General features: G+C 52.5%; 100 protein-coding genes, 1 tRNA gene and 1 pseudogene (2 of these 102 cut by a window edge). 62 read left to right on the plus strand and 40 right to left on the minus strand.

Features of this window, described 5'->3' with window-relative positions; all coding sequences use genetic code 11:
- The 5 genes from HND56_04130 to HND56_04150 form a co-directional block, all read left to right on the plus strand.
- Positions 1 to 620, plus strand: the 3' portion of a protein-coding gene (locus HND56_04130) for a M48 family metallopeptidase (GenBank protein ID QKK04929.1). Its footprint begins 169 nt before the window's first position; only the last 620 of its 789 coding nucleotides appear in the window; its start codon lies off the left edge, out of view; the stop codon is at positions 618 to 620.
- Positions 617 to 1,174: a hypothetical protein gene (locus HND56_04135; GenBank protein QKK04930.1), complete on the plus strand. Its 558-nt coding sequence runs from the start codon at positions 617 to 619 to the stop codon at positions 1,172 to 1,174. The genes HND56_04130 and HND56_04135 overlap by 4 nt, the downstream gene beginning before the upstream one ends.
- A gap of 10 nt (positions 1,175 to 1,184) precedes the next feature.
- On the plus strand, positions 1,185 to 1,598 hold the full coding sequence (locus HND56_04140) for a hypothetical protein (protein ID QKK04931.1): 414 nt from the start codon (positions 1,185 to 1,187) through the stop codon (positions 1,596 to 1,598).
- 82 nt (positions 1,599 to 1,680) lie between these two features.
- A complete protein-coding gene (locus HND56_04145; protein ID QKK04932.1) occupies positions 1,681 to 2,310 on the plus strand; it encodes a hypothetical protein in 630 nt (209 codons plus the stop codon).
- Between the two features lie 96 nt (positions 2,311 to 2,406).
- Positions 2,407 to 3,021, plus strand: coding sequence for a hypothetical protein (locus tag HND56_04150; protein QKK04933.1), 615 nt, complete (start codon positions 2,407 to 2,409; stop codon positions 3,019 to 3,021).
- 11 nt (positions 3,022 to 3,032) lie between these two features.
- On the opposite strand, the gene HND56_04155 is transcribed toward HND56_04150, so the two are convergent.
- Positions 3,033 to 4,167 (minus strand): peptide chain release factor 2 gene (locus HND56_04155; GenBank protein QKK04934.1). Its coding sequence is split into 2 segments (ribosomal slippage): positions 3,033 to 4,097 and positions 4,099 to 4,167, totalling 1,134 coding nucleotides; the frame shifts between segments, so codons are not numbered across the junction.
- 120 nt (positions 4,168 to 4,287) lie between these two features.
- Between HND56_04155 and kdsA the strand changes: the two genes are divergently transcribed.
- The 6 genes from kdsA to HND56_04185 all read left to right on the plus strand — a co-directional run bounded on the left by kdsA (position 4,288) and on the right by HND56_04185 (position 9,664).
- Complete coding sequence (kdsA, locus tag HND56_04160; GenBank protein QKK06547.1) at positions 4,288 to 5,133, plus strand: 3-deoxy-8-phosphooctulonate synthase; 846 nt, start codon at positions 4,288 to 4,290, stop codon at positions 5,131 to 5,133.
- 24 nt (positions 5,134 to 5,157) lie between these two features.
- Positions 5,158 to 6,588 (plus strand): cysteine--tRNA ligase, encoded by a 1,431-nt coding sequence (locus tag HND56_04165; protein ID QKK04935.1) that lies wholly within the window; start codon positions 5,158 to 5,160, stop codon positions 6,586 to 6,588.
- Between the two features lie 22 nt (positions 6,589 to 6,610).
- Positions 6,611 to 6,817 carry a zinc-finger domain-containing protein gene (locus HND56_04170; protein ID QKK04936.1) on the plus strand — a complete coding sequence of 69 codons (207 nt, stop codon included), beginning with the start codon at positions 6,611 to 6,613 and terminating at the stop codon, positions 6,815 to 6,817.
- Between the two features lie 4 nt (positions 6,818 to 6,821).
- The gene (locus HND56_04175; protein ID QKK04937.1) at positions 6,822 to 7,259 is read left to right on the plus strand and encodes an iron-sulfur cluster assembly scaffold protein; all 438 of its coding nucleotides are present in this window, start codon (positions 6,822 to 6,824) and stop codon (positions 7,257 to 7,259) included.
- Positions 7,260 to 7,432: 173 nt separating this feature from the next.
- Complete coding sequence (locus HND56_04180) at positions 7,433 to 8,719, plus strand: hypothetical protein (GenBank protein ID QKK04938.1); 1,287 nt, start codon at positions 7,433 to 7,435, stop codon at positions 8,717 to 8,719.
- A 69-nt stretch (positions 8,720 to 8,788) separates the two neighbouring features.
- Positions 8,789 to 9,664 (plus strand): hypothetical protein, encoded by an 876-nt coding sequence (locus tag HND56_04185; GenBank protein ID QKK04939.1) that lies wholly within the window; start codon positions 8,789 to 8,791, stop codon positions 9,662 to 9,664.
- Here the strand turns inward: HND56_04185 and HND56_04190 are convergent.
- Positions 9,661 to 12,543, minus strand: a complete 2,883-nt coding sequence (locus HND56_04190; GenBank protein ID QKK04940.1) for a S8 family serine peptidase — start codon at positions 12,541 to 12,543, stop codon at positions 9,661 to 9,663. The two genes, HND56_04185 and HND56_04190, sit on opposite strands and share 4 nt — an antisense overlap.
- Positions 12,544 to 12,739: 196 nt before the next feature.
- On the opposite strand from HND56_04190, the gene HND56_04195 reads away from it, so the two are divergent.
- Both HND56_04195 and pbpC read left to right on the plus strand, forming a co-directional pair.
- Positions 12,740 to 18,025 carry an alpha-2-macroglobulin family protein gene (locus tag HND56_04195; GenBank protein QKK04941.1) on the plus strand — a complete coding sequence of 1,762 codons (5,286 nt, stop codon included), beginning with the start codon at positions 12,740 to 12,742 and terminating at the stop codon, positions 18,023 to 18,025.
- Positions 18,018 to 20,075 (plus strand): penicillin-binding protein 1C, encoded by a 2,058-nt coding sequence (gene pbpC, locus HND56_04200; protein QKK04942.1) that lies wholly within the window; start codon positions 18,018 to 18,020, stop codon positions 20,073 to 20,075. The genes HND56_04195 and pbpC overlap by 8 nt, the downstream gene beginning before the upstream one ends.
- A 6-nt stretch (positions 20,076 to 20,081) precedes the next feature.
- Here the strand turns inward: pbpC and HND56_04205 are convergent, their stop codons facing one another.
- Entirely contained in the window at positions 20,082 to 20,834 is a 753-nt protein-coding gene (locus HND56_04205; protein QKK06548.1) for an alpha/beta fold hydrolase, read from the minus strand.
- A gap of 13 nt (positions 20,835 to 20,847) precedes the next feature.
- A complete protein-coding gene (locus HND56_04210) occupies positions 20,848 to 21,441 on the minus strand; it encodes a TetR/AcrR family transcriptional regulator (protein ID QKK04943.1) in 594 nt (197 codons plus the stop codon).
- A 162-nt stretch (positions 21,442 to 21,603) separates the two neighbouring features.
- On the opposite strand from HND56_04210, the gene HND56_04215 reads away from it, so the two are divergent.
- The 9 genes from HND56_04215 to HND56_04255 all read left to right on the plus strand — a co-directional run bounded on the left by HND56_04215 (position 21,604) and on the right by HND56_04255 (position 33,680).
- On the plus strand, positions 21,604 to 22,998 hold the full coding sequence (locus HND56_04215) for an MFS transporter (GenBank protein ID QKK04944.1): 1,395 nt from the start codon (positions 21,604 to 21,606) through the stop codon (positions 22,996 to 22,998).
- Positions 22,995 to 25,154 carry an AMP-binding protein gene (locus HND56_04220; protein QKK04945.1) on the plus strand — a complete coding sequence of 720 codons (2,160 nt, stop codon included), beginning with the start codon at positions 22,995 to 22,997 and terminating at the stop codon, positions 25,152 to 25,154. The genes HND56_04215 and HND56_04220 overlap by 4 nt, the downstream gene beginning before the upstream one ends.
- A 2-nt stretch (positions 25,155 to 25,156) precedes the next feature.
- Positions 25,157 to 27,910 carry a DUF2339 domain-containing protein gene (locus HND56_04225; protein QKK04946.1) on the plus strand — a complete coding sequence of 918 codons (2,754 nt, stop codon included), beginning with the start codon at positions 25,157 to 25,159 and terminating at the stop codon, positions 27,908 to 27,910.
- Positions 27,907 to 29,019: a 3-oxoacyl-ACP synthase gene (locus tag HND56_04230; protein QKK04947.1), complete on the plus strand. Its 1,113-nt coding sequence runs from the start codon at positions 27,907 to 27,909 to the stop codon at positions 29,017 to 29,019. The genes HND56_04225 and HND56_04230 overlap by 4 nt, the downstream gene beginning before the upstream one ends.
- A gap of 3 nt (positions 29,020 to 29,022) precedes the next feature.
- A complete protein-coding gene (locus HND56_04235; GenBank protein QKK04948.1) occupies positions 29,023 to 29,688 on the plus strand; it encodes a 3-oxoacyl-ACP synthase in 666 nt (221 codons plus the stop codon).
- 95 nt (positions 29,689 to 29,783) lie between these two features.
- Complete coding sequence (locus tag HND56_04240) at positions 29,784 to 30,668, plus strand: hypothetical protein (protein ID QKK06549.1); 885 nt, start codon at positions 29,784 to 29,786, stop codon at positions 30,666 to 30,668.
- A gap of 12 nt (positions 30,669 to 30,680) precedes the next feature.
- Positions 30,681 to 31,601, plus strand: a complete 921-nt coding sequence (locus HND56_04245; protein QKK04949.1) for a DMT family transporter — start codon at positions 30,681 to 30,683, stop codon at positions 31,599 to 31,601.
- A 4-nt stretch (positions 31,602 to 31,605) separates the two neighbouring features.
- Entirely contained in the window at positions 31,606 to 33,039 is a 1,434-nt protein-coding gene (locus HND56_04250) for a hypothetical protein (GenBank protein QKK04950.1), read from the plus strand.
- A 92-nt stretch (positions 33,040 to 33,131) separates the two neighbouring features.
- Positions 33,132 to 33,680 carry an ankyrin repeat domain-containing protein gene (locus tag HND56_04255; GenBank protein ID QKK04951.1) on the plus strand — a complete coding sequence of 183 codons (549 nt, stop codon included), beginning with the start codon at positions 33,132 to 33,134 and terminating at the stop codon, positions 33,678 to 33,680.
- Positions 33,681 to 33,688: 8 nt separating this feature from the next.
- On the opposite strand, the gene HND56_04260 is transcribed toward HND56_04255, so the two are convergent.
- The 3 genes from HND56_04260 to HND56_04270 all read right to left on the minus strand — a co-directional run bounded on the left by HND56_04260 (position 33,689) and on the right by HND56_04270 (position 36,764).
- Complete coding sequence (locus tag HND56_04260; protein ID QKK04952.1) at positions 33,689 to 35,032, minus strand: arsenic transporter; 1,344 nt, start codon at positions 35,030 to 35,032, stop codon at positions 33,689 to 33,691.
- Between the two features lie 67 nt (positions 35,033 to 35,099).
- On the minus strand, positions 35,100 to 35,612 hold the full coding sequence (locus HND56_04265) for a CBS domain-containing protein (GenBank protein QKK04953.1): 513 nt from the start codon (positions 35,610 to 35,612) through the stop codon (positions 35,100 to 35,102).
- Between the two features lie 156 nt (positions 35,613 to 35,768).
- Positions 35,769 to 36,764, minus strand: a complete 996-nt coding sequence (locus HND56_04270; protein QKK04954.1) for an endonuclease/exonuclease/phosphatase family protein — start codon at positions 36,762 to 36,764, stop codon at positions 35,769 to 35,771.
- 129 nt (positions 36,765 to 36,893) lie between these two features.
- Here HND56_04270 and HND56_04275 point away from each other — a divergent pair, with 129 nt between their 5' ends.
- Both HND56_04275 and HND56_04280 read left to right on the plus strand, forming a co-directional pair.
- Entirely contained in the window at positions 36,894 to 37,457 is a 564-nt protein-coding gene (locus HND56_04275; GenBank protein QKK04955.1) for an ATP-binding protein, read from the plus strand.
- Positions 37,458 to 37,530: 73 nt separating this feature from the next.
- The gene (locus tag HND56_04280) at positions 37,531 to 38,088 is read left to right on the plus strand and encodes a hypothetical protein (GenBank protein QKK04956.1); all 558 of its coding nucleotides are present in this window, start codon (positions 37,531 to 37,533) and stop codon (positions 38,086 to 38,088) included.
- Between the two features lies 1 nt (position 38,089).
- On the opposite strand, the gene HND56_04285 is transcribed toward HND56_04280, so the two are convergent.
- A complete protein-coding gene (locus HND56_04285; GenBank protein QKK04957.1) occupies positions 38,090 to 39,388 on the minus strand; it encodes an MFS transporter in 1,299 nt (432 codons plus the stop codon).
- Between the two features lie 209 nt (positions 39,389 to 39,597).
- Between HND56_04285 and HND56_04290 the strand changes: the two genes are divergently transcribed.
- Positions 39,598 to 40,500, plus strand: coding sequence for a hypothetical protein (locus tag HND56_04290; protein ID QKK04958.1), 903 nt, complete (start codon positions 39,598 to 39,600; stop codon positions 40,498 to 40,500).
- A gap of 68 nt (positions 40,501 to 40,568) precedes the next feature.
- Here the strand turns inward: HND56_04290 and HND56_04295 are convergent, their stop codons facing one another.
- A complete protein-coding gene (locus HND56_04295; protein QKK06550.1) occupies positions 40,569 to 41,879 on the minus strand; it encodes an adenosylhomocysteinase in 1,311 nt (436 codons plus the stop codon).
- Positions 41,880 to 42,161: 282 nt separating this feature from the next.
- Here HND56_04295 and HND56_04300 point away from each other — a divergent pair, with 282 nt between their 5' ends.
- Positions 42,162 to 44,174 carry a DUF2075 domain-containing protein gene (locus tag HND56_04300; protein ID QKK06551.1) on the plus strand — a complete coding sequence of 671 codons (2,013 nt, stop codon included), beginning with the start codon at positions 42,162 to 42,164 and terminating at the stop codon, positions 44,172 to 44,174.
- Positions 44,175 to 44,365: 191 nt separating this feature from the next.
- Here the strand turns inward: HND56_04300 and HND56_04305 are convergent, their stop codons facing one another.
- Positions 44,366 to 44,572: a cold-shock protein gene (locus HND56_04305; GenBank protein ID QKK04959.1), complete on the minus strand. Its 207-nt coding sequence runs from the start codon at positions 44,570 to 44,572 to the stop codon at positions 44,366 to 44,368.
- A 385-nt stretch (positions 44,573 to 44,957) separates the two neighbouring features.
- Here HND56_04305 and acnA point away from each other — a divergent pair, with 385 nt between their 5' ends.
- The 13 genes from acnA to HND56_04370 all read left to right on the plus strand — a co-directional run bounded on the left by acnA (position 44,958) and on the right by HND56_04370 (position 57,609).
- Positions 44,958 to 47,657: an aconitate hydratase AcnA gene (gene acnA / locus HND56_04310; protein ID QKK04960.1), complete on the plus strand. Its 2,700-nt coding sequence runs from the start codon at positions 44,958 to 44,960 to the stop codon at positions 47,655 to 47,657.
- A gap of 19 nt (positions 47,658 to 47,676) precedes the next feature.
- Positions 47,677 to 48,345, plus strand: coding sequence for a DotI/IcmL/TraM family protein (locus HND56_04315; GenBank protein ID QKK04961.1), 669 nt, complete (start codon positions 47,677 to 47,679; stop codon positions 48,343 to 48,345).
- Between the two features lie 53 nt (positions 48,346 to 48,398).
- Positions 48,399 to 49,568, plus strand: coding sequence for an FtsH protease activity modulator HflK (gene hflK / locus HND56_04320; GenBank protein ID QKK04962.1), 1,170 nt, complete (start codon positions 48,399 to 48,401; stop codon positions 49,566 to 49,568).
- A gap of 134 nt (positions 49,569 to 49,702) precedes the next feature.
- Positions 49,703 to 50,095, plus strand: coding sequence for a ribosome silencing factor (gene rsfS, locus HND56_04325; protein QKK04963.1), 393 nt, complete (start codon positions 49,703 to 49,705; stop codon positions 50,093 to 50,095).
- A gap of 9 nt (positions 50,096 to 50,104) precedes the next feature.
- The gene (locus HND56_04330; protein QKK04964.1) at positions 50,105 to 50,554 is read left to right on the plus strand and encodes a 23S rRNA (pseudouridine(1915)-N(3))-methyltransferase RlmH; all 450 of its coding nucleotides are present in this window, start codon (positions 50,105 to 50,107) and stop codon (positions 50,552 to 50,554) included.
- A gap of 148 nt (positions 50,555 to 50,702) precedes the next feature.
- Entirely contained in the window at positions 50,703 to 51,755 is a 1,053-nt protein-coding gene (locus tag HND56_04335) for a peptidoglycan DD-metalloendopeptidase family protein (GenBank protein ID QKK04965.1), read from the plus strand.
- A 91-nt stretch (positions 51,756 to 51,846) separates the two neighbouring features.
- A complete protein-coding gene (locus tag HND56_04340) occupies positions 51,847 to 53,226 on the plus strand; it encodes a S41 family peptidase (protein ID QKK06552.1) in 1,380 nt (459 codons plus the stop codon).
- A gap of 45 nt (positions 53,227 to 53,271) precedes the next feature.
- Positions 53,272 to 54,273 carry a divergent polysaccharide deacetylase family protein gene (locus HND56_04345; protein ID QKK04966.1) on the plus strand — a complete coding sequence of 334 codons (1,002 nt, stop codon included), beginning with the start codon at positions 53,272 to 53,274 and terminating at the stop codon, positions 54,271 to 54,273.
- On the plus strand, positions 54,270 to 54,731 hold the full coding sequence (locus tag HND56_04350) for an RNA pyrophosphohydrolase (protein ID QKK04967.1): 462 nt from the start codon (positions 54,270 to 54,272) through the stop codon (positions 54,729 to 54,731). The genes HND56_04345 and HND56_04350 overlap by 4 nt, the downstream gene beginning before the upstream one ends.
- Positions 54,732 to 54,852: 121 nt before the next feature.
- Complete coding sequence (locus HND56_04355; protein QKK04968.1) at positions 54,853 to 55,245, plus strand: hypothetical protein; 393 nt, start codon at positions 54,853 to 54,855, stop codon at positions 55,243 to 55,245.
- 113 nt (positions 55,246 to 55,358) lie between these two features.
- Positions 55,359 to 55,676, plus strand: a complete 318-nt coding sequence (locus tag HND56_04360; GenBank protein ID QKK04969.1) for a hypothetical protein — start codon at positions 55,359 to 55,361, stop codon at positions 55,674 to 55,676.
- 7 nt (positions 55,677 to 55,683) lie between these two features.
- A complete protein-coding gene (locus HND56_04365; protein ID QKK04970.1) occupies positions 55,684 to 56,397 on the plus strand; it encodes an orotate phosphoribosyltransferase in 714 nt (237 codons plus the stop codon).
- A 60-nt stretch (positions 56,398 to 56,457) separates the two neighbouring features.
- Positions 56,458 to 57,609 carry an arsenic efflux protein gene (locus HND56_04370; protein QKK04971.1) on the plus strand — a complete coding sequence of 384 codons (1,152 nt, stop codon included), beginning with the start codon at positions 56,458 to 56,460 and terminating at the stop codon, positions 57,607 to 57,609.
- Positions 57,610 to 57,612: 3 nt separating this feature from the next.
- On the opposite strand, the gene HND56_04375 is transcribed toward HND56_04370, so the two are convergent.
- The 3 genes and pseudogenes from HND56_04375 to HND56_04385 all read right to left on the minus strand — a co-directional run bounded on the left by HND56_04375 (position 57,613) and on the right by HND56_04385 (position 60,697).
- A complete protein-coding gene (locus HND56_04375; protein ID QKK04972.1) occupies positions 57,613 to 57,924 on the minus strand; it encodes a helix-turn-helix transcriptional regulator in 312 nt (103 codons plus the stop codon).
- A 109-nt stretch (positions 57,925 to 58,033) separates the two neighbouring features.
- Positions 58,034 to 60,095: pseudogene (glgX, locus tag HND56_04380) on the minus strand (glycogen debranching protein GlgX).
- A 56-nt stretch (positions 60,096 to 60,151) separates the two neighbouring features.
- On the minus strand, positions 60,152 to 60,697 hold the full coding sequence (locus HND56_04385; GenBank protein QKK04973.1) for a hypothetical protein: 546 nt from the start codon (positions 60,695 to 60,697) through the stop codon (positions 60,152 to 60,154).
- An 84-nt stretch (positions 60,698 to 60,781) separates the two neighbouring features.
- Here HND56_04385 and HND56_04390 point away from each other — a divergent pair, with 84 nt between their 5' ends.
- Complete coding sequence (locus HND56_04390) at positions 60,782 to 61,690, plus strand: hypothetical protein (protein QKK04974.1); 909 nt, start codon at positions 60,782 to 60,784, stop codon at positions 61,688 to 61,690.
- On the opposite strand, the gene HND56_04395 is transcribed toward HND56_04390, so the two are convergent.
- From HND56_04395 to hslV, 3 genes are read right to left on the minus strand one after another with little or no spacing between them, the layout of a single operon-like run.
- Positions 61,687 to 63,006: an FAD-binding oxidoreductase gene (locus tag HND56_04395; protein QKK04975.1), complete on the minus strand. Its 1,320-nt coding sequence runs from the start codon at positions 63,004 to 63,006 to the stop codon at positions 61,687 to 61,689. The genes HND56_04390 and HND56_04395 overlap by 4 nt on opposite strands.
- A gap of 9 nt (positions 63,007 to 63,015) precedes the next feature.
- The gene (hslU, locus tag HND56_04400; GenBank protein ID QKK04976.1) at positions 63,016 to 64,449 is read right to left on the minus strand and encodes an ATP-dependent protease ATPase subunit HslU; all 1,434 of its coding nucleotides are present in this window, start codon (positions 64,447 to 64,449) and stop codon (positions 63,016 to 63,018) included.
- A gap of 11 nt (positions 64,450 to 64,460) precedes the next feature.
- A complete protein-coding gene (hslV, locus tag HND56_04405) occupies positions 64,461 to 65,027 on the minus strand; it encodes an ATP-dependent protease subunit HslV (protein ID QKK04977.1) in 567 nt (188 codons plus the stop codon).
- A 160-nt stretch (positions 65,028 to 65,187) separates the two neighbouring features.
- On the opposite strand from hslV, the gene HND56_04410 reads away from it, so the two are divergent.
- Positions 65,188 to 65,865, plus strand: coding sequence for a hypothetical protein (locus tag HND56_04410; protein QKK04978.1), 678 nt, complete (start codon positions 65,188 to 65,190; stop codon positions 65,863 to 65,865).
- Positions 65,866 to 65,956: 91 nt separating this feature from the next.
- Positions 65,957 to 66,667, plus strand: coding sequence for a hypothetical protein (locus HND56_04415; protein QKK04979.1), 711 nt, complete (start codon positions 65,957 to 65,959; stop codon positions 66,665 to 66,667).
- Here HND56_04415 and HND56_04420 read toward each other — a convergent pair.
- Both HND56_04420 and HND56_04425 read right to left on the minus strand, forming a co-directional pair.
- Complete coding sequence (locus tag HND56_04420; GenBank protein ID QKK04980.1) at positions 66,661 to 67,899, minus strand: hypothetical protein; 1,239 nt, start codon at positions 67,897 to 67,899, stop codon at positions 66,661 to 66,663. The two genes, HND56_04415 and HND56_04420, sit on opposite strands and share 7 nt — an antisense overlap.
- Position 67,900: 1 nt before the next feature.
- Entirely contained in the window at positions 67,901 to 68,353 is a 453-nt protein-coding gene (locus HND56_04425; GenBank protein ID QKK06553.1) for a nucleoside deaminase, read from the minus strand.
- A 30-nt stretch (positions 68,354 to 68,383) separates the two neighbouring features.
- On the opposite strand from HND56_04425, the gene HND56_04430 reads away from it, so the two are divergent.
- The 5 genes from HND56_04430 (at position 68,384) to HND56_04450 (ending at position 75,750) form a co-directional block, all read left to right on the plus strand.
- Positions 68,384 to 69,169, plus strand: coding sequence for an rRNA pseudouridine synthase (locus HND56_04430; GenBank protein ID QKK04981.1), 786 nt, complete (start codon positions 68,384 to 68,386; stop codon positions 69,167 to 69,169).
- 95 nt (positions 69,170 to 69,264) lie between these two features.
- Positions 69,265 to 70,443, plus strand: a complete 1,179-nt coding sequence (locus HND56_04435) for an efflux RND transporter periplasmic adaptor subunit (GenBank protein ID QKK04982.1) — start codon at positions 69,265 to 69,267, stop codon at positions 70,441 to 70,443.
- Complete coding sequence (locus tag HND56_04440; GenBank protein QKK04983.1) at positions 70,440 to 73,628, plus strand: efflux RND transporter permease subunit; 3,189 nt, start codon at positions 70,440 to 70,442, stop codon at positions 73,626 to 73,628. The genes HND56_04435 and HND56_04440 overlap by 4 nt, the downstream gene beginning before the upstream one ends.
- Positions 73,625 to 74,674: a tRNA (adenosine(37)-N6)-threonylcarbamoyltransferase complex transferase subunit TsaD gene (gene tsaD / locus HND56_04445; GenBank protein QKK04984.1), complete on the plus strand. Its 1,050-nt coding sequence runs from the start codon at positions 73,625 to 73,627 to the stop codon at positions 74,672 to 74,674. Before HND56_04440 ends, tsaD begins: the two co-directional genes overlap by 4 nt.
- Before the next feature lie 83 nt (positions 74,675 to 74,757).
- A complete protein-coding gene (locus HND56_04450) occupies positions 74,758 to 75,750 on the plus strand; it encodes an NAD(P)-dependent glycerol-3-phosphate dehydrogenase (protein QKK04985.1) in 993 nt (330 codons plus the stop codon).
- A 95-nt stretch (positions 75,751 to 75,845) separates the two neighbouring features.
- Here the strand turns inward: HND56_04450 and HND56_04455 are convergent, their stop codons facing one another.
- From HND56_04455 to HND56_04480, 6 genes are all read right to left on the minus strand, one after another.
- Complete coding sequence (locus HND56_04455) at positions 75,846 to 76,517, minus strand: hypothetical protein (GenBank protein ID QKK04986.1); 672 nt, start codon at positions 76,515 to 76,517, stop codon at positions 75,846 to 75,848.
- A gap of 720 nt (positions 76,518 to 77,237) precedes the next feature.
- Positions 77,238 to 77,313: transfer RNA gene (locus HND56_04460), tRNA-Ala, on the minus strand.
- 68 nt (positions 77,314 to 77,381) lie between these two features.
- Positions 77,382 to 79,427, minus strand: a complete 2,046-nt coding sequence (locus HND56_04465; protein ID QKK04987.1) for a lytic transglycosylase domain-containing protein — start codon at positions 79,425 to 79,427, stop codon at positions 77,382 to 77,384.
- Positions 79,428 to 79,557: 130 nt separating this feature from the next.
- Positions 79,558 to 80,358, minus strand: coding sequence for a hypothetical protein (locus HND56_04470; GenBank protein ID QKK04988.1), 801 nt, complete (start codon positions 80,356 to 80,358; stop codon positions 79,558 to 79,560).
- A 163-nt stretch (positions 80,359 to 80,521) separates the two neighbouring features.
- The gene (secB, locus tag HND56_04475; GenBank protein ID QKK04989.1) at positions 80,522 to 81,061 is read right to left on the minus strand and encodes a protein-export chaperone SecB; all 540 of its coding nucleotides are present in this window, start codon (positions 81,059 to 81,061) and stop codon (positions 80,522 to 80,524) included.
- A gap of 86 nt (positions 81,062 to 81,147) precedes the next feature.
- Entirely contained in the window at positions 81,148 to 81,645 is a 498-nt protein-coding gene (locus HND56_04480; protein QKK04990.1) for an FxsA family protein, read from the minus strand.
- A 119-nt stretch (positions 81,646 to 81,764) separates the two neighbouring features.
- Here HND56_04480 and HND56_04485 point away from each other — a divergent pair, with 119 nt between their 5' ends.
- From HND56_04485 to HND56_04495, 3 genes are all read left to right on the plus strand, one after another.
- Positions 81,765 to 82,490: a Tim44 domain-containing protein gene (locus HND56_04485; protein ID QKK04991.1), complete on the plus strand. Its 726-nt coding sequence runs from the start codon at positions 81,765 to 81,767 to the stop codon at positions 82,488 to 82,490.
- 100 nt (positions 82,491 to 82,590) lie between these two features.
- Complete coding sequence (locus tag HND56_04490) at positions 82,591 to 83,886, plus strand: murein transglycosylase A (GenBank protein ID QKK04992.1); 1,296 nt, start codon at positions 82,591 to 82,593, stop codon at positions 83,884 to 83,886.
- 81 nt (positions 83,887 to 83,967) lie between these two features.
- Positions 83,968 to 84,561, plus strand: a complete 594-nt coding sequence (locus HND56_04495; protein ID QKK04993.1) for a hypothetical protein — start codon at positions 83,968 to 83,970, stop codon at positions 84,559 to 84,561.
- Between the two features lie 3 nt (positions 84,562 to 84,564).
- Here HND56_04495 and HND56_04500 read toward each other — a convergent pair whose 3' ends face one another.
- The 5 genes from HND56_04500 to HND56_04520 form a co-directional block, all read right to left on the minus strand.
- Entirely contained in the window at positions 84,565 to 85,476 is a 912-nt protein-coding gene (locus HND56_04500; protein QKK04994.1) for a hydroxymethylglutaryl-CoA lyase, read from the minus strand.
- A gap of 9 nt (positions 85,477 to 85,485) precedes the next feature.
- Entirely contained in the window at positions 85,486 to 86,118 is a 633-nt protein-coding gene (locus HND56_04505; GenBank protein ID QKK04995.1) for a hypothetical protein, read from the minus strand.
- Positions 86,119 to 86,168: 50 nt separating this feature from the next.
- On the minus strand, positions 86,169 to 86,792 hold the full coding sequence (locus HND56_04510; protein QKK04996.1) for a 2,3-bisphosphoglycerate-dependent phosphoglycerate mutase: 624 nt from the start codon (positions 86,790 to 86,792) through the stop codon (positions 86,169 to 86,171).
- Positions 86,793 to 86,819: 27 nt separating this feature from the next.
- Positions 86,820 to 87,476 carry a 2,3-bisphosphoglycerate-dependent phosphoglycerate mutase gene (locus HND56_04515; protein QKK04997.1) on the minus strand — a complete coding sequence of 219 codons (657 nt, stop codon included), beginning with the start codon at positions 87,474 to 87,476 and terminating at the stop codon, positions 86,820 to 86,822.
- A gap of 135 nt (positions 87,477 to 87,611) precedes the next feature.
- Complete coding sequence (locus tag HND56_04520) at positions 87,612 to 88,271, minus strand: alpha/beta hydrolase (protein ID QKK04998.1); 660 nt, start codon at positions 88,269 to 88,271, stop codon at positions 87,612 to 87,614.
- 319 nt (positions 88,272 to 88,590) lie between these two features.
- Between HND56_04520 and HND56_04525 the strand changes: the two genes are divergently transcribed.
- Positions 88,591 to 89,745 (plus strand): cysteine desulfurase, encoded by a 1,155-nt coding sequence (locus HND56_04525; protein ID QKK04999.1) that lies wholly within the window; start codon positions 88,591 to 88,593, stop codon positions 89,743 to 89,745.
- 16 nt (positions 89,746 to 89,761) lie between these two features.
- Here the strand turns inward: HND56_04525 and gltA are convergent, their stop codons facing one another.
- The gene (gltA, locus tag HND56_04530) at positions 89,762 to 91,072 is read right to left on the minus strand and encodes a citrate (Si)-synthase (GenBank protein ID QKK05000.1); all 1,311 of its coding nucleotides are present in this window, start codon (positions 91,070 to 91,072) and stop codon (positions 89,762 to 89,764) included.
- Between the two features lie 510 nt (positions 91,073 to 91,582).
- On the opposite strand from gltA, the gene HND56_04535 reads away from it, so the two are divergent.
- The 7 genes from HND56_04535 (at position 91,583) to HND56_04565 (ending at position 100,517) form a co-directional block, all read left to right on the plus strand.
- The gene (locus tag HND56_04535) at positions 91,583 to 92,740 is read left to right on the plus strand and encodes a hypothetical protein (GenBank protein ID QKK05001.1); all 1,158 of its coding nucleotides are present in this window, start codon (positions 91,583 to 91,585) and stop codon (positions 92,738 to 92,740) included.
- A gap of 43 nt (positions 92,741 to 92,783) precedes the next feature.
- Positions 92,784 to 94,199 (plus strand): hypothetical protein, encoded by a 1,416-nt coding sequence (locus HND56_04540; GenBank protein ID QKK05002.1) that lies wholly within the window; start codon positions 92,784 to 92,786, stop codon positions 94,197 to 94,199.
- Between the two features lie 115 nt (positions 94,200 to 94,314).
- Entirely contained in the window at positions 94,315 to 95,595 is a 1,281-nt protein-coding gene (locus HND56_04545) for a hypothetical protein (protein ID QKK05003.1), read from the plus strand.
- Positions 95,596 to 95,616: 21 nt separating this feature from the next.
- Positions 95,617 to 96,879 carry a hypothetical protein gene (locus HND56_04550; protein QKK05004.1) on the plus strand — a complete coding sequence of 421 codons (1,263 nt, stop codon included), beginning with the start codon at positions 95,617 to 95,619 and terminating at the stop codon, positions 96,877 to 96,879.
- Positions 96,880 to 97,116: 237 nt separating this feature from the next.
- Positions 97,117 to 98,793: a flagellar M-ring protein FliF gene (gene fliF / locus HND56_04555; protein ID QKK05005.1), complete on the plus strand. Its 1,677-nt coding sequence runs from the start codon at positions 97,117 to 97,119 to the stop codon at positions 98,791 to 98,793.
- Between the two features lie 18 nt (positions 98,794 to 98,811).
- Entirely contained in the window at positions 98,812 to 99,828 is a 1,017-nt protein-coding gene (gene fliG, locus HND56_04560; GenBank protein QKK05006.1) for a flagellar motor switch protein FliG, read from the plus strand.
- A 14-nt stretch (positions 99,829 to 99,842) separates the two neighbouring features.
- Positions 99,843 to 100,517: a hypothetical protein gene (locus HND56_04565; GenBank protein QKK05007.1), complete on the plus strand. Its 675-nt coding sequence runs from the start codon at positions 99,843 to 99,845 to the stop codon at positions 100,515 to 100,517.
- Between the two features lie 27 nt (positions 100,518 to 100,544).
- Here the strand turns inward: HND56_04565 and HND56_04570 are convergent, their stop codons facing one another.
- A complete protein-coding gene (locus HND56_04570) occupies positions 100,545 to 101,216 on the minus strand; it encodes a hypothetical protein (GenBank protein ID QKK05008.1) in 672 nt (223 codons plus the stop codon).
- 300 nt (positions 101,217 to 101,516) lie between these two features.
- Between HND56_04570 and recA the strand changes: the two genes are divergently transcribed.
- On the plus strand, positions 101,517 to 102,665 hold the full coding sequence (gene recA, locus HND56_04575) for a recombinase RecA (GenBank protein ID QKK05009.1): 1,149 nt from the start codon (positions 101,517 to 101,519) through the stop codon (positions 102,663 to 102,665).
- Positions 102,666 to 102,817: 152 nt separating this feature from the next.
- A complete protein-coding gene (locus HND56_04580) occupies positions 102,818 to 103,975 on the plus strand; it encodes a hypothetical protein (GenBank protein QKK05010.1) in 1,158 nt (385 codons plus the stop codon).
- Between the two features lie 79 nt (positions 103,976 to 104,054).
- Here HND56_04580 and HND56_04585 read toward each other — a convergent pair whose 3' ends face one another.
- The 5 genes from HND56_04585 to HND56_04605 all read right to left on the minus strand — a co-directional run bounded on the left by HND56_04585 (position 104,055) and on the right by HND56_04605 (position 109,469).
- The gene (locus HND56_04585) at positions 104,055 to 104,750 is read right to left on the minus strand and encodes a hypothetical protein (GenBank protein ID QKK05011.1); all 696 of its coding nucleotides are present in this window, start codon (positions 104,748 to 104,750) and stop codon (positions 104,055 to 104,057) included.
- Between the two features lie 147 nt (positions 104,751 to 104,897).
- Positions 104,898 to 105,734 carry a hypothetical protein gene (locus HND56_04590; GenBank protein ID QKK05012.1) on the minus strand — a complete coding sequence of 279 codons (837 nt, stop codon included), beginning with the start codon at positions 105,732 to 105,734 and terminating at the stop codon, positions 104,898 to 104,900.
- A 147-nt stretch (positions 105,735 to 105,881) separates the two neighbouring features.
- Positions 105,882 to 107,198: a dihydroorotase gene (locus tag HND56_04595; protein ID QKK05013.1), complete on the minus strand. Its 1,317-nt coding sequence runs from the start codon at positions 107,196 to 107,198 to the stop codon at positions 105,882 to 105,884.
- A 78-nt stretch (positions 107,199 to 107,276) separates the two neighbouring features.
- The gene (locus HND56_04600; GenBank protein QKK05014.1) at positions 107,277 to 108,308 is read right to left on the minus strand and encodes a hypothetical protein; all 1,032 of its coding nucleotides are present in this window, start codon (positions 108,306 to 108,308) and stop codon (positions 107,277 to 107,279) included.
- 126 nt (positions 108,309 to 108,434) lie between these two features.
- Positions 108,435 to 109,469: an ankyrin repeat domain-containing protein gene (locus tag HND56_04605; GenBank protein ID QKK05015.1), complete on the minus strand. Its 1,035-nt coding sequence runs from the start codon at positions 109,467 to 109,469 to the stop codon at positions 108,435 to 108,437.
- A gap of 428 nt (positions 109,470 to 109,897) precedes the next feature.
- Between HND56_04605 and HND56_04610 the strand changes: the two genes are divergently transcribed.
- Both HND56_04610 and HND56_04615 read left to right on the plus strand, forming a co-directional pair.
- Complete coding sequence (locus HND56_04610; GenBank protein ID QKK05016.1) at positions 109,898 to 110,089, plus strand: Flp family type IVb pilin; 192 nt, start codon at positions 109,898 to 109,900, stop codon at positions 110,087 to 110,089.
- A 207-nt stretch (positions 110,090 to 110,296) separates the two neighbouring features.
- The gene (locus tag HND56_04615; protein QKK05017.1) at positions 110,297 to 111,589 is read left to right on the plus strand and encodes a hypothetical protein; all 1,293 of its coding nucleotides are present in this window, start codon (positions 110,297 to 110,299) and stop codon (positions 111,587 to 111,589) included.
- Positions 111,590 to 111,596: 7 nt separating this feature from the next.
- Here HND56_04615 and HND56_04620 read toward each other — a convergent pair whose 3' ends face one another.
- The 4 genes from HND56_04620 to HND56_04635 form a co-directional block, all read right to left on the minus strand.
- Positions 111,597 to 112,550 carry a type II secretion system F family protein gene (locus tag HND56_04620; GenBank protein ID QKK05018.1) on the minus strand — a complete coding sequence of 318 codons (954 nt, stop codon included), beginning with the start codon at positions 112,548 to 112,550 and terminating at the stop codon, positions 111,597 to 111,599.
- A gap of 11 nt (positions 112,551 to 112,561) precedes the next feature.
- Positions 112,562 to 113,539 (minus strand): type II secretion system F family protein, encoded by a 978-nt coding sequence (locus HND56_04625; protein ID QKK06554.1) that lies wholly within the window; start codon positions 113,537 to 113,539, stop codon positions 112,562 to 112,564.
- A gap of 5 nt (positions 113,540 to 113,544) precedes the next feature.
- Positions 113,545 to 115,011: a Flp pilus assembly complex ATPase component TadA gene (tadA, locus tag HND56_04630; protein ID QKK06555.1), complete on the minus strand. Its 1,467-nt coding sequence runs from the start codon at positions 115,009 to 115,011 to the stop codon at positions 113,545 to 113,547.
- A 207-nt stretch (positions 115,012 to 115,218) separates the two neighbouring features.
- Positions 115,219 to 115,343: the 3' end of an AAA family ATPase gene (locus tag HND56_04635; protein ID QKK05019.1), read on the minus strand. The gene runs 1,105 nt beyond the window's last position; 125 of the gene's 1,230 nt are visible here — the last part of the coding sequence; the start codon falls outside the window, past its right edge; its stop codon occupies positions 115,219 to 115,221.

Genomic DNA, 115,343 nt, shown 5'->3' on the forward strand with positions numbered 1-115,343 from the left:
ATGTCAAAGCGCGGCAGATTGTGCTGACCTTTCCGGCTGCGGCAACATGGCGGCAGGCACAGGAATTTGTCGCAGATCAGCAAAGATGGATTTTGTCGCAGATTCGTCAGATCAGCGCGGCGGCAGTGATATTGCAGGATGGTGAGACATTCCCTTTTCTGGGAGAGCCGCATCTGATTTCCGCCACCGGAAAATTGCGCGGCGCGGCGGAACGGCGCGACGGTATTCTTTATATGGCCGGGGCGCCCGAACATATTCCCCGCCGCGTACGCGATTATCTGACGGCGCAGGCGCGGGAGGAAATTTCATGGCGGGCGCGGGAAAAGGCCGAAAGCATCGGGCGTAAAATCTCCCGTATCCGTATCGGTGACCCGCATAGCCGCTGGGGCAGCTGTTCTTCGCAAGGCGTGTTGTCTTTTTCCTGGCGGCTGGTGATGGCACCGGAAGAAATGCTGGATTACGTTGTCGCGCATGAAGTTGCCCATCTGCGGCATATGGATCACAGCCGCGCATTCTGGACGCTTTGTCAAAGCCTGACCGAGACAAATGTTTCAAAATCCCGAAAATGGTTTAAAGTGGAGGGTGCAAAACTTTTTTCGTATCACGGGGGAGCGATATGAGCGACGATTTTCAAAACGGTAATAACGCAGGCGGCACGGAAGAATCTGTCGGGCGGGAACGGCAGCAGGTGCAGAGCTCCTCTGCAACGCCGCAATCACAGCAGCATAAACCCGCGCCGCAAGCTGTAGAAGAAAACCCGAAACTCAGGGCTTTGAAACGCACGGCAAAGGCGGAAATTTATCTCAGCACATTGAAAGAAGGCCGCCTGCTATGGGCGATGCTGGATATGGCGGTTGTCTGGCTGATTATCACAATGTTCCAGATGGGATGGGATAAGGATATTTCACTGTTTTCGGGGGTCGGCATTATTTATGTCTCTGCGGGGCTAACCTTTTTTATCGAGATTTTCGGCGTGTTGAATTATATGACGCGTGAGGCGATTTTCAAAAGCATGGTCGATAAGGCTGTGCGGCGGGGGCAAAATTATAAAATCCCGAAAAAGACACTGCTGACGGTGCGCTGGGGCAGCAATGCTTTTTGGTTTATCGTGCATTTCATTCTGTCTTTTTACACGCTGGAGGTAACAAAAAATGTTGCCTCGGCCATGTTCTGATTGCGCTTTGATGCCGACAAAGAAAAACCGCGCGATCAAACGGACATCGGATGACGAAATTCTTCTGCATAGTTTAAGGCAGGTCAATCTGATGCTGGCCTTGTCTGATACAAGCTGGAGCTGGTTTGCGATGACTGTCGGGCTGTTCTGGTATTATGATGATCTGGTCTTTCTCAGCAGCGCAGGGCTGACCTTTACCGCCTGCGGTCTTCTGATGTTTGTCGAAGTGTTCGGCGTGTTGAACTATCTGACGCGCAAAATGTTCTTCGGACGGATGTTGCGCCGGATCAAGCGTAACAAAACAGCGGCAAAAAATATTGTCGGCGAAATGCGGCGCTTTGGCTGGATGGTGGATATGTTCTGGCTGCCGCTGCTGTTCCTGTGCTGCTTTTTCACGGCGGATTTTCTAAAAACGACAATGTGATAGCGCGCACCGCTTGACATAGTAAAAATGCTTTGCTATTTTCGCCGCCTTATTCTTTTAAGCGCTGGAAAGGCATCACATCATGGATATGAAATATCAGGCGGAACAGGCACGGCACACGGCATCGAAAAAACTGTTGAAGACCGATATGTGGGATGTCTGGCTGACCGGTGCGCTGCTCGGGCTGGCCATTGGCACGGGCGGCGGCGCTTTGCTGGATACGAATGCCGATGAACAACTCACACCGCAAAGCACGGAAATTGTTGCCAATTATCAGCAGGATTTCAATCTGCTGGCGATGGATTACAAAGCTGCGGAAAATAATGCCGAAAAAGGCGTGGTGCTGGATCAAACAGCTGACAAAATCGGTCAAATTCTGATGGATGAAAGCATTTCCGAAAGCAATGTCGAAACACTCTTTGACGGTTTAAGCGAACATATGCTGCCGCCGCAGGAACTGGTGGATTACAAAATCGGCAATATCGGCGATCTGCGCGAATGCCGCGCGGAAATCGGTGCAGAGGCTACCGCGCCGCAAGTGGCAGCCTGCACGGTCGAGGCGGCGCAGGATGAAAATATGGTGCGCGGTTTCGGCTCTGACATCATGTTTTTTGCGCTGCTGCTGGCATTGGCGGGCGGTACCATAAAAATGACAGGGCGGAAAAAACTGCGCGAATGGTCGGAAGCCGCACCGAAACGCTTCAAACATTAAGCGCGATTTCGTTTGACATAATTCGTAAATATGAGTAGACTATCATCAGTTTTTAATTTCTGAAAAAAGAACCCCGCACGGGGGCGGAGCGAAGTAATGGACGGTCGTGACCTGTCACATGAATTTTCAAAAGCGCGGCATGGTATTGCAAAAAAGCTGACCAAAAAGCCGAAACGCAAAATGAGTGATGTTTACTGGGCGATGTTCGCACTGACGCTGGTGGCTGACCCCGTTCACATATTTTGTGACCGCAGTATGGATGATCAAACAACGGCGCAAACCGTTGAGGTGCAACAACAGTTTCAGCAGCAGTTATCGGTCTTGACAGCGGAAAGCGCTGCGGAAGAGAAATATGATTTTGTTGCCAATCTGCTGCTGGCGGAAGATTTATCGGAAGAGCAGGCGGGTGATTTCCTGAAAAGCTTTAAGAAAACGGTGGGCGATCCGGAAACTGCACTGGGTTATAGAATCGGTGATATCGGCGACCTGCGTGAAAGTCGTGCGGAAAATCCCGGTAATGTGCGGGCAATTGCCAAGGCAACGGTTGATGCGGAAAGACCGGAGAATATCGCACATGTCGCAGATTTTGCCCTGACGATGGTGTTTCTGCTTTGGCTGATGGGACGCGGCACCAATTATCTGCTGCGCCGCAGCGACACCCTAAAAGACTGGGCCAAAGAAAAACCCCGCAACCCGAAATTTAAACACTGATTTTTCAGATTTTACGCAGTTTTCTCTTTCGCGGCCTTATCGTCCAGCCCGCCGAGTTTTTGGGCCAGCGCGGCTTCTAAAAACATATCAATATCACCGTCCAGCACGGCGGCGCTATTACCGGTTTCCACACCGGTACGCAAATCCTTGACCATCTGATAGGGGTGCAGCACATATGAGCGGATTTGATGTCCCCAGCCGATATCGGTTTTTTGCGCCTCGCGTTCGGCTTTTTCCGCATCCTGTTTTTGCAGTTCCAGCTCATAAAGCTTGGCACGCAGCATATTCATCGCCGTATCGCGGTTCTGGTGCTGTGAACGCTGGTTCTGGCAGGAAACGACAATCCCCGTCGGAATATGGGTGATACGGATGGCGCTGTCTGTGGTGTTGACGTGCTGGCCGCCCGCGCCGCTGGAGCGAAACGTATCGACGCGCAAATCCTTGTCATCAATCTGCACCTCGATATTCTCATCGACAACGGGAGATACGGAAACCGAACAGAAACTGGTATGGCGACGCGCCGCTGAATCAAAGGGGGATATCCGTACCAGACGATGCACGCCGCTTTCGGTTTTCAGCCAGCCATAGGCGTTTTCGCCTTCAATCTGCAGGGTGGCGGATTTAATGCCGGCCTCGTCGCCGTCATTCATCTCAAGAACCGTGGTTTTAAAACCGCTTTGATCGGCCCAGCGCATATACATGCGCAGCAAAATCGACGACCAGTCGCAGGATTCCGTGCCGCCCGCACCGGCATTGATCTCAAGATAGCAGTCATTGCCGTCAACAGGGCCGGAGAGCAGACTTTCCAGCTGCTGCTTGGCGACATTTTCCTGCAATTTGGCAATAGCGGTTTCGGCTTCTTTCATGATCTCCTGATCATCTTCCAGCTCGGCGAGCTCAATCAGGCCGATATTGTCTTCCAGCGTATTTTCAATACTGCGGATATTATCGATTTGCCGTTCCAGACGGCTTTTGTCGCGCATGACTTTTTGCGCACGCGTGGAATCGGACCATAATTCAGGGTCTTCGGACAGGGCGGTCAGTTCCGAGAGTTTTGTGAGGGCATTATCCCAGTCAAAGACGCCTCCTCAGAAGCACAAGTGCGCTCCTAATCTCTTCAGCCAGATTTTCGGTTTCGGCCTTCATGTTTTTTCGTCCTTATGCATGTGTTTTTTCTGCCTTATAACACGGTTTTATTTTGCAGGCAAATATGCTATTGATAACGCGTTCAACAAAGATTGCACAAAGGAAAAGACACTCATGCATATGCATCATATTACGCTGAAAAACGGAATTACCATCGGCAATGACATGCCTTTCACACTTTTGGCAGGCCCCTGTGCGCTGGAAAGCCGTAATCACGCCCTTGAAATGTCGGCGGCTTTGAAGGAAATAACCGGTAAACTGGGCATCGGGCTGATCTATAAAACATCTTTTGATAAAGCCAACCGCACGGCGCTCGGCGCAGGTCGCGGCCTCGGTCTGGAAAAGGCGCTGCCGATTCTGGCGGAAGTCAAAGAAACAACGGGTTGCCCGATCGTTACCGATGTCCATGCACCGGAACAATGCGCGATTGTTGCCGAAGTCGCTGATGTGCTGCAAATTCCGGCCTTTTTGTGCCGTCAGACCGATCTGCTGGTCGCGGCTGCAAAAACAGGCAAACCCGTCAATGTCAAAAAAGGCCAGTTTTTGGCACCCTGGGACATGAAAAACGTTGCGCAAAAACTGATTGATAGCGGCAACCCGCATGTGATGCTGTGCGAGCGCGGCGTTTCTTTCGGTTACAACACGCTGGTCAATGATATGCGCGCTTTGCCGATTATGGCGGAAACCGGCCTGCCGGTCGTGTTTGACGCAACCCATTCGGTACAACAGCCGGGTGGCGCAGGCAGTTCGACAGGCGGTGACCGCCGTTTCGTACCGCCTTTGGCGCGCGCGGCGATGGCAATCGGTGTGGCGGCGCTGTTCGTGGAAACACATGAAAACCCTGACAGCGCACCGTCGGACGGCCCGAACATGGTTTATCTGAAAGATATGCCCGCGCTGCTGGCGGAGCTGCTGGATATTGACCGCTTGATCAAACCCGCAGCCTATGCGGCAAAAGCGGCTTAAAGAACGAAGGGTGAAAAAGCGGTAATGCGGACGGTCTATCTTTACAATACGCTGACGCGCAAAAAGGAAGAATTTGTGCCGCTGGAAGCCGGAAAAGCCGGAATCTACAGCTGCGGCCCGACCGTTTATGCCTATGCCCATATCGGCAATATGCGCGCCTATGTTTTTGCCGATATTCTGCGCCGTATCATGGAATATGCCGGATATGACGTCACGCATGTGATGAATATCACCGATGTCGGCCATCTGGTCAGCGACGGCGATGACGGCGAGGACAAGATGGAAGTCGGCAAGCGCCGTGAAAATCTTGATGCCTGGGGGCTGGCGGAAAAATATACGGACGCGTTTTTCGGTCATGCCGCGAAACTGCATATCCGAAAGCCGCAAATCGTCTGCAAGGCAACCGACCATATCCCCGAACAGATCGCGATGATTGAAAAACTGGAAGCGGGCGGTTACACCTATGTCACCGATGACGGTGTCTATTTCGATACGACGAAATTCGCGCAATACGGTGATATGGCGAAGCTGGATATCGAAGGGCTGCAATCGGGCAAACGTATTGATGACAGCGGCAAGCGCAACAAAACCGATTTCGCGCTGTGGAAGTTCTCTCCGAAAGATGCGCAGCGCGATATGGAATGGGACAGCCCGTGGGGCAAAGGCTTCCCCGGCTGGCATATTGAATGTTCCGCCATGTCCAGTAAATATCTGGGCGAACAATTCGACATCCATACCGGCGGCATCGACCATATTCCCGTGCATCACACCAATGAAATCGCACAAAGCGAATGCGCCAGCGGTCATGCGCCTTTTGTGAAATACTGGCTGCATTGCGAATTTCTCAGCATGGATGACAGCGTGAAGATGAGCAAATCCAAAGGCGATGTCTTCACCGTCGATACGTTGATTGAAAAAGGTTATGACCCGCTTGCCCTGCGTTACCTGTATCTGACCAGCCATTACCGCAATCCGGTCAAATTCAGCTATGCCTCGCTGGGTGCGGCGGCGGTGACGCTGAAAAAATTGACGCGCAATATCCTTGCTATGCGTGGTGTAATGAATATGCGCGGTTTGAAAAGAGAAGATGTATTGCTTTCAGAGGCTGCAAAAGCATATAGAGAAAGGTTTGCGACAGCGGTTTGTGACGATTTAAATACCGCTGTTGCTTTAGCTGAGTTGCACGCCCTCTTATCAGATGATGTTTTGTCTGGTGAAGAAAAATACGCACTGGCAACGGAGTTTGATCTGGTCTTTGGTTTTGATTTCGCCGATATGGCGGATGACAGCAAGGAAGAGACACCGCCCGAGGTACTGGATCTTGTCGCCAAACGTGACGCGGCGCGGCAGGCAAAAGACTGGGCCGAGGCGGATCGTTTGCGTGCGGCAATCGCCGAAAAAGGCTATGCTGTCGAAGATACCGCCGATGGCGCGAAAATCGTCAAAGCTTCATAAGATAAAAATAAGGAAAAAAAACATGGCCACCGATCATCCTGAAATTTTTAAAGTTGATGCCGACACCCACCGCATTTCCTGCGACGGCGGTAAAGGCGCATTGGGGCATCCGAAAGTCTATTACAGCTTTGACGGGGCGGATGAAGTCACCTGCGGTTATTGCGACCGTCTTTTTACAAAAAAGAACCGCAAGGGCGCAGAACCGTATAAATCTACGAAAGCGGCCTAGGCCGATGAGCGGGGAACTTTACAGCCCCGCGCTGCTGGCGCTGACGGCAGATGTCGGTGCAGCGCATCATCTCACTAATCCCGATATTGTCGAAACGGCGCATAGCGCCGTTTGCGGCAGCACGGTGACGGTGGAGCTGAAAATCAACAAGAAGAATCAGACAGTCGCGGATTTCGGTTATGACGTTGAGGCCTGCGCCTTGACCAAGGCGGTACTCGCCGTGATGAGCCGCGCAATTATCGGACAAAGCTTCGCACAGATTATGGAGGCGGGCGGGCGTTTGCAACGTCTGCTGGACGAAGATGAAACCGTGTTGTCCGAGGATTGGGGCGTGTGGGAAAAACTCAAGATTCTCGAAACTGCGCAGGATTATACAATGCGTCATCACAGCATCACGCTGCCCTTTCAGGCTGTGGCAAATATCGCAGGAATAAATACTTGATTTAAAATCAATAATACCATTCCCGCATCTTTTTTGCATTTTAGTTATGTCAAATTATTGACGAAACCCCCTCAATTATAGTATACTTAATATATTCGCGTGTTATGAGAACAAAGGCGTTGCTGTCTTTTGGTACAAGGCAGTCAGACCTGTGAATTTAAGGGGGAAGTGTTATGACGGATTCGGCATCAGCTACGGTAGAACAAGAAAAACCGGATATTACGGCTGACACACAGGCGCAGGATAAAAAGCGCCGCCAAGAAGAAGAGGCTGAAAACGCAGCAGCGCAGCAGCGAAGCCGTGAACAGGAAGCCATTCAAAAAGCTCACGCCAAAAGTGAAGAAGAAAAGAAAAAGCGCGAACAGCAGGAAACGGCTGAGCAAACGGCGCAGCGCATGAAGCGTCTTGAAGTCCAGCGTGAAAAAGCGGATCAATTTATCCGTGACCGCATGAAAAACTCCGAACAGACCCAAAAGAAAAACCGCATTGAATATAAATTCAGCGGCGCGGATGGTGCGGAACACACGGTTTTTGAAAGCCAAATCAAAAAAGGCAATGAATCAACAGCCTTCTTCGGTTATTACGGGAAAAAGGTTGATAAGGAAGCCTCTCTGGCGGCTGTGTTGAAAGCGGCGGATGCCGGTCTGGAATCCGTCGATGTGCACGGCACGGAAGAACAAAAAGAATATCTGGCAAGGCTGGCGCATGAACATGGGTTGAAAGTCGAAAATTACGACATGTCCAAGCTGGGGATTGATCAGGATAAGGATGCCGATAAAAAGAACGAAGCCGGTCTGACGGGAAAACCCGCCAGCAAATTCGGCAATGACGAAAAGCCCGATGCTGATGCGGCAGCGAAACCGGAGCCGGATAAGCCCGACCCGAAAACGCCGGGCGGCGGTGAGCTGGTTGTTGCAAAAGGGCAGGATCCGGATATTGCTGCAAGGCAGCAAATGGAAGATTTCAACAATAAGCTTCTGGAAAGCGTGAAGTCCGGCGAGGTTGTCGTGGCGGAAAATACGGATGGTCAGAAGCTGTTTGTAAGCTCGCGCTATGCTGAAGAGCGGCGTGAACCGAAAGATATCACCGGTGAAGTCATCGTGGTGGATGTCACGGATGGTCAAAAACAACTGCCGGGCAACGGGCAAAAACTGCTGGAAGGGCCCAGCACATCATTTGCCCCGCAATTGCTGGCAGGCGAAGAGCTGAAACAGTTGCCCGCACCGCAGGAAGAGAAACCTGCGGCAGAGCAGAAATCCGAAGTGAAAAAAGACGGTGCCGCAAAGCCGAAAAAAAGCAAATCGCAAACAAAGGGAACAAGATATAGCGGCCGCGGACAGGACAAGCACAATACGGCGCATAAAACACCTGCCGGTAAAAACGGTACGGCGGCTTTTAAAGCCAACAAACATAACAGCTTTAACAGACGCAGTAACAGTACGCATCGCCCCGGCCGCTAAAAAACATTGTTCGCCGTGAGATAGAGGTCTACACTGCCTTGAAAAAAGAATAAAGCAAGGTGGTGTACGGTGATTATACCGTGGTGGGGTTTCGCCCTCTATGTCAGCGCGGGTAACGCAATCCGCTCCAATCTCAACAGTCATTACAAGGCCGATGGCGTCCGCGTTCGTTTGTGGAGCAGCCTTGTCAGCGCCGTTATTTTGTCGCCTTTTCTGTTTATCGCCCGCTGGCCGGAAAATATCGAATTTTATATCAGCCTTGCTTTGGGCTGTTTCCTTGTCAGTACGCTCAGTATCAAACTTCTTGATCTCAGCGCAAAATACGGCGGCCCGGTGGCAACGCTCAGCCGCCCGTTTCATGTTTTCTTTTCCTTCACACTCTGGGGGCTGGTGGCTTTTGACGAGACGGTGCAAATAATGTCCGATCCGAAAGTTCTGACCGGAGTGATGATTGCCTTTCTGCTCGCGACGGCATCGCAGTTTTCCCTGTATCGCAACGGTGTGGATTTGAAACATGCGCTTAAAGAGCTGCTTTTCGTGGCTGTGTGCGGGGCGATCATGTCCGTTGTCATCAAATACGGGATGATCTTTACCGAAAGCTATGAACAGGCGTTGCTCTGGGGGTGTCTGACGCAGACGGGCGTTTGTGTGATTTCCGCAATCCGCTCAAAACTGCGCCACTCCGTCAAGGAGATTGCCGACCGTCACATTATGAAGGCAGGTCTGGTAATGGGCATTATGAATGCGGCGGTCGTTCCGGCGGTGATCCTGTCATTGCGCGAAACACCGAATCCGGCTTTTACCTCGATTATCTTTATGCTCTCGACCGTCTGGCTGATGATTTATTATAAATTCCGCGGCCTTGATGCGCGCGTCCGCCCGATGCAGATTGCTTTTCTGCTGCTCTCGGCGGTTATCCTGATTGCGGCAACGCATAAGCTTTAAAATTTATGTGACAGCTGGAACATGCCGATTGCTTCGGCATCTGCCTGTTTGACATGGCCGGGCTGATGACGGAAGGCGGCACCGATTTTCAATCGACTGTCTTCGCCGTTCTCGCTTAAGGGTAATCCGTACCATGTCTGCAAATTCAGCTCACGCCCCGTTGCGGCCAAAGAGGCATTTTGCGCGCTCTGAAGAATATTTCCTGCGGCATCGCGCATGGCGGGGGTTGTGATATGGGCACTTCCGCTGCTGACACGCAAAGGTTGGCTGAACAAAAACCCGAAACGGTCATGTTTATAGGCCAGATCTGCGCCGGTCACGCCGATGGAGAAACTGTCTGAGGCGACATTTTCAAACCCGCCGATCAAGGATCCTTCCGCGCCCCGCATGGAGGATAAACCATATTGATAATCGGCAATCAGCCGCAGACCGGAGCTGAGTTCATAATCAAAGCCGATACCGGCAAAACCCGTTGTGCCGCGTCCCGTGGCAAAAGCTCCCGTACCGGCCAGTCCGAACAGACCTTGCGATTCCGTCATCGCACCAGCTTGAAAACGGCTACGCAGCTTTTCACCAAGCGGCAGCCCGTATTCCGCGACAGAGGCGAAAGCGGCACCGCTGTCTTCCGCAGATGTCACGGCACCGTAAGTGCTGCCAAGTGTGAACGTGCCGACTCCCCATGATGTGCGTCCGGCAAAGCTGATATTGTCATCATCGGCAAACAGGTTGAAATAGCTGTTGCCAAGGGCACTGTCGATCACCATATCCGCTGCGGCAATGCCATAGCTGTTGTAACCGTCAAGGCTCTGCGCGGCGGGGGCGTTATATCCGGCGGTAAAACCGTAGGCGCCTTGCGTCGATGTCAGGCGCAGATCCCGCAGCGACGGCGCAGCGTCCGTGCTTTCATTGCGGAATAATGTCTCCGTATCCGCCGTTGTGCGGAAACCAAGTGATGTGCCTTCTCCCAGATAGACCTTGCGCGCTTTCTCGCGAGTGAAATTCAGGAAGGAGCGGCTGGCGCTGAAACTGTCATAACCGTCATGCAGATATTGTCCGAGATTTCCGGCAAACGCACGGTTATAGGAATCAAGCGTTATGACCGGTGCATCGGCCAGCGCAGCATTCAGAGTGCTGCCGAAAACAGGGGAACCGGACAGGGAAGATGAGGCCGCAGCAAATCCGGCACCGCCGACAGAGAGACCGGCAGGGATGGAAACGGGGCCGACTGCGACAAAGGCGGCATCCAGATCAAGAACGCCCTGACCGTGGATATTGATGTCATATCCGGCAAAACCGTCATTCGCCGTTGCCAGCAGGATATCAATCGCTTCGGGTACTGTCAGACCGAGGAATTCGTCAAGCAGCAGCGCCAGCGCGCCCGATACATGCGGCGCGGCCATCGATGTTCCTGAAAAAGCCGCCAGACCGTCGAGCACGCGGTCTTCCGTGGCGGTATCATAAGGTATGGTCGAGATAATATTAACGCCGGGCGCCGCCAGACAAAAATCCTGCGCCGTGCCGCAATAATTACTAAAAGGCGCAATCGTATTGGTATTATCAACGGCAACAACGGTCAGCCAGTTGTCTTCCAGCGCGGGGAATAAAAGCGGCATACCGCTGATAGAGCCGACTTCCGGATTGTTATCATCATTTCCTGCGGCAAAAACCACGGCAGCATCGCCGACGGTGACGGCATTTTGCAAGGCTGTGGATAGCGGGCCGAAAGCCAGATTAAAAGCGGTTTGATCGGCGATATCATTAATAAAGATGCCTTCGGTATTCCAGCTGTTATTAATGATATTGGCATTGCCTGTGAGATAGGCATAGTTAATGGCATCAGCCAGATCATTCGTATCAACGGGATCGTCCTCATCCGCAAAGGCGCGCAGCGGCAGAATTTGCGAATTATAGGCAACCCCCTGAATGCCAAGCCCGTCCCGGGTCGCCGCGATAATACCCGAAACATGGGAGCCGTGGCCCGTCAGATCGGTTGTCACCCCGCCGCCGTCAATATAATCAACACTGCCTGCGGCGATGCGCCCGGCAAAATCGGCATGATCCGGCATGATGCCGCTATCAACAACGGCGGTAATAACGCCGGAGCCCGTACTGCGGCTATAGGCGGCATCGGCGTTGATTTGCCCCAAACCGCCGGATAAAACAAATTCCAGATCAACCGCAAAATCAGGGTCGGCGCTGCTGGTCGGAGCGGCTGCACCGCCTGTGCTGTCACCGCTGCCGGCTGCCGCACCCAGCAGCGCGGCACTACCGCCGGCAACCAGCGCGGCACCGCCAAGGCTGAGGTAAAGTCCGCTGCTGCCGATGGCGGAGGCTTCGGCAATCGCCGATGTTGTTACGGCTGCACCCATACCCATGGTTTGCGTCAATCCGGCCGCTTCGGCAACGATGGCTTCCGCCATTTCAGGATGATAATAGCTAAGCGCTTTCACAGCTTCCAGCAGGGTTTTGTCACCTTGCGCCGCGGCTTGCGCCAGTTGCCGTTTTACCTGCGGTGACAGCGGTTGTTGCGGCGCATAATCCCAGACCTGAAATCCGGGGCGCGGCGACACTTCGGCGGGGTTCCACTGTGTGCGCGGGTCGATTTTCGGCTGCGGGCGTGACTGCACCTGTATTTGCGGGCGCTGCTGCGGTTGATATTGAGGTTGCGGTTGCGGTTGCGGTTGGGGCTGGGGCTGATATTGCGGCGTTGCGGCGGGTTGCGGGTTGTTTATTTGCGGCAGCTTTTCCGAAACGGGAGAGCTGTAATAACTGCCGTCACCCGTAATAATCAGGGTTTGCGCTTCCGCCTCCGATGGCAAGGCGGCGCGCAATAGCAGACCGCAGGCAAGGATCGCGGTTGTTAGTTTTTTTGATGTCATGGCTGCTCTTTTCCGTTCGCAAATTATATCAGGCTTTTCCAGCATAGAAAAAAACCCGCATTCCCGCAATAGAATGGGGTTACGCAAAAATAAAAAATACCGTATTGTGGAAGCCATTCTTATTGATATTTTCAGGGAATTGATCATGCGTATTTGCCCCCGCCTTGTTTTTCTTTTTATTTTCGCGGTATGTTTGGTGTTTTTGCCGCGGTCCGTGCAGGCGCAGGAAATGGATGCCGCCCGCAATGCGGCGAAAAATTATTACGCGGAGCTGGTGCAGGAACATCATACGACGCGGGATACCGCAACAATCCGTCAGGATATCAGTGCGGAATTGTCACGCATCAAAGGCAAGAAAAATTACAACCATTCCCGTTTGATCGATTACGGCTATGAGCTGATCGCCAATGAAAAGACACCTTCGGTCAAGGACTGGCTGCTATTGATGGATGCCCCCCATTACGGATGGCAGCGCGGGAAGGCACAGTCATATCTGCCCGGTGCGCCGTATTTCTGGGAACCATCGAAAAATACCCTGGTGCTGATCGGCTTTAACGCACTCGCTGCGGCAAAAACAACCTCGGAAGGGGATAAAGTCTATCGTGAATTGCTGGATTATTTAAAGGAAGTGAATGACCACCCGCAGGCAGGCAAAGGCGGTTATAAACTCTTCGCGCTGGAGGCGGAGATCGCAGGCGTCGTTGCGGAACGTGACGATATCGTGCTGCGCGCATTGGCAAAAGAACGGCAAAAAGCGCTGGACGTGCTGCTGACGCAAAAGCTGCTGGATCACGAACAAAAGAAAGAAAGCGACGTAGCGCAGCTATGCCTGCAGTTTCGTCTGCCCCTGCCTGCACGCGGCGTAACCTATGAAGATTATATCCGTGTGTCGCCATCGGCAAAAATAACGGCAATTCCGCTGGGGGAAGATAAACTGTGCCTGCGCGGGATGAGCTATGCCGCTGATTACACGGTACGGATTTTGAAAGGTCTGCCGACATCGCTGGCCATCGGCAAAAACATGACGGCAGATGACAAGCTGACCGTCAATTTCGGTGACCGCGATCCGGTTGTTCGTATGAGCAGCGGCAAATATATTCTCTCCCGTGATGTTGTCTCCGGCATTCCGGTGGAAACCGTCAATCTTGATAAGGTCAAATTGCGTGTTGCCAAGGCGCTGACGGAACGTGCTTTGCCGCATGATGTCAATACGCTGGACCGCGAACTCTATTCCTATAAATTCGATCAGTATTTCCGCATTGACGGCGAACCGGTCTGGGAGGGGGAAATGGATATTGCCTCTATCCCGAACAAAGCGGTCACGACATATTTTCCGGTACAGGATGTCTTGAAAAATCCCGCTCCCGGCGTTTATGCGGTGGAAGCGGAATACCGGAAGGATAACCGCCGTATTGCCGATGCACGGCAGTTTTTTGTCGTCACGGATATCGGGCTGACGACCTTGACGGCGGAAAACGGGTTTTATATTTTTGCGCGTTCCCTGAAAACGGCAAAACCGCTGGCGGGAGCGGCGGTGAAATTGATCTCGCGCAACAATACGGTGCTGGGCAAGGGCGTCACGGATCAGGACGGCAAATTCCGTTTTGACGGCGCGCTGGCAAAAGGCAAGGCAGGGCTGGAGCCGCTCTTGGCAACGGCGGTGCAGGGGAATGATTTCGCTTTGATCCGTCTGGATGTGTCCGCTTATGATTTCAGCGACCGCGGCGTTTCCGGACGCAGCTATCCGGGGCCGGTGGATGCTTTTGTCTATACGGATCGCGGCGTCTATCGTCCGGGGGAAGATGTGCAGCTGTCGCTGGTGATGCGCGATGATAACGGTTATGCGCTGCCTGATCTGCCGGTGACGGTAAAGTTTTTCCGCCCCGACGGCATAGAGCATCTGCAAAAAACATTTGCAAAAACGACGCTGGGCGGTGCAACGCTGTCTCTTCCCTTGCCGCCGAATGCGCGGATGGGGATGTGGAGCGTCAGCACCTATGTCGATCCGTCCGGTGCCGCGGTGGGGACGGCCTCATTCCGGGTTGAGGAATATGTGCCGCCGCGCATCTCTGTGGAGCTGACGGCAAAAGATGATGTTTTTATGCAGGGTAAGAGCTATGAATTGCCGCTGCAAAGCGATTATTTATACGGCGCACCGGCGGCAGGATTAAAAATTGCGGCAGAGGCGGTGTTGCTGAAAGATGACACGCCGTTCCCGCAATTCAAGGATTACAGTTTTGGCCTTGTGCAGGATGATTATAAGCCGAAACGCTATACGTTAGCTGCCGCGGAAACGGATGAAAAAGGCGCGGCCACAGTAACGGCAGAGATCAGTGATGCCGCTTTGGCGGATGTGAATGCGCCGCTGAAGGCACGTATCCGCGCCAGCGTTTTTGAAAAAGGCGGACGCGCCGTTTCCGCAGTTATTGACCGCCCGTTCCGCCACCGCCCTGTTTATCTGGGCATCCGCGAGGTCAAAGACGGCGGCGGTTATAACGCGCCGAAAAAATTTGAAGTGATTGCGCTGAATACGCTGGGTGAGCGTGTCGCGCTGGATGGTGTGGAATACAGGCTTGTGCGCGAAAATTACTATTACAACTGGTACAACGCGTCCGGCGGCTGGCGTTACCGCCGTCAATATTTTGATGAAGAGCAGGAACGCAATATCATTGCCGTCTCGGCGGATAAGCCGCAGATTATCAAGACGCAACCGCTGAACGGCTGGTGGGGACACCGTCTTGAAATCCTGCACAGCAAAACAGGCACGGCGGCAAGCATCCGTTTGCAAGGCTATTGGGGCGACCGCGAGGAGGATACGCCCGATACCGTGGCGGTGGCGGCAAAAACCGGTACGGCAAAAACCGGCACGGAAACCGAAATCGCCATCAAGCCGCCCTATGCGGGTGAGGCAATCATCACGGTTGTGAATAATAAGGTACTGTTCACGAAAAACGTGACAATCGAAGAAAAGGGCGCAACCGTGTCCGTCCCTGTAACCGAAGACTGGGGGGCAGGCGCTTATGTGCTGGTCAGTCTTGTTCGTCCGACACCCGATGCGGCGGGACAGCATGACGGCACGCGTGCCATCGGTCTGGCATGGATCGCCGCTGACAGGGCGGATAAAAAACTGGATGTCTCTTTCGGTATCCCTGAAAAAATCCTGCCGCGGCAGCGTTTTGCCCTGCCGGTTTTTGTGAAAGGTCTGGATAAAGGCGAGGAAGCCTATATCACGATATCCGCAGTGGATGAGGGCGTGTTGCGTCTGACGGATTTCAAAACACCCGACCCGTTCAAATTCTATTTCGGGCAGCGCCGTCTGGGGGCAATGCTGCATGATATTTACGGCAAGCTTCTGAAAGGCGCGGAAGGCGGCGTTGGAAAAATCCGTTCGGGCGGTGACGGGCGCGAACGCAGCGAAGCGGATGATGCTTTCCGTCCCGAAACTTATATCAAAACGGCGGCATTGTTTTCGGGAATTGTAAAACTCGGCGCGGATGGTAAGGCCGATATTGATCTGGATATTCCCGATTTTAACGGGCAGCTGCGCCTGATGGCCGTGGCATGGTCGGGGCAGAAAACAGGCAATGGCGAAGACCAGTTGATTGTGCGCGATCCGGTGATCGTGCAGGCGACATTGCCGCGTTTCCTTGCTCCGGAAGATAAAACCACTTTCAATCTGCGTCTGCACAATCTTGACGGCGCAGCGGGGGAATACCGCCTGACACTGCGCAGCAAAGGCGTGACATTCGAAGATACGGCTTTGACCCGGCTTTTCAATCTGGCGGCAGGAGAAGAAAAAACCATGGCATTGCCGCTGACGGCTTTGCCGGAAACAGGTATCGCCGCCGTCACACTGGAGCTGTCCGGGCCGGAGCAATTCTCCGTAAAAAAAGACTGGCGTTTTTCCGTGCGTCCCTATCAGATTTTGCGCACAAATGACCTGCTGGCAAAAGTCGGTCCCGAGGGAACATGGCGCGCCCCCGACCTGACAAAGGATTACTGGCCGGGAACGATCACGGCCTCGGCTGTGATGGCACCGCGCAATATGCTGAACATGACGGCGCTGGTTGATAGTTTGCAGCGTTACCCTTACGGATGTACCGAGCAGCTGGTTAGTTCTTCGCTGCCGCTGCTGCATATGGATGAGCTGCATAAGAAATGGGATCTGCGCTGGCGGGATGATGCCGATCTGCTGCGTCTGCGTGCAGCGGCCTCCGTTGCGCGCGTCATCAATAATATGCGCGGTGACGGCAGCTTCGGTTACTGGACGGCACATGATGACAGCAATCTGTGGCTCAGCGCCTATGCAACGGAATATCTGATGGAGGCGCATGAAAACGGGTTGAATGTTCCGGCCTCGGTTCTGGAGCGCGCACTATCCTATCTGACACGCAAAACGCAAAATCCCGATAACACGCCGGAAGGGCTTTCCGCAGCAAGCTATGCCTTCTATGTGCTGGCGAAGGCGGGGAAAAGCGATGCGGGGCAGCTGCGTTATTTCTATGACCAGAACGCGGAAAAACTGCAGCCGAACTGGTCGCTGGCAATGATCGGCGGCGCATTGGCGCGTTACGGCGAAACCTCCCGCGCGAAAGCCGCTTTTGAAAAGGCGCTGACCCGCGTTGAAGAGGAACGCAAATCACATCATTACTGGTATTACGGTTCGCGCCTGCGGAACAAGGCAGTGCTGCTGGCGCTGGCAGCGGAATATCCTGATTTGTCACTGAAGACGGATGATCTGTTCGACAAGCTGGTCGCCGCCTATGATAAACAGACATATTTCAGCACGCAGGAACAGATATGGCTGACACGTGCGGCGATGCGCATGCCTGCTGAAAAATCGCAAAAGATCAGCTTCACTTTCGCACCGCCTTTGCAGATGGTGGAAACGGAAAAACCGCATAATGTGAAAATCGCCGAGAATGCGTCACGGATTGACGCTTTCGAAATGACCAATATGGGTGACAGCAATATCTATCTGCGCCTCAGCCTGCTGGCCGCACCGCGTGCGACACTGCCGGAGGAGGAACAGGGCTTTAAAGTGACGCGCCGCTATTACAATATGGACGGTTCGCTCGCGCTGGAAGACGGCAAGGTCGCCAAAAACACGCTGCTGGTCGCCGTAATCGACGGCCAGCTGGGGCAGTATCAGAACCGCAGCGGCGAAAACTTGCTGGTCGATATGCTGCCTGCGGGGTTTGAGTTGGAAAATGCCGAACTGGCCGGCGGTACGGGAACGGATGAACTCGGCTGGCTGCTCAAAAATGATAATCTGACAGAGCTGGCACATAAAGAGCTGCGGGATGACCGCTATGTCGCCTCTTTCCGTCGCGGTAGCGGGCAGGAATTTCACGCCGCCTATCTGGTGCGTGCGGTGACGCCGGGGGTTTATGCGCATCCGGCGGTGTATGTCGAGGATATGTATCACCCCGGCCTGTATGGACGCGGCGCGGCAGCAACGGTGACCATTACCGATGAGTAGCGTGAAAAAAGCGCTGCTGCTGTGCGGCTTGTCGTTTTTTATTTTCTGCGCGGCTCTGCCGGGGGCGGCTGTCATGCTTGACCGTGCTTCCCCGCCTGATTTATCCCGCTATCACAATGTGTCACCTGTCGTGCTGGACGCAGACGGAAAAATCCTGCGTGCCTTCACGGTGGAGGATGGCATCTGGCGCTTGCCTGTGAAGACCGCAGATGTCTCACAGGATTACCGTGCGCAGCTGATGGATTTTGAAGACAAGCGTTTTCCCGCGCATCACGGCGTTGATTTTCTGGCGCTGGCGCGGGCGGTGGTACAGCTTGTACAAAACGGGCATATTGTCTCCGGCGGCTCGACCCTGACAATGCAGACGGCCAGATTGCTGGAGCCGCGTCCGCGCAGCATCGCCGCGAAATTTATTGAAATGCTGCGGGCATGGCAGCTGGAAGCGCATTTCAGTAAAGATGATATATTGCAAATCTATCTGACACTGGCACCGATGGGCGGCAATATCGAAGGCATCCGCGCCGCAACGATGTTGTACTTTGGCAAGGAGCCGTCAAATCTGACACCGGCGGAAGCCGCTTTGCTGGTGGCATTGCCGCAATCACCAACGGCACTGCGCCCCGATCTTTATCCCGCACGGGCAAAAGCCGCACGGAACAAAGTGCTGATGCGGGTACTGCCGCAGCAGATGGCGGCAGAGTCGCTGGATGATCCGCTGCCGCAAAGACGAAAAGATATGCCGTTTCTTGCGCCACATCTGGCGCGCCGTCTGATAGCGGAAAACTGCCCGACCCCTTGCCGCAGCTTTATTCAACGTGATTTGCAATCCGCCCTTGAACAAGAGACGCAAAAATTTGTGGCCGAACTGCCGCGGCAGGTTAGTGCGGCGCTGGTGGTGGTTGAAAATGACAGCGGCAATGTCATCGCCTATGTCGGCAGTGCCGGATTTTTTAACACCGCGCGGGACGGGCAGGTTGATATGGCGGCGGCTGTGCGCTCGCCGGGCTCGTCTTTGAAACCTTTTATCTATGGTATCGCTTTTCAGGACAGGCTGGTGCATCCCGCCACGATGATCCATGACGCTCCGGCGATGTTCGGCGGCTATGCGCCGCGCAATTTCCTGCGCGACTATGCGGGTGATGTGACGATTGCCAAAGCTTTGCAACTTTCCCTGAATGTGCCTGCGGTAAAGGTGCTGGACGGCATTAGCCCGTCGCGTTTCGCCGATCTGCTGGCACGGGCAGGGGGCATGCTTGTCATGCCTGCGGGCGACGCTGCACCTGCATTGCCGCTTGCGCTGGGCGGGGCAGGCATCCGGCTGGAACAGCTGGCGCAGCTTTATGCCGCCATTGCGCGCGGCGGTGATGCGTTGCCGCTGCGTTATCATGCAGGACAGGCGCAGGGGACAGCACAGGAATTTCTATCTCCGGAATCCGCCGGCTGGCTGACGACAATTCTGCGCGGCGTGGAAAATCCGTCAGGGTTTCTGGCGCAGCGTTTTGCAGAGAAACAGCACCGTATTGCATTTAAAACAGGAACCTCCTACGGCTTCCGCGATGCGGTTGCGATTGGCTTTTCCGCACGCCATACGGTGGCCGCCTGGGTCGGCAGACCGGATGGCGCGCCGCATGATAATTTTATCGGGCTGGATACGGCGCGGCTGATGCTGCGCGGCTTTGATTTGATTTGGAACGCTAATCCGGCGGCAGAGGAAGAATTGCTGCAGGAACGCCGTTTCGGAAAACCGCCTGCGGCGCTGCGGCGTTATCCCGCGCCGCCTGTTAGTGCGGCAATCGGGCAATCAAAAAATTTCCGCATTCTGTTCCCGCCGAAAGATGCGGTGGTATCGGCTGGGAACAGCAAACCCGTTACACTTGAGGCCGATGCGGGCAGACGTCCTTACACATGGCTGGTCAATGGCGCACCCGCAGGACAAAGCCTGCTGTCGGGCAGCTTGTCATGGCGACCTGCAGGTGCGGGAGCTTACCGCATCACCGCCATTGATGCGACAGGCGCGCATGACAGTGTTGAAATCTGGCTGCAAAACTGACGGTGCCTAGCGGTTAAAAACGCTTTTTTCCGCAACCCCCGTCATATCGCTGCTATGCATAAAAACACCGTGTTTTAAGAAATGCTCCGTTTGTGCAATGACGCGGTTATTCATCATCATAAAAGTATGGGTGGTCGGAAGGATGATGTGGTCTTTCATACCTTTCAGCTTTGTGCGTTCCACCGTGACCTTGCCGTCATCTTGTCCCGGCAGCATGGCGGAGGAGAACGGGTCAATGCTGCGTGTTCCGGCAATAACGCCAAGGTCGAAATCAATGGGACCCAGCAGATTGGCGATGCCGCGTTGATCGGTCACAAGCTGCATTCCCGCGGGGCCGTAAAAATTCTGGAACAGAACATTATTGGCAAGGAAATCGGCCACTTCGCTGCCTTGATTGGGCGTTCCCAGCATGACGACACGCCCCAGATTGTCAGGGCGGTGGCGTTTGATGATGGCGCGTGTGACAAGCCCGCCCATGGAATGACCGACAAAATGAATTTTGTAATCAGCGGTTTTCGTAAAAGGTTTGATCTGCGCATAGATATTATCCGCCAGACGGTCAATCGTATATTGCTGTGATTGATAATCAATATTAATGACATGATAGCCCGCCTGCGTAAAACGTGCGGCCATTTTTTCCATGGATTTGCTACTGCGCTGAATGCCGTGCAGCAAGACGATATAATCGCCGTCAGCATTTGCGGCGCGAACCGGGGTTGCGGTAAAAAACAAGACTGCAAACACCGCCCCGAAAATCATTTTTTTAAACATGTTATTGCAGCCCTTTCATGTAATTTTCAATCAATGTATCTGTCAGGGATTGCACGGGATCAGCACCCGTTATATCCAACCGTCCGTTTAATCCCAATACGCAAATACCGTGTACGCTGGCCCAGAGAATTTTTGCAGAGCGCTCGGCCTTGGCGGCGGTTTTGCAGACGGGGGCCAGATGTGCTTCCACCATGCGGAACAGCTGCGCGGTTTTTCCCATGTACCAATCAGGGCGGTCTTCCTCCGTCATCTGTTCGTAATTTGTCAGCACATTCCACAGGTTGAAATTTTCCGTGGCAAAACGGATATAGGTTTTCGCAATTTTTTTCAGAGCGCGGGTCGCATTCTTTTCCGTTTGCGGCACGTCTTTTTCCAATGCCTCGTAAAGCGAATCCAGCGTTGCCGCATTGATATGCATCATCAAATCATCCATATCCTCGAACACATTATAAAGCGTCCCGACCGTATAGCCGATATCGCCTGCGATGCGCCGCATGTTCAGATTGCTTAATCCCTGTGCTGCGATAATCTTGCGTGCCGAAATAACGGACATCTCTTTCAGCTCTTCCCGTGTGTGGTCTTTTCTGCGTGCCATTTCCATTCCCTGGTTTATATCTTCAGTATAGCATATTTTTTAAACAATGTTCAATAAAATATTGAACGATGTTCAATATTATGTTATAGTAGTAATATAAACAAAAAAATGCGATGATTCGTACGGGATAACAGATAGATGACATCGGTAAAGGAAGACAAAATGTCTCACTCTCAATTCGCGCTTTTAAAGACGCGAAGATTCGCGCCGCTTTTCTGGGCGCAGTTCCTTGGCGCATTCAATGATAATGTGTTCCGCAACGCGCTGGTGATGCTGATTACTTTTTACGCGGCGGAAAAGGTCTCAATGGATCCGCGCATTCTGGTCACAGCGGCAGCAGGGATTTTCATGCTGCCGTTTTTTCTATTTTCGGCACTGGCCGGACAGATTGTTGATGCGAATGAAAAATCCGCTTATATCCGCCGCTTGAAAAAAATCGAGATCGGTCTGATGCTGGTCGCTGCGCTGGGTTTCTATCTGCAAAGCGTACCGCTGCTGATGGTGGTGCTGTTTTTGATGGGAACGCAATCGGCATTTTTCGGCCCTGTAAAATACAGTATCCTGCCGGATCATCTGCATGAGGACGAGCTGATCGGCGGCAATGCCGTGGTCGAGGCGGGGACATTTCTCTCCATCCTGCTTGGCACGATTATCGGCGGTATCCTGATTATGCGCGAAGGCGGGGTGGAAATGGTATCCGTCATTATCGTGGCAATGGCGGCGGTCGGCTATTTTGCCAGCCGCTCCATTCCCGAGGCCAAAGCCGCCGACCCGGATTTGAAAATCAGCTATAATATCGTGACGGAAACATGGCGCATTGTCCGCCATGCCGCCCGCAATAAGGATGTGTTCTTATCCATCATCGGCATTTCATGGTTCTGGCTGGTCGGTTTTGTATTCCTGTCACAATTTCCCGTTTACGGCAAAGATGTCATCGGCGGGAATGAGATGATTGTGACCTTGTTCCTGACAACTTTTTCCATCGGTATCGCCTTTGGCTCTTTGCTTTGTGAAAAGCTTTTGAAGGGGGAGGTCAGCGGGCTGTATGTGCCGCTTGGTGCCTTCGGTATGACGGCGGCGATTTTACTGCTTTGGCTGGTCAGTCCGAAAACCGGCGCTGTTGTTGATGAAGATGCGCTGATCGGCATTACGGCGTTTTTGTCCAATCCGCAATATTGCGCCGTGTTGGGTGCGATGTTGCTGGTCTCGATTTTCGGCGGTATTTATATCGTGCCGCTTTACGCCATCATGCAAAGCCGTGCTGATAAGGCGCACCGCTCGCGCACGATCGCGGCGAATAATATTCTCAACGCGCTGTTTATGGTGGCCAGTTCCCTGCTGGCAATGGGCATGCTGTCGCTGAATATGCGCGTTGTCGATATTTTCCTGACAGTGGGAATTGTCAATATTCCCGTCGGTTTTCTGGTACGGCGTATCGTGAAAAAACGCCGCGCCATCAACGAAGATATAGAAAAAATGATTTCCGCACCGCTGGCGAAAAAACGTAAAGCCGCAAGCAGCCCGCCGAAATCCGCGAAAAGGAGAAAAAAATCATGATGCGCAAATTCGTCAGATATATTCTTGAAAAACTCTATGATGTAGAGGTTGAGGGCGCGGATAATTTCGCCAAGGCGGGCGAGCGCGTATTGATCGTCGCCAACCATTTGTCATTTCTGGATGCGCTGCTGCTGGCGGTGTTTCTGCCGGAAAAGCCGCTTTTTGCCATCAATACCTTTATTGCGCAGAAATGGTGGATCAAACCTTTTCTGGTACTGGCCGATACTTTCGCGCTGGACCCGACCAACCCCTTTGCGACCAAGGCGCTGATCTCGGAAATTAAAAAGGACCGTAAATGCGTTATCTTTCCCGAGGGACGGATTACCGTGACAGGCTCATTGATGAAAATCTATGAAGGCCCCGGCATGATCGCCGATAAATCCGAAGCCATGCTGCTGCCGGTGCGGATTGACGGTGCACAATATTCGCCGTTGTCGCGCTTGAAGGGCAAAGTGCGCCTGCGCTGGTTTCCGAAGGTAACGATCCGCATTCAGGAACCGCGCCGTTTCGACGTGCCGGATGATGTGTTTGGCCGCGCCCGTCGCGCGGTGATGGGGCGCAAGCTTTACGATATTATGAGCGAAATGCTGTTCCAGACATCCGACCGCAACAAAACGCTGTTCCAAAGCCTGCTGGATGCCCGCCACACACATGGCGGCAATAAAAAAGTCGTGGTGGATATGGAGCGTGCGCCGCTGGGCTACCTCGCCTTGATGCAGCGCAGCTTTATCATCGGCCGCCATATTGCAGGACAGACGGAACGCGGCGAATATGTCGGATTGCTGCTGCCGAATATGGTCGGAACGATTGTACTGTTTTGCGGGTTGCAAGCCTTCGGGCGCGTTCCGGCAATGCTGAATTTTTCAACGGGATTAAAGAACATGCTTTCGGCCTGTAAAACGTCAGGTATCAAACATGTCTATACCGCCCGCCGCTTTGTTGAAATGGGTAAACTGACCGAGATGGTCGCAGGGCTTGAGAAAAAGGGCATCAAGGTCATCTATCTGGAAGATCTGCGCAAAGAGATCGGCTTTGTCGACAAGATGCGCGGCATGCTGGCGGGGGCGTTTTTTCCCGGTCTGTATTATAAAATGATTGGTCCGGCTGATCCCGATGATGCGGCGGTGGTGCTGTTCACCTCCGGCTCGGAAGGTGCGCCGAAAGGGGTTGTGCTCAGCCATGTCAATATTCAGGCGAACCGCTATCAGCTTTCCGCCCGTGTCGATTTCGGCCCGACGGATAAAATCTTTAATGCGCTGCCGATCTTCCATTCCTTTGGTTTGACGGCGGGAACGATTTTGCCGCTGCTGTCGGGGATTGAAGTTTTCTTTTACCCGTCGCCGCTGCATTACCGCATCGTGCCGGAGCTGGTTTACGATACCAATTCCACAATCGTTTTCGGCACCGATACGTTTCTGGCCGGTTATGCGCGTTTTGCCCATCCTTATGATTTCTACGCCGTGCGCTATATTTTCGCAGGGGCGGAAAAACTGAAAGATGAAACCCGCCGTATCTATGCGGAAAAATACGGCGTGCGCGTTTTGGAAGGTTACGGCGCGACGGAAACCTCTCCGGTGCTGACGACAAATACGCCGATGCAGAACAAGGCCGGAACCGTCGGGCGTTTGTTGCCCGGCATTGAATATCGTACCGAGGATGTTCCCGGCATTGACGAAGGCGGCCGCCTGTTCGTTAAAGGGCCGAATATTATGAAGGGCTATCTGCTGTCGGATAAACCGGGAAAATTGCAGCCGCTGGAAGACGGCTGGTATGACACGGGCGATATCATCGCCTTTGATGATGAAGGTTATGTGATGATTAAAGGCCGTGCCAAACGCTTTGCAAAAATCGCGGGCGAGATGGTGTCGCTGACGGCGGCGGAATCGCTGGTCGCGGCAACCTATCCCGGCTTTGCCCATGCTGTTCTGGGTATTCCCGACAAAAAGAAAGGCGAGGCATTACTGCTGATTACGGAATGCACGGATGCCGATCCGTCGGAAATTGTCAAACACGCCAAAAAACGCGGCGCGTCCGAGCTGACTGTGCCGCGCCAGATCAAGGTTGTGGACAAAATTCCCGTTCTAGGCACAGGTAAAACCGATTACGTCACCCTGCAGGATATGGTCGCCGATAAAAAAGGCAGAAAGGCAGCGTAGCTATGGAATTCATCTTCGGAGTCGCCGGAATTGCGTTTGCCGTATGGCTGTTTTGGACCACGCTGGTTTTGCCGTGGAAAAATTCGAAGGCGGTCAAAGAACTGCACGAAGAAATCCAGCGCTTGAAGGCTTTACTGCTCAGCGGCGCGTCTTTATCGCCGGAGGAGATCGCGGCGCTGGAGAAGCCTGCAGAAAAACCTGTGGAAAAACTGCCGGAGCCCGCAGAAAAAACTGCTGTTGCGGCAATGGATATCAAGCCGGAAAAACGCATAGCAAAAGAAGAGAAAAAAGAAGAAGAAAAACCGGCCCCTGCGAAAGAAAAGAAAAAAGAAGAACCAAAAAAGGCGCAGGACCGCGCCGGTTGGGAACAGCAATTCGGCGCAAAACTGCCTGTCTGGATGGGCGGTATCGCAATTGCTTTTGCCGGTATTTTCTTTGTGAAATATTCGATTGAACACGGGCTGCTCAGCCCTAGCATACGCGTGATATTGGGGATTGTCTCAGGTGTTGCACTACTGTGGGTCGCGCGTTTCCTGCGCGAGAAGAAGCCCGATCTGGCCAATGGTGAACGTATCACGCAATCGCTGTCAGGTGCGGGGATTATCGTACTCTATGCCAGCATCTTTGCCGCAGCCAGCCTTTATAGTTTGATTCCGCCCTTGCTTGGCTTTGTCGGCATGGCGGCGGTGACGATGGCGGCGGTGCTGCTGTCGTTGAAATACGGTGCGGCGATTGCGCTGCTCGGCCTTGTCGGCGGTTTTGCGACCCCTGCGCTGGTTAGCACCGGCAATGCGTCGGCAGCGGGGCTGTTTGTTTATCTGTTCTTTGTCTTTACGGGACTGATGATTGTGATGCGCCGTCAGGGTTGGTGGCTGTTGTCGCTTCTGGCTGTCGGTGCAGGTTTCTTGTGGGTCTTTGTCTGGATGGCCTTTATGTTTCATGCGGGCGACGGTATATGGCTGGCGCTGTTCCTGGCAGGGATTGCAGGTGTGTCGGTGATGACGGCATGGAATATTCCCGCAGCGGAGAAAAAAGACGGGGAAGAGAAAAAAGGCATTTTCTCCTTTGCGGCACAGCCGGAAAAAATCGTCAATTACGCAGGTCTCGGCGGAGCGGCATTGCTGATGGCCGCTGTGCTGGATCGTGCCGATTACGGCATACTGGAATGGGGTATGTTCTGGTTGCTGGCGGCGGGAACGCTGGTTCTGGCATGGGGGCGGCCGCATCTTTATAAAGGCGCAAGCTATGTCTCGCTGGGGCTCAGTTTGCTGATGTTCCTGAATTGGCACAATCCGCCGCAGGACATGCTGGCACCGCTGCTGTCGCTTTTCGCACTGCTGTTCTGTGGCTTCAGCGCGGTCATTCTGTTCCGCGTGCCGCAAAAACTGTTCTGGAGCCGGATGCTCACCATCGCCGCTTTCGGTTATTTCTGGACGGGGTATAAGTTGCTTTATCTGGATATTTCCGCCCGCACGGTCTCGGAATGGGTCTGGGGCGGCGGCGCATTGGTGCTTGGCACGCTGGCAGTCTTTGTGCTGGAACGACTGCAGAATATCGTGGGTGAAGATGATGCGGAACTGCCAAAATTGCAAGCCGTTTACGCGTTGGCAACTGTCGGCTTTATTTCTCTGGGCGCGAGTATCGTGCTGGAAATGAAATGGTGGGGACTGGTGCTGGTAGCGGAAGTGCTGGCGCTGCTCTGGATGAATAACCGTCTGGCGGTGGCTTCATTGTCGCGTCTGGCCAAAATTCTCACAGCTCTGTTTGTGTTGTCTATCATGCCGTTGATACTGCTGAGCATCGGTATGATGGTCTTCGGCGTGACGGGGCAGGATCTGCAGGAATTCTCCGATGGTAAAAAATACATCGAACTGCCTTTACTGCGGATCGGTCTGCCGGGACTGCTGCTGGTAGCGGGCGGATATTTTTACCGCCAAACGCAAAAGGCGGAAACGGGTTTCGTGAAATTTCTGGAAGTCTTCGGCCTGATTATCTTTTCCGCCGCGGCTTATTTCGCACTGCGGACGGTGCTGTATAGCGGCAGTGATATTCTGGCGATCACCGCAGGGTTTGCCGAACGCGGTATCGGCACGATGCTGTTCTTCGCACTTGCCTTCCTGTTTCTTGCAGCAGGCGGAAAATGGGAGCGCAGTGCTTATAAGCTTGCCGCACTTTGGGTCGGCTGGTTTGCGGTACTGCGTGTGGTCTATTTTGATCTGATTGTGATGAATCCCTATTGGGCGGATCAGTCGATTTTCGGAACGAAAATCTTTAATACGCTGTGGCTGAACTATGTCGCCGCAGGTCTCGCCATCTGGTTCTTCCGCCGCGAAATTATGAAGATCGGTGTCCGGCGCGGAACAGGATTTCTGAATAAAATCATGCTGCTATTGGGCATTGCTTTCGTCACATTGCAAGTGCGCCATTTCTATCACGGTGCTGATTTAAGCGGCGGCGGTGCCAGTAATGCGGAGATTTATACCTATTCCGCCGTCTGGTTGCTGACAGGTTTTGCTGCACTCGGCGTCGGCGTTATCCGCAACAATGCGATGCTGCGTTATGCCTCGCTGGCGATTGTCACGCTGACGGTCGGTAAGGTGTTTTTATATGATGCCTCCGCATTGGAGGGGCTGTACCGTGTCTTCTCCTTCTTCGGATTGGGTGTCAGCCTGATCGCGCTCAGCTGGTTCTATACGCGCTTTGTTTTCCAAAAACAGGATGCGGAAAAACTGGCTGCGGAACAGGAGAAAAAATGACGGCGGTTTATCTGAACAGTCTGGGGGCGTTCCTGCCGGGTGCGCCTGTTCCCAATAGCGAGATGGAAGATTATCTCGGGCTGGTTGGCGGTAAAAAATCGCGCAACCGTGCCATTGTTCTGCGCCAGAATAAAATCCGCACACGTCATTACGCGCTGGATAAAAACGGTGTACCGCAACATAGCAGCGCGGGAATGGCGGCGGCGGCTGTGCGCCGTGCTGTGGAAAGCTCGGAAAATATTCTCGATGACATTACCTATCTGGCATCCTCGGCAACGCTGGGCGATATGCTGGTGCCGGGGCTGGCCTCGCATATTCATGCGGAGCTCGGGCTGGACGCGATCGAGATTGCGAATTTTCAAAGCGTCTGCGCCTCTTCGATCATGGCGCTGAAAGCGGCATGGCTGCAAATCCGTGCAGAGGAACATCAATGCGCCGCCGTCAGCGGCAGCGAATTTGCCAGCCGTTATTTCCGTCCCGGTTTTTACGAGAACAGCCGTGCCTATCTTGAAAACGGTGAAGTGCCGCTGGAGGCGGATTTTCTGCGCTTTACCCTCTCCGACGGGGCAGGGGCAGCCATCCTTGAAAACAGGCCGAATGCCCACCGTCCGTCTTTTAAAATTCTTTGGGTTGATATCCGTTCCTATGCCGGGCGCTTTGACAGCTGTATGACGGCAGGCATCGCAGATGGAAAAGTCTGGAGTGAATTTGAAAGCCCGCAACTTGCCGCCGCGCAGGGCGGCTTGATGCTGGTGCAGGATTTTGATTTGCTCAAGAAAATGATTCCGGTCTGGATTTCGCATTATCTTGATCTGATTGATCTTGAGAAAATCGATCCGGACGACATCACATGGCTGTGCAGTCATTATTCCTCGCATTCGCTCAGAGAGGAAGCCATCGCCCTGCTGGAAAAAACCGGCGCGATGATTGACGAGGAGCGCTGGTTCAGCAATCTGCCGCAAAAAGGCAATACCGGCACGGCCTCGATTTTCGTTATTCTGGAAGAACTGTGGCGCGAAAAGAATTTGAAACCCGGTCAGAAGGTGTTATGCCATGTACCGGAAAGCGGGCGCTGCCTGAACGGATTTATGATGCTGGAGGTTGTTTAAAAAATGAACAGTAAGCAGGTGATGCGCGGATTGGTGAAGGTTTGGACGGATTTTGACAGCAGCCTGTCGTCCGTGCCGCTGATTGATAAGCTGGAGCGCAAAAAATTTCGTATTGAAGATTACCGCATGCTGCTGATCAATCACCGCCAGCAGGTGGTGGAAGGTTCGCGCTGGATTGCACGGGCGGCCTCCAGTATCTCCGCACCTTATCTGGATCAGCGTTCGATGTTTCTGCGCCATGCGGTCACCGAACACCGCGATTACAAAATGCTGGAAGATAACTATGTCGCCGCAGGCGGTAAACGCAAAGACATCCAGACGGCAGAGAAAAATATCGGCAGCGAGGCGTTGCACGCCTTTATGTATCAGCGCGCGAGCGAGCCGAATCCCTTTGACCTTCTGGGGGCGATGTTTATCATCGAAGGTCTTGGCGAAAGAAAAGCCGGAACATGGGGACGGATGATTCAAAAACAGCTGAAGCTGGATGATGATGCCGTCAGCTTTCTGGTCTATCACGGTGAACATGATGAAGATCATATGCAGCAATTTGCCGACACGCTGGAAAGCGGTATTCTGGAGCTCCCCGATATGGGGAAAAAGATTGTCAAAACGGCGAAAATCGTTGCGCGGCTTTACCGTTTGCAACTGGAGGAATTAGGAAATATCTGATGGCGGAAACAGCAAAGAAAAAGCCGGTCAAAAAAAAGACCGCCGTAAAGAAAACCGCAGCAAAAAAGAAAACGGTAAAGAAAACGCTGCCGAAAATCACGCCTTATGTGCCGCAGCATGATGTGAAAGACCCTGATCCGTGGCAGGCGCTGCTACTGGATCACAGCACCTTTATTGATGACAAGGCCAAGGCCGCATTGCTGCGTAATAATGCGACACGGGCGCGGCAGTTTTTGTTCCCGATTGTGCGGCCGCTGGCGCGGCTGACAATTGTGCTGGTGCAGCTGCTGCGGATTGTTTTGCCCAACAGCCTGACCTCCTCACGCATATTGCACCGCCTGATCTGCTGGGGCATGCGCAATTTCGTCAGCAAGGATGCCAATTACCTGATCCTGCGCCACTTTCATATCGGCAGCCAGATATTGGGTTTTCTCAATGCCAATGCGGCGCAGGGGGCTTTGCCGTCCAATCCGCTTTTGCCGCGCGTTATTGATGATTTGAAAGATGATGTTTTTGTACAGCATGATCTGAACCTGTTTAATTTCGTGATTTCCTTCAATGATTATTTGCGCACACATGGCGGTGATATCCATACCAAACCGCTGAAGCAGGTCGATTTTTCGATGATCAAAGACCCTGATGCCGCGATTGATGTTGACGGCTTGCCGGATAAATGGACGAATGTGCTGGATTTGCAAACGGCGGTGGAAATGTACACGCCGATGTTCGGGGTGTTTTTATCTGATGCCGATTTCTGGCGCGCCAGTAATTCGCTGCAACTGGACGAAACCGTTGCCGTTTATGTTGCCAAATTGCTGGGGCAGGATATGATCCTTGCCATGGTGAATAACAAACATCCGATGATCCCGCTTTCAACAATGGAGGCGGGATTCCGCCTGATGCTGCACGGGCTGGATGCGGAAAACCTGCACGGCTTTATCCGTTATATCGGACAGCACGGCATGCCGCTGCAAGAATAAGGAGGGGCGAATATGTCGCGCCTGCGCGCCGATCTTTTGCTGCTGCTGGCGGCTTTCCTTTGGGGAACGACTTTCGTTGCGCAAAAACTGGCGGCGGCGGATATCGGGGCGTTTCTGTTTGTCGGCAGCCGCTTTCTGATTTCCGCCATGATCCTCACCCCCTTTGCCTATTGGGAACGATCGCGCCGGAAAAAATCCGTCACGGCATCCGTGAAAACGCTCAAAAAACATCTGGCGGCGCTTTATGTGGTCTTTCTGGCGGGAGTCGCGGCACAGCAATTCGCCATGCAAACAACCAGCGTGACCAATGCCGGATTTTTGACAGGGCTGTATGTTCTGCTGACGCCTTTTGCGGCATGGGCAATTTTCCGGGAGCGCCCTGCGGCTATCAGTTGGATTGCGGCAGTGCTATGCCTGCTGGGGGTTTTTCTTCTGGGTGACGGTTCCTTATCGCGCCTGACGCAAGGGGACTGGCTGGCGATTTTCGGGGCGGCGATGTTTGCCGTGCATACGGTGCTGATTACGCTGATTGTTGTAAAATCCCGCGCACCGCTGACACTGGCCTTTCAACAATATGTGGCCTGCGCATTGTTCGGTTTGGTCTGTGCCGGTATTTTCGAGACGTTTGATTGGTCTTTGATTGTCAAAAGCCTGCCGGAAATTCTTTATGCCGCCGTGATGTCGGGCGCGATTGCCTATACGCTGCAGATTGTTTCGCAACAGCATACGCCGCCTTCGGATGCGGCAGTGATTTTGTCGGGTGAGGCACTGTTCGCGGCGCTGGCAGGGGCATGGCTGATGGGCGATCGTCTGTCATGGCTGGGATGGACGGGATGCGGTTTGATTTTCGCCGCCATCCTGATGGTACAGCTTGCGCCCTATGCGAAGAAATATTTATTGCTTGCAAGGCAAAGGAAAATCATCTTAAAATAGCATTATGGCAAAAAAGAAAACGCTTCGCGAGATTTTTCAGGATAAGGCTGCTGCGGTAAAACGCGGTTTTGAAGATGCTGTCCCGGCATGGCGCGAACGCAAGCATGATGTGCTGACCGGCACAGTGACGGCTGTCGAAGAAGACGGCGGCACAAAAAACATCACAATTCTGCTGGAAAAAGGCGCAAAAATGGATTTCCAACCCGGCGGTGCCGTCGGCGTTCCAGGGCGCGTCGATAAGAGGCTGGCGGATGAGATTACGGCAGTACTGCTCACACGGAATGATGAAGAAAAACAGCTGGCGGCAGTCTTGTTGCAGCCGACGGCTCCTTACCCTTCCGTTCTGCTGACCGCCCCGTCGCGGGAATTACTGGAAATGGTCGATCAAAAACTGGATGCCTTGCCGCGCACCGATCTGGCCGCGCATCATAAAAGCCTGAAAGCAATTTTGCAGGATGATAAAAAATTCGCGGAATTTCAGGCGGCATATGATGTCAGTGACTTCCTGAATCTGTTCCCGCAAATGGTGACGGCGGAAGAGTTGCTGGCAAAACAGGGCCCCGCCCATGGCAATAAAACCTATTGTCTGATTGATTACGGCGAGATGCAGGATGCGGAGGGGGAGACCAGACAATATCTGAAACTTTCCGTTCTGCCCGAGGCCGGACTGCATAGGCAAAAACTCTTCGGCGAACAGGAAGAGGTGCTGCATTTCGGCGAAACCTCGCATTATCTGGCGGGGCTGGCGGTCGGCGATGAGCTCCATATTACCGCGCAGCCGAAAAATAAAGCTGATTTTAGCCTGCCGGATGATCTGTCAGGCGGCGTTGTGATGATCGGTCAGGGCAATGGTGCCGTGCCCTTTATGACGCTGTTGAAAGAAATCAAGCGCCGCCGCGAAGCGGGGGAGGAAACGGGTAATGTCCATCTGATACTGGCAGCGCGGGATGAAGGCGCGGTATGGGGCGTCAAAGAAATCCAGCCCTATCTGGATGACGGTACGATCACGCGCGTGGATGTCGCTCTGTCGGATACGGAAGCATCACGCGGCATTGAACAAAATTCCGGAAAACTCTTCCCCGGTAATCATCAGGCAGATGTGCTTTTACATCATGCGACAAGACTGGCGGACAGGGACGGCGATTTTGCAACTGCGGAAAGCGGCCTCTTTCATCCCGATGTCGAAAAAAGCCTTTACGGTGCTTTGGTGCGCGGCGGCGATATTTTTATCTCCGGCGGCGAAGGATTTAAAAACACGATGGAAGCAGCGGTTGACGGTATCGCAGCGCGTCAGGGTAAAAAGCGCGAGGATTTGCAAGGCCGGCTGTCCACCAGTAAATCAACCATGCGCATTCAGGGCGAGAGCGAAGGCTGGAGCCGCCGCATCGCCGGAAAATTCCTCGCCGGATATTTGAAATCCGCCGGATATAAAAAATAATCTTTCCGCTCTTGTCAAAGCCATCCTTCTGTCATAGTCTCTTGCGATAGCAAATATTCAACCGCATACCTCATATGTCAGGAGGCAACGCTATGGATCCGCATAGTCCCGATACGCTCAGCCACAGACTGCTTGATGCCGTTATTCAGGGCGATTTGAAAAAAATCGACGCATATCTCGATCAGGGCGCGGATATGAATTTCCAGCTGGATGCACCCGCGACCGTTGCCGCGCATCACGGCCAGCTTGAAGCCCTGAAGCTGTTGCATCAGCGCGGTGCGGACCTCCATACTTTCGAAGAATATCTGCTGCGCAAAGCGGCCTCTGAAGGGCATGATCATGTCGTGTCTTATCTTGTAGAAAACGGCGCTGATGTGCATGCGATGAATGATCTGGCGCTGCAATGGGCGGCGCGTGCCGGACGCGAAAGCACGGTGCGGCTGCTGATTGAAAAGGGTGCGGATTACCGCCATCTGGATGTGGATATTCAGGAACAATGCGCCGAGATCAAACAGCGCCTTGATGCCGAAGAGCAAAAACGCGTATCGGAAGAGCGCGCACGCAAAGCTGCGGATACACGCGACAATCACCGCAATTTCCGCAGCTTCTTGCGCAGAAGAAACGGCCCCGGCAACCGTTAAGGCGTTTTTTAAATCGGCGATGCAAAGAAACCGAAAAATGCCCACATCGCCAGACTGCACACAATCAGCGTAACAAGCATGACGGGCGTTCCCTTACGGAGCCAGAGGCCGGGCGTGATCCGCAGGCTGGGGTCATCTTCACGCAGGGCGAGGCGCTCCGTCAATGTAACGATAAACACATTTGCCGTTGATCCCAGATGTGATCCGTTTCCGCCCATGCCGACACCGATGGCGAGTGACCACCATAGCGGCGTGACGTCAATGCCATTCGTACTCATCCCCAGAATGATCGGGATCATGGCGGCGGTGAAGGGAATATTATCAATCATTGCCGAAATAACGGCAGATCCCCACATCAGTACCAAACAGGCCGTTAGCATATCATGTTCGACCAGCGGCTGCACAAAATGCCCGATCCATCCCAGAAAATGACTGTGTTCAACACCGCCGATGATCACAAAAAGTGATACAAAGAACAGCAGTAGCGATAATTCCGTTTCTGCCAGATATTTATCGGGCGATCCTTTATACGTGACCAGCATCATCACGGTCAGTCCCAGAACCGCCACAACCCATGCCTCCCAATGCAACGAGCTGTGCAGAATAAACAACACCACCATAACGGTCAAAACAGCCAGCGATGCATACCATGTCCGTTTATCTTGCAGGACATGTTCGGCGGTCATATGCAACGCGTTTTTCGGTTTTTCCGCCAGATTCTTTCTAAACAGGAAACGCAGTGCAAAAAGCGTGGCGAGCCATGAGGCACAGACGATTCCACCCATGCGCAGGAAGAAGGTGTTAAAATCAATTTCTGCGGCAGAACCGATCATCAGATTGGGAGGGTCACCGACCAGCGTGGCGACTCCGCCCGTATCAGACAGCAGCGCAATCGCCAGCAGATAGGGGATCGGATTGACGGCGAGCGCATGACAGATCAGAACAATCAGCGGGCCAAAAATAATGACAGTGGTCACATTGTCCAGCAGCAGGGAAATAACTGTTACGGCTGTGCCCAGCAAGATCATTAGAAAAAACAGATTACCCTTGCAGATTTTGGCAATCCAATAAGCCAGCGCCTGAAAACCGCCTGTTGGGATCATGATGGAGACAATGGTCATCATGGCACCCAGCAAAATCACGACATTCCAGTCAATCGCTTCCAGCCCCAATTCAGGGTTATAAAAACCGAAATACTGCCCTGTCAGCACCATGACGGCGGCACCCAGCATCGCTACTTTTGTCCGGTGGATATGATGCAGCCCTTCCGTAAAGATGGCGGCGAATGTCACGGCTAGAATAACGGCGGATGCCAGCATCGGCGTGTTGAAAATAAGATCTGTGTTCGGCATGACGGTGTCTTCCTTCGTGTTTTTGTTTTTTTAGGAGCCGTGCGCGTCTTGATACGCTTTTTTGTATTTACTCCGGAACCTCTTCGCCCTTGTCGAGCAATTCGGAAATTTTGTAAAGCGCCGCGAGGGCGGTTTGCGAGGAAATAAGGCCCGATAGTTCTTTATTGTCATCTTTTACAACCGGCAGCGGGCTGCCATATTTGACCAGCAAACGGATGCCTTCACTTAAAGGGGTTTCAGGATGAACCATATGAATGTTTTTAATCATGACATCGGCCAGTTTTTTGGGTAATTCGTGGCTCAGGCGTTTGGCGACCCATGGAGATGTGTCGGAAAAGTAATCAAGGCTGATCTCCATGTTTTTCATACGTCCGAGTTTTTCATCATCTCCGGCGGGCGGAACAGGAAGAATATTTTCCATCAGATGGGTAAAGTTAAACAAGCCAACGACACGGTTCTGTTCATCAACAACAGGAACGGCACGAATCTGATTTTTGTAAAAGATGGCCAGTACCTCTGCGACCGTCTGGTCAGGTCGGGCTGTAATGACATCGGTTATCATGGCATCTTGGCAGGGCATGCGCGTCTCCTTAATTTTTGTTATGTCTGCGGGTGCAAGCTCTATTGGCCGATCCGTTTTCTCTTAAAATAGATACTGTGCAAAGGCAACATAGCACATTGTCACAGGATTATAGAATAGCTCTTTGTATCGTAATATATGCCGTCAAAAGCGGCGTTACGGTGCAATTTGCAGCACAACCGGCAAATGATCCGATCCTATTTCCGCCCCCGTTTTTATGCCGCCGGAAAAACCTTCAAATCCTTTTATCAAGGCATGGTCGATCTGTAAACGCAGCGGTGCAGGAAAAGCCGTCGGCCAGGTATTCTGCAATCCGCTACCGATGCTGCGCAGACCGCTTTTCCCGAGAAATTTTTGAAAATTCCGTGACCAGACCGTATCATTCAAATCGCCCATGACGATGATATCTTTGTCGGCTGTTGCGGCGATTTCTGCGGCGATCTGCTGCATCAGCTCATCACGGCAGGTGGCATATTCCTCTGCAACGGGCGGGGTTGTGTGAATGCCATAGAAGACCAGCGGGCGGTTATGCACATTCAGCGGCGTGTCTTTGAATTCCACCTTGATATAAGGCACGGTCAGAGCCGGATAACGCGGCGATGTGAAATTTTCAACGCCGCCGTTAAAAGCATATTTGCTGTAAAATAATATGCCGAAATTATCGGCACGCGCTTCCGAGATGGTGTAAGGAAAACGCTCTTTTAAATAGGCGGTTTCCCGTACCCAGTCTGCCGTTGTTTCCAGCATCAGAAAAAGATCGGCATCAAAACGCTGCAGCAGTGCATCGGCAAAACGGTAATGCCGGTTGATCGACAGAATATTGGCGGAAACAACGGTAAAAACAGGCGGCGCTTGCAGCGCGGGGCGGGACATATGCGGCACAAGAACCGCGGCAATGATGAGCGTGTTGACCAGAAGGACGGCAAGGTTCAGCCAGATTGTTTTTCTCATTTTTAAAAACAGTGCCGCCGCCGCCAGCAAAAAGGCGCAGGGAATATAATAAGGTCTGAAATGGGAAAACAGGTCGAAAAACCAGTACAAACCGCCAAGGAAACCGCTGATTGTGCAGGCGGCAAGCCCGACGGACGCAATGCTGCAGGCATCTGTGGCAAGTTTGAAAAAGGCGGGTTTTGCAGCGCTTGTTGCTGTCATAGCATGTCCTTGGATGTTCTACGCGCGGCCATTGTTACGCAGAGCGGTAAAATATGTCAATATGGATTTGCGCTGGCATAATTTGAAAACGGCGCTTATAGTTTTGTAAAACAACAAGAATGAGACACAATGACATCAATCTCCTCCCCCGTGGATTTTCTGACAAAAACCGAATGGATTGTGATTACCGGTGCGCCGTCATCGGGGAAAACTTCTGTTTTGATGGAACTGGCTGAACGCGGCTACCACGTTGAACATGAGGTCGCGCGCAACTATATTACCGATCTTTTGACCAAGGGAAAAAAGCTGGAAGATATCCGCGGTGATGAAGGTGTCCTGCAGCGCGATATTCTGAATTTGAAAATCGGACGCGAGAAAATCCTGCACCCGCATGACCGTATTTTCATTGACCGCGGCGTGCCGGACAGTATTTCCTATTACCGCATTGCCGGGCTTGACCCGGTGGAGGCGCGGCGTGAATGCGGCCACTTCTCCTATAAGGCGGTGTTTATTTTTGACCGTCTGCCGCTGGTACGGGACGGTGTACGTTCCGAAACCGAAGAAGTTGCCGTGCAGCTTGATAGCATGCTCGAGGCGGATTACACCGCATTGGGCTATCACCCCGTGCGTGTGCCGGTGCTGTCAATCGCGGATCGTACGGATTTTATCCTGCAGCATCTGGGGCTGCTCTGACCCAAATTATTGACATAAGATATCGGTCTGTATTATAGTGGTGCTCTTCAAATTGAACCGCGAAAGATGATGCATGACCGGATTTGCCGCGATCAAAAAAGCGATTATCGACAGCCTGTCCTATGATTTGCTTGAGCCGAAATACCGTGCAACGCTTGCGCCGGATGATCCGCCGGAAACCGGACATTGCGCCGTGGCCTCCGAGGCTTTCTATCACATGGCAGGCGGGCGTGAAGCGGGATATATGCCCGTGGTTTGCGGCTATGCGGTGCTGCCGTCGGGAGAAATGGTCTTTGATAAAAAAGCCAGACAGCAGGCGGAACAAAACGGCGCCCGCCGCGAAACCCATTGGTGGATACGCGGCCCGCAAAAAGATCAACGCGGCAAAGGCACGATTTTCGATGTGACAGTCAAGCAATATGCGCAGCCATTCCCTTACGAAAACGGGCATAATACCGGCTTTATGCAGCCGCAGCAGAAACCCTCGCGCCGGGCGCAAATCATCATCGACCGTGTCACGGAAAAACTGGGCGCGGAAAAACTGGCGGCATTCCGCCGCGCGAATATTGAGAAATTCCGTAAAGCAGGCGGGGCGCTGCCGCAGCCGCGCCGTAAAAAGCCGCAGCCATGATTTATGTCGCCGCCGGTGCGGCACTCATATAGGTTTTACGGTGATTATTTGCCGCAAAGACCAGCAAGGCAATCGCCACAACCAGATAAACGGCAAAGCCGCCCGCAATGGCGGCAACGGAAATGCCGTGGTCAATCATAATGCCCATGGCCGGCGGCGTCAGGGAGGTAATGAACACCATAATCGCCATGATCCCTGCACGGATCGCACCCAGATGTTTTGTGCCGTACAGGTCAGGCCATAACACGCCGTAAACGCCGACCGTGCCGCCATTGGACAAACCGTGCAGCAACATAAAGACCAGCGCGGTAATAGGCGGGGTAAAGGAGAAGAGGGCGATCATCCCCAGCACCATCGGCATCAGGTAAAAGGGCAGGATTTTAAAAAATCCGAAACGGTCGACAAGCGACCCCGAAACAATCGAGCCGACAACGCCCGCAACGGCAAAAGCGCTAAAGGTCAGCGCGAACCATGCCGCACTCCAGCCTTTTTCTGCAACCAGTACGGCCTGATGAAAAAAGATTCCCGTGGAAATCAGGGCGGGGGCGGTAATGGCGGGCAGCAACAGATAAAACCGCCAATCCGACAAAACCTGTTTCCGCGTCCAGTGCTTCACACGGCGTTTTTTCGGCGCATCGGGGCTTGCCGCTTCCGCTTCGTCTTCCGCCAGCGCGGCAGCCTCTTCGGCGGCAAGGCGGATTGTATAGGCATCATGCCGTTCCTTATGATTGCGCAACAGCCAAAGCAGCCAGGGCAGCACGGCCAGCAAAACAAAAATACCGATACCGGTCCAGCTTTGCCGCCAGCCGAATTCGGTAATCAGAATAACGGCAGGAACAGGCATTAAAACTTCACTGAGCTGATGCCCCGTTGCGGAAATGCCGGAGGCCTTGCCGCGGTGGTCGGGCAGATAACGCGCCATGCTGGTCATGGTCGTGTGTCCCATCAAGCCCTGTCCCGTCATGCGCAGCATATAGATCGCCAGCGTCAAACCAAACAATGTTGCGGCGGCGCTCATCAAAAAACAGGCGGCCACCATGCCCAGACAAATCAGACTGGCATAAAGCCGCAGATCAACATGGTCGATCATTTTTCCCAGCCAGATAATCGACACGGCGGAGGCAAAAGTCCCCACGGAATACAACGTCCCGAAACCGCCATGTGACAAGCCGAATTCATCCCTGATTTCCGCGCCGAAGATTGAAATAAAGAATGTCTGTCCAAAGCCGGACAGGCATGTAAAAGACAGGCCGAAAATCAGCAGGCGCCATTCGGCGCGCAGCAGACGAAAATATGACATGAGCCACCCCTTGGAAAGAAACTGCGGCATTATCCTATGATATGTGCCGCCCGCTGACAACGGCAAGATACGGCCTCCGGCAAAAAAATGTCGTGAACATTAAAAAGTGTTTTAAAACAAAATTTTAGCAAGATAAAAACGTCTTCTCAATTGACAGAATCAAGCCTGCTCCTGTATAATATAAGGATTAAAACAGGATTGAGGACGGAATGGCAAAAAAAACGGAAGACCCTTTCCAGGCCGGTATCGGCGGCAGAAACCCGGATGAGTTTCTGAAAGCACCGCCAAGCTATGCCGATGCGGATGAAGGCGGTAAAAAAAGCAAAGACATTCCGCCGCAGGGTAAGAAATATCCGCGTGTCTCCATTCAGGGTGCCGGTATTCTCAGCCGTCTCAGCTATCGGCAGATGCTTGGTGTCTTGATTGCAACAGGTGTTTTGGGCTTCGGCTATGCCGTTTACAATGACCTTGATAACCGTGAAAACCCGCCCAGCGCCGATCTGACGGAGCTGACGGAACGTGCGGTGACGAAATTCTCGCCATTGATGCAGGGATACGAAAAACATGACTCGTTTTTCGAACGCTCGCCGCATCTGGCGGAGCGGGCAGGGCACCGTTCGGTTTTTGCTACACCGGAAAGCCTGAATGACTTTTGCAGCGATGTCGAAGATTACATCAAGGATAAATATATCGGTAAGGACGGTATTGCCGATGTCACATGCAGCGCGACGGAAATTAAAATAACGACCGATGACGGCACTGTTGTGACCGCAACACCGAAAGGCACAAGCATCAGCGGACCGGGGGCAAGTCTCAGTGCGGATTTCCGTGCCGTGGTCGATCACGCCATCCGTACACATTCCACAGCCGATGATTTTTTTGCCGAAACCGGTTTTACAACACCTTTCTATACGGGCAAGGATGGTGATACGGTCTGCAATAATATTATCAACGAGATTAATCAGCGCTTTGCCGAAGAGGTCAAATCATCGCAATGCGACCCCTATACAATGCGCTTCACTTCGGAGAGCGGTGAAACAATCACCGCCACACCCTATCGGGGTATTACCGTAAAAACGGACAGACCGCCGCCGAAAAAGCCCGGTTCTTAAAAAATAACATCCATAAAAAAACGGCGGTATTTTTATACCGCCGCTTTCATATTCGGAAACCGCAAATCTTAATAGCGGTAATGTTCCGGCTTATACGGACCTTGCTCTTCCATGCCGAGATATTCGGCCTGTTTTTTGCTCAGCTTGGTCAGTTTGGCGCCGATTTTTTCAAGATGCAGCGCAGCAACTTTCTCGTCCAGATGTTTGGGCAGGACATAGACTTTGTTCTCATATGCATTGTGGTTGTCCCACAGTTCCAGCTGCGCCAGCACCTGGTTGGTGAAAGAGGCGCTCATGACAAAGCTCGGATGGCCTGTTGCACAACCCAGATTAACCAGACGGCCTTCTGCCAGAACAATCAGGCGCTTGCCGTCGGGGAAGACGATCTCGTCCACCTGCGGTTTGACATTTTCCCATTTGTGATTGCGCAGGGCTTCGATCTGGATTTCGCTGTCGAAATGGCCGATATTGCAAACAATGGCACGGTCTTTCATTGCGCGCATATGGTCAACGGTGATGACATCGACATTCCCTGTTGCGGTGACGAAAATATCACCGACAGAGGCCACATCATCCATCGTCACAACTTCATAACCTTCCATCGCGGCCTGCAAAGCGCAGATTGGGTCGATTTCCGTGACCAGAACGCGTGCGCCCTGATTACGCAGAGAAGCTGCGGAACCTTTACCGACATCACCGTAACCGCAAACAACCGCAACTTTACCGGCGATCATCACATCGGTGGCGCGTTTGATACCGTCAACGAGGCTTTCGCGGCAGCCATAAAGGTTATCGAATTTCGATTTGGTGACGCTGTCATTGACATTGATGGCCGGAACTTTCAGCGTGCCTTTTTTCGCCATTTCGTAAAGGCGGTGAACGCCTGTTGTCGTTTCCTCGGACAGACCTTTGACGTCATTCAGCAGTTCGGGATATTTGTCATGCATCAGCAGGGTCAGATCGCCACCGTCATCAAGGATAAGATTCGGTGTCCAGCCATTCGGCCCCGTGATGGTTTGTTCGATGCACCACCAGAATTCCTCGTCATCCATGCCTTTCCATGCAAAAACCGGAACGCCCGATGCCGCAATGGCAGAGGCCGCGTGATCCTGTGTGGAAAAGATGTTGCAGGACGACCAGCGCACTTCCGCGCCCAGTGCCGTCAGGGTTTCGATCAGTACAGCCGTTTGAATGGTCATATGCAGGCAGCCTGCGATACGTGCGCCTTTCAGCGGTTGCTTGTCGCCATATTCTTCGCGCAGCGCCATCAGGCCCGGCATCTCCGTTTCGGCGATTGCGATTTCCTTGCGGCCCCAATCTGCCAGCGACAGATCTTTTACTTTGTAATCGCCGTCAACAGTTGCCAGTTTTTCAGCCATCGTCATGTGATACTCCTCAAATTTAAATCCGTGTAAATTAAGCGTTAAAAGCACTGGCAATCTGCCCTTTTTTGCCCGTTCTGTCAACAATTGCGTACCAACGCCGCACGGAATGTACCGCTTTTGGATTTACTCTGACCCCTTTGCTCAGTTCAGGCCTTGATAACATCAAAAAATGCTATAGTTTAAAAAAGTAAAGGTGGTCCCATAAAATCGGCTTTCATAGAAAAATGGAAGCGACCAGATGCATAGCTAATCAATTGATAGGGCTGACATAGCATGATTGAAAGGTCATATTATCAGAGTGAGCTGATAAAGTTTCTTACTGATAGTAAGGATCAAATTCTTGGTGAAATGGCTAGTAATCACCATTTTGCTCTCGACATCATGCAAAGAAATGCTTGGGTTGAACAAATTGATAACCTGAAAGAGCAGTTGTGCAATTTCCAGAATGGAAAAATTTTCTTTGAATTTGCTATTCCCAGAATGGGAAAACGTGTTGATGTTTTGTTATTAATTCATGGCGTGGTTTTTGTTCTCGAGTATAAAGCTGGGGCTAAGAAGCATGAGAGATATGCAACGGACCAGACATTAGATTATGCCCTTGATCTAAAAAACTTCCATGAGGGGAGTCACGATAAATACATTGTTCCGATCTTACTTTCTACTAAAGCACAAACTCAAATCAATCAATTTAGCTGGTATAAAGATAAAGTAGCTGCGCCATTGCTATCTAATGGCAATGATTTAGCGGATATAATTATGAGGACGGTCGCCAGTATTCAACAATTAAAATCTGAGAACACTCAAACTTATGGGTTCTCTGATACAGAGCAAGAAAGTTCTAACGATAAAAAATGGGCTGACAGCGGTTACAAGCCAACTCCAACGATTGTAGAAGCAGCGCAGGCGCTTTACCAGGGGCATTCGGTCGAGGAAATTTCTCGCTCTGATGCCAGCGCTCAAAACCTTACACACACAGCCGATTGCATTTCTGAAATTATTGAACATTCAAAAGTAAATGGCAGAAAATCTATTTGTTTTGTAACGGGAGTGCCAGGTGCGGGTAAAACTCTGGCGGGCTTGAATATATCTACGCGTAAGCCGGATCATTCAGAAGACCATGCCGTATTCTTATCCGGTAATGGACCATTGGTCGCTGTTTTAAGGGAAGCTTTAGCACGGGACGAAGTTACGCGGGCAAAAGCACAAGGAGAAAAATTATCTAAGAAAGAAGCGATACAGAAGGTCAGCGCTTTTATTCAGAACATTCATCATTTTAGGGATGAAGGCGTTAGATCGCCAGAGCCCCCTACAGAGCACGTAGTGGTTTTTGACGAAGCGCAAAGAGCATGGAGCCAAGCGCAAGCGCAAAAATTCATGGAAAGCAAAAAAGGCGTACTTAACTTTAATATGTCTGAGCCAGAGTTTTTAATCAGTGTAATGGACAGGCGGCAAGACTGGTGCACGATTGTTTGTCTCATTGGCGGCGGCCAAGAAATCAATACAGGCGAGGCTGGCCTTATAGAATGGTTTGACGCTCTTAAAAAACGTTTTCAGCATTGGGATGTTTATCACTCGGAGCAGCTTACGGATAAAAACTATAGCTGGGGACAGGATTTAGGCGCCAAGCTCTCAGAACTCCATACCCAAGAAAAAAAAGCCTTACACTTAGCTGTCTCTATTCGTTCTTACCGCGCTGAGAAGCTTTCCGATTTTGTTGGTAGTATTATTGATGGAGACTCTGGGCAGGCAAGAGAGATATACGAACACCTTGAAAAATATCCAATAGCCCTCACAAGAGATATTAATAAGGCTAGAGAGTGGTTGCGAGAACATGCGAGAGGAACAGAACATTTTGGACTCGTTGCGTATTCTGGGGCTATTAGGCTTAAGCCAGAGGGGATAAACGTAAAAGCTCAGATAGACCCGGTCAATTGGTTTCTAAATGACAAAGAAGATATTCGTTCTTCTTATTATCTAGAAGATGTTGCTACAGAATTTGATATTCAAGGATTGGAGCTGGATTGGGTTGGTGTGTGTTGGGATGCCAATCTGCGCCGAGAAGACGACGCATGGGGGCTTTATAACTTTAGTGGTACAAAATGGCAGAATGTTAAGGATGAATATCGAAGGGTTTACCTGGTCAATGCGTATCGAGTTCTTTTAACACGAGCACGACAAGGTATGGTGATTTTTGTGCCCAAAGGGAATGAACAAGACCACACTCGCCCGCCAGAATTTTATAGTGAAACATATAAATATTTGCAAAACTGCGGCTTAAAAGAATTATAATGCCCTGAAAATAAAGCAAAAGGCGGGCTATCTAGGGGGCAAAAAATTTCTTATGCTATAGAGTTATCGGCGCGGGATAGGTTTTATCTTGTGCCGTCCTTCTCATAAAAATAAAATGCGCTACTTGAGGCAAAAAAAACGGGCGGTAAAAACCGGCCCGTTTCTCTTAATTCATGTAAAGAAGGCTGTAATTATGCAGCTTCTTTCAGGTTGCAAGCAGCTTGCTTACCTTTTTCTTCTTTTACATCGTATTCGATCTTTTGGCCTTCGTTCAAGCCGCGCAGACCGGCCTGTTCAACAGCACTGATGTGAACAAACACGTCACTGCCGCCGTCAGACGGTTCGATGAAACCAAAACCCTTTGTCGGGTTAAACCATTTTACTGTACCGGTTGCCATGAGATATCTCCTTTATGCAAGTATCGGTATTCTACTCAGTCGCAACCTCGCGACTGATTTCTCATCTGATAAAGGCTTACGCCATTTACCCTTCATGAAACCGAACTACTTGATAGAAAGGATCAGGGGTATCGTATAGCTTTATAATCAAACTTATGTCCAATAAGCATGTTTTTGCGCCAAGGTCAATGAAAAACACCGTTATGCAGAAAAAATAATGCCGTCGGCATAAAGCGCATATTTTCTTTACGGCGGAAATATCTGCCCGATTAATCCTTTTGCGGGGGGCGCGTAAGCACTTGTCTTGTGCGGGCAAAAATGGCAGAGTATTGGCAATTTCATCATCTTGCACTTCGTGCGTGGAACAAGCCAAGGAGAATAAAAAATGACAGCAACGGGACGCGACAGCCTGAAAACACGGAAAACACTTGAAGTCGGCGGCAAGGAATATGATTATTTCAGCCTTGAAGCCGCGGCGGAAAAAATCGGCGATATTTCGCGTTTGCCGTTTTCCCTGAAAGTTTTGCTGGAAAATCTGCTGCGTTTTGAAGACGGCCGCACCGTTTCCACCGATGATGTGCAGGCCATGGCCGACTGGCTGAAGGACAAGAAAAACCCGCGCGAAATCGCTTACCGTCCGGCCCGCGTTTTGATGCAGGATTTCACAGGCGTTCCCGCCGTTGTCGATCTGGCCGCCATGCGCGATGCGATGGTGGCGCTGAAAGGCGATCCGGAAAAAATCAATCCGAAAAGCGCGGTTGATCTGGTCATTGACCACTCCGTCATGGTCGACAGTTTCGGCGGGCCGAACTCCTTCCTTGCTAATGTGAAGCGCGAGTTTGAGCGCAATGGCGAACGTTATGAATTCCTGCGCTGGGGTTCCACCGCTTTCCGCAATTTCCGCGTTGTCCCGCCCGGCACAGGCATCTGCCATCAGGTCAATCTGGAATATCTGTCACAAACCGTCTGGACAACGGCGGATGAAAACCGCACCGGACGCACCGTGGCCTATCCCGATACGCTGGTCGGCACGGATAGTCACACGACGATGGTCAACGGCCTTGCCGTTCTCGGCTGGGGCGTCGGCGGTATCGAGGCCGAGGCCGCAATGCTGGGGCAGCCTGTTTCCATGCTGGTTCCCGAAGTCGTCGGGTTTAAACTGACAGGCAGCCTGAAAGAAGGCACAACGGCGACCGATCTGGTTCTGACCGTCACGCAAATGCTGCGCGCCAAAGGCGTTGTCGGCAAATTTGTCGAATTCTTCGGTAATGGCTTGGAGAGTCTCAGCCTTGCCGACCGCGCCACCATCAGTAACATGGCGCCCGAATACGGCGCGACATGCGGCTTCTTCCCGATTGATAAGGAAACGCTGCGTTACCTGCGCTTTACCGGACGCGAAGAACAATCTGTTCTGCTGGTCGAAGCCTATGCGAAGGCGCAAGGCATGTGGCATGATGAAAACACCCCTGATCCCGCCTTTACCGAAACGCTGGAACTGGATATTTCCACCGTCGAACCCTCAATTGCCGGCCCGAAACGCCCGCAGGACCGTATTGTCCTGAGTGATGCCGTCAGCTCATTCGCGAAACTGGAAGAGCAGGATAATCTGGAGAGCGGTAAATCCGTTGCCGTCGAAGGCGAAGGCTACGAACTGCATCACGGCGATGTCGTGATCGCGGCCATTACCAGCTGTACCAATACCTCGAATCCCGGTGTGATGCTGGCGGCCGGTCTGGTGGCGCGTAATGCGCTGGCCAAAGGCCTGACGGTAAAACCCTGGGTTAAAACATCACTGGCACCCGGATCGCAGGTGGTGAGTGACTATCTTGAAAAAGCCGGATTGCAGGATGATCTGGACGGGCTGGGCTTTAACCTTGTCGGTTACGGCTGCACGACCTGTATCGGAAACTCCGGCCCGCTGCATGCGCCGATTGAAGCCGCCATCCAAAAAGGCGATCTGACCGTTGCAGGCGTGTTGTCAGGCAACCGGAACTTTGAGGGGCGTATCCACCCCTTTGTGAAAGCCAATTATCTGGCTTCGCCGCCGCTGGTGGTCGCCTATGCGATTGCCGGTTCACTGAAAGTCGATCTGTATAAAGACCCGCTGGGGCAGGACAAAGACGGCAATGACGTTTATCTGAAAGATATCTGGCCGTCCAATGACGAGCTGCGTCAGGTGCTGGAAACCGCGCTGACGCCGCAAATGTTTGTCGAGCGTTACGGCAATGTGTTCGAAGGGCCGGAAGAATGGCAGGCCGTCAAATCCACAGGCGGCAAGACCTATCAATGGGATGCGACCTCGACCTATGTCCAGAACCCGCCTTATTTTGAAGGTATCAGCATGGATCTTGATAAAATTGAGGATATCAAAGGCGCCTATATGCTGGCAAAGCTGGGTGATTCCGTTACAACGGATCATATCTCGCCCGCCGGTGCGATCAAAGCGAGCAGCCCTGCCGGAAAATATCTGGAAGAACGTCAGGTGCCGGTGCGTGACTTTAACTCTTACGGCTCCCGCCGCGGTAACCATGAAGTCATGATGCGCGGCACCTTTGCCAATGTGCGCATCCGCAACGAGCTGGTTCCCGGCACGGAAGGCGGCGTCACCAAACATATCCCGAGCGGTGCAGAGATGTCGATCTACGATGCCGCTATGAAATATATCGATGACGGTCTGCCGCTGATCGTGATTGCCGGCAAGGAATACGGCACGGGTTCCAGCCGTGACTGGGCGGCGAAAGGCACGCGTCTTCTGGGCGTCAAGGCCGTGATTGCCGAAAGCTTTGAGCGTATTCACCGTTCCAACCTCGTTGGTATGGGCGTTTTGCCGCTGCAATTTAAAGAAGGCGTCACCCGCGACAGCCTCGGCCTGAAAGGTGATGAACGCTTTGACCTGACCGGATTATCTGCGGTGAAACCGCGTGCGGAATTGACGCTGGTCATCAACCGCGCCGACGGCAGCAAGGACGAGGTCAGCGTATTGTGCCGTATTGATACCGAGGACGAGCTGGAGTATTATCGTCACGGTGGTATTCTGCATTGTGTTTTGCGCAGCATGGCTAAGGAAGAAAAAGCAGCCGCATAAAACGGAAAGGTTTTTGTAAATGACCGTATTGAAGAAACTGGCGATGATTGTTGCCCTGACAGCCATGATGCTGCCGCTTGCCGCAGCGGTTCCCGCCAATGCGCCGCCGCCCTCGACGGAGGCAAATGAAGAGATGTGGGGCGATAAACCGTCATCGGATTTGCCGGATTATCTGCGCTTTGGCCAGCAGAGCAATATCAATACTGCGCTGGAGATTCCGCACCGGACAAAAAGCGAAGTCCTGATGTGGTCCGAGCAGACGATTGCCGCGCTGATGTCTTTCGGGGCTTCAAATATTTACGACCATTTTGAAGAGAGCAAACCTCTTTTTGTCGAAAGCGGCTGGAATGACTTTATGAAATACATTAACAGCGCCGGTCTGCAAGACTATGTCCGGGAAAAACGTTATCAGTTGATCACGGTTATTAACGGCCCGACCTATGTCCGCCGTGAAGGACCGCTGGGGGGTATTTACCGTTGGGAAATCGAAGCGCCTTTGCTGTTCAGCTTCTACAAAACGGATGCTTACGGCAATATCGCGGCAGAGACGGAGCCCGATGCTACCGCTGACCTGCAGCTGGTGATCAGCGTTACGCGCGTTCCGGAAGGCGGCGGTGAGGAACAGGTCGCAATCGCCGGCTGGCGTGTGCAGGATGGGCGCAAAAACCGCAAACAAAGAATGCCGTAAAACAACGGATGGTTTCCGCTTTATTTTAAAATTTCAAGGAAGACAAAAGCAATATGACGAAGAAAGACGACAAAAAAAATCCGTGGGGCACGCCGAAGCAAAAGAAAAAAAGCGACCGGAGTGAAAAGAAGGATGATGGCTGGCAGCCGACATCGCGGGACGAAAACGGTAATGTCTTTCGTAATGACAGCCGCTCTTATTCCGGCGGTGATATGGATGATGTCTTCCGCAATGTGCAGGAAAAATTTCAGGGCTTCTCGCCCATGCAGCATAAATCCGGTATTTTTCTGCTGCTTGTTGTTGCGGGATGTATCTGGCTGATGACAGGTTTCTACCGTGTCCAGCCTGCGGAGCATGCCGTGGTTATGACTTTCGGCAAATGGACGCGTACGCAAAGCCATCCGGGTTTGGGATATCATCTGCCCTGGCCGATCGAAACGGTGTCGAAAGTCGATGTCACCTTCGAGCGCCGGATTGAAATCGGCTTCCGCGGCGGCAGTACGCCGGTACGCGGCGCATCTGCGCGCAGCAATGCGGTCAGCGGCGGTGTCAGTATCCAGAGCGAAAGCCTGATGGTGACAGGGGATGAAAATATCATTGATATCAATTTCGTTGTGTTGTGGCGTGTTGCGGATGCCGGAAAATATCTGTTTGAAATCCGTAATCCGGAAGACACGATCAAAAAGGTCGCGGAAAGTGCGATGCGTGAAGTGATCGGACGCACCGAGATTCAACGTGCTCTGGCTGAAGCCCGTGGCGAAATTGAGGCTCTGACGCGTGAATTGATGCAGGCGATGATGGATGAATATGAATCCGGCGTCATGATTAACGAGGTCAAATTGCAGGCCGTGAACCCGCCGGAACAGGTCGTTGAAGCCTTTGATGATGTCTTGCGGGCCCGTGCGGATAAAGATCGTCTGCGGAACGAAGCTGAGGCTTACCGCAACCGGATTATTCCGGAGGCACGCGGTGAATCCGAACGTATTTTGCAACAGGCCGAAGCCTATTTGCAGGAAGTCACGGATAACGCAACCGGTGAGGCGGAGCGCTTCCTGTCGGTTTACAAAGCCTATGCCGCCGCCAAGGATGTGACCAGCAAACGCATGTATCTGGAAACCATGCAGGAAATCATGGGGCGCAGCAAAAAATTCATCATCGGCGGCGAAAATGGCGGCAATGTTCTGCCTTATCTGCCGCTGGATGCTTTGAAGGAAAAACGCTGACCCTAACGCGGGACTTGTCATATTTGCATAAAAGAGCTATATTGCCGCCGCAGAGCCGCTCCGGCATGTGCGATTCGCGCATTTATGATTTGGAACCTTGCGGCATAGTTTTATTGTAGGAATTGAGAAAAGCCTTGGCAAAAACGACGAAAACAAAGACCACCAAAAGCAAAACCACACTCTCGCCCGAAGAGCTGAAAGACCTGATTGTCACAACGCTTGATCAGGACAAGGCAGAGGATATTGTCACGATTGACCTGACCGGCAAAACATCGCTGGCCGATTATATGGTGATTGCTTCGGGGCGTTCGACCCGTCAGGTCGGCGCATTGGCTGAAAAACTGTCCGCACGCATCAAAAAAGAAGATGTCATTCCGCGTATCGAAGGCAAACAAACCGGCAATTGGGTGCTGGTCGATGCCGGTGATGTGATTGTGCATCTGTTCCGTCCGGAAGTCCGCGAATTTTACGCGATTGAGGAAATCTGGAACGTGACATACCCCTCCGACAAAATCCACATTACCTAAAACCGTCTGATGAAAATTGAACTTCTGGCTGTCGGCAAATGCCGCGACCATCCCATCAAAGAGCTGCTTGCCGAATACGGTAAACGCCTGCAATACCCTTTTTCCCTGAAAGAAATCGATGGCGGCAAACGTGCCGGCGCGGCGGATCAGGAGAAATTATTATGCGAGGCTTTGCCGAAAGAGCCGCATTTACTAATCGCGCTGGATGAACGCGGCAAAAGCCTGTCTAGCGAGGATTTCGCCGCACATATCGAAAAATGGCGTGATACAGGGCCCGGTATGCTGGTTTTTTGTATCGGCGGCGCGGATGGGTTTTCGGACGCTTTCAGACAAAAAGCGGATTTTTTGCTGTCCTTCGGAAAACAGACTTGGCCTCACATGCTGGTTCGGGTTATGATGTTAGAACAGTTGTACCGCGCCCAACAAATTCTGGCCGGTCATCCCTACCATCGTTCTTGATCTGACACAGCATTGCTTAAGGCTCTTGAAATCAAATAGACAAAGAAAATATGTGCGCTTTTCGCATCTCGCTTTTTGCGGGACGGGGATTGCTTTATGTCTTTTTTGCGCCGCGCCGCAGGCCGTTGCCGCGCCGCCGGAGATTTCCGTGCTGGAAAAAAACATTGCTGCTGCGCAGCGCGGGATCAGTGAAACGGAAGAGGAACTGTCCTCTTTGAAGCGGCAGCAGGCAAAGCTGAAAAAACAGGCTGTTCCCAAAAACAGGAAAACGGCATCCGCCCCTGATACGAAGGCATTATCGGAGAATATTGCCGATTACACGCGTAATCTGGCTGTTTTGCAGCAGCAGCTTGATGCGGCTTTTCTGGCATTGAGTGATGCGCCTGCGCGCCAAACCATCAGCATGGAAAGCTCGGCGCTTCTGGATGACCCCGATCTGGTCGTCGCCGCCGCGCGGGAGGAATGGCTGGCTCATGCCGTGGCGCAAAATGCCGTTGCCGCCATCCGTGCGGAAAGCACTCATCTGGATGACATGCGCCAAAAACGGCAGGAGGCCGAACAAGCACACCGGAAACAGGCGGATGCGGCACAGGAACACCGGCAGCGTCTTGATAATCTGGCGCACCAGATTTCCGTGACGCAAAAACTGCTTGCCGGACAAAAGCGGGAACTGGCGGCGCAGCGCGATGCGCTGACGCAAGAAAAACAACGCTTTGCCGCACAGAAACCCATGCGTAAACCGACAGCAAAACCAGCTGCGAAACCCGTTACCGTGGCCTCTGCGCAACAAAATCCGCTTTTAAAACAGGCCGCGCTGACAGCGCCTGCCGTAAAACATGCCGTGCCCGGACGTTTTCCGGTCAAAGGCAAGGTCGTGATGAAATTCGGCGATAAGGATGCGCTGGGCGTAAAAAGCAGCGGCATTGTTCTGGAGGCGGCGGAAGGCGAAAATATTGTCCTGCCGCAGGAAGGGGTGATTAAATTCGCCGGTGCCTTCGGCAAGTTCAAACAGCTCTTGATTGTCGAGCATAAGGGCGGGTATCATAGCCTCATCAGCGGCCTTGGCGAGGTGGAAACGAAAATAGGCGAACGCCTTCCGGCAGGCGCGGTTATCGGCCATTTGGCGCAGGCGCAGGCTTATTATGAATTACGCCATAACGGTGTGCCGGTTGATCCGGACAAAGTATCGATGCCTTTTTAGGATTTATTTAGAAAACTGTTCTATGGTTTATAGAATTATCACGGCGGTTTCCCGCATTTAGAGGAGAATGAAGAATATGAAACGAATGCATATGCAACAAACGGCGAAATCGAAAGTTTTGCAGCCTCTGCGTTTTGGCGCGGCGGCTTTCGCACTTGTGCTCGGGCTTGGCCTGGCCGTTCCCTCCGCATTGGTGACATCGGCATCGGCGCAGGATATTGCGCAGAAATCCGGTCGTCAGGCAGGAAAATCCGCTGCCGAGGAAGACCGCAGCAAAAACGATACCTACCGTTATCTGGAGCTGTTCGGCGATGTGTTCGAACGTGTCCGTGCCGAATATGTTGACGAAGTGACGGATAGGGAGCTGATCGAACATGCTTTGAACGGTATGCTGGCCAATCTTGATCCGCATTCCTCCTATCTGAATGAAGAAGAATATAAAGGCATGCAGATTCAGACTTCAGGTGAATTCGGCGGCCTCGGTATTGAGGTCACGATGGAGAACGGTCTTGTGAAAGTCGTCTCGCCGATCGATGACACACCTGCTTTCCGTGCGGGTGTCAAAGCAGGCGATACCATTATCGAAATCGACGGCACACCTGTCATGGGCATGTCATTGTCAGAGGCGGTGCAGAAAATGCGCGGCAAGGTCGGATCGGATATTCATCTAAGCATTATCCGCGAAGGCGTTGCGGAACCGATGAAGTTCAAAATCACGCGCGATACCATTCAGCTGCGCGCCGTGCGTCACCGCACGGAAGGCAATGTCGGTTATATCCGCATCACTACCTTTAACCAGCAGACCTATAAGGGGCTGAAGGACGGTATTGAAGAAATCCAGAAAGAGCTGGGCAATGAGCTGATCGGTTTTGTCATTGATCTGCGCAACAACCCCGGCGGTCTGTTAAATCAGGCGATTGCCGTATCGGATGCCTTCCTTGACAAGGGAGAGATTGTTTCCACACGCGGACGCGCCAAGGAAGATATCCGCCGCGATAACGCAACGGCGGGCGATCTGACGGGCGGTTTGCCGATGGTTGTTCTGGTCAATGGCGGTTCCGCCTCGGCATCCGAGATTGTCGCGGGTGCGTTGCAGGATCATAAACGCGCCGTCATCATGGGAACGAAAAGCTTTGGTAAAGGCTCGGTACAAACCATTCTGGGTCTGCCCGGTCACGGTGCGATGCGTCTGACAACGGCACGTTATTACACACCGTCCGGCCGCTCCATTCAGGCGAAAGGAATTGATCCCGATGTGCTGGTGGAACATGTTGCCGTAACCGAGTTGCGCGATACCGGATATATCCGCGAGGCCGATCTGGAAGGCGCGCTGGATAAAAAGGATGACGGCAAAAAAGGCAAAGGCAAAGATCAGGAGAAAAGCAACGAAACCAAGGTGGAAGATTACCAGCTTGCGCGGGCGCTTGACCTTCTGAAAGGTATTCACATGTATGCGAAAACCATCGAATAGGTTTTGACAAACGGGTTTTCGGAACGAAAGCAGGCAGAGTAAGATATGCGGGAGAAGCTCTCAGGATTTTTACACTCCCATTACGGCCATATTGCCGTGGGTTTCGCCGCTTACTGCCTGTCTATGTTTCTGCTGCTGACGGTTCTGCAAAGCCGGATGCCCGAAGGCGGATTGAACGCGCTGTCGGACAGTCTTGTCATCGGGGTGACGGAAACGGGCGGGGAGACACCTGTCGTTGATGTCACACCGCCTGTTATTCCTGAGCATGATACCGCCACGGTTACGGATCCCGTAACTGACACAGTCCCCGATAAACCGCCTGCAACGGGACGTATTGCTGTCGTGATGGGGGAAATGGGTCTGTCGCGCAGCGTGACCGTACAGGCGCTGGAAGAACTGCCGCCGGAAATCAGTCTGGCTTTTTCACCTTATGCCGAAAATCTGCCGGGGCTGATTTTTCAGGCGAAAAACCAGAACCGCAGCGTTTTGCTGGAAATCCCGATGGAGCCGTACAGCTTTCCCGATGATGATCCGGGGCCTGCGGCTTTGCTGACCCGCAACAGCCATCCGCGCAATCAGGCGGCTCTGGAAGCTAGTCTGCAAAAGGCCGAGGGCATCAGCGGCGTGATGCCCTGGATGGGACAGCGTTTCATGGCGACAGCGGAATATGTTGACCCGCTGATCCGTATGCTGCGTGCAAAAAACCTGTATATGATTGACGGTACAACGCCACGTGATCTGCGGGAGACAGCGCAAAAACCGACACTGGCCGCCACAACGGCACAGCGCTATAAACTGCCTTATCTGGGCGTTGATATTGTGCTGGATGAAACCGCAACGCGGGCGCATATTATGCGGCAGCTGCGCATCGCAGAAGAAGCCGCCCGCGCAACGGACGAACCGGTTATTGCCTTTGCGCAGCCTTACCCCGTAACGGTCGAGGTCTTGCGTGACTGGGAAAAAACCTTGCAAACGCGTAATATAACGCTGGTTCCGGTTGAAAAACTGGCGCGGAGCAAGGTGCAAAACGGAAAGACAAAAGAATGAGTGATCCGCTATACCGTTCCGGTATCGGTCTGATGATCCGCAACCGCGATAACCGGATTTTCATGGGCGAAAGACTGGATAACCCCGGCCATTTTCAGATGCCGCAGGGCGGCATTGATGAAGGAGAAGAACCTGAAGCCACCGTTTTTCGGGAATTATACGAAGAAACGGGTATCCGCAATGCCGGTATTGTCGCGCAGATGAATGAGTGGCTTTATTACGACTTCCCCGAAGATTGGCGCAAGCGCCTGTTTAACGGGCGTTATAAGGGGCAGCGCCAGAAATGGTTTTTGCTGGATTTCACCGGCGAGGACGGTGAAATTGATCTGCAGGCGCATGAAGAGCAGGAATTCAGCAGCTATCAATGGATACTCGCCGAAACCGTTCCCGCACTGGCAATCGACTTCAAAAAAGATACCTATGAGCGCGTGCTGGCCGATTTCCTGCGCCATTTTTAAGCGACGCTTCCTTGTTGACATCAGTGGATAAAAAAAATAGAATAAATACAAGAGGGTGATTGCCTTTTATAATGAAGGATGTACCATCTGTCCCACCTTTGCGAGAAATGGAGAAATGTCCATGGAAGCGTTAAAAAAGACACTTTCTTTTTTTATTCCTGAAGATGTTATTGAAGCAAACCGTCGGCGCTATACGCGTATGAGCGGTGTCGGCATGACCGTTACGGTCGGCGAGACCTATTATGATGTTGAAAACTGGAGCGAAGGCGGATTATTACTGAAATCCGATAATAACAATATTCCCTCATCTAAATATACGGATCTTGAGGTCACGCTGCGCTTTTGCGGCGAAGCCGGTATGGCGACCTTAAAGCATAAAGGGCGCGTCATTCGTCAGGCAGGCGGACGTATCGCGATCGCATTGAATCCCTTTGATGACGGCGATAAGGTTATGTTCGGACGATTGGTCGATTCCGTCCTGACGGAAAGCTTCATCGCTTCACAGCTGAATTGACGCGATTGCCGCATATGAAGTGCATTCATATGTCTTCACCTTTTTTTTAGATATTTTCTGTTATTCTGTTATTATAACGGTAGAGATGTTTTATAAGAAAAAGTGAGGCGGAAGTGGACTATATTGTTGGCGGTTTGTTCATTCTGGCAATGTTGGAGACGGTCCTTTATTTCGTCTATCAACCTGATTTCCCCGATAAGAATGCTTTAACAGTCTATAACCTGACAATGATCGGGCTGATTATCTTTTTAAGCGGCATCTTCTTTCTGTGGATTAAAAACACGTATCAAAACACGATCTATGATGAGTTCTGGTTCTTTTCGGCAACTTGCGGCGCGCTGCTGATCTTTATTGTCCTGACATTAATTGCCTTTATCATCAGATTTTGGATGTTCCGTGTCAAAGCGCAAAACTATTTCACACGGTGGTAAAACAGAGATGACACAAAAAAAAGCCGCAATATCACAAACGGTTAAACAACCGGCAGATCAAGATACAGCCAAAAGCGTGGCCGAGGCCCTGCTGACGACGGGCTGTGTGATGTTTGCCGCCAACGGGCAGGAGCCCTTTACCCTGACATCGGGTGAAAAAAGCCCTGTTTATGTCGATTGCCGCCGCCTTATTTCCTATCCGGTCGAGCGGGCATTGGTGATGCGTCTGGGGTATCTGCATCTGCAACAATCACTGGATGTGCAAAACAGTATTGATTATATCGCCGGCGGTGAAACCGCAGGCATTCCTTACGCCGCATGGCTGGCCGAGGCTCTGGAAAAACCGATGATCTATGTGCGCAAACAACCCAAAGGTTTCGGGCGTATGGCGCAAATAGAAGGCCATTTGCCGGAGGGGAAATCCCCGACTGTGCTGCTGGTCGAGGATATGGCCACCGATGGCGGCAGTAAAATAAGTTTTGCCGATGCGCTGCGTGAGGCCGGCACGCATATCAATCATATTTTCTGCCCGTTTTACTATGATATCTTTCCGCATAGCGAAGATTTGCTGGGCAAGGCGCATCTGACGATTCACTATCTGACGACCTGGGCGGATATTTTGCAGGTGATTGAAGAACAGAAATTATTCCCCGCGGGTGACCTTGATGCGATCAAGATGTTTTTGCGCAGCCCCGAGGAGTGGCGCAAACAACACGGGTAACGGCCCCGTTTTTCTTCCCCGCGGCTTTTCAGCCGCTCTCCCCGACCTCAAGGCGACACCGTGAAAAAGACGAAAGCGCATTTGTGGAAATTTACGGTTCTGCCGCCGCTCTTGTGGCTGTGTTTTTTCGCGCCCGCCGTACTGCGTGAACTGGTGCAGCAGACCCTGGCGGATGCCTATTTGCAGGTGGCCAGCTTTGTGGCGCTGACGCTGCTGATCTTTTATGTGCTCGAGCGCAAATTCCGCGCTAATACCGCAGAATTGTTGAAACGCCATGAAAAATGGCAGGTGCCGATTGCCGCGCTGGTCGGGGCATTGCCCGGATGCGGCGGTGCGATTATCGTTATCACGCAATATGTTCTGGGACGCATCGGTTTCGGGAGCATGGTGGCGGTGCTGACGTCAACAATGGGCGATGCGGCTTTTCTGCTGCTGGCACGCGCACCCGCGACAGCGGCTTGGGTGATGGTGCTCAGCATCATTGCAGGTACTGTGACCGGATTGATTGTCGAGCATATTCACGGCAAAAATTTCATGCGCGCAACGCTGAGCGACTGGAAAAGCTTCCGCATCCGCTGCGGCGAGGTTGTCGGCTATTCCCGGCTTGTCTATTTTCTGTGGTACGGGCTGCTGGTGCCGGGCATTGTTTTCGGTATTGCCGCGGCATTTCAAATTGATGCGGATAGATGGTTTGCCGCATGGGGGGATGTGCCGCTGACGCGCTGGGTCGGCATGACGGGCGCACTTTTCTGTCTGGCCATCTGGGCGGCCTTGCCGGATAAGGGGATTTCCATCATCAATCTGGCGGCACATCCGGCATGCCGCACACATGTAAAAATGCCCAGCCGCGTGATTTTTGAAACGGGCTTTATCACAACATGGGTGATTGCGGCCTTTCTGATTTTTGAACTGACGATTTACGCTACAGGCTTTGATTTGAAAACATTATTCGAACTGGGGGCGCCGTTTGTGCCGCTGGTGGCGATTCTGATCGGCTTTATTCCGGGCTGCGGTCCGCAGATTATCGTGACAACGCTTTATCTGAACGGGCTGATTCCGTTTTCGGCGCAAATCGGCAATGCCATCAGCAATGATGGCGATGCGCTGTTTCCCGCCATTGCTCTGGCACCGAAAACAGCATTACTGGCCACGCTTTATACGGCAATTCCCGCCGTCATTCTGGGATATCTGTTTTATTTTATGGGCTATTAAAGCTTACGGCGCACAGGAATTTTCACCGCAGTAAAGCTGGTGCAGTACGCCGATCAGCGTCCGCACATCATCCGATTTCAGACGGTAATAAACATGCTGTCCTTCCTTGCGGGCTTCGATCAGCCCTTCATCCCGCAATTTGCGCAGATATTGCGAGGTTTGCGACTGGCTGGAAAGCGTGCTTTCCTGTTCGACGATATCGCCCGCATTCATTTCACCGTTTTCAATCAGATTGCACAATATGCTCAGCCGCACCGGATGGCCGAGCGTTTTCAGCATATGGAGCGCTTTTTCCATGTCTTGATGTTTTGCCATTACTCTCCTGTTTCCGCCTTTTTTATTAAAAAAAGTTAATTTATATTAGTGTAATATGAAAGCGGATTGTTTTCAAGCCCTGAGGCGTTTTTTAAGGCAGGGTGGTTCTTTAAGGAGATTTGATTTTTTTAAACACGGCAAGGGAGCGGTCTTTCATCAGATGCGTGTCATGGATATTCAGATCGCTGCCTTCTTTCAGCGACGGCTCCGCCGTATCCAGAATGCGCTGCCATTTTTCGCCATGCGGCAGTTTGGGCAGGGTGAATTTTTCATCCCGTGCCTGCGCATTGAACAGCAATAGTAATTTGTCGCCGCGCTTGCGGGCGCGCTTGGACGGGGAGGCTTTTTCGTTCAGCACAACGCCAAAGCTTTTGGCATGATACCAATCCGGGTCATTCATCTGCCTGCCATCGGGCTTCACCCATTTCAAATCGCTGTTGCCGTTTTTATCAAGATGGTTGCCATGCATGAAATAATTGGTATTCAACACAGGATGTTTTTTGCGGATATCGCTGAGGTTTTCAACGAATTGCTGCATAATGTCGTCTTTTGCGGTGCGGGATTCATGGTTCAGCCAGCCGGTTTCGTTATCCTGACAATAGGCGTTGTTATTGCCGTTCTGGCTGTTGCCGAATTCATCGCCGCCCAGCATCATCGGCGTGCCTTGCGCCAGAAACAGGCTGGCGAGCATGTTGCGTTTTTGTCTCTCGCGGGTCTCGATAATGCCTGCGTCTTTGGTTTTGCCTTCTGCGCCGTAACCTGTGCTGTAATTTTCATTATGGCCGTCACGGTTATTTTCGCCATTGGCCTCGTTATGTTTGCTGCTATAGCTGACGGTATCTTCCAGCGTAAAACCGTCATGGGCGCTGATGAAATTGATTGTGTCTTGCGGTTTGCGCCCGTTATGGTCAAAGGCGCGGCTGGAACCTGTCATCGCATGGGCGAAATCGCCTGCCGCATAATCATCGCCGCGCCAGAAACGGCGTACGGAATCGCGGAAATTGTCATTCCATTCCTTACAGCCTGCGGGAAAATTACCCAGCTGATAACCGCCGTAACCGACATCCCAAGGCTCGGCGATCATTTTTGCTTTGGACAAGACGGGGTCTTTGGCAATCTCTTCAAACAGCGGCGCGGTTTTGCTATAGCCCGTGCCGTCACGTCCCAAAGCGGGGGCAAGATCAAAACGGAAACCGTCCACGCCGCATTCCTCGATCCAGTAACGCAGGGAATCCAGCACCATTTTCAACACTTCGGGATGCGTAATATCCAGCGTATTGCCGCAGCCCGTCACATCTTCATATTTTCCGCGGTTTTGCGGGTCGAATTTGTAATAGCTTTTATTGTCCAGCCCGCGAAAACAAAGCGTCGGCCCGTCTTCGGCCTTGCCTTCGCCGGTATGGTTATAGACAACGTCCAGAATAACCTCGATGCCGTTTTTATGCAGTTCCCGCACCATTTCCTTGAATTCCGTCAGGGCGGATTTTTGATCCTGCGCGTAAGACGGCTCGGGCGCAAAAAATCCGACCGTGTTATAGCCCCAGTAATTGCTTTTGCCCAGTTTCTCCAGATGGGTTTCATCGGCATGGGCATGTACAGGTAGCAATTCAACAGCGGTAATCCCCAGTTTTTTGTAATGCGCGATCATCTCGGGCGCTGCGACTCCGGCGTAAACACCGCGCTTATCCGCGTCAATAGCGGGATGGGTTTTGGTCAGTCCTTTCGGATGCGCTTCGTAAATCACGGTTTTGTGCCAGGGTGTTTGCGGCTTTTTTGCGCCCTGCCAGTCGAATGAGGTATCGGCAACACGTGATTTCGGCACATCACTCTGTGTTTGCGGCGGCAGAATATCTTTGGCGTAAGGGTCCAACAGCAGTTGGTCGCTATTGAAGCGGTGTCCTTCATGCGGTGCGTCCGGTCCGTGAGCGCGGTATCCGTAGACCTGTCCCGGTTTTAATCCTTCAATATAGGTATGAAAAACATCCCCTGTTTTTTCGGTCAGCGTAATGCGCGCGATTTCGGTGGTGCCGCTGTCATCATACAGGCAGAGTTCGATCTTTTCGGCATGGGCGGAAAAAACGGCGAAATTGACACCCTGTCCGTCCCAGCTTGCGCCGCGCGGGATCAGGCAGGCCTTTTTTTATCCTGTCTTGGTGTTTCTCTCCTGTCATGGGCATAATATTGCCGATTTCAGGTGCTGTGCGCAAGAAAAATCGGGAAAATGCGTCTATGGGCCGGCGGGGCGTTGCGGGGCGCAGCGTTTGTAACGATGCTCTTGCTCCTCAGGAATACGCGTCCATGTGTCGCGCTCGCTAATCCATAATTTGCTTATTTTAATGGCGGCGGTATCGTCGTCTTTCAGCTCCAATGTCATATTCGCCCAGAAGCCTTTTCCGGTCAGATGCACGCGGCCTTTGTGTTTTTGCGGGTTTTCGGACTCTTGTTCCAGCTCGAATGCGATTTTCTGCCCGCAAAGTTCCAGAATATTGTCGCGGGTCGGTTGTTTGATCTCGCGCTCACGCTTTTCACGGGAAGAGGGGCCGAAATAGTCATAGACTTCGCGCTCGTCTTCGGCAATCCAGTGGATACGCGGGCAAAAATCCCGTTCGTCGCATTCTTCGATCGCCATCACGATATCAAAACGGTTGACCTTCCACAGCCCGACCGGATCAATCTTGGAGACAGGCTCTTCCGCTGCCGCAGATGTGCAGATAGCGGCTGCGGCAAAAGCGAGGCCAAGCGGGCGTATAATTTTGTCGATCATATCCGTCATGAATAAAAACAGCCTTACTTTAACGTTCTTTCAGGGAAAAACTAAGTAGCATATGGCGGAAGAATCTGCAATGATAAAGCCGTTATGAACAGGAAGCCCGACCCAAAAGAAAGCCGCGAGGACGCGATGGATTTTACCATCGCGCATGACCGGGCACGTCTGGCACGCGATGTTTATAAAAAACCGGAATATGCCGATCGCGGCACGGGTGACTGGGAAGAGGTGACCAATGCGGCTGCTCTCGGCTATCCAAAACACAGTTCCAGCTTTGCCGCTTCGCTTTATAAACGCGTAGATGAAAAAACGGGCAAGGAAGAATACAGCATAGCCTATCGCGGCATGACCGGGGTGGATGATCTGGATGATGCCGTGATTATGGCGGTGATCGGCTTTCCGAAACAGTTCTACGATGCTTATGAATTCGCGCAAGAGGTTGCGGAAACATATGGTATTGACCTGAGTAAAACGGATTTCACCGGACATTCGATGGGCGGCTATCTGGCGCAGGCGGTCGGCGTGGCCTGTAATGCCGAAAATATCTGGATGTTTAACAGTCCGGCCATGCGTGACAAGGATATGCTGGCCATTCCGGACAAGCTGGCCGTTGTTTTGGGCGAAGACAAAGCCCCGCATGAGGATGATATCGACTATACCCGTCTGGGTGAGCGTATTACCGCCTTCCGCACGCAGAATGATCTGGTCGCCAGATTGCGCAAAAGCCACGGCGCAGTCTTGCAGGGCGGGTTCGAGAAAAAGCCGCATTCCATCGCAACAATGGAAAAACTTCTGGAAGATCAGGCAACAGGCAATGCGGGCGAGGGCAGCCTGTTCAAAAGACAGGAAGAGCCGCAGGAGACAGGGCGCAAGATGATGAGCCTGTTTGTCGAAACGGCGCGTGATCTGCTGGCGCGCCGCCGTCCGCAAAATGATAATGCGCCGCAGAACAAACCCCCGCGCCGCAATCCGCGCAATAACGGCCCGCGCCGCTCTTAGTCAAAACGTTCTTTGAATCCGTACCAAATCAGCGCCAGTCTGGCGAGAATGCCGTCATGTGTTCCCGCACCAGGGATATTTGCAGCCTTAATCTTTGTGCTGAAATGATTATCGTCCAGTTTTCCGGCAATCATATCCGACAGCACGCGTCCGGCCATATGGGTCGGAACAACGCCGTGACCGGAATAGCCATAAGCGTAATAAATTCCGTCTTCCGTACGTCCGATTTCGGGTATCTGGTCTTTGGTCACGCCGAAATAGCCGCCCCACCAATGAGTGATATGCTCGTTTTTCAGATGCGGATAAACCTCCGTCATCCGTTTATAGATTTTCTCGAAAGCGCGGGTTTCGTCCTTTTTGCTGTTCACCAGCGGTGAATCGCCGCCGCCGAAAATCAAACGCCCGTCTGCGGTTTTGGTATAGTAGTTGGTCAGCGCCCGCCATTCAAAAACCGCATGATTGCAGGGCAGGGTCATATTCAGTTTCTCGGCAGATAACACATTGGTTGCCAGCATCGAGGTGCGGAACAGCAGATAACGGCGGCGCAGCTGCGGCAGTAAGGTACCCTGATAGGCATCCCCCGCCGCGACGGTTTTTGCGGCATGGATGCGCCCGTGCGGGGTGATAATCTCGGCTTTGCCGTCATCGAGATTTTTAATGCGCAGGGCAGGGGTTTCCTCGTAAATCACCAGCCCTTTTTCCACGGCAAGATTGGCGATGGAACACAGATATTTCAGCGGATTAAAACGCCCGCCCTGCAAATCGACGGTGCAGCCGTGATAAATATCCGTGCCAAGATGGTCAACCGTGCGGTCATCATCCAGTACCGTCATCGGATAATCATACTGTGTTGTCATGAAGTCGCTGTAACGCTGCATATCCTCATAGCCTTTGGGTGTGACGGCAGCGATGCTGAGTCCCGGTGCGTAATCGCAATCAATATCGTATTTTTCAATCCGCGCCTTGATATCCTCCAGAGCAGCCACGGTGGCAAGAAAGGCGGCGTCGGTAATCTCCGGCCCGTATTTTTTCCGCATATTGCGGATGTCCTGATTGAAACCGGGGATCAGCTGGCCGCTATTGCGTCCCGATGCGCCCCAGCCGATGCGGTGACGTTCGATCAGGACAACCTTGAAACCCTCTTTCAAAAGATGCAGTGCGGTCATGACGCCGGTAAAGCCGCCGCCGATAATGCAGACATCGGTACTGATATCGCCATCCAGCGGCGGATGGTCGGTTTTGTAATGTTCCTGATCTTTATAAAGGCACAAATCGTCGGACAGCAGGCGGTCACGCGGATTGATAAATGTCGCCATAATGCCCTGTTACAAAATGAATTTCGACAGATCGATATTCTGGCTCAGCTCAGCAACACGGTCGCGTACCAGCGCGGCATCAATTTTGACGGTATCGCCCGACATATCCGATGCGGCAAAGCTGATTTCATCCAGCAGCCGTTCCAGAACCGTATGCAGGCGGCGGGCACCGATATTCTCGACATTGGTGTTGATTTCCACGGCCAGATGCGCCAGCTCGTCAATCGCGTCTTCCTGAAATTCCAGCGTGAGCCCTTCCGTGGCCATCAGCGCGACATATTGTTTAATCAGGCTGTATTCCGGCTCGGTCAGGATGCGTTTGAAATCTTCTACTTCCAGCGCGCGCAGCTCGACACGGATCGGCAACCGGCCCTGCAATTCGGGCAGCAGATCGGACGGCTTGGCGTAATGGAACGCGCCGGAGGCGATAAACAGAATATGATCGGTACGGATACTGCCGTATTTCGTGCTGACGGTCGTGCCTTCGATCAGCGGCAGAAGATCGCGCTGCACACCCTCGCGGCTGACATCGCCGCCGCGCTGCTGGTCACTGCGTCCGGCAATTTTGTCGATTTCATCCAGAAAGACAATACCGTTATTTTCAACGGCGCTTTTTGCTTCACTGATAATGGCGTCATCATCCAGCAATTTGTCGGATTCTTCTTCCATCAGCACTTCATAGGATTCCTCGATCGTCATCTTGCGGGCTTTTTTACGGCCGCCGCCAAAGGCGCCACCCAGCATATCACCGATATTCAGCATGCCCATCTGCGCACCGGGCATGCCCGGAATGTCAAAAGTCGGCATGGAGCTGGAGGCTTTATCACTGACCGAGATCTCGATCTCTTTGTCATTCAGCTCTCCCGCCCGCAGCTTTTTGCGGAAGGTCTCACGGGTGTTTTCGGCGGCATCCGGACCGACCAGTGCGTCCAGTACACGGTTTTCCGCCGCCATCTCCGCTTTTGCCGTGACGGATTTGCGCATTTCCTCGCGTTTGATATTAATCGCCATATCAAGCAGGTCACGGATGATGGATTCGACATCGCGCCCGACATAGCCGACCTCGGTGAATTTCGTCGCTTCGATTTTGATGAAAGGCGCTTTCGCCAGTTTTGCCAGACGGCGGGAAATCTCGGTCTTTCCCACACCTGTCGGGCCGATCATCAGAATGTTTTTCGGCAGCACTTCCTCGCGCATCTGCCCGTCCAACTGCTGGCGGCGCCAGCGGTTGCGCAGCGCAATGGCCACAGCGCGTTTTGCCGCTTTCTGGCCGATAATAAAGCGGTCAAGTTCCGACACGATCTCGCGCGGGGTGAACATGGCGGCAAGCTCATTGGGCTTGCTGCCGGCTTTGCTTTTCGTTTTTGCGGTTTTTTCCGTCATATCATCCTCGACATCGTTGCGGTCGTCCGTGGTCTGTTTCATATCTTTCGTCGTTGCCATGTAATGCCTGCCTAGAGTTTTTCGATAACCAGATTGTTATTGGTGTAAACACAGATATCGGCGGCGATTTTCATGGATTTTTTGACAATCGCTTCCGCATCCATGTCTTTGATGTCAATCAGCGCCCGTGCGGCGGAGAGGGCATAGCTCCCGCCCGATCCGATACCGATAATACCGTCTTCCGGCTCGACCACATCGCCCGTGCCGCTCAAAATCAGCGAGGTATCCTTGTCGCAGACCGCCATCAGTGCTTCCAGACGGCGCAGATATTTATCGGTGCGCCAGTCTTTCGCCAGTTCGACACAGGCGCGCGTCAACTGCCCCTTATGCTGATCCAGTTTGGCCTCCAGCCGTTCAAACAGCGTGAAGGCATCGGCAGTTGCACCGGCAAAACCGACAATAACCTTGCCCTCGCATAATGTGCGGACTTTGCGGGCATTGGATTTCATCACCGTTGCGCCCATCGAAACCTGACCATCGCCGCCGACCACAATATTCTTGCCTTTGCGTACAGCCAGAATGGTCGTGCCTGCCCAGTTGCCATAGGGTGATTGTCCCGCGCCGTGATATTCCGACATGTCTTATCCTTTTTTACTGTTCTTTCAATCCTATACATATCGCGCTTTTGGCGGGATACGTCAAGGTTTTCGTCCGCTTTTACTGTTGACAAAAATTACAAAGATATGTTAAAAGAATATCACTTTCTCAATCTTTTGAAAATATAGAGGTAAAACGGCAATGGCGGAAAAAGAAAGAATATTGAAAAGCAAGGATGGCAAGCTGGTCATTCGCGTCACGCAGGACGGCATCCAGATCGGCAACGGCGCGAAAATCGCCAAAAAACGTCGTCTGCCCGGATTAATTACTTTCCCGATTTTTGTCGGTGCCTTGGCGCTGGGCGGCTATATGGATGTGGATAACAACACCCGCGCCCCGTCAGCCGACAATTCCAACACCGCCGTGGTCGAACAATACCGCCAGCAGGTCGCCGATATCGCCTCCTTAAAAGATCAGGGGCAGGATCACCGCATGAAATCGGTTGATCTGTTCCAGTCTATCTGGGTCAATTCGCAGCTTTCCGAAGCCGATGTGCAATCTTTGACGGAAGAATTCACACAAAAAGTCACGCCGCCTGCAACATTGCCCGGCGGTTATGTGCTGGAGCATCCGGAATATCTTGATGAAGTAAAAGCGCAATCAACCTCGCGCGATCTGGCGTCTCTGGATCGCCAGACGCAGCAAATGCATGCTGAAAATTTTGATGACGGCCCGTGGGGCGGTATCATGCTGGGCTGGCTGGCTTATATCATCGGTATGAGCATGGTCAATAAAGGCTATAACGCAGGCGCGAATGCTATGCAACGCCGCCGCGAGAAAAAGCCGAGCAAACCGTCAGGGCCTTACGGCGCACATTAACAGTATAGAGCCGCATTGACATATTTCCCATAATCATGTATAAATGACGGGTATGTTATAGAAGGCTGTTTTAGGCGAAGGGTAGAAATTCATGGGTGCAGGATCAAAAGCCGTTGGCTGGCTTATTTTCGGCAGTATTATCGGAACGGGGGCGTATCTCGACCTTGCCAATAATGATAACGCGCCGGAAATCGGCACGGAAAACTCCGTTCAGGAAGTCGTTGACCGCTATGAAACGCGTCTTGATGCGCTGGAAAATCTCTCCGCCGAATACCGCACGGTTTATAATGATTATCTCCAGAATATGGGCGATGTGACCAAAACAACGGCGGAATCCGATGCGCTACTGGGTAAACTGCGTATCGAAGGCGAGCGTTTTCTGAATGATGCTGTGACGGACAGGCAGCTTTCCGAGGCGGATGTCGTCTCCCTTGCCGATCAGTTCACACGTAATGTTTTGTCGGGCAAAGAGCTTGGCGATTACAATCTGCAAAATCTCGGCTATCTGGAAGAGGCCCGCGCCGATCAGGAAAAAGCCACCGGCAGCCTGCGTGCCGTTGATAATTCCACCAGCGATATGCGCGCCGATCAGGTCAATGACGGCCCGTGGATGGGAATCCTGTTGGCGCTGCTGTTCAATGAATTCCTGTTTGTGCCCGGCATGAAAACCGCTGCTAAAGTTGCGGAAAACCACAAGCGCCGCGGCCCCGCACCGAAAAATCCGAAAAACAACACCCCGTCACAAAGCGTCACCGCCCGCGCCTGGCGCAAGCTGCGCGGCAAAAAGACCTTTAATCACTGATTTGGCGGCTCTCTGACGTATTCATATTGTTCCAACAAGCTGCGGTAGCAGGCACTGTCTTTCAATGTCATCAAAACCTGATATTTATCCATACCCGGTTTGATATCGGGGCAGTAAAGGGTTGAAGTCATCAGGCGGTCATAGGGTGTGAAAGTTTTGAACAAATGCTCTTTATCCGTTAAGTGGTGCGGGAAGTTCTCTTTTAACTGCTCTGGTGTCGGAGAGACGGGAGGGATTATCATGTTCCAATCTTCACCAAGCATCCAATATGCGCCTTCTCCTTCTGCCCATCCGGTTCTGGAATGTGCTTCATGCGCTTTGTTCCAGCGTCCCAGTAAACTGTTATTGGGATCAAACGTTCCCTTTTCACTGATCCGCTTGCGCAGCATCTGAATAAATGGTGGGGGATATTTCCTTTCATACAGCCTTTCTTCCAAGCCGTTAATGATTTCCGGCAGTCCTAAGGTGCGCAACAGGCACTCTGTCATCAATGTTTCAATCAATTCCGTACCGACAAAGGGTGAAATGCGACATTCCGCATAACCGATACTGTTATCCGATTCAGGCAGGAAATAACCGTCAACCTGCGCTTTTGTTTTCGGCGTGAAGGGAACCCCTGCCAGCAAATAATTTTCGTACCGGTAAGAGGGATATTCGCTGCTCACACCCGGTGTGATTCGCGCAAATTTAAAGTCATTTTCCAACTCATTATAGAGAAGTGTGCGGATTTTCAAATTAGGGTTTTCCTGTACCAGTTTGACAGGTAGCCCAGTAATTTTCTCGATATCAGGTATCAGTGATGTGATATGGGCACTATAGTCATGCCCGAATTCTGTCCAACCGGTCAAGCCGATGCGGATTTCCTGCGTCCATTTGTTGATAGCGTTATGACGGGGTAGCCCGTCAGGGTAAGTTGCGTATTTATACCACCATTCTTGCTGATCTTTAAATCGCCATTTCTTGCTCTCTGCGCTGGTGAGTCCATCCAGTAATGCAGATGTATTATGGGCGGTATATTCGTGTCTGCCCCATATTTCATTACTGAAGGCTGCGGCAATGAAATCCGTTCTGAACTCATCTGTCGGATATTGGAAGGTGCCGAATGCAACGGTAGAAATTGTCTTTGTCTTATTTTCAGTCTTATTCTGTGCGGTTGCGGCATTTGCACAAGGCGCGGTCATGATCGCGGCAAGAAAAAGACAACACAATGTGAAGGCGAAGGCGCGTTTCATTTTATTTGTCCTCACCCGTGGCATGTCTCTTTTTACTAAAGAAATCCGTCAGCAAGGCGCTGCAGGCGCTCTCGTCAATGCCGCCATAAACCTCGGGTTTATGGTGACAGGTGTCATGTTCGAAAATGCGCGGGCCGTGTTCCGTGCCGCCGCTTTTCGGGTCATAGGCACCGAAATAAACGCGGCGCAGCCGTGCCAGCGAGATCGCCGATGCGCAAAGCGGGCAGGGCTCCAGCGTGACATATAAGTCACAATCCTCAAGATATTTCTCGCCGCGCTGTTGCCTTGCGGCTTTGATCACCAGCATTTCGGCATGGGCCAGCGGGTCGCTTTTTTCCTCAACACGGTTGCCGTCCGCCGCCAGTACCGTGCCTTCCGCATCAACCAGAACCGCGCCAACGGGCACCTCACCGCGCGTTTCGGCGCGTTTTGCCTCATTGATGGCTTGTTGCATGAAATGTTCCATGTTGTTCCTGTTCGGGTTATGATAGATGTTACAGGGGCAGAGAACAGTTTAGGAGGCGGGGTTTTGTCTGAAAAGGAAAAAATTGCACGGCGGATTGCCCGTGCCGGGATCTGTTCGCGGCGTGATGCGGAAAAGCTGGTCACACAAGGCAAGGTTTTTGTGAATGACGCCCGTGTCGAAACCCCCGCTTTGCGCGTTGCGGCAACGGATAAAGTCGTCGTGAACGGCAAGGAACTGGCGGCGAAAGAGCCTGCGAAGCTTTGGCGCTATTACAAGCCCGAGGGGCTGGTGACAACAAATCGCGATGAAAAAGGGCGGCGCACGATCTTTGATACCTTCCCGGCGGAATTTCCGCGTGTGGTGACCGTCGGACGGCTTGATTTGACAACGGAAGGGCTGCTGCTGCTGACCAATGACGGCGATCTTGCGCGCTATATGGAGCTGCCGGAGACAGGCTGGGCGCGGCGTTACCGTGTGCGCGCCTATGGTCATGTGGATGAAGAGAAATTGAAGGGCTTAAGACGCGGTCTGACGGTGGACGGCGTCACCTATAAAAGCATCAGGGCGGAACTGGAAAAGACGCAAGGCAGCAATTCCTGGCTGTCGGTGACGCTGACGGAAGGAAAAAACCGTGAAGTGCGGAAAGTGATGGAAGCTATAGGATTGCAGGTCAACCGTTTGATTCGCGTTTCCTACGGCCCTTTCCAGCTGGGCGGGCTGGAAAAAGGCATGATCGAGGAAATCAGCAAAAAGGCGCTGAAATCGGCAATCAGTAAAGACATGGTCTTAAAACTCGGTCTGTAATCCGTAGGCGCTAAAAAAGAGTGATATTTGTCACTGAATTGTGTTATAGCTTTGAAAACATTGTTTAAGGGTGAAAAGAGAAAGTCAGGCGGCTGATGAATAAATCATATCTGATTGCGTTTGCGGTACTGGTGGCGGCGATATTGTGGATGCTGCCGGCATTGACGGGAAAAAATCATAAAGAAGCGGATGAAACGACGGTTGCCGGCAAAAACGCCGCAGCGGGCACCAATGTGCAGGCCATGCGTGTTGATGTGCTGACGGTACATGCAAAAAAACTGGCGGCGCATGTCGTGGTGAACGGCCAGACACAGGCGTCGCGTGTGGTGGATCTGCGCGCCCGTACCGATGGTAAAATCGCAAAACTGTATTTTGACCGCGGTGCGCGTGTGCAGGAGGGCGATGTCATCGCCGCCATGGAAGTCGAAGACCGTCAGGCGCTGCTGGAGCGCGCCCGCGCTTTGCTGCAACAGCGAAAGCGCGAACATGAAGTTGCCGCAGGTTTGAAAAAACAGGGGCTGGGGTCACAGGTCACGCTGGAAACGGCGCGCGCCAATCTGGAAGTTGCGAAAGCCGATGTGAAACGTGCAGAGCTGGAACTGGCCTATATCAAAATCAAAGCGCCTTTTGACGGTGTGCTGGAAACACGCATGATCGAACAGGGGGCGTATATCCGCAAGGGCGACAGCGTCGCGAATTTTGTTGATCTTGATCCGATCGATATCACCACCTATGTGCCGGAAGGGCATATCAGCCGTATTGCCCTTGGCGGCAAAGCCGACGTGGAACTGCCATCGGGTAAAAAAGCGGCGGGCGAGGTGTTTTTTGTCGCGTCGACTGCGAATACCGAAACGCGCACCTTCCGCGTTGATGTGCGTATTCCCAATCCCGATCACGAGATTGCGGGCGGCATGACGGCAAAAGTCTCTTTTGTGCTGTCGGCGGAAGATGCCTTTGAACTGCCGCTCTCGGCACTGGCGCTCAATGACGGCGGTATTGTCGGTGTCAAAACCGTCCGCACCGCCGAGAATGGCGCGCGTGCCATTGCCGCTTTTGTGCCGGTACAAATTCTGGAGGAAGGCCCGCAAAGCATCTGGGTCGATGGTTTGCAGGACGGCGACCGCGTGATCACGCTGGGGCATGAATTCGTCACGGACGGGCAGGAGGTTGTTGCCGTCATCACAGAAGCGGCCGCGCCGGAAATGCCCGCAAAGGATGTGCAGGATCACAACCCCGTAGAAGAACCCATGACGGCGGAGGATGTCCTGCAATGAATGCGCTGATTGAGGCGGCTCTCGGCAGGCGCCCGACAATTGTGCTGACATTTATTGTCCTGCTGATTGCGGGATTTTACGCCTATGTTACCATTCCTAAGGAATCCAACCCCGATATCAATATTCCCGTGATCTATGTGTCAATGTCGCATGAGGGCATTTCCCCCGATGATGCCGAACGTTTGTTGATCCGCCCGATGGAGCAGGAGCTGACGGGAATCGAAGGCGTCAAGGAAATGACGGCAACGGGATATGAAGGCGGCGCGAATGTGGTGCTGGAATTTAACGCCGGATTTGATTCCGACAAGGCGCTGGATGATGTGCGTCTGGCGGTGGATAAGGCCAAGCCCGATCTGCCTGATGAAACCGAAGAACCGACGGTTAGCGAAGTCAATTTCAGCCTGTTCCCCGCACTGGTCGTGGTACTATCCGGCGATGTGCCGGAGCGCGTTTTATTAAAGCTGGCGCAGGACTTACAGGATAAGATTGAAGCGCTGCCTCAGGTTCTGGAGGCGCGTATTGCGGGTAATCGCGAAGAAGTCATGGAAATCGTTGTTGATCCGAATGCCGTGGAAACCTACGGGCTGTCGGGGGCGGAAATCGTGTCTTTTTTCCAACGCAGCAACCGCCTTGTCGCCTCGGGCAATATGGATACGGGGGTCGGGCGTTTCTCGGTGAAAGTGCCGGGTGTCTTTGAAACCGTCGAAGATATCCGCACTATGCCGGTGAAAACATCGGAAGATTCCGTTGTGGTGGTCGATGATATTGCCGATATCCGCTTTCATTTCAAAGACCCGAACAGCTTTGCCTATCTGGACGGCCGCCGTGCTTTGGCGCTGGAGGTAGTCAAGCGTCAGGGCGAGAATATTATCGAGACGATCGAATCCGTACAGCAAACCGTGGCGGAGGAGAGCAAATACTGGCCGGAAGGCGTGAAGATTGATTTCGTACGGGATGAATCGGTCAGCATCCGCAATATGCTGGCGGATTTGCAGAATAATGTTATCAGCGCCGTCTTGCTGGTGATGGTGGTTTGTGTTGCGGCGCTGGGGCTGCGTGCGGCGACATTGGTCGGTCTGGCGATTCCGGGTGCGTTTCTCAGCGGTATCCTGTTCCTTTACGGCGGCGGTTTGACGGTCAATATCGTGGTGCTCTTTGCCCTGATCCTGTCGGTCGGGATGCTGGTGGATGGGGCGATTGTGGTGGTGGAATATGCCGACCGCAAAATGAGCGAAGGCATGCCGAAGAAACAGGCCTATGGCGAAGCCGCCAAACGTATGGCCTGGCCGATTGCCGCATCGACGGCGACAACGCTGGTGGCGTTTTTCCCGCTGCTGTTTTGGCCGGGCGTGGTCGGGGAATTTATGAAATTCATGCCGCTGACATTGATCGCGGTCTTGTCGTCTTCGCTATTGATGGCGCTGATTTTCGTGCCGGTTCTCGGCTCGCTGTTCGGCAAGGCGGGGCTGGCGGAACATCCTGAAAAAATGGAACAGCTGGCGATTGCCGAAACCGGCGATCTCGACAAAATCACAGGCATGACGCGTTATTACCTGAAAACACTGAAACTGGTGCTGCGCTTTCCCGGAATTGTGCTGTTGCTGGCGGTCGGCGTGCTGATCGGTGTGCAGTATTACTATGCCAATCACGGCAATGGTGTAAAATTCTTCCCTGATGTCGAGCCGGATGTGGCTTTGGTGCAGGTGCGGTCACGCGGTAATTTATCGGTCTTTGAAAATGATGCGATCATGCGCAAGGTCGAACAGGCGATCTTCGATGTGAAAGGCATTCGCAATTTCTATTCGCGTACGGGTGATGCGGGGGATGGCGGCCAGTCTTTCGGTGCGGAACGCGCCGCAGATGTCATCGGCTCCATCCAGATTGAATTTACCGATTGGCAGACGCGTCTTCCGGCGACGGAAATCATGCAGCAAATCCGCGAGAAAACCGCGGATATTCCCGGCATTATTGTCGAAACGCAGGAGGCCGAGCAAGGTCCTCCGACAGGGAAGGCATTGCAGCTGCAAATCCGCTCGCATTATCCCGCATTGCTGTCCCCTGCCGTGGAGAAAGTTCTGCAAGGCGTGGAGGAAATCGGCGGTTTTGTCGATATCGAGGATTCCCGCCCGCTGCCCGGCATTGAATGGGAGCTGGAGGTTGACCGCGCGCAGGCCGCCAAATTCGGTCTGGATGTCTCCAGCATCGGGCAGTCGGTACGGCTTGTCACCAACGGGCTGAAAATCAGCGAATTTCGCACCCCTAGCGCGGATGACGAGATTGACGTCATTATCCGCTTCCCTGCGGATGAGCGCAGCTTAAACCAGCTCGACCGTCTGCAGATCGAAACGCCGATGGGCTCGATTCCGATTGCGAATTTCGTCAAACGCGTACCGAAACCGAAAACCGGCACGGTCAGCCGCGCCGACGGCTACCGCCAGATGACTGTCCGTGCGGATCTGCCCGAAGATATGAATACCGCCGCCAAAGTCAAAGAGGTGCAGGATTGGCTGATGGCGCAGGATTGGGACCCGCGCCTGCAATTCGTCTTCAAGGGCGAGGATGAGGAACAGAAACAGGCGCAGGAATTCCTGATGCGGGCGTTTTTTGTGGCGCTGTCGATGATGCTGATTATTCTGGTGACGCAGTTCAACAGTTTCTACAGCGCGCTGCTGATTTTGTCAGCGGTGATCATGTCCACCATCGGCGTGATGATCGGTCTGGTCGTGACGGGGCAGCCCTTCGGTATCGTGATGACGGGGATCGGCGTTATCTCGCTGGCGGGGATTATTGTCAATAATAACATCGTGTTAATCGATACTTTTGACAATCTGGTCGAAAGCGGTCGTTTCACGATCCGCGAGGCGATCCTGCGTACAGGCGCACAGCGTTTGCGCCCCGTTTTGCTGACGGCGATCACGACCGTCTTGGGTCTGCTGCCGATGGTCTTGCAGATGAATATCGACTTTTTCGGACGCGATATCACCATCGGCGCCCCTTCGACGCAATGGTGGGTCGATTTGGCAACGGCGATTGCGTTCGGGCTGGTCTTTTCAACGCCGCTGACCTTGCTGGTCACCCCTGCGGCGCTGATGTTCCGCGAGAAAGCATCGCATTGGCGTAAAAAAATATCGCTGGCCCCGTTGCGGCTTCGTAAAAAGTCAAAAACGCAGCACGGCGAAACATGAAAATTCTCGGTATTGAAAGCAGCTGCGATGAAACCGCTGTCGCCATTATTTCCGGTGATAAGCAGATTCTGGCCAATCTGGTTCTCAGCCAGACGGATAAACACGCCCTTTACGGCGGCGTTGTGCCGGAGGTCGCCGCCCGTGCCCATATGGAACATATCACACAGATGACGCGGCAGGCGGTCAAGGATGCCGGACTGTCAGGTTTTGAAGAACTCGATGCGGTCGCCGTCACGGCAGGGCCGGGATTGATCGGCGGCGTGATGGTCGGGGCGATGATGGCAAAGGCCATTGCCGCCGTGCATAACCTGCCCGTTTACGGCATCAACCATCTGGAAGGCCATGCTTTGACGCCGCGTCTGGCGGCGGAGGTGGATTTCCCTTATCTGCTGCTGCTGGCCTCTGGCGGGCACAGCCAGCTTGTCGCCGTGCGCGGTGTGGGGGATTATACCTGTCTTGGCACAACGCGTGATGATGCGCTGGGCGAAGCCTTTGATAAAACCGCGAAACTGCTGGGGCTCGGCTATCCGGGCGGACCGGAAGTCGAAAAACGGGCGCTGTCCTGCACGGATGTGAAAAAAGCCTGTGCGGATTTCCCGCTGCCGACTCCGATGACAGGGAGGGAAGGCTGCGACTTTTCTTTCTCGGGACTAAAAACCGCCGTGCGCCGCCATGTGGAACTCAACCCCGCTCTGACGGAAGAGCAGAAGGCCGCGCTCTGCGCCTCGTTCCAGCACAGTATTGATGTCGTGATGCGCGACCGCGTCGGCAGGGCGATGAAAAAATTCCGCAAGATGTTTCCTGAAACACGCGCACCGTTTATGGTTGCCGCAGGCGGGGTTGCCGCCAATAAAATGCTGCGGGCGGGGCTGGCGGAAATCGGCGAAAAACACGGTTTTCAATTTTCCGCGCCGCCGCTGGGATTATGCACGGATAATGCCGCCATGATCGCCTGGGCGGGGGCGGAACGCATCCATGCCGGAAAGCCCGCAGACGGGCTTGATTTCGCGGTTGTGCCGCGCTGGCCTCTGGAGAATTTGTCGTAAAAAAAGACCACTATGGTCATGCCGTTTCCAGTATGGTAGAACGGTGGAAAGAATGAAAAAACAATAAGAATAAGAGGACATTGATGCAAAAAATTGCGGTCATTTGTGCGGGTTCGTGGGGTACGGCAATCGCCCAGATTGCGGCGAATGCCGGTCGGGATGTCACCATATGGGCACGCGAATCTGCGGTGGTTGATACGATCAACGCCGACCATGAAAATCCGGAATATCTGCCGGGCATTCCGCTCAGCCCGAAAATCCGCGCCACCGCCTCTCTGGAGGATGCTTTGAAAGGTGCCGAGGTTGTCTTCATGGTATCCCCCGCGCAGCATATGCGCAGCGTACTGGAACAAATGAAGCCCTTTATGACGGATGATGTGCCGGTGGTGCTGTGCTCCAAGGGAATCGAAGTCGCCAGCGGCATGTTGATGTCGCAGGTGGTCAAAGAAATTTTTCCCGAAAATCCCTATCTGGTGCTGTCAGGCCCGACTTTTGCGAAAGAGGTCGCACGCGGTCTGCCCGCCGCGGCAACGCTGGCGACGCATAATAACGCCGTCGGCAAACAGGTGGCGCAAGCCATCCGCAATATCTCCTTCCGCCCCTATGTGACGAGTGATCCGCTGGGCGCGGAAATCGGCGGTGCGGTCAAAAATGTTATCGCGATTGCCTGCGGCATTGTCTATGGCCGCAAACTGGGGGAAAATGCCCGCGCGGCGATTATGACCCGCGGCATGGCCGAGATCAAACGCATGGGGATGGCGCTGGGCGCAAAGCCGGAAACTTTCCTCGGCCTCTCCGGAATGGGCGATTTAATGTTGACTTGTAACTCCCTGCAATCACGCAACTTTTCACTGGGCGTTATGTGCGGTGAGGGGCAGAGCCTGAACGAAATTCTGACCAAAAGCCGTCAGGTCATCGAAGGCGTGGCCACCGCCAATTCGGTGCTGGATTTCGCCAAAAAACATGCGGTGGATATGCCGATCTGTCAGGCGGTGAATGATACGCTGCATAACGGCGTTTCCGTCGATGACACGGTCGAGGCGCTGATGTCACGCCCGCTCACACAGGAAATTTAAAAATCCGCAATCGTCATTCCGGCGGCTTTGCGTTCACGCAAAGCACCAACAGCCGGAATCCATATGCGAGCCGTGAAACGGCTCTCTGTTATTCTTTAGGGTTTTCTGCCGCGATTGAGATAGCGGCGCATGGCGGCCTGTTTATGACTGCCGGTTTTCTGGCGTTTTTCATTTTGCCATTTCTGCATAATCTCGTCGATTTGCAGAATCGTTTCCACCACGCCCGGCTGACTGCTGCCGTGCAGGCGGTCCATCTGCTGCTGCGTCCAGTTTTTCAATGTCGCACCTTTGCCCATCATCGCACCGGCGATGCCGCCGCGATTGTATTCCATCGCCAGCAGAACGGGCGGCGTGCCGTCACGGTCGGTTAAATTCGGGTCAGCCCCATGTTCCAGAATAATCTCGACAGCCTTTTTGCTGCCGTGGCGGATGGCTTGCAGCAGCGGCGTTTCGCCTGTTTTCGGCTTGCGCAAATTCGGGTCACCGCCGCCTGACATCAGCATTTCCAGCCCCTCATCATCCCTGTGCAAAATCGCCCAGTGAATGGCGGAACCGCCGAAACTGCTGTGAATATTCGGATCGGCCTTGCGGTCCAACAGGAATTTCATCGCCTTGTGACATTTTGATCCCGCCATTGCGGACAGCGCGGTGCGGTCGGAATGACCGCGGTCATTAATATCCAGCCCCGCATCCAGCATCGCCTGCGCGCCATCCCAGTCCTCGTCATAGAGCAGCATAATCAGATTTTCAGTATCCTGTCCGGCCATGGCGGCGTGTGTTGTCCTTTTGTGAATGGGGTGCGGGGGTAGAATAGAAAAATCGCCAAAATATGTCAATGGAATATAATTATTGGCAGTGGGCAGTTTGAAAATAAGTGTTATTTATAGCTAATTTCCAGGTATTCTTCTGCGGTAAATTCTCCGCATTTTTGGGCTGTTTGTGGAAGTCTCGTTGGGGGAGGCTGATTTATTTTTCGACTTTTCGGTAGATTGATATTTTCCCTCACGTAAAGCCACAGAACTAAACAAATTGTCTAACTCTATTTTATTCATTGCCACAACTGTTTTCCGATGTCCCTGATTTAAAGAAATCTCAGTATAGTATTCATTTATACGTGTTGTAGATGCTACGTCATCGGTATTAATTAGATGATTACCGGTAGGCCAATATCTATGTTTTTTAATGTTTAATATTGCCATGATATGTTAGACCTCAGTTACCCCCAGCCATAAGCTATGAAAAAATTGTCTCACATATGGAAAATAACGTCAAGGTAAAGTTTTTTTTATATTTAATATCAATGATTTGAACAGAATTAGAACAATAATCTCAAATCAGTTTTTAATAACAATCTAATTTTTTTCTGTGGCCTCCTCTACATTTCCGTGCAGTGCATATATTTCGTTTCTTTCAGCAACTCATTTTCAGCAAGGTTTCAGTGATGACCTAATAAAAAAGACCCGTTTAGGGTCTTTTTTATTAGGTCATGGTGGAGCTGATCGGGATCGAACCGACGACCTCTTGCATGCCATGCAAGCGCTCTCCCAGCTGAGCTACAGCCCCGTTATAGCGGGAATCTCCAAGTGGCAATCTACAGTTACCGTACGGCGCTGGCAAGCAAAAAATACACCTTAACGGGAGAACAGCCAGCCTTTGCGCTGCGGCTCATTCCGCGCCAGTTCAACGCGGCGGTCGGCATCATAAGACGGCCATTTCCCTGCCGCGATACTGCGCAGGCTTTCCGGTGTTTTTCCGGTCAGACGCAGATTGTAAATCCAGTAATTTGCCATCACCTGCTCGGTAAAGACGCGGGTTTCCGCGGCGGGCAGCATGGCAAGGAATAACAGCGGGTCATCCCCGAAACCGGAGAGTTTCATCATATTGCCGTGCCAGCGGGCAAGGCGACCCGGCCCTGCATTATAGGAGGCCACCAGTTTCAGCAAACTGTCACCGACTTGCGAATATTCCGTCAGCCGCTGGATGTAATCCTGTCCCAGCGTCAAATTATAAACGGGGTCCAGCAGCAAATCCTGCCCTTCGGATTTGGAGAAAAAGCTGGCGGGTTTCTTGGCGATATAGCTGGCGGTTTTCGGCATCAACTGCATCAGACCCAGCGCACCGGAACGGCTTTCGACATGCGGATGAAAACGCGATTCCTGCCGGATAAAAGCATGTGCCAATGCGGGGGAGATGTTAAAACCGCCCTCCGGTTGCCACGGTGACAGCGGATACAGCGCATTATCGTAAAGCTGTCCATTCGCCCGCTTGACCGAGCTGGCAAGCTGCATCGACAATCCCGGCATATCATAAAGATTGGCCAAGACGAACAGCGCCTCTTTCAATTGGCTGCCGCTGTTTTGCAATTGCACGGTTTGCAGCTCTTCAGTGGCCAGCGCGGATTGTCCGGCATCCAGCAGCGCAATGGCGCGGCGGCCTGTGGCGCTGTCCAGCACCGGCAGCACATGCGCGGCCTCATCCTGCACAGGCAGCGACCAGTCGAATTGATATTTTTTCACGCCCAGCGATTGCCGCGCGATCAGCCCGTAAAAACTGCGCGGATACTGGGCGGATAATTTCAGCCACAGTGCGGAAACGCGCGGATTGCCCGCCCGCAGAGCGGAACGTGCCGCCCAATAGGAGGAGGACGCCTTCATCGCGCGGGAACTGCGCTGCGATTCCGCCGTGCGGGCAAAATATCCCGTAGCGGCATCGTAATCTTTCTCCAGCCATGCCGTTAATCCGGCAATCCATCCCGCCATCGGCGCATTGCGACCGGAGCGCTCGGCTGCCGCAACGGCAAGCGGCGCGGCTTTGTCAAACAGCTGCAGATAAAAATAGGCGGCGGCGATATCGGCCTGCAAAATATCATATTCCGCATTATCCATCAGCGCTTTGGCCGGGCTGCTTTCCAGCTTTTTCAAGGCGGCGCTGGGCGCATCGCGTGACAGTAGGGAAGAAATCTGCCGTTGCAAATCGCGCACATCGCGCTCCTGCGCGTTGCTGCGTCTTTTTGTGCTTTTATAGGCGCGGGTCGCATAGGCACTGTCGACAATAACCTGATGCGCCAGCGTTTTTTTGTTTTGCGGTTTTTTGAAACCGTCCGTGCCGAATTTACGTTTGGCAAGGCGGTAAATATCACCGGCAACGGCATAATGCCCATAGGCGTCAAGCCATCCCGCCAGCTCGTCGCGCGTCGTGATATAGCGCGGATGCATATAACGCTGATAGGTCAGATAACCCAGCAGACGCAAATCGGCAAGAGCGGCAATCTGCGCATCCGCCTGATCCCAGTCGCCGCGCGATTGCAGGTTGAAAATCTTGCGGTACAGCTCTTTATCACTGTCTGACAGGCGGGTTTTCGGGTCTTTGGGAAGCGGTTTCTGTGCAGGCGGGGCGGTTTCAAAGATGTCGGCAAAACTGATTTCATGTTCATGCACGATCACGCCCTGACCGTCATCAGGCTTGGCGGCGGCATTTTGCGGCTTGCGTGCGGGCACGACGGTTGCGGTTTTGTCCGTGCTATCTGCGACAGGGGCAGGGCGGGGCGCAATCGCCGACCAGAAATTCTGGAACAAACCGCCCTTCGTATCGCCGTCACCCGCATGGGCGGGGGCGGAGAGGAAAAGCACGAATGCGGCAATCGCGGCGGCTTTTTGCAAGGCAGTTGTTTTCATCATCTGTTGAATCGCCGCTCTTTGCAGAACAGCGCACTCCTTGGATTTAGAAAAAGAAACAGGCAGTACGATAATACTATCATAAACTGCCTGTTTCAAACTTTAACGCAGCAAAGCCGCGTCTAAATATATATTAGCCCCGTTTCGGGCCGTTACCGAATTTGCTCTTATTTGCTTTATCGCTTTTCAGAGCTTTTTCAACAACATCGCGGACTTCCGTTTTCAGATCGGTTGTCGGCGCGGTTTTGTCGTTTGCCAGTTTTTTCTCGACATGTTTGATGCCTGCATCCAGAACACCGTCAAAAATGTCAGCCAGCGTTTTCGGCGCGGGCAGTTTACCTGTTGCTTGGTGCGTCAGGGATTTGATGGCTTCCGGAGAAACATTGCGTGCCAGAGCTTCGATCATGTCACCGGCATCATTTGTCGGCAGATCGGAGAAGCTGTCGCGGATTTCCTGCGCCAGTTGCTCTTCATCCATTTGGCTGACATTTTTCAGAACCGGCTCAAGGCCTTTCATCAGCAGTTTTGTCGCAAAACGCTGCGGACCGGCCATTTTGTCAACGCCGTCTTCCAGTTTGTCCGTCAAGCTTTCCAGCTGACCGGCCTGGTCGAGTTGTTTCAGCATGCGTGCCAGTTGCAGAGACTGTTCTTCGGTCGTGAAACCGGCTGTGAACTGCTCAAGAATCTCGCCGACTTTATCGCCATTGACGTTGCGGGCCAGATCGCTGATTTGTTTCGCGATTTTCGGGTTGTCCAGCAGCGCGTATGTGTTTTGCACAAAACGCTCGATGGTTTCGCCTGAAACTTCGTTTTTCAGCTGCTCAAGACCCGTGCGGGCTGCTTTGGCAACGGCTTGTTTGCCTTTTTCGGTGCCTTTTTGCGTCATGTCACCGATATTTTCTTTGATAAACTTTTTAATCTTGTCAAAATCCATTGTGAAACTCTCCTTCTCTCAAATTACTGACGAATGGCGGGAAACAGCTGTAATTGCCATTTTTTTCCGCATATCGCCTTTGTCATTTCCGACAGTATGCCAAGGTATAATGGAAAAAATATACCGTGTCAATAAAACTTTTATGTAATTCCTTGCCGGGGGCTTATGCCTGTGCGCCCTGTTTGCCGTTTTCGCCTGCGGCCTCGCTTTCAGCCTTTTGCTGCTGCAAACGCTGGACATAAACAGCCTCGAAATTGATCGGCTGGATATATAGCGGCGGGTATCCGCCCTGAATGGAGGCTTTGGCGATGATTTCACGCGCAAAGGGGAACATCAGTTTGGGAATTTCGACCATCAGGATCGGTTCGATATTCTCTTTCGGCACATGCGGGGCAACGGAAAGCGCCGCCGCATAAGCCAGCTCGACAATAAAGGCGGTTTTGTTATGTTCTTTGTTTTGCGCTTCAATGCGGAACATCAGCGCAACTTCAAAGGCGTTCTCCGTGTCCTGCGCGTCTTTCAGCGGGCGGTACTGGATATTGACCTGAACCTGCGTTTCCGGCGCGCCCCAGTTGCTGAGCAGGCTTTCCGGGCTGTTCGGGTTTTCAAAAGACAGGTCTTTGATATATTGTGCATAAATCTGAATCGGCGCCATATTGGCATCGCCATTGGGTTGCGTGTTCTGGGGGGTCTGGTCGGTCATAAGCCTCTCCTTATTTTATCTTTTCGTCTCATTTTGTTTGAAAATTCGCGCCATCCTAACGCAGCAGGGCATAAATATCCACCGCTTTATTCTTTTCCGCCCTTGTCTTCGGTAATGTCCTTATATTCGGCATCAATTGTTTGCGGCGGCTGTGTGGAACCCGAACGGCGCGACTTCTTGCGCGTTTCCGTATAGAAAATCCGCGTTCCTTCCTTTCTGTGCGAATCCTGCTTCCCGTCACCGGCAGAGTTGGCAGGATAAAGCAGATGGCGCACCGGCGGCAGCAATAGCAGCAGCCCCGCAGCATCGCTGATAAAACCCGGCAGCAGCAGCAAAAGCCCGGCCATCAGCATGAAAAAGCCGTCATAAATGCCTTCCAGCAGGGATTCATTCTTTTCAAGCCGTTCGCGGATGACGGCGGCGGTATTGCCGCTTTGCGTCCGCAGTACGGTCATGCCCAGCATGGTGGTCAGGACGCAGAGCAGAATGGCGGTTAATGTGCCGACCCCTTTGGAGACTTCGACAAAGACGACAATTTCCGTTACAATAACGGTAATAGTGGCAATCAGAACGAAAAACGGCATTTTTATATTCCTTTTAAGGAATTTTTAGTAATCTTCATGGATTCTTTATTTTTATATAGTAGTATTGTAGAAAGTGTTGTAGCACCTCAACGGAAACACCTACAAGGAGTTTTTCCCAAGTGACATTAGATATCGTACTCTTCGCGCTGGTAGCGGCTTTTCTGGTACACCGCCTGCGTTCTTTGCTGGGCACCCGCCACGGTGACGAGCGGCAGCGGCCGAACCCGTTCGCCTCGTCTTCTCAGGCGCATACCGAAGAGGAAAGGGAAAAAAGCTACGAATTCCGTGCGGAAGAGGATGAAATGCAGCAACCTTCCGAGCCTGTGCAAGAGCAAACGCCGCCGCTGGATACGGCAAGCATTATTGCCGACGGGCTGATTGCGAAAGATGAAGAATTGCTGGCCTCGCTGACGGAGATCGCCTCCGCCGACGCCTCATTTGATGTCTATCATTTTGCCGAAGGCGCACAATACGCCTTTGACGTTATTCTGGACGCTTATGCAGATGGCGATCTGGAAACGCTTGAACCCTTGCTGAGCCAGAAGCTGTTTGAAGATTTCGAAACGGCCATCCGCAAGCGTGAAAAAGACGGCTTGTCGATCGAACTCGCGGTCAAGGATATCAAATCCATGCAGATTGTTGCGGCGCGTCTGGCCGGAACCATGGCCTATATCACGGTTGATTACGCGGTCGAAGAAAAACAGATTCTGCGCGATGCCAAAGGCAAAGAGGTCAAAGGCAAAACGGATGCAAAAGTCAAAAAAATGCACGATGTCTGGACCTTTGCCCGCGATATCCGCTCTGTCGATCCGGCATGGATGCTGATCGAGACCCGCGCGGGTTAGTCTTCGCGTATTTTCCATTTATCCTACACTTTCAAAGCCGCCCGCTTTATGATGGGATCTGAAAAGATTTCACGGTCATCAGCGAGGGGGCTTTCTGCTCATGTTGAAAAAAATTGCGGCTTTGATGTTCTGCCTGTCACTCTTATCGGCTTGTGCCGCTGACGGTGAGAAAAAGAAAGACGGTCCGTCGGATATTCCGTCTCCCGCACTGGAGTACCAGTTTCTGGTTGATGTGCCGGGCTGGCAGCAGGATGATCACAAGGCGGCATTTCATGCCTTTCAGCGCAGCTGCGCAAGGCTGGCCCGTAAGGAAAGCGGGATAAAAGAGCCGGTGAAAGACAGCGGCATCGCCGGAACATATGAAGACTGGCAGGCGGTCTGCAATGTCGCGGCGACAATCGATCCCGCAGAAGGCGCGGCAGCACGCCGTTTTTTTGAACAATGGTTCACCGCCTATCTGGTACGCGATGCGGAAAATGAAAAAAGCGACGGGCTTTTTACCGGATATTACGAACCGCTGCTGCATGGCAGTCTGGAGAAAACCGACCGTTATCATGTGCCGCTCTATAAAAAGCCGGATGATTTGATCGAGGTCAATCTCGGTGCCTTTCGTGCCACGCTGAAGGGCCAGAATATTGCGGGGCGCGTTGAAAAAGGACGGCTTGTCCCCTATCACGACCGCGCGGAAATCGGCAAAGGGGCGCTGGCGAAAAAGGGGGAAGTCCTGCTTTGGGTTGATGATCCGGTGCAGGCGTTTTTTCTGCATATACAAGGATCGGGGCGGGTGAAATTTGAAGACGGCACGGAAATGCGCGTCGGCTATGCCGGACAAAACGGCCATGTCTATTACGCGATTGGCAAATATCTGGTGGAAAACGGCACATTGCCGAAAGAAAAAGTGACAATGCCTGCCATCCGCGATTACCTTGCCGCACATCCGGACGAGGCGGAGATGGTGATGAACAAAAACGCCTCCTATATCTTTTTTCGCGAATTGGAAGGGGCGGACGGTCCGCTGGGAGCGGAAGGCGTTGCGCTGACGGAAGGCCGCAGCCTTGCGGTGGATCGCCGTATTTTCCCTTATGGCATGCCGGTCTGGCTGGATCTGGATGGCGTATTTGATTCGGAAAAACGTATTCGCCGCCTTGTTGTGGCGCAGGATACCGGCGGTGCGATCCGCGGCACGGTACGCGGTGATGTTTTCTGGGGCTATGGCGCAGAGGCCGAAAACAATGCCGGCCACATGAAAAGCCGCGGACGTTACTGGGTGCTGCTGCCGCGCTTTGTGACAATCCCTGACACGCTGGCTTGGGAGAAGCGGGAGCAGGGCTTTTTCAAAACGCTCTGGGCCAAAATTCCGCGCCCGTCTTTCCTGATGGCCTCCGCCAAAGATTAGCCCGGATTGCATTGACATAATGCTATAATTATGTTATTTCATAAAGTGTTCAAGACATTTTATGAAAGGATTCCGCAGGCGATGGAAATCGACAAGACGCAGCTGAAATATAAATTTTCCAAGGCCAAACACGGCGCGGCAAACGCAATCGTGAAACATCCTGTCATGTTTATCGGTGCCTTCTGCACGGTGATGATAGGGACGTCCATTACCGAATCCGTTCTAAAAGCCGATCTGGATCAGCAAACGACCGAACAAACCGCCGTTGTGCAGCAGCAATTGCAGCAGCAATTCGCGTTACTGGCCGAGGCACCGGAAGATCAGGATCGCCAGCGCAGCTATCTGGAGAATCTGTTTCAGGCCGAAGACCTCTCTGAAAAACAGACCTATGACATGATGCGTGAATTTGAAAAAACTTACACACATACGGAACGCGTGCTGGATTATGATATCGGCAATATCGGCGATCTGCGCGAATCCCGCGCCGAAGTCGGCACGGACGATATGAAGCAGCTGGCCGATTACAATAATGACAAAAGCACGGATGAGAAAATCGTCGGCGGCGTTTATGATTTCGTGATTTTCCCGCTCTGGATTTTGCTGTGCATGAACGGTCTCAGCGGTTTCCGTGCCGCAGCGCGCAACAAACCGAAAAACCCGATTTATAAACACTGATGATTATAACGCTTTCGCAGCAAGCGCCTGCGCTGTTTTGGAGGCGGGGCTGCGCCCCAGCGCTTTGGAAATAAATTCTCCGGCCTTGTGCAGCTTGCCAAGATCAATACCGGTTTCAATTCCCATCCCGTCCAGCATATAGACGACATCCTCACTGGCGACATTGCCGCTGGCACCGCTGGCATAGGGGCAGCCGCCCAGTCCGGCAACGGCGCTGTCAATCACGGCAACACCGCTTTCCAGCGCAACCAGCAGATTGGCCAGCGCCTGCCCGTAAGTATCATGGAAATGCGCCGCCAGTTTCTCATGCGGAATATCCTGCATGACGGCGTCCAGCATTTTTGCGGTTTTAACAGGCGTGCCGGTACCGATGGTATCGCCCAGCGAAATCTCGTAACAACCCATCTCATACAGCTTTGCCGCAACAGCGCGCACGGCATCAGGGGTAACTGCGCCCTCATAGGGGCAGCCGAGTACGCAGGAGACATAGCCGCGGATTTTAATACCCGCATCCGCCGCTGCCGCGCAGACAGGCTGAAAGCGTTCAAGGCTTTCGGCAATCGTGCAATTGATATTCTTTTGGCTGAAACTTTCGGAGGCGGCGCCGAAAATGGCAATTTCCTTCACACCGTATTCCAGTGCGGCTTCAAGACCCTTCATATTCGGAACAAGAACGGGATAAGATACGCCGGGTTTGGGCGTCAGCATGCGCAGCAATTCACCGGTATCGGCCATCTGCGGCACCCATTTCGGCGAGACGAAAGCACCGCTTTCAATCACGGATAGCCCTGCATCCTCCAGCATATGCACCAGCTGCAGCTTTGTGGCCAGATCAATCGGCTGTTTTTCATTCTGCAATCCGTCACGGACGCCGACCTCAACGATTTTGACTTTGGCGGGCAGATTGTCGAACATGGCGGGCTCTTAAGGTTGCGGGCGGTTGTTGTGCGGCGGGGCGTTACGGCAATAGCGGCGCAGATTGGCCTGACGCTCCATTTGCGCCTTGCGCATAGCGGCGCTCAGCGATTGCTGTTCTTCCATTTCTTTCAATTTTTTTTCTGCGACGAAATCCTGAAACTGGATCACGATATCTTTCATACCCAGCTTATAGGCATAGTTCAGCGGGCTTTCACCGTGGATGTTCTCCCGCGTCGGGTCGGCGCCTGCCTTCATCAAGGCGGCAACACTCTCGGCACTGCGGGCAAAAACGGCGTAATGCAGCGCGGTCATTTTATCTTCTTTATCGGCAAGATTGGGATCGGCACCGGCATCCAGTAATATCTTCAACGCTTTCTCGCTGCCGTTACGCGCCGCCCAGCGCAAAGCCGTGCTGCCCTCCTTGTCTTCCAGATCGGGATTGGCGCCGGCATCCAGAAGCATGCGGACTATAGCGGTGTTTTCCTGATAGGAGGAGAAAATCAGCGGTGTGTAATCAAACAGATCGCAATTGACATCAATTTCGCCCTTATGCTCCGTCAAAAGCTTTTTGACGGCCTCCTCATCTCCGTAAAAAACGGAACTGATAAAGCTGTTTTGCGGCGCGATGTCCTGCGTCATATTTTTCCTCTTGTATTCATATGAAAACTAACATTTCGCGGGGCGGAAAGTCAAGTCTGTATCAGGTAATCATTCAGGTTGCGGCCTTCCGCATCGAACTCGATGACCCAGGGGACGGCATTGGGAACGCGCTCCTTTGGTTGCGGTGCCTGTTCGGTGGTCAGATAACCTAAAATGACCTTAAAGGCGATCAGTACACCGGCATGGGCGACGACCAGCACATTCTCGCCGTCTAAAATGGCGGGACGGATTTCTCTGCGGTATAGTGCTTCGACGCGTTCAACCATGTCTTTGGTACTCTCGCCGCCGCGGATTCTTTCCTCATAGCTTTTCGGCCAGAAACGGAAAACCTGCCCGGTATTGGGCTGGCCGGAAAATTTGCCGATATCGCGTTCCTGCAAATCCTCTTTGGCATGGAACAGCCAGTTGCCGCTCGGGTCTTTCAGATGGTCATTGATGGGGGCGCTGGCATCCAGCGCCAGATGCAGGGAGGTAATCGCACGGCTTAAGGTCGAACTATAGGCGCGGTCAAAACGGATATGGCGCATCATGCGGCCTGCGTCAAAGGCTTGCTCGCGTCCCAGCTGGGTCAGATCAATATCGGCGCGCCCGGTTAAAAGACCGCGTTCATTCCATTCGGTCTCGCCGTGACGGAAGATGACCAGTTTCGGCATTTTTCTTATCTTTCGGTCACTTAATCGTTAGGCGGAATTCTGTGCGGGGGCGTTGTCGTCCAAAAGGTGCCATGACTGCATTTTTCCGTTCTCGAATGCGATGATCAGCGGAATGCCTGTCGGCACTTCCATCTCGTTAATGTTGTCCGGCGTTTTGATTCCCAGCACAATCAGCATGGCGCGCAGCGTATTGCCATGGGCGGCCAGCAATACGTTTTTACCGGCATCAATTTCGGGCTTCATATGCTCTTCGTAATAAGGCTGAACGCGGGCGACAACATCCTTCAGACTTTCACCGCCGGGCGGCGGGGTATCATAGCTGCGCCGCCAGATATGCACTTGGTCCGCGCCGTATTTTTCGCGGGTTTCATCCTTGTTTAATCCGGTCAAATCGCCGTAATCGCGTTCGCGCAGATCGTCATGGCAGGTCATGGCAAAACTGCCATTGGCGGCCAGATGGGCATTGCTTTGACCGCTGGCGGCAAGCGAAATTTCCGCCGTGGTAATCGCACGGCTCAAGGTCGAGCAAAAGATGCGGTCAAAACGGATTTTTTCCAGATGTTTTCCGGCGCGTTCGGCTTCTTTGCGGCCCATATCGGTCAGACCGACATCGGTAAAGCCGGTAAAACGGTTTTCAAGGTTCCAGGCGCTCTGTCCGTGGCGCATCAATACGAGATAGTTCATCGTCATCCTCCAAGAAGGGGTTTCATTTTTTCAAACAAGATAAGAATAGGGATTGCAGCGCCGCCTGTCTATAAAAACACGAGCGCCCCTGTCAACATGTGCAGGGGCGCTTCGTTCAATTCTGTCAGGCGTGTTTTACGCCGCGGCTTCCTGTGCCGACATGGTTTTGTCGATATAGGAATTGATATGGTTCATCACAAGTTCCGTCTGGTTCTGGAAGAAGTGATCCGCTTCCGATACAACACGGTAATCCACGCCGTCTTGGCCGCGCTGTTCGCGCAGTTTTTCGACAAGAGCGTCAACGGATTCCAGCGTCACGACACGGTCGGCATCCCCTTGCACGATCAGCCCTTCATTGGGGCAGGGGGCAAGGAAGTTGAAGTCATAAATATTGGCCGGCGGCGATACGGCGATATAGCTGTCGATCTCGGGGCGGCGCATCAAAAGCTGCATGGCAATCCAGGCACCGAATGAAAAACCGGAGACCCATACGGAAGAGGCGTTTTTGTTCAAGCCCTGAATCCAGTCCAGTGCGGCGGCGGCATCGCTCAGCTCGCCAAGCCCCTGTCCGAATTCTCCCTGCGAACGTCCGACGCCGCGGAAATTAAAGCGCAATGTCGAAAAGCCCCGTGCGGCAAACATCTGGAACATCGTATAAGTCATACGGTTGTTCATGGTTCCGCCCTGTTCGGGGTTGGGGTGCAGGATAAGTGCGATAGGGGCATTCGGCAGCGGGCTGTGTTTGTAACGTCCTTCAAGACGCCCCGCAGGACCGTTGAAAATAACTTCAGGCATATATGACCTCCCGTAAATTCTTGACTGGTCTGTCTTTCATTAAAAAAATATCTTTTGGCCGTCGCTTAACGGTAATTTACATAATCTGCAATTATCTTTCTCTGGACGATATAATTGCGAAATTTCCTTACCTTCAGGCGCGGCCTTACTATACATAAATGAATGCAAGAAAGCAAGGAATTTCTGCGAAAACATGCATTATCCTATTGAAATTCTAAAGAAATATTGGTATCTTTGTTTTTACGTTTTGCCCTGTGACGGGCAAGTGATTCTTGCAAATCACGCATAAAAAACGGTGGTATATAAGGGCGTTAAACATATGAAAAATCAAATTTATCTGGATCACAATGCCAGCACGCCGATGCGTCCCAAAGCATTGGCGCTGATGACGGAGCTGTTGCAGGTCACGGCAAATCCGTCCGCCATTCATAAAAACGGTCGCATATTGCGGGCGCATATCGAAAAAGCGCGGGAACAGGTTGCGGCGGCGGTCGGCGGCACGGCGGAATATGTCATCTTCACCTCCGGCGCGACCGAGGCGAATATCACCGTGCTGAACGGCTGCAAGGATGTGCGGCATGTCATCGTCTCGGATATCGAGCATCCTTCGGTCAAAAAAGCCTGTGACAATATTCTGACCTTTCCGGCATCACGCGACGGGCTGATCCGTCTGGACAAGCTGGAAGAACTGCTGAAAACCTGCACAGAAAAGGGCGGCGGCATTATGGTCTCCGTCATGCTGGTCAATAATGAAAGCGGCGTCATCCAGCCGGTGACTGAGGTCGCGGCACTGGCGCGTCAATATGGTGCATTCTTTCATACCGATGCGGCGCAGGCGCTGGGGCGTATTCCCGTAGATCTGACGGCGCTGGATGCCGATGCCCTGACATTGTCCGCACATAAAGTCGGCGGACCGCAGGGTGTGGGCGCGATTGTGTTGCGTGACGGTTTCACCCTTGACCCGCTGTTTCGCGGCGGCAAACAGGAAAAATCCCGCCGTGCGGGCACGGAAAATTCCGCCGGTATCGCGGCTTTCGGCGCGGCGGCGGAGGAGGCGGCGGCAAATGTCGCGGAATATCAGAAGCTCGCCGTATTGCGCGACCATCTGGAGGCGGAAATCCTGCGTATGAGTCCGGAGGTCGTTATTTTCGGCAAATCTGCGCCGCGTGCGCCCAATACCAGCTTTTTCTCGACACCCGGTCTGGAATCGCAGCCGCTGATGATCGCTTTTGATCTGGAAGGCATTGCCGTAACGGCGGGGACCGCCTGTTCCAGCGGCTCGACACGTAAATCAACCGTGCTGGAAGCCATGCAGGCCACGCCGGAAGAACAGGCAAGCAGTCTGCGCGTCAGTATGGGCTGGGCCAGCAAGCCGGAAGATGTCGCAGGCTTTCTCGCAGCATGGCAGAAAATCTATACCCGTATGAAAAACCGTGCGCAGGATGAAGCCGGCGCACGGTTGAATAGTCTGTAGAAAAATCTGTTTTAGATCAACGCTCGTCCATCGGAACGTAAGAACGTGCCGTCGGGCCGATATACAGCTGACGCGGGCGACCGATTTTTTGTGTCGGCTCCTGAATCATTTCTTTCCATTGCGCAATCCAGCCCGCCGTGCGTGACATGGCGAACAGAACCGTAAACATGGAAGTCGGGAAGCCCATTGCCTTCAGGATGATACCGGAATAGAAATCGACATTCGGGAACAGCTTGCGGTCAACGAAATAGGGGTCTTCCAGCGCGATCTTCTCAAGCTGCATGGCCAGATCCAGCAGCGGCTCCTGCGTGATACCCAGTTCTGCCAGAACTTCGTGGCAGGTCTCGCGCATGACTTGCGCACGCGGGTCATAGTTTTTGTAAACGCGGTGACCAAAGCCCATCAGGCGGAACGGATCGTCCTTATCCTTGGCGCGGGCGATGAATTCGGGAATACGGTCGGCGGTGCCGATCTGGTTCAGCATTGTCAAAACGGCTTCATTTGCACCGCCATGCGCCGGTCCCCAAAGCGAGGCGATACCGGAGGCCACACAGGCAAACGGGTTGGCGCGGGAGGAGCCTGCCAGACGTACGGTTGATGTCGAGGCGTTCTGCTCGTGATCGGCATGCAGAATCAGGATGCGGTCCATGGCGCGGGCCAGAACCGGATTGACTTCATAAGGCTCCGTCGGCAGCGAGAAAGTCATATTCAGGAAATTCTCGGCATAGCTCATTTCGTTTTTCGGATAAACGAAAGGATGCCCCAGCGAGTATTTATACGCCATTGCCGCCAGTGTCGGCAGTTTCGCAATCAGACGGTAAGCCGCCAGACGGCGCTGGACGGGATCGTCAATATCAAGCGAGTCGTGATAGAAGGCGGATAATGCGCCGACAACGCCGACCATAATCGACATCGGATGCGCGTCACGGCGGAAGCCGCGGTAAAAATACAATAACTGCTCATGTACCAGGCTGTGATTCGTGATATGGCTATCAAATTCATCAAATTGCGCCTGTGTCGGCAATTCGCCGTAAAGCAGCAAATAGCAGACTTCCAGATATGTGCTTTTTTCCGCAAGTTCTTCAATGGCATAGCCGCGATGCGACAAAACGCCCTGTTCGCCGTCGATAAAAGTCAGGCCGGATTCACAGCTGGCTGTCGACGTATAGCCCGGATCATAGGTGAAATAGCCGGTCTCGGCATAGAGTTTGCGGATATCGAGAACATCGGGGCCTGTGGAGCCCTGCAGGATGGGAAATTCATGCGTTTGCCCGTTAGGAAGGGTTAAAACCGCTTTTTGTGCTTCTATTTTTGAGACATTGTTCATTTTTTCGCACTCCGTTTATTATTCTTATGAGGGAGAGTTGTGGCAACTTCTCACAATCTTCACAGAACATACATTTCCAATTTACATTATACAAGGAGATTATATTGCGGCGCAATATAAAAATGCTGCACCGCAACATTGCCAATCCCGCGGGGAAGAATTTTACGTTTGAAAAGAGAGGTGTAAGGGATTATGTCGTCAATTTTTTTTACACATGCGTTTTTAATGTGCTATACTGAAAGAAGGAAGTTTTTTGAAAATTCAGTCCCGTTGGTATAAGATTCTTGGCAAAGGGATTGCTTTGTCGTTTTTAGAAAGCTGAAGGCAAAAGCCAGTATGGTAGGCGCAATGCGGTATGTAAACAAGACGGGGGATATTATAAGGCGGGCTTTTACGCTTGCCTTCTTGTGCTGTGTTTTAATATTCGGCGTTCCGAATAAAGCTTATGCACAGGTTCCTTGCACGGCCCCCGGCGCGGGTGCGGGTTTCTCAATTTCAACAGTTTGGAGCATGGTCTCCCAGATTGCCATTAATGCGGCGAAATCGGCGTTGAACTCGCTGCTTAGCAGCTTGATGACCAGTGTGACGGATGCAATGTCCGATATTTTCAGTATGTTCGGTGCGAATTTCGGCGAATATATGGACACGTTCTGGGCTTATGATTTAAGGCCCGGTCTGGCCAGTCAGACAGCACAGTTGCATACGATGACGACCGACAGTTCGCGTGCTTACGGCTCTTTCCTTAGCGCCCAGCAATTGACCGAAACAAAACGCGCATTGGAGGCGGATGAACTTCGCGCCCACAGGGAAAACCGCCCGAGTGAACTGCAATGCGAGGCGGCAACGATGACCGGTGCGCTGCAAAGAATGAATTCCATTAAAAAAGGCTATGCCCGTGCGGCACCGATTGAAAAGGTGCATGATATGGAGGCAAGCGCCGATGACGGTACGGGTAACCCGACACCGGCGGCGCAGGGGCTGGACGTTTATCAGGCTGCGGTTGTGGCGAATTATTGTACACGCTATCACAATAATGCGATCAATAACGGTAACGGCATTTGTGCCGGTGGTCCGGGAATCTTTCCGGATGAAGATATCAATGCGGCAAATATGTTCACGGATACTTATGATGTGACGGATCCGCAGTTAAAACAGAATCTGGATGATTTTGTCCGTAATGTGGCGGGACTGCGACCGATTGAGCCGGTTAATCCGCAAACGCTGGATACGTCACAAGGGATTGGCAGCTTTATGGGAGCGCAGGAATATCTCGCGCAGCAGCAGCTTGCCTATGCGGGCATGTACCGCGTTGTTTCCTGTATTGTGCCGGGAAGTCAGATGGATCCCGCAGTATTGCAGGCTCACCGCGGACGTGCGGGGGTTGATCCTTTGGTGATGAGCGATAACCCGAGCTGGTGTGAAATTGAACGCGCCATTCTGGAGAGTACCGCAGAGGATTTGCAAAGCCGGCTAGCATCGGAAGAGCCTGAGAATGTTGACAGATATCTGGCGACGATGGGAATTTACCAATTGACCTTCGGCATGGCGGAAACATCGGATCTGATGGATTACAGCGCCGTGATACAGGGGGTGCAGGGTGCGCGTGAGCTGAAAAACAAAAACCGCGGCGTAGCGGACAGTATGAAAACGCTCGGCGGGTCCAACTAAAGGAATTTAAGACGGGTTTATTGCAGGTTGTGAAGGAGAGGAGATGGCAGACAAAAAAGAAGAGCGCAAGGAGAAAGCCGGTGACGGCCGCGTGAAACGTGCGGCGCTTTCCGGTATTGCTGCGATCATATTGTCGCTGTTTTTAATCGCAACGCCTTATGTGATGCGCTCCTATAATGTTTCCCAGAATTTATCCTATGCGCAAACACCGCCTGCGCCGTCGATCTGTCCTTACTGGATGCCGTGCTGTGCCTGTGTATTTGCGGGTATGACGCAGGTGACGACGACCATTATCGAACAGGCCAAGGAATATATCACCAGTCTTGTCTTTGACCAGCTTGAAAATCTGATTAACGACCAGATCAATAATCTTACCGGCGGTATTTTGAATCGTGGGCAGGGTTTGGAAGAAAATATGGAGACATGGTGGGATCAGTTCTATAACTATGATTTACGCCCCGCCCTTGCGAATATGATGGCGCAGATGCATACGTCGCGCATGGATCAGACGCGCCAAATCGGCTCTTTCTGGTCTGCTGACGGTTTGAATACCAAGCTGAAAAGTCTGGAAACAAAAGAATTAAAGGCCAATCAGGATGCCCGCCCCAGTGAACATGTCTGTATGGCAATGACGCAGGCCGGGGGTATGGGGCGTGCACACGCATTTACGCGTGCCGTGCGCTGGGGTATCGAAGATGAAAGAAATAATGTCGGCCTGGGGACGGCCGGTTCTCTGGGGGCCGGCGGCTCTGCGACTGTAACGCAGGCGCGTTGGGACAGGCTGGCTAACAATTTCTGTAATGATGCCACCTATGCAGGAACCGTCTTCGGGGCGGATTGCCCGCCTTCGCCATCCGGTTACGATGCGGTTGATGCGGATATCAAACCCACGCAGACGGTGCTGGAAAGCCTGACCATTCCCGTGAAACAGTCGCCGAATGCATTGGCGGCAACGGAACAGGTTGTTGAAAATATCGCCGGTATTGATGTGGTGCAAGGTATGACGGCGCAAGAAATGGATAGTCTGCGCGGTCAGCGGCGCTATCTGGCAAGCCGTGCGCGTATCGCGAAACGTGCTGCAGCAAGTAGCCCGGCGCTGTTGTCGGTAGGCTGGCGTGCCGAGGGAAGTGATATGTCGTTATGGATGCAGGAATTTAATGACCGTACCGGCTCTTCCCTGCCTGTGTCCGATAATCCCAGCTACAGCGAAATCATGCACGCTTTGACGCGCTATAAACCGTCTTCGGGAACTTATGGTGCCGAGATGACGGTAGATACGCTAAACCTTGAGCGCGAACGGTATATCGTCTCCTCGATTTACCTTATGCAGCTCAGAGATTATTTTGAACTTTTGGAACGTGTGGCGCTGACACTGGCCGTTGACACATCTTTGATGCTGGATTCGCATGCGGCATCACAGCCTAGCGGCGCCAGCAGTGCGCCATCGGCACGACCCTAAGCGCAAGAGGCATTCAAGCGAGGTTAAAGAAATGGAACAAAAGCAAAAAGCAGTCTCATCAAAAAGAAAAGGCCTTCCCGCCTTTTTATTTGCTGTCTTTTGCGGTTTTTGTGTCATGACGGCAACCGTGACGGTCGCGCCGCGCAAGGCGCAGGCACAGACCTGTGAAACAATGTTCGAGCTGCTTGCGCATCAGGGGCTTATGGTCGCCTTGCAGGAGGCTGCGATGCAGGCATTGAACACGCTGATCAGCAGCACTCTTAACAGTTTCATCAGTTCAATCTTGGGGACTTTCGGTATTAGCGGCGGCGGCACGGATGGCGGTATGAATTGTTATACCTCCGGTACGGATTGCGGTGAACTTGATGATCTTGACGAGCAGAACCGCCAAGCCTGGGCTGATCTATGGGCGGAATGGCTGCCGGGCATGCAAGACATGACGAAACAGCTGAATACGGCGGATCTGGATAAAAGCCGTATGTGGGGTGAATTCTTGAACGCCGCATTGCAGACGCGGACACAAAGGGAATTGCAGGACAGAGAAATCGACGCAATGAGACGCTATAGACCGTCAGAAGAAATCTGTGTTGCCGATACGATCAACCCCTTGCAGTTAAATGCGCAGATCTCTGCAGGTGCAACGAAAGTGGCAATGGAAAGTGAATTATATGAAAGCGGATTGGGGCTCGGCGGAATGGCGATGGGCGGAACAATCGCGGCGCAAGGCCCTGATGCCGTGCTGAATGCGGAATTTCAGGAATATATGAACAATTACTATGATCCGAACTTCAATGGCGGTTTAATGCCGGCGGGGGCGCCGTCAGTGCGGGCGCGTGACCAGTATAATGTCGCCAAATCGATTTTCGGGGCGGATACGATTGATTTGAACGATCAAAACAGACGTCAGGATGTTCAGGTTGCCCAGCGGCTGCTGGTCGGTTCGCAGGTTCTGCCCAGTATTGATCAGGAAGCTTTCAATACATCGCAAGGGCGGGAGATGGTTCTGAAGCGGCGTAAGTATCAAGCACGTTTAAATACTTTTGCCGGCGCTGTCAGTGATGTGGTGGGGGAGCGCAGCTCGGCCGCCGAAGCGCTTGAAGTCGAGGCGATGCAGGTCGCAAATGGCCGTCCGGCCGAGGAAAGAGCGCCGGATGCGCGCGTCAGCTATCAGGAAATTAAAAGTACCCGCCTGCAGCATATGTGGTCGCCGCGTTATATTACGGAACTGGATGATTCTCCGCACACAGCCATTCAAAAACAGATTGATATTTACACGCAACAAACGGTCGAATTGCAGGATATGATGCGCAAAATGGAGCGTATGGGCTTAACGACATCAGCACGTTTAGGGCAAAACCTCGACGCGACTGTGCGGCCGAATACCAGCCGCCGGTAAATGAGGGAGAGAAGGTAGAGAATGAAAACATTATTAAACTGTAAAAGCTTATTTTTCGGCGCAATGTTTTTGGCGGTCTTTTCTCTGGCGATTGTCAGCTTCAGCAGACCTGCCGAAGCCTGTTGTGATAACTCGGGATCGGCCTGGGCTCCTATTGTGCAGCTGATTAACAAAGTGCGGGAATTCGTTCAGACTTTTCTGGATCAGATGAGCAGCTTTATGAATCTTAACTGGCTAAATGCCCAGTTTGAAGTTGTGACACGTTTTATGGAGTTTGACCAAAATACGCGGGAGGAATTCGCGGAATTCTGGTCGCGTTATTTACCGGCCTTGCAGGAACAGACAAAACAGCTGAATACTGCGGAAGTTGAACAAACCCGCAGTATCGGTTCATTTATTGACGCGACAAACCAGTCCGACACAGTTGCTTTGTATCAGGAGCTGGAGCTTGAAGCACACAGGCGTTTCCGCCCCAGCGATAACAGCTGTCAGGCGGAGGGTGTTAAGGCAACATTGCCTGAAACCGAGCATCTGGTGCGCGCAACGGCGGATGCGACCAATAAGCAGGGTATTGAGCGTCATGGTGCGAATGTCGGCTCAATTTCCGCAGAGGGGCCGGATACTGAGTTAAGTGCGTTGATGACGGAAATGCAGACGGAATTCTGCGCCGCCGGGCAGGCAGGTTGTGCCGCACCGGGAGCATTGCCTTTGGCGAATATTATGATTACCGAAAGATCACGCGGCGTGACGATGACGCATAATCTTGATTCTCCGGCTGAGCGCGCCGCCCAGATGCGTGCGGTGGATAACTTTGTCGCACCCTACACGCCGCCGCTGACGCCGGCCGCTGTGCAGAACACGGCGCAGACACAACGGGAATTTGCTTATAAACGCCGTCCGCTGATGGCGCGGAAATCGCTGTTGCGGTATCTGGCTGCTGAAGAGGCGGCGGCAGGCGTTGCCGGTCCGACGAATCTGGAGGCAGCGGCAACACGTACGGGCGCAGGCATTCCTGCTGCGCATGTGTCCACCAATCCCAGTATGAAAGAACTGGCGGAAACGCAGCGCGAAAGACTGTTATCGCAGGTCTTCTTTGATACGACGGTGACGGATCCCGAAACATTGTTGCGCCAGATGGTAGATATGAAAGAACAGCAATTACGTACATGGGTGCGTATTAAAAAGATTAATGAGCGCCGCTTGGCTCTGTTGTCTGCGGAACTTGGCCATGAGGTTGAACAAGACGCGCCGTCAGATGATCCGACTTTGCGGTCAGGGCGTTAATTCACCGCCGATTTTGACATGATTGTGTATAAAAAAACGCCCTTTGTGTTACGCAAAGGGTTTTTTTTGAAAAAAATTAATAAATTCTTAAGGAAGAATTTGCCAGTAACGCGCAACTGGTTTAAGCTAGAAGTTGAGAGATGACGTTCGTCAATTCTTTGGCAGTCCTTGCCGATCAATTATTAAGACAGAACAAAAAAACAATAATAATAATACAACACGAAGAGTGGTACCGCGTTGGACGCATTTTTGGAGACGTTGAAGAATCTCGGCCCGGCTCGGCTTGGGGTTATGTTGTTAACCCTGTTGGGTCTTGTCGTATTTTTTATCTATATTGCCGTACGTTCGGGAACGCCCAGCATGACATTGCTGTATGGCGATCTGTCCACGGCAGATGCGACGGCTGTCGTTGCGAAGCTGGAGCTTTCAGACATTCCTTACAGAACGGGCGATAACGGCATGGAGGTCATGGTGCCGCAGCAGCATGTCGGCATGGCGCGCATGTTGCTGGCCGCAGAAGGCCTGCCCAGCACCGGCACCATCGGCTACGAGGTTTTTGACCAGAAACAGCGTTTCGGCACGACAAGTTTCGTACAGAATATCAATCAACTGCGCGCACTCGAAGGTGAGCTGGCCCGTACGATTCGTACGCTTGATCCGGTTCAGACCGCACGCGTACATCTGGTTCTGCCGCAGCGCGAATTATTCACCCGCGAAAGCCGCGAGGCATCTGCCAGCGTGACACTCAGCTTGCGCGGCGGTCGGCAGATCGGCCCGGAACAAGTGCAGGCCGTACAGCATCTGGTGGCATCAGCCGTTCCTGATTTGAAGGCCGATAATGTCGCGATTACCGACACACAGGCGAATTTGCTGGCAGGCGGCTCACGCGATACCGGCCTGATCGGCGGACGCGGCGGATCGCCCGAAGATAAAAAAGCGAAATATGAACAGCACATGACCAGTGTTGTCGAAGACCTTGTCAGCCGCGTCGTCGGCTATGGCAATGTGCGCGCCAATGTGGTTGCCGAGATTGACTTTGATGTTGTCAGCCGGAACTCCGAAAGCTTTGACCCCGAGGGACAGGTGCTGCGCTCTTCACAAACCATCAGTGATGAAGAAACAGACACGACCGGCAGTAACAGTCAGGCTGTGACAGTTGAAAACAATTTACCCGGTCTGCCCGGTGCGGGTGGGAATGGCGGCGGATTAAGCCGCACACGTACGGAAGATATCGCGAATTACGAAATCAGCCGCACCGTGGAAAGCGTGATGCGGGAAGGCGGTGAAATCCGTAAATTATCCGTGGCGGTCTTGGTTGACGGCAATTACGAAACGCTGCCGCCGGCAGAAGACGCGGAAGATGCTGAAAGCGCCCCCGAGCGCCGCTATTCGCCGCGCTCACAGGAAGAGCTGGATAAAATCGCATCACTGGTACAATCCGCCGTCGGCTATGACAGCGCGCGCGGCGATGTCGTGCAGGTGGTCAATATGCAATTCGCCCATACGGAGGATTTGTCTCCTCTGGCAGAAGAAGAACTCGTTTTCGGCCTTCTTGAACGGCAGGACTTGCTGCGGCTTGCGGAAATCCTTATGCTGGGACTCGTATCGCTTCTTGTTGTCTTTGTTGTGTTGCGCCCGCTGGTCACCCATTTCGCGGCAGCAGCGCAAAGCGCAGCGGCTGAGCGCCGTACCGCAATGGAAGCCCCCCGTGGCGGCGCTGCGGCGATGGGGCAGATGGATGCCGGCGGCATGCAGGCCGCAGGGATGATGGAAGACGGTGAAGACAATATTGATATGGTTAATGTAGAAGGACGGATTAACGCATCATCAATGAGAAAGATTAGCGATATCGTGGAAACCCACCCGTCTGAGGCCGTATCGGTTCTCCGGAGCTGGATGTCGCAGGAAAGTTAAGAAAGGGAATGCCAGACAATGCGGGTACGTGATGATTACCGTGCATTGAGCGGAGATGAAAAAGCCGCCGTTCTTCTGCTTGCCTTGGGAGAAGAACATGCGGCACGCGTCTTCGAGCATATGGATGACGAGGAAATCCTTCGTCTGTCGCAAACCATGTCGACTCTGGGAAAAGTCAGTTCCGGCGTTGTTGAAAAACTGATGTCGGAATTTTCTGACAATATTTCTTCGGCCAATGCGCTTGTCGGTTCCATTGAAAGTACGGAGCGCCTGCTGGAAAAAGTGCTGGGTAAGGATAAAGTCTCTGCCATTATGGAGGAAATCCGCGGCCCTGCCGGACGCACGATGTGGGAAAAGCTGGGCAATGTGAATGAAGAAATGCTCGCCAATTTCCTGCAAAAGGAATATCCGCAAACCGTTGCCGTGATCATGACGAAAATTTCCCCCGAACATGCGGCGAATGTGATGTCGCTGTTGCCGGAGGGATTCGCGATGGAGGTCGTGATGCGTATGCTGCGGATGGAATCGGTGCAGAAAGATATTCTGGAGGATGTCGAAAAAATCCTGCGGACGGAATTCATGTCCAGCCTGGCACGGACGAATCAGCGTGATGCGCATGAGGCGATGGCGGATATCTTTAACCATCTTGACCGTTCGATCGAAGCAAAATTCATGGATTCTCTGGAAGAGCGCAGTACGGAATCGGCGGAAAAAATCCGCAAACTGATGTTCACCTTCGACGATCTGCAGAATCTGGACCCAAGCGGTATCCAGACACTGATCCGCAGCGCAGACAAGGAAAAACTGCCGATTGCCCTGAAAGGGGCGTCGCCGGAGATGCAGGACCTGTTCTTCTCGAATATGTCCGAACGTGCGGCGAAAATGCTCAAGGAAGATATGGCGGCTATGGGCCCGATCCGCCTGCGCGATGTGGAAGAAGCGCAAAGCTCTCTGGTCACATTGGCCAAAGACCTTGCCGATAAGGGCGAGATTACCATTGCCAGCGGCGATGCCGAAGATGAGCTGATTTATTAAGGACAATACCGGTTATGGGCGACAGCGACAGCGATAAAACGAAAAAATTTCTTTTCGATCTGCGCTCTTTTGACGTGCCGGATCCTGAACATGTGGAACCGCCGAAATTCAGCGAGGAGGAAGTCGCGCAATTTAAACAGGAAAGCTTTGAAAGCGGTAAAAGCAGTGGCATGGACGAAGCGCGCCGGCAGCAGGAAGAAACGCTGATCGCCCTTATGCGGAACATGTCGGCTCTGCTGACAAAACTGCTTGAAAGCGAAGCGCGCCGTGAAGAGGAAAAAAACAATGCCATTATCCGCCTGTCCCTGAAAATCGCGCAGAAACTTTTCCCCGGTCTTGCCAAAGCACATGCGATGGATGAAATTGAACGCACGGTGCAGGCTGTGCTGGAAAAACGCAAGGAAGAGCCGCGGCTCGTCGTGACGGTACATGACAGTATTCTGGACAAATTGCGCGAACGTATGGACACGCTGAGCGAAACTGCTGGCTTTCACGGTAAAATCATCCTGATGGGCGGGGATGATCATCTGGCACCGACGGATTGCCGCATTGAATGGGCGGATGGCGGTGCGGAAAAGAATTTCGAGCAGATTTTCACAGAAATCGAAAATACGTTGTCAAAACAACTCGCAGGGCAGCGCATCAGTGAAAAGCCCGCGGCAAAGGAAAACGTGCCGGAGCCTGAATAAAAGACACTGTCTTTAAAGAAACCATGATTACTTTTTATACATGACCCAGATGGGAACTTTATTATACTGGTTCCACATCTGTACTTCTGTGATTTCTGTGGCAATCAGCCAATGCGGTGATCCTTCCAGCAAATAGGGCGTACTGGTGTCGATGGATTTCGGGCGCAGATGAAAATGGAGAATGACGGCGCCACCCCGATCCTTATTAAAATAGGGCGCATTTGCCAGCCTGTCTTCCGGCATAGTAAACCATTGATAATTCATGATATCTGTCGGCACAACGGCGAAGTAACCGCCTTCATGCTTGAAGCTGAAAAATTTGTCTTTCTCCATGCCTTCAATCTGGAAACCGCCATGTTCCCGATCATAGGGCGGGACATAGGTTTTGACCTGCACAACAATCGGATCATCAACTTTCAGGCGCGCGTAATAATCGTGGTAAATATCGGTGCGCTCATTCATATAGGTCCGTTGCTGCTGTTTGGGCGTTTGTTTGTATTCTTTTGAATTTTCAATCCAGGTTTTAAAATCCGGCTGAAATCCCGCCATTTTGTGGAATAACATGGAAACATATAATGCATCGGTCTGCGGCGTTACTTGCAGGTTTTCCAGAAACTGCTGCTGCGCATAGGCGCGGGGGATACATAACACGAAAATAATGGCCGCGACAGAAACGGCAAATATAAAACGGCGATACAAAATCAGGCTCTCCTCATCGTTCTTCCTTATATTATAATCCGACAGCCGTTAAAAAAAAGTGTAAATTGTAAAACAGATGACGGGTATTGACCGAAAAGATACTGTTGCGGCACAGCATGTTAACTCTTTTGTGCGTCACTATTTTCCCGCCGAGGTCGCGTAAAAAACAGCGAAAATCGCTGGTTTTCTTTGCTTCCCCGCAGATTCAGCCTTGCAAAAAGCCGCGGCTGCTTTAGACTGAAACCTGTCAGAATACATCACTATTACCACAAGGGAATCAGGAAAAGGAGTGCCCGCACCATGACCGTCACTAATCTGAAAACCAAAGAAAATAACGGCGAAAAGCAGAAAGCGCTCGACGCGGCTTTGCAACATATCGAAAAAGCCTTCGGTAAAGGCTCGATTATGAAGCTGGGCGCGGAAGGACAGCAGGTTCAAAATATCGAAGCCGTATCCACCGGATCGCTTGGTCTTGATATCGCTCTTGGAATCGGCGGCTTGCCGCGCGGTCGTATCACGGAAATTTACGGACCGGAAAGCTCCGGTAAAACAACATTGGCGCTGCATGTGGTTGCCGAAGCGCAAAAACAGGGCGGCACCTGTGCCGTTGTTGATGCCGAGCACGCGCTTGATCCCGCCTATGCCGCAAAACTCGGCTGTAACGTGCCCGAGCTGTTGATCTCCCAGCCCGATACGGGTGAACAGGCGCTTGAAATCGCCGATACGCTGGTACGTTCCGGCGCGATTGATGTTCTGGTCATCGACTCCGTTGCGGCACTTGTGCCGAAAGCCGAGCTGGAAGGCGAAATGGGCGACACCCATGTCGGTCTGCAAGCCCGCCTGATGAGTCAGGCGCTGCGGAAGCTGACAGGCTCGATCTCCAAATCGAAAACCGTCGTGATCTTTATTAACCAGATCCGTATGAAAATCGGCGTCATGTTCGGCAGTCCCGAAACAACTGCCGGCGGTAACGCGCTGAAATTCTACGCCTCTGTCCGTCTTGATATTCGCCGCAGCAAGCAGATCAAAGACAAGGAAGAATCCGTCGGCTCCATCACCAATGTGAAAGTCGTGAAAAACAAAGTTGCGCCGCCTTTCCGCACCGTGTCTTTTGACATTATGTTCGGTCAGGGCATCTCGAAAGAGGGCGAAATCCTTGATCTGGGCGTTGACAGCAATGTTGTTGAAAAATCCGGTGCCTGGTTCTCCTATAAAGGGGAAAAAATCGGGCAGGGCCGTGAAAAAGCGAAAGAGTTTTTGAAAGAAAACCCGAAAATTTCGCATGCGATTGAAAGCGTTATCCGCAATAATGCCGGTCTGGTTGCTGAAACAATGCTGATGACCAGCGTGGAAGCCGCGGAATTCGAAAAAGACGCTGAAGAAGCCGCTGCGGTTGTTGCCGCTGAAAAAGCAAAAGACACAAAAGACGCAGAGAAAGCGGCTGAATAACAGCCGTTTTTCTGCAAAGATATGACGGAATGCCCCTTCGCCCTTGGTGAAGGGGTTTTCTTTTTGCTGTTATGGCAATAAAATTGACAAATATTATGTAATATGTTATATTTTCGCCAGTTTTATCAATCATAAAGACAGATAGGAATATCATGACGGCGGAACAGAAAACGGACGATCAGGCGCAGACGGCACAGAAAGCTGTTAAAGCAAAAAAGCCGAAAAAACCGAAGAAAACCAAGGAAGAAAAAGCCGCAGCCCGCAAGCAGTTCCGTGATTACTGGCAATGGCGCATTGCGCTGTCATTCAAAGGGGTGAATGGCTGGATCAGTGAAATGGAGAGTGCGGTCGAAAATGAAGACCGTAAAAAGCTGAACGCCATCCTGAATAACGGTGAATTTAAACGCAAACTCGGCGAACAAAAACAAAAAAACCTGATCGTTATGGCGTGGGAAACCGTTATCGCCAAAGAAAAAACGGAACTTTATGATTTCCTGCTGAACCATCCCTGCGATCCCAGCGTTAAGGATAGAAGCTCCCGCTACGGCAATAAGTCAAAGCCGGGCGAATATATGACGGCCTATGCCGTGGCCTACCGCAATCGCCCGATTTTGGAGGCTATGCAGCAGGCCGGTGTGGATATGAATTTCGAATGGCATAATTACGACTGGCATATGCGCGATACGCGCGGCATTCCGCTGGATAATGCCGTGAAACGCCATGACAGTGAATTTGTTTCTGTACTGCTGGACGGCGGCGCGAAAGCCGGTTATCGCCATGCGGCGGTGCTGGTCAATAATCTTGCCAAAGGGCGCGGCATAGAAAACGGCCATGAATGTCTTGATATGATTTTGGCGAAAAAGCCGAAACTTGATCTGGAAGACGGCGCATTACTGCGCACCGCGGCACAAGGCCGCGACAAAGTCACGTTTGAAAAACTTCTCGATGCTGGTGCTGATCTGGAATTGTCCTACCGCTATACACAGGGCGGCACGGCAGAGGCGGAATTTATGCGCGCCTATGTTGAAAAAAGCCGCACCGGCTGGCATCTGGCAGGTGAAGATGTTGTCATCAAAATCAGCTATGCCCCTGACAGCGACACACGCATCCGCGAGGTCTTTAATTTCGGCAGCGAAATCGTCTCGACCGAAATCAATGATAATGCCCCTGCGCAGCTGCCCTTTAATCAGGTGGCGCAAAAACAGATTCAAAAAGCAAAATCCGCACAGGCAAAACTGCTGAAAAAGCCGGAAGAACAGGTGCAGCAGACACCGCTGCCCGCATCTTCCAGTGCGAAAAAAACGCGGTAATCTTTTACCTTAGAAGGCGGAATCAAAAAAGGCGTGCAAATCAAAGCACGCCTTTTGAATATTGTATCGCCGTGACGACTTAGCCGCGTGACTGTTTCGGCAGTCCGGCTTTGACCTTTATCTTGGCTTCTTCCAGCGACAAATCATGTGCAACACTATGGCCGATGCGCCGGTGTGTGCGGTAGTTGTTAAAGAAGGCTGTCAGCTTATTGCGGGATTTTTGCGTTTCTTTGGTATCCATGACGGTGTAAAGGCCGGTCTGCTCATTTTTCTCCGCGGAGAGATAGTTGAAGACACGCTCCAGACCTTTTTCGGAAACAAGCTCTTTCTCGCCGGTGATGGTTTTGGGAGATTGGCGGCTTGTTGCCAGTATTTTCCGCAGCGCTGTGATATTTTCATCCGATAGCGGGTTCAGAATAGGGCGGTTTTTCTGCTTGCAGAGCAATTCACCGTCATAGGGTTCAATATGTCCTTTTTCCTGCTCTGCTTCCCATTTTTTTAGCAGTTTCACGGCTTTATCAAGGGAGATGTTATTCCAGCCGCTATACTGTTCCTCACGGAAGCTGTTCCCCTGTTGGCGACCATCGTTCCCAATACCGCAGGAATAGGTGAAAATGCTGACATCCAGCTTGTTATCTTCATTGACAACGGCCTGCATGTGACTGTAATGCACTTCGCTGTCGCTATCGGGGTAAAAGGTTACGCCGCTAGTCGGGGCGAAGGGCTTTGTGTGTAAACCGGGAATGTTTTTATAAGGGGTGTTTTCTGTGGTCATGTTAGTAGTCTTCCTTACAGTCGTTTTCATGTGATAGAGGACTGTAGAAGCAGTTCAATAATATGTCAAGTTATGGGGCGGAGGAATTCTACTAAGTCACTGGATTAAAACAATATAAAAATATTGTATTGGTATGATTTTTTATGCTCAGGCCGTCATCAAATCCAGCAATTCGCCTTGCCCTGACAACAGCCCGCAGGTGATCGGCAGGCTGTCCATTTCAGCCGTGGTACCATCCAGCGTCATTGTGACGCCGTTGACCTTCACGCCTTGCGCATTGGGGTCATAGCCGCGGATCACATAGGAAAACGGATCATAGGCGGTACGGATGTCATTGAATTTTTTTCCCTTCCACCAGAAACTGTCCTGCTGCTGCGCAAGCGGTTTTTCAGGATCAATTCCCGCATGTACGAACAGCAGCGGCGTGTTGCCGGTCGTAAAGGCGGCGCGGCGCAGGGCGGCCATAAATTCGCTGTGACCGGGATGGCGGCGCAGATTTTGGCGCAGTGAATTGGTCCATTTCGTCAGGCTTAAAATACCTTCGCGGCAGACGCGGCGGGCTTCTTCTATATTGCCGCCGTAATCACACAGGCTTTGCGCAATGCCGTGTTCGATCATCCATTCAAAGACGCCGGACGGGTCGCGGGCGAATTGCAGTTGCAAAAGCTTTTGCCAGATTTCCTCCTGCACACCGCGCAGATACACGATATCACCGCATTGCACACCTTCCTGTGCCAACAGATATTTGCGGAATCCCAGTAAGTCATCAATCGTCTGTACGGCGGAATGCGCGGCACTGCCATCCGCATCACCGCCGGTATAATTACCGAAATAGACAACACGGTCGCCGGGCTTGAAATTGCGGGCGATTTCTTCATGAATATCGGCAAGTTTTTCCCTGTCACCGTAAATGGCGGAAACAGTCCAGATACGGCGGGGATCTTTCAGATTTGCAAAACGCGGATCATCTGCAGGGGATGTCATATATGCCTCAAATCACCGTTTTTTAAGAATGTTATTGTGTTGTGACGGTCATGATGTGACCGGAAGGCGGGCAGAGAAGAACATCTCTGTTCTTTCAGTATAGCACAGGTGATTCGAATCCGTAAACAACTGATTCGTCAAGCTGAATCATTCTTCCGTAAAGGCGATCGCCTGGCCTGACGGCGTACCGCTGATCTCGTCATCACGCATGGCGATCACGCCGCCCAGCACGGTCATCACAGGCCAGCCCGTGACTTCCATGCCGTCAAAAGGCGTCCAGCCACATTTGCTTTTGACCCAGTCATTGCTGATGGTGCGGCGGGCATTCATGTCGACGATTGTCAAATCACCGTCATAACCGGTTTCAATCCGGCCCTTGCCTTTGATGCCGTAAATGCGCTGCGGATTGTGGCAGACCATATCGACAAAACGCTCCAGCGTCAGCCGGCCATGATTGACATGGTTCAGCATCAGCGGCACCAGCGTCTGCACACCCGGCATACCGCTGGGGCTTTCGGGATAGGGGCGGGCTTTTTCCTCATGCGTATGCGGTGCGTGATCCGAGCCGATCAAATCGGCAACGCCTTTTTGCAAGCCTTTCCACAAGGCGGCGCGGTGGCGCTCTTCACGGATCGGCGGGTTCATCTGCGCGAGCGTGCCCAAGCGCTCGTAACAATCCGGCGCAAACAGCGTCAGATGCTGCGGCGTGACTTCCACCGTGGCAATATCCTTATTGGCCGCCAGCAGCTCCATTTCCTCCGCCGTCGTCACATGCAGAACATGGATGGGGCGGCCGGTTTTATGCGCCAGTCTGAGCAGTCGTTGCGTGGCTTTCAGCGCGGTTTCCACATCACGCCAATGCGGATGCAGTTTTACATCACCGCTGCCTGCAACCAGCGCCGCGCGCTCTTTTAAGCGGGCCTCATCCTCGGCATGTACGGCAACGCGGCGCGTACCGTGGGAGAGAATGCGCTCCAGCGTTTCATCATCTTCGGTTAAAAGATTGCCGGTACTGGAACCCATAAAGACTTTCACACCGCAGCAGCCGGGCAGACGTTCCAGAACGGGCAGTTCTGCGGCATTCTCGCCGGTGCCGCCGACAAAAAAGGCGTAATTGCACCATGCACGGCCTGCGGCGCGGTCCAGCTTGTCTTGCAGCGCTTCCGCCGTCGTGGTCAGCGGATCGGTATTGGGCATTTCAAACACAGCGGTCACACCGCCGGCCAGTGCGGCCAGTGTTCCCGTATTCAAATCTTCCTTATGGGTGTTGCCGGGTTCACGAAAATGCACCTGCGTGTCAATCACGCCGGGCAGAATATGCAGGCCTTTACAGTCGATTTCTTCCGCCGCAGGCGCATCCGGCTTGCCGATTGCGGTAATTTTGCCGCCGGTAACGCCGATATCGGCCTGAATTGTGCCATCCGGTGTGACGATATGGCCGTTTTTGAAAAGAATGTCATACATGAAAAAACCTCCTGAACCTTTCCGTGAAAATACACGGTTTCAGGAGGTTTTAAAAGTGCGAAAGCGGAAACATACCTCTTAAGAAGAAGGACGGTTGCCACGCGCCGAATAGGTATTGCTGCTCCGCGTATAGGTTTCAATGGCTTCGGGCGTACCGCCTTTTTCCAACAGCTTTGCATGAGCCTGTTTGATTTCCTCTTTATGCGCGACGTCGTCAAAGCTTTGCAGCGGGGAATGCGAAACATTTTTCACATCACCGTCGGCTTCCAGCATTTCCGTGACTTTTTCAATCTCCTGCGACAGGAAGTTGAAAATCTTTGTCAGGCGCATTTTACCGGGCAGGGTCGATGTTTTGGCGATGGTAAAATCATCCAGCAATGCCCATTTGGAATTATGCTTGGCAGGTGAATTCAGATTGCGGACATCCGTGCCGTCATCCAGGTCTTCAAAACGGGCAACAAGATAGGCTTTGGTGGCGGGATGATCCGCCGCCTCGAAATCTTCTTTGTAGAATTGTGCGCCGTTATTCAGCAGCAATTCCAGAATTTCCAGCTGGTCATTTTCGACGGCACCGCCGACGGGCGTATATTTACGTGTCTTTGTGCGATTCCAGCGCGGGGAGCCGCCAATTTCAAGATCGGCACCGTAAGACAGCAGCAAAGCCGCAAAATCCGTCCGGTCATCTTCCAGTGTGGTGTGTCCCAATAATGTGTAATCATTATCTTTATCACCAAAGCCGTTGATGTCCAGAAACCCTTCCTGTTGCTGATTGACAGCCAGAAGGAATTGCAAGCGCCACAGATTACCGTCAATAATCGCCATTGATGCTTGCTTTAAACGCCAATCCGCATCTTCCGTAAAGCTCTCTTTCGCCCATTCAATATCGTCCTCATCAGGGGCGGGAATGGTGATGTCATAAACGTCACCATTGGGCAGTTTCAGCTTGCCGCGTTGCTCTTTGCGATGAATATGTTTTTCGACATTATCCGCCGTAATTTCTACAGGTGCGGATTGCGGCTGCGAACGCGGCTTGATATGCGGCAGAATACGCGGTGTTTTTTTATCCTCATTGCGCGGCGTGTTCTCGGGGGGCTCGGGATGTTCTTCCATCGGGTCCTCTTCTCATGAATATAGGGCGCAAAGCGCGGTTCTTGCGGGAATTAACAATAAAAAAATGCTAGCATGCGCAAATGCGCTATGTCAATAAATTAAATATATTCCGGGTTGCTGTTTTTTCTAAGGGTTTTTCTTCTGGATGCGGCGCGGCGCGGCACTGTTTGAAGCCGGACGCAGGCTTTCATCACCATTCTGTGCGAGGAATACGCGAAAGGCTTCATCAATCTCCGCACGGTTGCGGATGCGCTGGAAATCCTCTGCGGCGGACGGGGCGCTGACGGCGATGGTTTGCCCCTTCAGATCGACGCTTTCGGTATAGCGCAGCACATGCTCGGCCTTGAAGTTGAAAACCGTATGAAGACGCATGCCGCCGCCAAGATTAACGGATTTAACGATGCTGTCATCGCCGGCTTTGTTCCAGCCAATCACGGCATTTACGGCTTTGGCCTTTTGCTTTTTGTTCAGATTGCCGTATTGGGCAACAGCGGGTGACAATTTGTGTCCGACGGTTTGCGCCAGATATTCTTTGATCTCCGGATGCGAGACTTTCTCGAATTCATCGGGATAGAATTTCGCCTCTTGTCCGATCAGAAGTTTGACAATATCCAGCCGGTCATAATAGATGGCCTTCATCAGGGGCGTATCGCGGCGCGTGGTATATTTGGTATCAATATCCGCACCATGCGACACCAGCAGGGTAGCCAGATCATGATAGCCGTTTATGGCGGCGATGTTTAAAGGCGATTGTGCGAAATATTCGCGAATTTCATGGGCACCGTCCAGCGCCCGTTTTTCCGGCGGTGTGTCTTTTTGTTGCTCCAGCAGGAAATAGACCCGCCACAGCCGGTTTTTGTAACAGCTTTCGCAAAGCTCATAGCCGCGCTCTTCCGGCGGTTTTTTTATCAGGCTTTTGGCCCAGCGCAGGTCTTTTTTGTCCGGCGCGGGAATCGTCAGGGTTTGCCGATCACCTTTCGGCAGGGAAACCGCAATCTGCTTTTCTTCAGGATAATGCTCAAAGTAGAGCGATAGCGTATCGGCATTTTTGAAAACCGGGAGAGATCCTTCCGGTACACTGGCAGCGAGCGCCGCGGCAGCGCTTGCTTCGGCCTGTAATTGTTCAGGCGTTTTCGCAGGTTTTTTGAAAGGATTTATCATCCCGCTGAATATACAGAAAGAAAGTTGATATGTCAATATGAATGCATTCTATGATTCGGGCTGAATCGGGGCGTTTTGACATGTGTTTTTATCAGCTTTGTTTCACGGGCACCGAAAAAATAAAAAGATTATCCGGCGCGGATCAATGCCGGAGCGGGGCGGTACAACGCAAGAAGAAAATGCCGCAAGATAAAAGGGGATTGAAAAATAAGGTAAAGATATCACTGTCTTCAAATAGGCTAAAATTTGCGGCAGTTTTGCCTTTAATTTAGCTTTTATATTATCATCTAATATATTGATTTGTATGTATTATTTACGCTTCCTTAAGCGCGCGGTGCTATTCTGGAATTATGAGCCGATGAGTTGGAGCGGACTTGACGCTTGAAAACATTCAACTGAAGACAGCCTTATAATTGGAGCAACCAAAAATGCAAAAACTCTTGATAAAATTTCAAACATGGAAATCCTGCGAAGATGGTGCAACGGCAATTGAATACGGGCTGATCGCAGCCGGTATTGCGGTCGCCATCAGCGCGGTCGTATTTACCCTCGGCGACGAGCTGGCGAATTTGTTCACGACAATGTCGGATCAGATCGCGGGCGCGGGCGGAGGAGAATAAGAACTACCAGCCTAAGCCTTCCAACCCTCCTTGCGACTATATACACATGGCTATACCAAAGACTCCGCCCGTTCCAGGGCGGAGTTTCTTTGTCGGGTCCCATCTTTCCGATACGAGGTTGTTGCTACGTTGTGAAAAAGGGTGGTATTGACCAAAATGATATGGTAACTTTGCCGTTCTTTACAAAAAACGGGACGGAAATTTTTCATGTCACAGCTTCGCAACAGCTTTAACAAACGCAGCAGCCGTATGAGCGAATGGTCGGCCGTTGAATTTGAAGCGGGCTTACTGGAAACCGTGCGGGAAAACAAAAGCGGTGCAATCCGCCAATATATTACCGAAGTCAATGCGCGGCTGCGCAAATCCACCCAAAAGGAAAAACAGCATTACCGGATGATCCTGCGTGAAGGTGCCATGCTGGCCCAGTATCTGGGGCATGCCTATCTGTCACGCACGCTGGGGCAGGTTGCGGCGGCAAATGGCGCACGTGGCGGTCTGGTGCGTCCGAATGCGGGAAAATCGCTGAAAACGCTTTCCGGGATGTTGGGTGCCATTGAAACGGGCAATCTGCTGAAAACGCAGCAAAGCTATCACAGTTTGCCGGCGATGGATCAACAGGACGCGGCGGATAAAGGGCTGGCACTGGCCTGCCGCTACGGGCAGAGTGCTGCCGTCAGCTTCTTTCTGGAGAAAGGCGCAAAGCTGCAATATGACCAGCAGGATATTCTGGCATGGACGGCGGGCGAGGGACGTATCGACCTGCTGAAAAAATTCGAGGACAAAGGCAAAGACGCTTTCGATAAAAACGCGGCATTGCTGGCAACAATCACCGGCAGCGGTAACAAACAGGACCGTTTTGATGCCATGCGCTGGTTGGTGGAACAGGGCGCGGATATCCACACCCGCAGAGGTTTACCGCTGTTTCTGGCGGTGACGGGCGACCAAAAAGACATGGCGGATTATCTGCTGGCGCAGGGGGCTGACCTTGATACCGCCTATGAAACGGGCTGGGCGGATGTGAAAAGAAGTTATGAGCGCGACAGTGCCGCGGCCAAATTCGCGCCCTATTGGGATGTTTATGCCCGTAAATATCAGGAAGATTATGACCGTTTGGTTGGCGATAAGCCGGATATCGACGTGCTGCGCGGTTTTGTGGATGAAAAAAGCGGTATGACAGGTCTGGGGCTGGCAGTGCGTGCAGGAAAACTGGAACAGGTGCTGGAGCATTTATGCGAAACGGGGGCGAAGCTGGATGTGCATGATATTGACAGGATCGGCGGCGCCGCGCGAAACGGTCTGAAATTACTGGAACGGCGCGATCAATTTGAAGCCGTCTTCAATGCAAAGCTGTGGATGCATAATCCGAAAGCCGTTGAAGAATTGCACGGCAAGCTGGAGGATGAATCGCAGGAACGGATTTCCGTCAAAGCATTGCAGGCGGAAATTCGCAACAGACATATGCGTAATTTCGTGCGCAACAGAAAAAAACCGTCACGGTAACGCCGCGTTACGGAGCCGATAAAAAGGCCGGGCCCAGAATGGTCACAAACAGGGCGGGCAGGAAAAACAAAATCATCGGGACGGTCAGTTTCGGCGGCAGGGATGCCGCTTTTTGTTCGGCTGCCGCCATGCGCAATTCCCGCAGCTCATCCGACAATACACGCACAGCCTTGGAGACCGATGTCCCGTATTGTTCTGCCTGCATCATGGCCGTGGCAAAAGACTTGGCGGAGCCGCTGCCGACCCGCGTCGCAAAACCTTTAAAAGCGGCTTTGCGGTCGCTCAGCAGTCCCAGTTCCGCACTCAGCAGCCCCATCTCTTCCGCCAGAACCTCTGACAGCGGAGCGACTTCCTCGGAAATCTTGCTGATGGCGCCTTCAATCCCGATACCGCCCTGCACGCAAATCAAAATCATATCCAGCGCATCGGGGAAGGTAATGGAGATTTCCTGCTGGCGCTTATCGGCCATGTTTTTGATCAGGATACGCGGCAGAAAGAATCCGAAAATTGCGAGGCCGAAAATAATAATGAATTGCAGGCTTTGCTTGATTTCCTTATCGGCGGCAGCCATAAAAAAAATGGCAAGACTGCTAAAGACGACCGGCAGCAGAATACGTGATACAAGATATTTCAGCGGTGCGGAAGGTGTGCGAATGCCCGCTTGCAAGAGCAGGTTACGCGCCTGCTGGCTGGCATTACCGGCCAATTGCTGTACGCGGTAAAAAGCCGCGATGCTTTGCGCGGCCGTATGATGGTCCAGCTTATTCCCTTTGCTGCTGGCCTGTTCGCGCATCGTGTTATACAGGCTGCGGCGGCGCTGTTCGACAACATCTTGATAATGCTTTTTCTTTTCGGAATTTCTGAGCAGCGGCATGGCAATCGCCAAAAAAGTCAGAAACGCCCCCATCGCGCTGACGATGGTCAAAAGCAGGGTTTTATCAATCGGTATAAAATCAAACATTTGCGTGGCTTTTATATCTTAAAGTTGATCATTTGTTTCATAATGAAGACACCGATGCTCATCCAGATACAAGCGCCTGTTACCATGATTTTCCCTTTGGGAATGGTGAACAGCTTCATAATATATTCCGGATTAACAAGGTAAAGACCGGTGGCGACAACCAGCGGCAGACAGCCGATAATCATTGCCGAGGCCTTGGCCTCGGATGACAGCGCCTGCACTTTCCGCTGCAGGCGGAACCGTGCACGGATGACGCCGGACAGATTGGTCAGAACCTCGCTGAGGCTGCTTCCCGTTTCACTCTGGATCTGGATGGCGGTGGCAAACATTTGCATTTCGGTCAGCGGCATACGCTCCGCGGCGCGGGAGGCGGCTTCTCCCATCGGAATACCGACCTTCTGGTCATCATACATATGGGACATTTCCAGCCCCAGCGGCCCGCCGAATTCCTTGGCAGCCATCGAAATGGCTTCACTGACGGGCATACCGGCCTGCAGCATACGGACAATGGCATCCAGCGCATCCGCAAAATCCTCCAGAAATTGTTTCTGGCGGCGCTTGGCTTTGAATTTCAGGAAAAAGCGCGGCATACCGAAAAAGGCGGTGAACAACAGCAGCGATTTGACCAGCCCCGACCATGACGTCAGCGAAATCAACCCGTAGAAAGAGGCGGCAAAAATAAGCGAATACAGATAAAATTTCCAAAGCGGCGTGTCAAAACCCGCTTGCTGGATCAGGAATTTCAGCGAGCCTTCGCGCTTCTTTTTCTCTTTCAGGTTTTCTTCACTGGATTCTTTCAGCTTTTTGGCGATTTCCGCGCGCTGCTGTGCCAGTTTCTTGTCCTTGCTGTCGCGCGGCCCGGCACCGCCGCTGCGTCCCGTGACAATCGAATACATATGGCGCTTCTTGTCCTGAATGCGTCCGATGATGACGGCAATCACGATACCGACAGTCATCACGAGTATCATTGCAAGAATGGCAGGGCTGATAACCATTATTGATAGGCCTCTTCCATGGCTTTCAGGACTTTTTCTTCCAGATTGAACTCGCGTGCGCGCTCATACATGATCGGACGCAATCCTGTTGATTTTTGCGTACCGATAATACGGCCGAATTCGTCATCGCCTTCATACTGGAATTTGAACAGATCCTGCATGGTGATGACTTCGCCCTCCATGCCGGTAATCTCGCTGACATGGGTAACCTTCCGCGAACCGTCGCGCAGACGCTGCACCTGAATGATGACATTGACGGCAGAGGCAATCTGCTCCCGCACGGCAGCCTGCGGCAGGTTCAGCCCGCCCATGGCGATCATGTTCTCCATACGGGTGACGGCCTCGCGCGGGTTGTTGGCGTGCACCGTTCCCATTGAACCGTCGTGACCGGTATTCATGGCCTGCAACAGGTCAAAGGCTTCCGGGCCACGCACCTCACCGACGATAATACGGTCGGGGCGCATACGCAGACAGTTCCGGACAAGGTCACGCATCGTCACTTCACCCACACCCTCCAAGTTAGGCGGGCGGGTTTCAAGGCGCACGACATGGGGCTGCTGCAATTGCAGCTCCGCCGCATCCTCACAGGTGATGACGCGCTCATCCTTGCGGATATAATTGGTCAGACAGTTCAGCATGGTGGTTTTACCACTACCCGTACCGCCGGAAATCAGGATATTGGCACGGCATTCGCCGATCACCTTCAGCATTTCCGCGCAAGAAGGTGTCATGGCGCCGAAATCCAGCAGCTTGTCCAGCGTCAGCTTTTCTTTCGTAAATTTACGAATGGTCATAGAGGCGCCGTCAATGGCCAGCGGCGGGATAATGACGTTCACACGCGAGCCGTCCGGCAGACGCGCATCACAAATCGGGCTGGATTCATCAACGCGGCGGCCGATAATGCCGACAACCCGCTGTGCGATGGTCAAAAGATGCTGGTCATCGCGGAATTCGATATTGGCGCGCTGGATTTTTCCGTTCAGCTCGATATAGATGACCTTCGGGCCGTTAATCATGATATCGGCAACGCCGTCCATTTCCAGCAGTTCTTCCAGCGGGCCAAAGCCCAGCATATCATCGGCGGCTTCCTTGGCGATCTGTGCCAGCTCCGCCGGTGTCAGGTCAAGGGAGCGGAACTGTCCGATCTCGTTCACGGCGGAGAGAATTTCCTCCCGCGCCGCTTCCGTATCCATGCGGGCGAGGGACTTCAGATCAATCCCGTCGCGCAAATCCGCCCAGATACGCTTATGCGCACGTTCAATACGCGGATTTGTCCGCACGGTCGACGTATGTTCATCCGGCTCGTCTGCGGCGGGGGCATTATCCCCTTTTTTCGGTAAGTCGCTTTTTTTCTTCGGCGGCGGCGCTTCGGTCTGTTTGGCCGGCGGTGCCTTTTTCGGTTGTTCTTCCGTCTTCGGCGGCGGCGCTGTTTCTGCGGCGCTATCTTCGGCGTTTTGCAGCGCCATAATCGTGTCTTCCAATGACGGCTGTTCTTCCGCAGCATCATCTTTTTCATCTGCAGGCGGTGAGGGCGGCGCCTCTTTCTTTACAGGCGGTGCCTCCGCTTCCTTTTTTTCGGCAGGTTTTTTCTCGTCCGTTTCCTTTTTCGGAGCGGCGTCCTTTTTCTTCTTATCCTTGTCCGACTTTTTTCCAAACATGGGCAATCCGTTCCGTTATGATTTCAAGATTTTGGACAGAAACCCTTCTTTTTTGCCCTTTTCGCCTTTTTCCGTAGAGGCTTTGGCATCAGGGACGAGCGTTTTTGCAAAATCAATAAACGGTTTCATAAGCTTTTCGG

The sequence above is a fragment of the Pseudomonadota bacterium genome (genome assembly GCA_013285465.1).
GTDB lineage: Bacteria > Pseudomonadota > Alphaproteobacteria > Micavibrionales > CSBR16-224 > CSBR16-224.

Coding starts and splice junctions, on each gene's coding strand:
- HND56_04580 (QKK05010.1), top strand. CDS start 102,818: ATGACGGCGGAACAGAAAACGGACGATCAGGCGCAGACGGCACAGAAA.
- HND56_04435 (QKK04982.1), top strand. CDS start 69,265: ATGAATAAATCATATCTGATTGCGTTTGCGGTACTGGTGGCGGCGATA.
- HND56_04495 (QKK04993.1), top strand. CDS start 83,968: ATGGAAATCGACAAGACGCAGCTGAAATATAAATTTTCCAAGGCCAAA.
- secB (QKK04989.1), bottom strand. CDS start 81,061: ATGACCGACCAGACCCCCCAGAACACGCAACCCAATGGCGATGCCAAT.
- HND56_04295 (QKK06550.1), bottom strand. CDS start 41,879: ATGGCTGAAAAACTGGCAACTGTTGACGGCGATTACAAAGTAAAAGAT.
- HND56_04450 (QKK04985.1), top strand. CDS start 74,758: ATGCAAAAAATTGCGGTCATTTGTGCGGGTTCGTGGGGTACGGCAATC.
- HND56_04545 (QKK05003.1), top strand. CDS start 94,315: ATGACGGCAACCGTGACGGTCGCGCCGCGCAAGGCGCAGGCACAGACC.
- HND56_04505 (QKK04995.1), bottom strand. CDS start 86,118: ATGACGCAGGACATCGCGCCGCAAAACAGCTTTATCAGTTCCGTTTTT.
- HND56_04275 (QKK04955.1), top strand. CDS start 36,894: ATGACATCAATCTCCTCCCCCGTGGATTTTCTGACAAAAACCGAATGG.
- gltA (QKK05000.1), bottom strand. CDS start 91,072: ATGAACAATGTCTCAAAAATAGAAGCACAAAAAGCGGTTTTAACCCTT.
- HND56_04280 (QKK04956.1), top strand. CDS start 37,531: ATGACCGGATTTGCCGCGATCAAAAAAGCGATTATCGACAGCCTGTCC.
- HND56_04525 (QKK04999.1), top strand. CDS start 88,591: ATGAAAAATCAAATTTATCTGGATCACAATGCCAGCACGCCGATGCGT.
- HND56_04565 (QKK05007.1), top strand. CDS start 99,843: ATGGGCGACAGCGACAGCGATAAAACGAAAAAATTTCTTTTCGATCTG.
- HND56_04540 (QKK05002.1), top strand. CDS start 92,784: ATGGCAGACAAAAAAGAAGAGCGCAAGGAGAAAGCCGGTGACGGCCGC.
- hslV (QKK04977.1), bottom strand. CDS start 65,027: ATGTCGGAATATCACGGCGCGGGACAATCACCCTATGGCAACTGGGCA.
- HND56_04215 (QKK04944.1), top strand. CDS start 21,604: ATGTCTCACTCTCAATTCGCGCTTTTAAAGACGCGAAGATTCGCGCCG.
- fliG (QKK05006.1), top strand. CDS start 98,812: ATGCGGGTACGTGATGATTACCGTGCATTGAGCGGAGATGAAAAAGCC.
- kdsA (QKK06547.1), top strand. CDS start 4,288: ATGCATCATATTACGCTGAAAAACGGAATTACCATCGGCAATGACATG.
- HND56_04375 (QKK04972.1), bottom strand. CDS start 57,924: ATGGCAAAACATCAAGACATGGAAAAAGCGCTCCATATGCTGAAAACG.
- HND56_04175 (QKK04937.1), top strand. CDS start 6,822: ATGAGCGGGGAACTTTACAGCCCCGCGCTGCTGGCGCTGACGGCAGAT.
- HND56_04515 (QKK04997.1), bottom strand. CDS start 87,476: ATGAACTATCTCGTATTGATGCGCCACGGACAGAGCGCCTGGAACCTT.
- HND56_04330 (QKK04964.1), top strand. CDS start 50,105: ATGAAAATTGAACTTCTGGCTGTCGGCAAATGCCGCGACCATCCCATC.
- HND56_04605 (QKK05015.1), bottom strand. CDS start 109,469: ATGATAAATCCTTTCAAAAAACCTGCGAAAACGCCTGAACAATTACAG.
- HND56_04270 (QKK04954.1), bottom strand. CDS start 36,764: ATGACAGCAACAAGCGCTGCAAAACCCGCCTTTTTCAAACTTGCCACA.
- HND56_04510 (QKK04996.1), bottom strand. CDS start 86,792: ATGCCGAAACTGGTCATCTTCCGTCACGGCGAGACCGAATGGAATGAA.
- HND56_04425 (QKK06553.1), bottom strand. CDS start 68,353: ATGCAACAAGCCATCAATGAGGCAAAACGCGCCGAAACGCGCGGTGAG.
- HND56_04465 (QKK04987.1), bottom strand. CDS start 79,427: ATGATGAAAACAACTGCCTTGCAAAAAGCCGCCGCGATTGCCGCATTC.
- pbpC (QKK04942.1), top strand. CDS start 18,018: ATGAGTAGCGTGAAAAAAGCGCTGCTGCTGTGCGGCTTGTCGTTTTTT.
- HND56_04520 (QKK04998.1), bottom strand. CDS start 88,271: ATGCCTGAAGTTATTTTCAACGGTCCTGCGGGGCGTCTTGAAGGACGT.
- HND56_04140 (QKK04931.1), top strand. CDS start 1,185: ATGCCGACAAAGAAAAACCGCGCGATCAAACGGACATCGGATGACGAA.
- HND56_04490 (QKK04992.1), top strand. CDS start 82,591: ATGTTGAAAAAAATTGCGGCTTTGATGTTCTGCCTGTCACTCTTATCG.
- acnA (QKK04960.1), top strand. CDS start 44,958: ATGACAGCAACGGGACGCGACAGCCTGAAAACACGGAAAACACTTGAA.
- HND56_04480 (QKK04990.1), bottom strand. CDS start 81,645: ATGCCGTTTTTCGTTCTGATTGCCACTATTACCGTTATTGTAACGGAA.
- HND56_04165 (QKK04935.1), top strand. CDS start 5,158: ATGCGGACGGTCTATCTTTACAATACGCTGACGCGCAAAAAGGAAGAA.
- HND56_04190 (QKK04940.1), bottom strand. CDS start 12,543: ATGACATCAAAAAAACTAACAACCGCGATCCTTGCCTGCGGTCTGCTA.
- hflK (QKK04962.1), top strand. CDS start 48,399: ATGACGAAGAAAGACGACAAAAAAAATCCGTGGGGCACGCCGAAGCAA.
- HND56_04440 (QKK04983.1), top strand. CDS start 70,440: ATGAATGCGCTGATTGAGGCGGCTCTCGGCAGGCGCCCGACAATTGTG.
- HND56_04355 (QKK04968.1), top strand. CDS start 54,853: ATGGAAGCGTTAAAAAAGACACTTTCTTTTTTTATTCCTGAAGATGTT.
- HND56_04230 (QKK04947.1), top strand. CDS start 27,907: ATGACGGCGGTTTATCTGAACAGTCTGGGGGCGTTCCTGCCGGGTGCG.
- HND56_04205 (QKK06548.1), bottom strand. CDS start 20,834: ATGATTTTCGGGGCGGTGTTTGCAGTCTTGTTTTTTACCGCAACCCCG.
- HND56_04610 (QKK05016.1), top strand. CDS start 109,898: ATGCAAAAACTCTTGATAAAATTTCAAACATGGAAATCCTGCGAAGAT.
- HND56_04225 (QKK04946.1), top strand. CDS start 25,157: ATGGAATTCATCTTCGGAGTCGCCGGAATTGCGTTTGCCGTATGGCTG.
- HND56_04365 (QKK04970.1), top strand. CDS start 55,684: ATGACACAAAAAAAAGCCGCAATATCACAAACGGTTAAACAACCGGCA.
- HND56_04180 (QKK04938.1), top strand. CDS start 7,433: ATGACGGATTCGGCATCAGCTACGGTAGAACAAGAAAAACCGGATATT.
- HND56_04135 (QKK04930.1), top strand. CDS start 617: ATGAGCGACGATTTTCAAAACGGTAATAACGCAGGCGGCACGGAAGAA.
- HND56_04600 (QKK05014.1), bottom strand. CDS start 108,308: ATGGAAGAACATCCCGAGCCCCCCGAGAACACGCCGCGCAATGAGGAT.
- HND56_04535 (QKK05001.1), top strand. CDS start 91,583: ATGGTCTCCCAGATTGCCATTAATGCGGCGAAATCGGCGTTGAACTCG.
- recA (QKK05009.1), top strand. CDS start 101,517: ATGACCGTCACTAATCTGAAAACCAAAGAAAATAACGGCGAAAAGCAG.
- HND56_04470 (QKK04988.1), bottom strand. CDS start 80,358: ATGGATTTTGACAAGATTAAAAAGTTTATCAAAGAAAATATCGGTGAC.
- HND56_04255 (QKK04951.1), top strand. CDS start 33,132: ATGGATCCGCATAGTCCCGATACGCTCAGCCACAGACTGCTTGATGCC.
- HND56_04385 (QKK04973.1), bottom strand. CDS start 60,697: ATGACGGATATGATCGACAAAATTATACGCCCGCTTGGCCTCGCTTTT.
- HND56_04410 (QKK04978.1), top strand. CDS start 65,188: ATGGCGGAAAAAGAAAGAATATTGAAAAGCAAGGATGGCAAGCTGGTC.
- HND56_04420 (QKK04980.1), bottom strand. CDS start 67,899: ATGAAACGCGCCTTCGCCTTCACATTGTGTTGTCTTTTTCTTGCCGCG.
- HND56_04250 (QKK04950.1), top strand. CDS start 31,606: ATGGCAAAAAAGAAAACGCTTCGCGAGATTTTTCAGGATAAGGCTGCT.
- HND56_04585 (QKK05011.1), bottom strand. CDS start 104,750: ATGACCACAGAAAACACCCCTTATAAAAACATTCCCGGTTTACACACA.
- HND56_04550 (QKK05004.1), top strand. CDS start 95,617: ATGAAAACATTATTAAACTGTAAAAGCTTATTTTTCGGCGCAATGTTT.
- HND56_04210 (QKK04943.1), bottom strand. CDS start 21,441: ATGGCACGCAGAAAAGACCACACACGGGAAGAGCTGAAAGAGATGTCC.
- hslU (QKK04976.1), bottom strand. CDS start 64,449: ATGGCAACGACGAAAGATATGAAACAGACCACGGACGACCGCAACGAT.
- HND56_04620 (QKK05018.1), bottom strand. CDS start 112,550: ATGTTTGATTTTATACCGATTGATAAAACCCTGCTTTTGACCATCGTC.
- HND56_04245 (QKK04949.1), top strand. CDS start 30,681: ATGTCGCGCCTGCGCGCCGATCTTTTGCTGCTGCTGGCGGCTTTCCTT.
- HND56_04290 (QKK04958.1), top strand. CDS start 39,598: ATGGCAAAAAAAACGGAAGACCCTTTCCAGGCCGGTATCGGCGGCAGA.
- HND56_04150 (QKK04933.1), top strand. CDS start 2,407: ATGGACGGTCGTGACCTGTCACATGAATTTTCAAAAGCGCGGCATGGT.
- HND56_04265 (QKK04953.1), bottom strand. CDS start 35,612: ATGCCCTGCCAAGATGCCATGATAACCGATGTCATTACAGCCCGACCT.
- HND56_04305 (QKK04959.1), bottom strand. CDS start 44,572: ATGGCAACCGGTACAGTAAAATGGTTTAACCCGACAAAGGGTTTTGGT.
- HND56_04395 (QKK04975.1), bottom strand. CDS start 63,006: ATGGCGACATTTATCAATCCGCGTGACCGCCTGCTGTCCGACGATTTG.
- HND56_04590 (QKK05012.1), bottom strand. CDS start 105,734: ATGACATCCCCTGCAGATGATCCGCGTTTTGCAAATCTGAAAGATCCC.
- HND56_04430 (QKK04981.1), top strand. CDS start 68,384: ATGATAGATGTTACAGGGGCAGAGAACAGTTTAGGAGGCGGGGTTTTG.
- HND56_04415 (QKK04979.1), top strand. CDS start 65,957: ATGGGTGCAGGATCAAAAGCCGTTGGCTGGCTTATTTTCGGCAGTATT.
- HND56_04390 (QKK04974.1), top strand. CDS start 60,782: ATGAACAGGAAGCCCGACCCAAAAGAAAGCCGCGAGGACGCGATGGAT.
- HND56_04220 (QKK04945.1), top strand. CDS start 22,995: ATGATGCGCAAATTCGTCAGATATATTCTTGAAAAACTCTATGATGTA.
- HND56_04145 (QKK04932.1), top strand. CDS start 1,681: ATGGATATGAAATATCAGGCGGAACAGGCACGGCACACGGCATCGAAA.
- HND56_04235 (QKK04948.1), top strand. CDS start 29,023: ATGAACAGTAAGCAGGTGATGCGCGGATTGGTGAAGGTTTGGACGGAT.
- HND56_04340 (QKK06552.1), top strand. CDS start 51,847: ATGCAACAAACGGCGAAATCGAAAGTTTTGCAGCCTCTGCGTTTTGGC.
- HND56_04455 (QKK04986.1), bottom strand. CDS start 76,517: ATGGCCGGACAGGATACTGAAAATCTGATTATGCTGCTCTATGACGAG.
- HND56_04595 (QKK05013.1), bottom strand. CDS start 107,198: ATGTATGACATTCTTTTCAAAAACGGCCATATCGTCACACCGGATGGC.
- HND56_04350 (QKK04967.1), top strand. CDS start 54,270: ATGAGTGATCCGCTATACCGTTCCGGTATCGGTCTGATGATCCGCAAC.
- HND56_04285 (QKK04957.1), bottom strand. CDS start 39,388: ATGTCATATTTTCGTCTGCTGCGCGCCGAATGGCGCCTGCTGATTTTC.
- HND56_04260 (QKK04952.1), bottom strand. CDS start 35,032: ATGCCGAACACAGATCTTATTTTCAACACGCCGATGCTGGCATCCGCC.
- HND56_04500 (QKK04994.1), bottom strand. CDS start 85,476: ATGTTCGACAATCTGCCCGCCAAAGTCAAAATCGTTGAGGTCGGCGTC.
- HND56_04615 (QKK05017.1), top strand. CDS start 110,297: ATGTCACAGCTTCGCAACAGCTTTAACAAACGCAGCAGCCGTATGAGC.
- tsaD (QKK04984.1), top strand. CDS start 73,625: ATGAAAATTCTCGGTATTGAAAGCAGCTGCGATGAAACCGCTGTCGCC.
- HND56_04345 (QKK04966.1), top strand. CDS start 53,272: ATGCGGGAGAAGCTCTCAGGATTTTTACACTCCCATTACGGCCATATT.
- HND56_04170 (QKK04936.1), top strand. CDS start 6,611: ATGGCCACCGATCATCCTGAAATTTTTAAAGTTGATGCCGACACCCAC.
- tadA (QKK06555.1), bottom strand. CDS start 115,011: ATGGCGCTGCAAAACGCCGAAGATAGCGCCGCAGAAACAGCGCCGCCG.
- HND56_04315 (QKK04961.1), top strand. CDS start 47,677: ATGACCGTATTGAAGAAACTGGCGATGATTGTTGCCCTGACAGCCATG.